This is a genomic window from Rufibacter psychrotolerans, assembly GCF_016924645.1.
In the GTDB taxonomy this organism is placed as follows: domain Bacteria; phylum Bacteroidota; class Bacteroidia; order Cytophagales; family Hymenobacteraceae; genus Nibribacter; species Nibribacter psychrotolerans.
In genome coordinates this window covers 115343-230685 of record NZ_JAFFJV010000006.1, presented here as the reverse complement: position 1 = coordinate 230685, position 115343 = coordinate 115343, and the positions used below count along the sequence as shown (strand labels likewise).

82 protein-coding genes (2 of these 82 running past the window's edge) are annotated in these 115343 nt (G+C 54.4%); 24 read left to right on the top strand and 58 right to left on the bottom strand.

Features of this window, described 5'->3' with window-relative positions; translation table 11 throughout:
- Positions 1–1017: the 5' portion of a protein adenylyltransferase SelO gene (locus JT718_RS07715; protein ID WP_205501652.1), read on the bottom strand. The gene continues 543 nt to the left of window position 1, outside the view; 1017 of the gene's 1560 nt are visible here — the first part of the coding sequence; its start codon is at positions 1015–1017; its stop codon lies beyond the left edge, outside the window.
- A 290-nt stretch (positions 1018–1307) separates the two neighbouring features.
- Between JT718_RS07715 and JT718_RS07710 the strand changes: the two genes are divergently transcribed.
- Entirely contained in the window at positions 1308–2747 is a 1440-nt protein-coding gene (locus tag JT718_RS07710; RefSeq protein WP_205501651.1) for an alpha-amylase family glycosyl hydrolase, read from the top strand.
- 95 nt (positions 2748–2842) lie between these two features.
- Here JT718_RS07710 and JT718_RS07705 read toward each other — a convergent pair whose 3' ends face one another.
- Positions 2843–5497, bottom strand: a complete 2655-nt coding sequence (locus JT718_RS07705) for a cation-translocating P-type ATPase (RefSeq protein WP_205501650.1) — start codon at positions 5495–5497, stop codon at positions 2843–2845.
- A 337-nt stretch (positions 5498–5834) separates the two neighbouring features.
- A complete protein-coding gene (locus tag JT718_RS07700; RefSeq protein WP_205501649.1) occupies positions 5835–6122 on the bottom strand; it encodes a YciI family protein in 288 nt (95 codons plus the stop codon).
- Positions 6123–6332: 210 nt separating this feature from the next.
- Between JT718_RS07700 and JT718_RS07695 the strand changes: the two genes are divergently transcribed.
- The gene (locus JT718_RS07695; protein WP_240336991.1) at positions 6333–8072 is read left to right on the top strand and encodes a hypothetical protein; all 1740 of its coding nucleotides are present in this window, start codon (positions 6333–6335) and stop codon (positions 8070–8072) included.
- A gap of 431 nt (positions 8073–8503) precedes the next feature.
- Here JT718_RS07695 and JT718_RS07690 read toward each other — a convergent pair whose 3' ends face one another.
- Positions 8504–9556 carry a DUF748 domain-containing protein gene (locus JT718_RS07690; protein WP_205501648.1) on the bottom strand — a complete coding sequence of 351 codons (1053 nt, stop codon included), beginning with the start codon at positions 9554–9556 and terminating at the stop codon, positions 8504–8506.
- Positions 9557–9813: 257 nt separating this feature from the next.
- On the opposite strand from JT718_RS07690, the gene JT718_RS07685 reads away from it, so the two are divergent.
- A complete protein-coding gene (locus JT718_RS07685; protein ID WP_240336990.1) occupies positions 9814–12030 on the top strand; it encodes a B12-binding domain-containing radical SAM protein in 2217 nt (738 codons plus the stop codon).
- A 421-nt stretch (positions 12031–12451) separates the two neighbouring features.
- Here the strand turns inward: JT718_RS07685 and JT718_RS07680 are convergent, their stop codons facing one another.
- On the bottom strand, positions 12452–12991 hold the full coding sequence (locus tag JT718_RS07680) for a GNAT family N-acetyltransferase (protein ID WP_205501647.1): 540 nt from the start codon (positions 12989–12991) through the stop codon (positions 12452–12454).
- A gap of 169 nt (positions 12992–13160) precedes the next feature.
- On the opposite strand from JT718_RS07680, the gene JT718_RS07675 reads away from it, so the two are divergent.
- Genes JT718_RS07675 through JT718_RS07665 form a run of 3 tightly spaced genes read left to right on the top strand, consistent with a single transcriptional unit; the run spans position 13161 to position 17057 of the window.
- Positions 13161–13814 (top strand): (2Fe-2S)-binding protein, encoded by a 654-nt coding sequence (locus JT718_RS07675; protein WP_205501646.1) that lies wholly within the window; start codon positions 13161–13163, stop codon positions 13812–13814.
- On the top strand, positions 13811–14794 hold the full coding sequence (locus JT718_RS07670; RefSeq protein ID WP_205501645.1) for an FAD binding domain-containing protein: 984 nt from the start codon (positions 13811–13813) through the stop codon (positions 14792–14794). The genes JT718_RS07675 and JT718_RS07670 overlap by 4 nt, the downstream gene beginning before the upstream one ends.
- Positions 14795–14807: 13 nt before the next feature.
- Positions 14808–17057 (top strand): xanthine dehydrogenase family protein molybdopterin-binding subunit, encoded by a 2250-nt coding sequence (locus JT718_RS07665; protein WP_205501644.1) that lies wholly within the window; start codon positions 14808–14810, stop codon positions 17055–17057.
- 103 nt (positions 17058–17160) lie between these two features.
- Here JT718_RS07665 and JT718_RS07660 read toward each other — a convergent pair whose 3' ends face one another.
- Positions 17161–18156 carry a hypothetical protein gene (locus JT718_RS07660; RefSeq protein ID WP_205501643.1) on the bottom strand — a complete coding sequence of 332 codons (996 nt, stop codon included), beginning with the start codon at positions 18154–18156 and terminating at the stop codon, positions 17161–17163.
- A gap of 382 nt (positions 18157–18538) precedes the next feature.
- On the opposite strand from JT718_RS07660, the gene JT718_RS07655 reads away from it, so the two are divergent.
- The gene (locus tag JT718_RS07655; RefSeq protein ID WP_205501642.1) at positions 18539–19924 is read left to right on the top strand and encodes a DUF6242 domain-containing protein; all 1386 of its coding nucleotides are present in this window, start codon (positions 18539–18541) and stop codon (positions 19922–19924) included.
- 98 nt (positions 19925–20022) lie between these two features.
- Here the strand turns inward: JT718_RS07655 and uvrB are convergent, their stop codons facing one another.
- The 13 genes from uvrB to JT718_RS07590 form a co-directional block, all read right to left on the bottom strand.
- Positions 20023–22056 (bottom strand): excinuclease ABC subunit UvrB, encoded by a 2034-nt coding sequence (gene uvrB / locus JT718_RS07650; RefSeq protein ID WP_205501641.1) that lies wholly within the window; start codon positions 22054–22056, stop codon positions 20023–20025.
- A gap of 168 nt (positions 22057–22224) precedes the next feature.
- Complete coding sequence (locus tag JT718_RS07645) at positions 22225–22581, bottom strand: hypothetical protein (RefSeq protein WP_205501640.1); 357 nt, start codon at positions 22579–22581, stop codon at positions 22225–22227.
- A 51-nt stretch (positions 22582–22632) separates the two neighbouring features.
- Positions 22633–22848, bottom strand: coding sequence for a hypothetical protein (locus JT718_RS07640; protein ID WP_205501639.1), 216 nt, complete (start codon positions 22846–22848; stop codon positions 22633–22635).
- Between the two features lie 94 nt (positions 22849–22942).
- Positions 22943–24538, bottom strand: coding sequence for an outer membrane beta-barrel protein (locus tag JT718_RS07635; RefSeq protein WP_205501638.1), 1596 nt, complete (start codon positions 24536–24538; stop codon positions 22943–22945).
- Positions 24519–25094 carry an RNA polymerase sigma factor gene (locus tag JT718_RS07630; protein WP_240336989.1) on the bottom strand — a complete coding sequence of 192 codons (576 nt, stop codon included), beginning with the start codon at positions 25092–25094 and terminating at the stop codon, positions 24519–24521. Before JT718_RS07630 ends, JT718_RS07635 begins: the two co-directional genes overlap by 20 nt.
- A 226-nt stretch (positions 25095–25320) precedes the next feature.
- Entirely contained in the window at positions 25321–26058 is a 738-nt protein-coding gene (locus JT718_RS07625) for a shikimate dehydrogenase family protein (RefSeq protein WP_205501637.1), read from the bottom strand.
- Between the two features lie 27 nt (positions 26059–26085).
- Entirely contained in the window at positions 26086–26727 is a 642-nt protein-coding gene (locus tag JT718_RS07620) for a DedA family protein (RefSeq protein ID WP_205501636.1), read from the bottom strand.
- Positions 26728–26748: 21 nt separating this feature from the next.
- Entirely contained in the window at positions 26749–27531 is a 783-nt protein-coding gene (locus JT718_RS07615) for a phosphosulfolactate synthase (RefSeq protein WP_205501635.1), read from the bottom strand.
- A 9-nt stretch (positions 27532–27540) separates the two neighbouring features.
- Entirely contained in the window at positions 27541–28944 is a 1404-nt protein-coding gene (locus JT718_RS07610; protein ID WP_205501634.1) for a tetratricopeptide repeat protein, read from the bottom strand.
- Between the two features lie 62 nt (positions 28945–29006).
- On the bottom strand, positions 29007–29981 hold the full coding sequence (locus tag JT718_RS07605; RefSeq protein ID WP_205501633.1) for an NAD-dependent epimerase/dehydratase family protein: 975 nt from the start codon (positions 29979–29981) through the stop codon (positions 29007–29009).
- A 17-nt stretch (positions 29982–29998) separates the two neighbouring features.
- Complete coding sequence (locus JT718_RS07600; protein WP_205501632.1) at positions 29999–30751, bottom strand: tyrosine-protein phosphatase; 753 nt, start codon at positions 30749–30751, stop codon at positions 29999–30001.
- A gap of 5 nt (positions 30752–30756) precedes the next feature.
- Positions 30757–33195 (bottom strand): GumC family protein, encoded by a 2439-nt coding sequence (locus JT718_RS07595; protein WP_205501631.1) that lies wholly within the window; start codon positions 33193–33195, stop codon positions 30757–30759.
- A 14-nt stretch (positions 33196–33209) separates the two neighbouring features.
- Positions 33210–34028: a polysaccharide biosynthesis/export family protein gene (locus tag JT718_RS07590; protein WP_205501630.1), complete on the bottom strand. Its 819-nt coding sequence runs from the start codon at positions 34026–34028 to the stop codon at positions 33210–33212.
- 281 nt (positions 34029–34309) lie between these two features.
- Here JT718_RS07590 and JT718_RS07585 point away from each other — a divergent pair, with 281 nt between their 5' ends.
- From JT718_RS07585 to hpf, 4 genes are all read left to right on the top strand, one after another.
- Positions 34310–35449: an acyl-CoA dehydrogenase gene (locus JT718_RS07585; RefSeq protein WP_205501629.1), complete on the top strand. Its 1140-nt coding sequence runs from the start codon at positions 34310–34312 to the stop codon at positions 35447–35449.
- 84 nt (positions 35450–35533) lie between these two features.
- Positions 35534–35728, top strand: a complete 195-nt coding sequence (rpsU, locus tag JT718_RS07580; RefSeq protein WP_123131349.1) for a 30S ribosomal protein S21 — start codon at positions 35534–35536, stop codon at positions 35726–35728.
- A 74-nt stretch (positions 35729–35802) separates the two neighbouring features.
- The gene (locus JT718_RS07575; protein ID WP_205501628.1) at positions 35803–36681 is read left to right on the top strand and encodes a tyrosine-type recombinase/integrase; all 879 of its coding nucleotides are present in this window, start codon (positions 35803–35805) and stop codon (positions 36679–36681) included.
- A 26-nt stretch (positions 36682–36707) separates the two neighbouring features.
- Complete coding sequence (gene hpf, locus JT718_RS07570; RefSeq protein WP_205501627.1) at positions 36708–37004, top strand: ribosome hibernation-promoting factor, HPF/YfiA family; 297 nt, start codon at positions 36708–36710, stop codon at positions 37002–37004.
- Between the two features lie 73 nt (positions 37005–37077).
- On the opposite strand, the gene metK is transcribed toward hpf, so the two are convergent.
- Complete coding sequence (metK, locus tag JT718_RS07565; protein ID WP_205501626.1) at positions 37078–38382, bottom strand: methionine adenosyltransferase; 1305 nt, start codon at positions 38380–38382, stop codon at positions 37078–37080.
- A 301-nt stretch (positions 38383–38683) separates the two neighbouring features.
- Here metK and JT718_RS07560 point away from each other — a divergent pair, with 301 nt between their 5' ends.
- Together JT718_RS07560 and JT718_RS07555 are read left to right on the top strand one after the other, a co-directional pair.
- The gene (locus JT718_RS07560; protein ID WP_205501625.1) at positions 38684–39508 is read left to right on the top strand and encodes a phosphatase PAP2 family protein; all 825 of its coding nucleotides are present in this window, start codon (positions 38684–38686) and stop codon (positions 39506–39508) included.
- Positions 39508–40347 carry a phosphatase PAP2 family protein gene (locus tag JT718_RS07555; protein ID WP_205501624.1) on the top strand — a complete coding sequence of 280 codons (840 nt, stop codon included), beginning with the start codon at positions 39508–39510 and terminating at the stop codon, positions 40345–40347. Before JT718_RS07560 ends, JT718_RS07555 begins: the two co-directional genes overlap by 1 nt.
- Positions 40348–40421: 74 nt before the next feature.
- Here the strand turns inward: JT718_RS07555 and JT718_RS07550 are convergent, their stop codons facing one another.
- The 8 genes from JT718_RS07550 to JT718_RS07515 form a co-directional block, all read right to left on the bottom strand.
- Positions 40422–42833, bottom strand: a complete 2412-nt coding sequence (locus tag JT718_RS07550) for a S9 family peptidase (protein WP_205501623.1) — start codon at positions 42831–42833, stop codon at positions 40422–40424.
- A gap of 185 nt (positions 42834–43018) precedes the next feature.
- Positions 43019–44509, bottom strand: coding sequence for a RagB/SusD family nutrient uptake outer membrane protein (locus tag JT718_RS07545; RefSeq protein WP_205501622.1), 1491 nt, complete (start codon positions 44507–44509; stop codon positions 43019–43021).
- A 13-nt stretch (positions 44510–44522) separates the two neighbouring features.
- Positions 44523–47654, bottom strand: coding sequence for a SusC/RagA family TonB-linked outer membrane protein (locus tag JT718_RS07540; RefSeq protein WP_205501621.1), 3132 nt, complete (start codon positions 47652–47654; stop codon positions 44523–44525).
- 513 nt (positions 47655–48167) lie between these two features.
- Positions 48168–49631 (bottom strand): RagB/SusD family nutrient uptake outer membrane protein, encoded by a 1464-nt coding sequence (locus tag JT718_RS07535; RefSeq protein ID WP_205501620.1) that lies wholly within the window; start codon positions 49629–49631, stop codon positions 48168–48170.
- Between the two features lie 24 nt (positions 49632–49655).
- Positions 49656–52712, bottom strand: a complete 3057-nt coding sequence (locus JT718_RS07530; RefSeq protein ID WP_205501619.1) for a SusC/RagA family TonB-linked outer membrane protein — start codon at positions 52710–52712, stop codon at positions 49656–49658.
- A 420-nt stretch (positions 52713–53132) separates the two neighbouring features.
- Positions 53133–54269, bottom strand: a complete 1137-nt coding sequence (locus JT718_RS07525) for a DUF6588 family protein (protein WP_205501618.1) — start codon at positions 54267–54269, stop codon at positions 53133–53135.
- Positions 54270–54419: 150 nt separating this feature from the next.
- Entirely contained in the window at positions 54420–55175 is a 756-nt protein-coding gene (locus tag JT718_RS07520) for a sulfite exporter TauE/SafE family protein (RefSeq protein ID WP_262897341.1), read from the bottom strand.
- A 120-nt stretch (positions 55176–55295) separates the two neighbouring features.
- Positions 55296–57863, bottom strand: a complete 2568-nt coding sequence (locus JT718_RS07515) for a lamin tail domain-containing protein (RefSeq protein WP_205501616.1) — start codon at positions 57861–57863, stop codon at positions 55296–55298.
- Positions 57864–58039: 176 nt separating this feature from the next.
- Here JT718_RS07515 and JT718_RS07510 point away from each other — a divergent pair, with 176 nt between their 5' ends.
- On the top strand, positions 58040–59029 hold the full coding sequence (locus JT718_RS07510; protein ID WP_205501615.1) for an aspartate-semialdehyde dehydrogenase: 990 nt from the start codon (positions 58040–58042) through the stop codon (positions 59027–59029).
- Between the two features lie 96 nt (positions 59030–59125).
- Here the strand turns inward: JT718_RS07510 and JT718_RS07505 are convergent, their stop codons facing one another.
- The 3 genes from JT718_RS07505 to JT718_RS07495 form a co-directional block, all read right to left on the bottom strand.
- Positions 59126–59473: a DUF6970 domain-containing protein gene (locus tag JT718_RS07505; protein ID WP_205501614.1), complete on the bottom strand. Its 348-nt coding sequence runs from the start codon at positions 59471–59473 to the stop codon at positions 59126–59128.
- Between the two features lie 264 nt (positions 59474–59737).
- Positions 59738–65233 (bottom strand): phosphodiester glycosidase family protein, encoded by a 5496-nt coding sequence (locus JT718_RS07500; RefSeq protein WP_205501613.1) that lies wholly within the window; start codon positions 65231–65233, stop codon positions 59738–59740.
- Between the two features lie 434 nt (positions 65234–65667).
- Positions 65668–66741 (bottom strand): hypothetical protein, encoded by a 1074-nt coding sequence (locus JT718_RS07495; protein ID WP_240336986.1) that lies wholly within the window; start codon positions 66739–66741, stop codon positions 65668–65670.
- Between the two features lie 287 nt (positions 66742–67028).
- Here JT718_RS07495 and JT718_RS07490 point away from each other — a divergent pair, with 287 nt between their 5' ends.
- A complete protein-coding gene (locus JT718_RS07490) occupies positions 67029–67475 on the top strand; it encodes a response regulator (protein WP_205501612.1) in 447 nt (148 codons plus the stop codon).
- Positions 67476–67803: 328 nt separating this feature from the next.
- Here JT718_RS07490 and JT718_RS07485 read toward each other — a convergent pair whose 3' ends face one another.
- The 4 genes from JT718_RS07485 to dxs form a co-directional block, all read right to left on the bottom strand.
- Positions 67804–70740 carry a VPS10 domain-containing protein gene (locus JT718_RS07485; protein WP_205501611.1) on the bottom strand — a complete coding sequence of 979 codons (2937 nt, stop codon included), beginning with the start codon at positions 70738–70740 and terminating at the stop codon, positions 67804–67806.
- 237 nt (positions 70741–70977) lie between these two features.
- Positions 70978–71766, bottom strand: a complete 789-nt coding sequence (locus tag JT718_RS07480; RefSeq protein ID WP_205501610.1) for an alpha/beta fold hydrolase — start codon at positions 71764–71766, stop codon at positions 70978–70980.
- 96 nt (positions 71767–71862) lie between these two features.
- Positions 71863–72123 carry a hypothetical protein gene (locus JT718_RS07475; RefSeq protein WP_205501609.1) on the bottom strand — a complete coding sequence of 87 codons (261 nt, stop codon included), beginning with the start codon at positions 72121–72123 and terminating at the stop codon, positions 71863–71865.
- A 166-nt stretch (positions 72124–72289) separates the two neighbouring features.
- A complete protein-coding gene (gene dxs / locus JT718_RS07470) occupies positions 72290–74206 on the bottom strand; it encodes a 1-deoxy-D-xylulose-5-phosphate synthase (RefSeq protein WP_205501608.1) in 1917 nt (638 codons plus the stop codon).
- Between the two features lie 390 nt (positions 74207–74596).
- Here dxs and JT718_RS07465 point away from each other — a divergent pair, with 390 nt between their 5' ends.
- A complete protein-coding gene (locus JT718_RS07465; RefSeq protein ID WP_205501607.1) occupies positions 74597–75373 on the top strand; it encodes a segregation and condensation protein A in 777 nt (258 codons plus the stop codon).
- On the top strand, positions 75357–76412 hold the full coding sequence (locus JT718_RS07460) for a lysylphosphatidylglycerol synthase transmembrane domain-containing protein (RefSeq protein WP_205501606.1): 1056 nt from the start codon (positions 75357–75359) through the stop codon (positions 76410–76412). The genes JT718_RS07465 and JT718_RS07460 overlap by 17 nt, the downstream gene beginning before the upstream one ends.
- Before the next feature lie 149 nt (positions 76413–76561).
- Here JT718_RS07460 and JT718_RS07455 read toward each other — a convergent pair whose 3' ends face one another.
- Both JT718_RS07455 and JT718_RS07450 read right to left on the bottom strand, forming a co-directional pair.
- Complete coding sequence (locus JT718_RS07455; protein WP_205501605.1) at positions 76562–77569, bottom strand: hypothetical protein; 1008 nt, start codon at positions 77567–77569, stop codon at positions 76562–76564.
- 161 nt (positions 77570–77730) lie between these two features.
- On the bottom strand, positions 77731–78630 hold the full coding sequence (locus JT718_RS07450) for a hypothetical protein (protein ID WP_205501604.1): 900 nt from the start codon (positions 78628–78630) through the stop codon (positions 77731–77733).
- Between the two features lie 830 nt (positions 78631–79460).
- Between JT718_RS07450 and JT718_RS07445 the strand changes: the two genes are divergently transcribed.
- Complete coding sequence (locus tag JT718_RS07445; RefSeq protein ID WP_205501603.1) at positions 79461–79967, top strand: hypothetical protein; 507 nt, start codon at positions 79461–79463, stop codon at positions 79965–79967.
- 108 nt (positions 79968–80075) lie between these two features.
- On the opposite strand, the gene JT718_RS07440 is transcribed toward JT718_RS07445, so the two are convergent.
- Positions 80076–80495 carry a nucleoside-diphosphate kinase gene (locus JT718_RS07440; RefSeq protein WP_205501602.1) on the bottom strand — a complete coding sequence of 140 codons (420 nt, stop codon included), beginning with the start codon at positions 80493–80495 and terminating at the stop codon, positions 80076–80078.
- A 192-nt stretch (positions 80496–80687) separates the two neighbouring features.
- On the opposite strand from JT718_RS07440, the gene JT718_RS07435 reads away from it, so the two are divergent.
- The 3 genes from JT718_RS07435 (at position 80688) to JT718_RS07425 (ending at position 83256) form a co-directional block, all read left to right on the top strand.
- The gene (locus tag JT718_RS07435) at positions 80688–81698 is read left to right on the top strand and encodes a DHH family phosphoesterase (RefSeq protein ID WP_205501601.1); all 1011 of its coding nucleotides are present in this window, start codon (positions 80688–80690) and stop codon (positions 81696–81698) included.
- Positions 81699–81817: 119 nt separating this feature from the next.
- Complete coding sequence (locus tag JT718_RS07430) at positions 81818–82723, top strand: FKBP-type peptidyl-prolyl cis-trans isomerase (RefSeq protein ID WP_205501600.1); 906 nt, start codon at positions 81818–81820, stop codon at positions 82721–82723.
- Between the two features lie 11 nt (positions 82724–82734).
- The gene (locus JT718_RS07425; RefSeq protein WP_205501599.1) at positions 82735–83256 is read left to right on the top strand and encodes an FKBP-type peptidyl-prolyl cis-trans isomerase; all 522 of its coding nucleotides are present in this window, start codon (positions 82735–82737) and stop codon (positions 83254–83256) included.
- 347 nt (positions 83257–83603) lie between these two features.
- Here JT718_RS07425 and recO read toward each other — a convergent pair whose 3' ends face one another.
- The 16 genes from recO to JT718_RS07345 form a co-directional block, all read right to left on the bottom strand.
- The gene (recO, locus tag JT718_RS07420; protein WP_205501598.1) at positions 83604–84314 is read right to left on the bottom strand and encodes a DNA repair protein RecO; all 711 of its coding nucleotides are present in this window, start codon (positions 84312–84314) and stop codon (positions 83604–83606) included.
- An 89-nt stretch (positions 84315–84403) separates the two neighbouring features.
- Positions 84404–86719: a type IX secretion system anionic LPS delivery protein PorZ gene (gene porZ / locus JT718_RS07415; RefSeq protein WP_205501597.1), complete on the bottom strand. Its 2316-nt coding sequence runs from the start codon at positions 86717–86719 to the stop codon at positions 84404–84406.
- Positions 86720–86810: 91 nt separating this feature from the next.
- Positions 86811–87656, bottom strand: a complete 846-nt coding sequence (locus tag JT718_RS07410; protein WP_205501596.1) for a geranylgeranylglycerol-phosphate geranylgeranyltransferase — start codon at positions 87654–87656, stop codon at positions 86811–86813.
- A gap of 110 nt (positions 87657–87766) precedes the next feature.
- Positions 87767–87961: a cold-shock protein gene (locus JT718_RS07405; RefSeq protein ID WP_062543874.1), complete on the bottom strand. Its 195-nt coding sequence runs from the start codon at positions 87959–87961 to the stop codon at positions 87767–87769.
- A gap of 109 nt (positions 87962–88070) precedes the next feature.
- On the bottom strand, positions 88071–88565 hold the full coding sequence (locus JT718_RS07400; RefSeq protein ID WP_205501595.1) for a KdsC family phosphatase: 495 nt from the start codon (positions 88563–88565) through the stop codon (positions 88071–88073).
- Positions 88566–88617: 52 nt separating this feature from the next.
- Entirely contained in the window at positions 88618–88857 is a 240-nt protein-coding gene (gene iscX / locus JT718_RS07395; protein WP_205501594.1) for a Fe-S cluster assembly protein IscX, read from the bottom strand.
- A gap of 144 nt (positions 88858–89001) precedes the next feature.
- On the bottom strand, positions 89002–89331 hold the full coding sequence (locus JT718_RS07390) for a 2Fe-2S iron-sulfur cluster-binding protein (RefSeq protein WP_205501593.1): 330 nt from the start codon (positions 89329–89331) through the stop codon (positions 89002–89004).
- An 84-nt stretch (positions 89332–89415) separates the two neighbouring features.
- Positions 89416–90363: a Rossmann-like and DUF2520 domain-containing protein gene (locus JT718_RS07385; protein ID WP_262897343.1), complete on the bottom strand. Its 948-nt coding sequence runs from the start codon at positions 90361–90363 to the stop codon at positions 89416–89418.
- A gap of 59 nt (positions 90364–90422) precedes the next feature.
- A complete protein-coding gene (gene ccsA / locus JT718_RS07380) occupies positions 90423–93029 on the bottom strand; it encodes a cytochrome c biogenesis protein CcsA (RefSeq protein WP_205501591.1) in 2607 nt (868 codons plus the stop codon).
- A gap of 156 nt (positions 93030–93185) precedes the next feature.
- Positions 93186–93611 carry a cytochrome c maturation protein CcmE domain-containing protein gene (locus JT718_RS07375; RefSeq protein WP_205501590.1) on the bottom strand — a complete coding sequence of 142 codons (426 nt, stop codon included), beginning with the start codon at positions 93609–93611 and terminating at the stop codon, positions 93186–93188.
- Between the two features lie 139 nt (positions 93612–93750).
- Entirely contained in the window at positions 93751–94029 is a 279-nt protein-coding gene (locus JT718_RS07370) for a CcmD family protein (RefSeq protein WP_205501589.1), read from the bottom strand.
- Positions 94016–94681, bottom strand: a complete 666-nt coding sequence (gene ccsA, locus JT718_RS07365; RefSeq protein ID WP_205501588.1) for a cytochrome c biogenesis protein CcsA — start codon at positions 94679–94681, stop codon at positions 94016–94018. Before ccsA (JT718_RS07365) ends, JT718_RS07370 begins: the two co-directional genes overlap by 14 nt.
- Positions 94682–94714: 33 nt before the next feature.
- Entirely contained in the window at positions 94715–95356 is a 642-nt protein-coding gene (locus JT718_RS07360) for a heme exporter protein CcmB (protein ID WP_205501732.1), read from the bottom strand.
- A 267-nt stretch (positions 95357–95623) separates the two neighbouring features.
- Complete coding sequence (locus JT718_RS07355; RefSeq protein WP_205501587.1) at positions 95624–98443, bottom strand: TonB-dependent receptor; 2820 nt, start codon at positions 98441–98443, stop codon at positions 95624–95626.
- Positions 98444–98578: 135 nt separating this feature from the next.
- Positions 98579–99973, bottom strand: coding sequence for a beta-helix domain-containing protein (locus JT718_RS07350; protein WP_205501586.1), 1395 nt, complete (start codon positions 99971–99973; stop codon positions 98579–98581).
- 562 nt (positions 99974–100535) lie between these two features.
- The gene (locus JT718_RS07345; RefSeq protein ID WP_205501585.1) at positions 100536–101528 is read right to left on the bottom strand and encodes an AAA family ATPase; all 993 of its coding nucleotides are present in this window, start codon (positions 101526–101528) and stop codon (positions 100536–100538) included.
- 890 nt (positions 101529–102418) lie between these two features.
- On the opposite strand from JT718_RS07345, the gene JT718_RS07340 reads away from it, so the two are divergent.
- On the top strand, positions 102419–108820 hold the full coding sequence (locus JT718_RS07340) for a T9SS type A sorting domain-containing protein (RefSeq protein WP_205501584.1): 6402 nt from the start codon (positions 102419–102421) through the stop codon (positions 108818–108820).
- A gap of 130 nt (positions 108821–108950) precedes the next feature.
- Here the strand turns inward: JT718_RS07340 and JT718_RS07335 are convergent, their stop codons facing one another.
- Entirely contained in the window at positions 108951–109439 is a 489-nt protein-coding gene (locus JT718_RS07335; protein ID WP_205501583.1) for a hypothetical protein, read from the bottom strand.
- 282 nt (positions 109440–109721) lie between these two features.
- Between JT718_RS07335 and JT718_RS07330 the strand changes: the two genes are divergently transcribed.
- Positions 109722–111107 (top strand): aldehyde dehydrogenase, encoded by a 1386-nt coding sequence (locus tag JT718_RS07330; protein ID WP_240336985.1) that lies wholly within the window; start codon positions 109722–109724, stop codon positions 111105–111107.
- Positions 111108–111222: 115 nt separating this feature from the next.
- On the opposite strand, the gene JT718_RS07325 is transcribed toward JT718_RS07330, so the two are convergent.
- Complete coding sequence (locus JT718_RS07325) at positions 111223–111672, bottom strand: GNAT family N-acetyltransferase (protein WP_240336984.1); 450 nt, start codon at positions 111670–111672, stop codon at positions 111223–111225.
- A 222-nt stretch (positions 111673–111894) separates the two neighbouring features.
- On the opposite strand from JT718_RS07325, the gene JT718_RS07320 reads away from it, so the two are divergent.
- Positions 111895–112584 carry an HAD family hydrolase gene (locus JT718_RS07320; RefSeq protein WP_205501581.1) on the top strand — a complete coding sequence of 230 codons (690 nt, stop codon included), beginning with the start codon at positions 111895–111897 and terminating at the stop codon, positions 112582–112584.
- Positions 112585–113306: 722 nt separating this feature from the next.
- On the opposite strand, the gene JT718_RS07315 is transcribed toward JT718_RS07320, so the two are convergent.
- Both JT718_RS07315 and JT718_RS07310 read right to left on the bottom strand, forming a co-directional pair.
- Complete coding sequence (locus tag JT718_RS07315; RefSeq protein WP_205501580.1) at positions 113307–115214, bottom strand: DUF294 nucleotidyltransferase-like domain-containing protein; 1908 nt, start codon at positions 115212–115214, stop codon at positions 113307–113309.
- Positions 115211–115343, bottom strand: the 3' end of a protein-coding gene (locus JT718_RS07310) for a 3'-5' exonuclease (RefSeq protein ID WP_205501579.1). 617 nt of this gene lie beyond the right edge of the window; 133 of the gene's 750 nt are visible here — the last part of the coding sequence; the start codon falls outside the window, past its right edge — the gene reads right to left on this strand; the stop codon is at positions 115211–115213. The genes JT718_RS07315 and JT718_RS07310 overlap by 4 nt, the downstream gene beginning before the upstream one ends.

Sequence of the window (115343 nt, the reverse complement as noted above, 5' to 3'; positions counted from 1 at the left end):
AACGGCTACCAGTTCCTGGGTGCCGGGCAGGAGCGGCGCGATGGCGCTGGCCAGACAACCCAGGTTCCAGTAGGCAATGTTGGCCTGCTTCCCGAAGGCGTAGCGGCGGCCCGGCAAGTCTGTGGTGTTGGGTGTGAAGTCGGGGTCGTAGTCGTCCAGAAAGGAGTACGGGCCATAGTCAATGGTGAGGCCCAGGATAGACATGTTGTCGGTGTTCATAACGCCGTGCACAAAGCCCACGCGCATCCACTCTACCATTAAGGCGGCCGTTTTCTCCAATATTTCCTTAAACCAGGCCAAAATCCGGCCCTCGCCGGTGATATGCGGATAGTAGCGGTCAATGGTCCAGTCTACCAGTTGCTGCAGGTTCTCCTGCTCGCGGCGGGCGGCGGGCATCTCAAAGCTCCCGAAGCGCAGGAACGTAGGGGCTACGCGCATCACAATGGCACCGGGTTCATAGGCGGGATTGCCGTTGTAGAACATATCGCGCAGGACCTGGTCGCCGGTGGAAACCAGACTCAGGGCCCGGGTGGTGGGCACGCCCAGGTAGTGCATGGCCTCACTCATGAGGTATTCCCGCACTGAGGAGCGCAGCACGGCCCGCCCGTCGGCGCGGCGTGAATAAGGCGTGAGGCCCGCGCCTTTCAGCTGCAGTTCCCAGGATTTCCCGTCCGGGGCCACCCACTCGCCCAAGGTGATGGCCCGGCCGTCGCCCAGCTGCCCTGCCCAGTTCCCGAACTGGTGCCCGGCGTAGCAGGCGGCGTAGGGGTACATGGTGGGGGCCACGTGGTTTCCGCCCAGGATGTCAATGTCCTTTTGGTCGGTGGGTTTCTTGATGCCCAGTTCCTGAGCCAGTTCCTCTGACCAGGCCAGCAACTCCACCTTGTTCACCGGGGTGGGCAGGGCTTTGCTGTACAACATGCCGGGCGTCTGGCGGGGCTTCAGGTTGCCGCTGTCGTCGCCCGGAAAAGCCTGCACAAACTCGTTTTTATATTCTTTTTCGCTTAATGATTGCATCGGTTCTTGTTTTAGACATTGCTGGGGCGGGCGCCTGGTGGCCGTGGGCGTTGGGGCACCCGCAGCCTTTTTTAACACCCTTTTCCCAAAAATAGTTGAAACGGGCCCGGCCTACTTCTGCGTAAGGTCTGTAAGAGGGCTCGCCGTGGTCAGACAACGCTGGCCAAAAGTAGAACATTCTCTTTCGCCCCAGAAGCAGGTTTACGTATCTTTGACGATATCAGTCCACGCAAGGTGTGGTTGTTTGCCAGAGCCGCCGCAGCCTTCCATTCCATTTTCCCCTTTTTGTCATGACCAAGACCTCCCCCGCCGTTTTTCTCCTCTTTTTGTTTTTAGGCCTGTTAGGATGCAACAACAAACCCCAGCCTGTCACCCCCAAGCCTACCATTGCCCCCGCCAAGGAAAAAGACGATGACCGGTATGAGCCCAAACCGTACGTGGAACTCAGGCATCCGGAGTGGAGCAAAAACGCCACCATCTATGAGGTGAACATCAGGCAATACACCCCCGAGGGCACGTTCAAGGCCTTTGAGGCGCACCTGCCGCGCCTGCGCGACATGGGCGTGGACATTCTGTGGCTCATGCCCATTCACCCCATTGGCGAACAGAACCGCAAAGGCACCCTGGGCAGCTACTACTCGGTGAAGGACTACTACGGCGTTAACCCCGAGTTCGGGACCAAGGAAGACTTCAAGGCCCTGGTAGACAAAATCCACAGCATGGGCATGCGCGTGATCCTGGACTGGGTGGCCAACCACTCGTCCTGGGACAACCCGCTCACCCAGCAGCACCCCGAGTGGTACACCAAAACCGCCGAGGGCAATTTTCAGCCCACGCCCTGGTATGACTGGGAAGACATCATTGACTTTGACTACAACCAGCCCGGTCTTAGGCAGTACATGACGGAGGCCCTCACCTACTGGGTACGGGAGATGGACGTGGACGGCTACCGCTGCGACGTGGCCGGCTTTATCCCGATTGAGTTCTGGGAGAACGCCCGCGCCGAGCTGGACGCCATCAAGCCCGTTTTCATGCTGGCCGAGTGGGAGTCAAGGGACCTGCACCGGCGCGCATTTGACATGACCTACTCCTGGAGCCTCTGGAACCGCCTGCATGAGGTAACCACGGGCAAGGCCAGCCTGGCTGGGCTGGTAGAGTACATGGCCCACGACGTGAGCGCCTTCCCTAGAAACGGCTACCGCATGACCTTTACCGAGAACCACGACAAGAACTCCTGGGAAGGTACCCAATACACCAACTTCGGGCCGGGGCTGGAGGCCGCCATGGTCATGGCCTCTACGGTAAACGGCATGCCGTTGGTGTACAGCGGCCAGGAAGCCGGCCTCAACCGTTCGTTGCGCTTCTTTGACAAAGACACCATCACCTGGAAGCCCCACCGCCACGCGGAAATCTACAAAAAGCTGTTTGACCTGAAGCACCAGAACCAAGCCCTCTGGAACGGGGCCTGGGGCGGCGAGATGGTACGGATCACCAACGACAAACCCCAGCAGGTCATCTCCTTCTACCGCGAGAAAAACGGCGACAAGGTCATTCCTATCCTCAACTTCAGCAACCAGACGGTAAAGGTGAAACTCAACACCATCAGCCAGGCGGGCCGCTACAAAGAGCTCTTCACCAATGACAGCTATCAGCTGAAAGGCGATGATGTGGTCACCCTGGGTCCCTGGAAGTACCTGGTGCTTTTCAGCGGCCAGACAGCGCCTCTTTAAGCCCCGGCCCCGGAACGCTCCCTTAAAATATTTAAAGCCCGCCCTTCTCTACCGGTGCAGAGAAGGGCGGGCTTTTTCTGGCCTACGGACAGTGCTTACTTTGCCCTGTTCCGCTTGGCCGAGGTCCACGGGGTGAGTTTCCAGAGTTCCATCAAGACCACCGCCAGCAAGGCCAGCCCGGCGGCCTGCTGCCACTCGGCCCAGCCGAACTCAGCCGGAATGGAGAAGATGCTGCGGGTGGCGGGCAGCACGGTGAGCCCGTAGAGGCAGAAGCACAGCAGCACGGCCCCCAGTACATACTTGTTCTGGAAAAAACCGGCCCCAAATACCGTCTGCGTGTTGGAGCGGGCCGCAAACGTCTGCAGGGTTCTGGCCAGAATGAGGGTGGTAAACGCCATGGCCACGCTCATCTGCGGCGAATGTTGCAGGCCCAGCCACTGGGAGTAGATCACCGCTCCCCCAATTAAGATACCCCGCATGATTACGGAACGCAGCGTGCCGCCGGCAAAGATGCCCTCGTTAATGTCGCGGGGTTTGCGGCGCATCACGTCTGGCTCCGCCTTCTCCACGCCCAGCGCAATGGCGGGCAGAGAGTCATTGAGTAGGTTGATGAACAGGAGCTGAATGGGCGTGAACGGGTTGATCCAGTCCAGGGCCAGCGCGAATAAGATGGCAATGATGGCGCCCAGGTTTCCGGCAAACAGGTAGGCGATGGCTTTCTTGATGTTATCAAACACCGTTCGGCCCACGGCCACCGCGCTCACAATAGAGACAAAGTTGTCATCGGTGAGGATCATGGCGGCGGCGTCTTTGGCCACATCGGTGCCGCTGCCCATGGCAATGCCAATGTCGGCTTGCTTTAGGGCGGGCGCATCGTTCACGCCGTCGCCGGTCATGGCCGTGATCTTGCCTTTCTTCTGCCAGGCGCGCACAATCCTGATCTTGTTCTCCGGCGAGACGCGGGCGTACACGGCAATGTCTTCCAGCTTCTGGTCCAGTTCCTGCTCAGACATGGCATCCAGTTCCTGGCCGGTCACGGCAATGTCATTGGCGTCCATGAGGCCTATCTGGCGGCCAATGGCCTGGGCGGTGGTTTTGTGGTCGCCGGTGATCATGACCGTGCGGATGCCCGCCTTCTTGGCGTCTTCCAGGGAGCTGTACACGGCCTCGCGGGGCGGGTCGATCATGGCCAGCAGCCCCACCAGCACCAGGTCGTTTTCCTCTTCAAAGGTGAGCGGGGCCGTTTCTGGCAGGGGTTTGTAGGCGAAGGCCAGGACCCGGAGGGCGCGGTCTGAAAAATCCTCGTTCTGGTTCTGGAGTTGCTCCAGCAGTTCTGGCGTGAGCGGCTCTTCCTGCCCGTTCAAGAAGATGCGGCTGCAGCGGGAGAATACCACGTCTGGCCCGCCTTTGGTCAACAACAGCCGCTGCCCGTCAATGGTATGCACCGTAGACATAAGCTTGCGCTCAGAGTCAAAGGGCAACTCGGCCTCCCGCGCAAACTGCTCCCTGATCTGGCCGTACGGCTGGTTCAGTTTATTGCTGAACCCAATGAGGGCCACCTCGGTGGGATCACCCACCTCAGACCCGTTTTCGTTGATGTGCGAGTCGTTGCAGAGTACCGCCACCTGCACCAGGCGCTGCTCCCCCACCGACCACGCCGCCGGGTTTTCTGGGAATGGCTTGGTGGTCTGGTCAGGCACATAGGAATCTACCACCGTCATTTTGTTCTGGGTGAGCGTACCGGTTTTATCAGTGCAGATGACGCTGGTGGAGCCCAGGGTCTCCACGGCCGGCAGCTTCCGGATGATGGCGTGCCGCCGGGCCATTTTGTTGGTGCCCACGGCTAGTACGATGGTCACAATGGAGGAAAGCGCCTCTGGAATGGCGGCTACGGCCACGGCCACGGCAAACATAAAGGCTTTGAGCAGGGCCCCGTTCATGTCACCACCGTCATCGCCCATCCAGACCCGCAGGGCCTCTACCCCGAAGATGAGGATACACAGGGCCAGAATAAACCACCCCAGTTTCTTGCTGAACACGGCCAGTTTGCGTTGCAAGGGAGTTTGCTTGGCCTCGGCGGTGGCCAGTAGATCGGCAATTTTGCCAATCTCGGTTTTCTCGGCGGTGGCGGTCACCACAAAGAGGCCGCGGCCATACACCACCAGGGCCCCGCTGTACACCATGTTCTTGCGGTCGCCTAGGGCCACGTCCTCGGGGATGGGGGCAGTGTGTTTCTCCACGGCCTCTGACTCACCGGTGAGCATGCCCTCGTCTACCCGCAGGGAGCCGCTCTCCAGCAGCCGCCCATCGGCCGAGACGTAATCACCGGCCTCCAGCACCACTACATCGCCGGGCACCAGTTCCCGCGCGGCAATGGTCTGGGTCACGCCATCGCGCAGCACCTTGGCAGAGGGCGCCGACATCTGACGGAGGGCATCCAGCGCGCCTTCGGCCTTCTTGGTCTGCACCACGCTCACAATGGCGTTGAGCACCAGCACCGCGAAAATGATGACGGCCTCTATCACCTCGCCCAGCGCCAACTGCACGGCGGCGGCCAGGAGCAGCACAATCACCATGGGGTCTTTGAAGGTTTCCAGCAACAGCTTCCAGATGGGGTCGCGCTCGGCTTCGTTCAGTTCATTGTAGCCGTGGGTCTCCAGGCGTTGTTGCACCTCCTGGGTGGTGAGTCCGCGCGGAGATGAGTTGAATTCCTGTAATACCTGGGGGTTGGGTAGCTGGTAGAATTCCATGGTGTTGTCTGTTTGCTGCTGTGGTGTTTGAGTACCTGCCTTTGAGGTGATCAGGCCATTATTCCCCGTTTCTACGGATAAAATTGAATCTTTGCCGTTTTTAGAGGCTGGCAACCCACCCCCGCCCCTCGCAGGAGAGGAGTAACGCGGTCTGCCCTCCCAGCAACGAGAGACTGGCCTGGCGTTGTCACTTTACTAGTCAGCAGAATCTCCTGCTAAGGAAAAGTCCCCTCCCGGGAGGGGCAGGGATGGGTTACGGGCCTTTCTGACCTACTGAACCCGGGACCCACGCTGCCGTTTTGGGCCTGTTTTCAGGAAAATGGGCTAAAAACGGCCGCTACTCCAGCAGGCCTTTCATTCCCTCCACGGCGCGGGAAGCCACAAACTCCACCACCCGCAGTTCCACCAGATCCTGGTACACGAAGGGGTCTTCCTGCATCAGTTTCTCTACTGCTTCTCGGTTGTCGGCTTGGCAGAAAATGAGTCCGCCGGTGCGCGGCACTTTCCGGCCCGAGGCCAGAAAGTGACCGCTGGCGTAGCCCCTCTCCACAAAGGCCAGGTGCTCGGGCATGAACGGTTCAATTTCTGAGAAAGGTACTTTATAGGTGAGTTCAATCAGAAACATGGTTACTACATTTGGTACGGATAAAGCTACGGCTTCTTTCTGTTTAGGGGTTATTTCCTGAAAAACAGGCGAAAAACAGGAAGGTTTTTAGCGGGCGGGCTCTGGCCTAAAATTATGCACAAGTCTTACCGAATGGTGTTAAACCCCAAAGCCTGCCGTGCGTTTCCTTTGTAGCAGAGAAAATCAAACGCAATTACTGCTTCAAATTCTATGAAAACACTTCTCGCCCTTGCCATAGCTTTGTCCTTCGGCCTTTTATCGGCGGAGGCACAGCACGAGCACCACACCCCACCACCGGTCAAAAAGGAGACCAAACCGGCCGTAAAGCAAACTGCTCCCAAGAAGGCTGTAGCACCGGCCCCCAAAGCCGCGCCTTCCAAGGCCCAACCTGCCCCAAAGAAAGCCGCCCCTAAACCAGCGGCAAGAAAGCAGACGGTACCAGCCGCCACCAAGGCCAAACCAAAACCGGTTACGCCTGCCGTTGACCACTCGCAACACCACATGCCCGCGGCTGACACGGCGCACCAGCACCAAGGCCACCAGATGACTTCGGACAGCCTGAACCGGGCGAAGACCACCGGCCATGAGGGACATACCTTGCCTGCGGATACCACAAAGGGTCATCAGCACCACCCCGGCATGAACATGAACCACGGGGCCATGGCTACTGACACCACGCAGCACGCCGGCATGAACCACGGCATGAGCCACGCATTTTCCCGTAACCTGCCCATGAACCGGAATGGCTCCGGTACCAGTTGGCACCCCGATGCCACGCCCATGTACGGCTACATGAAACACGCTGGCAACTGGATGCTTATGTTCCACGGTCAGCTTTGGCTGAGATATAACAAGCAGGACATCTTCAACAAAGGCTCCCGCGGCGATTCTCAACTGGACGCACCCAACTGGTTCATGGGCATGGCGCAGCGCGAGGTGGGCAGCCGCGGCCTCCTGCGTTTGAGCGTGATGCTGAGCCTGGACGAACTCACCATGGGCGACCGGGGTTACCCACTCCTGTTCCAGAGCGGCGAGACCTACGGCGGCGGCAAACGGCTGGTAGACCGCCAACACCCGCATGATTTGTTCTCTGAGATCAGCGTGGGCTACACGCACATGCTCAACAAGGACATGGACGTGTACGGGTTCTTCGGGATACCCGCCGAGCCGGTCATTGGGCCGCCCGTGTTCATGCACCGCATCTCGGCGTTCAACAACCCAGAGTCGCCGCTGGGGCACCACTGGCAGGATGCCACGCACATCACCTTCGGGGTAGCCACGCTGGGTTTCCGGTACAAGCAGTTCAAGCTGGAGGGCTCCAACTTCACCGGCCGTGAGCCCGATGAAAACCGCTACGACTTTGACCGGCCCCGCTTTGATTCTTATGCGGCGCGGCTTTCTTATAACCCCACTGAGAACTGGGCCTTGCAAGTTTCCCGCGGCTGGCTAAAAAGCCCTGAGTCGCTGGAGCCCGGCGAAGACGTGACCCGCACCACGGCCTCGGCCTTGTACAGCCGTCCGCTGCCCGGGGGCGGTGACAGGTTCTTCACCTCGGCCTTCATCTGGGGCTTCAACGGCGGCGGACACCACCAGGAACACTCGGCCATTGCCGAGGCCAACCTGCAGCTCAACCGAACCGCCGTGTACGGCCGCTACGAGTACGTGCAGAAAACGCCCGGTGAACTGGACCTCACCAGCCAGTTTGACCACCATGAGGTCTTTGACGTGCACGCGTTGACGTTAGGCACCAGCCAACGCGTGGCCCACTTCGCCAATACCTATTTGACTTTGGGCGTTCAGGCCACCGTGTTTTCGCCCGACAAGTTGTTGAGACCTCTCTACGGCAAAACGCCCGTTTCCGGGGAGATTTACCTTCGCCTGAACCCGGGTTTGATGATGGGTGGCAGCCGTACCCGCACATCTGCTCCTGCCATGCAGCACCAGCATTAAGCAATGGGTTAAAAATTAAAACCGCCGTGTTTTGGGCTAATTTTACTGAAAACAGACCTAAAACACGGCGGTTGTTTTAAGGTAAGTTGGGAGGCTTCAACGCCAAAGGGAGCTTCTGTCAACTGATTCAATTTACAAAATAGCTGGCGCGAGTCTCCAGACTCGTGCCCTCCTATGATGGGTAGTCTCTGACTACCCTCGCTGTGAAAGCAGCGACACTGCCCATTGCGGAACAACTGGCACATCCAACTAAAGTGATTTTGGTTTCCGGCGAGTCTGGAGACTCGCCCTATCCTTAGTCACGCGTCTGGAGACTCGCGCCAGCTGTTAGTTAGTATAGCAGCAGATGCATTTATCAGTCTTAAGCTCTTTTCAGCCTCTTTTCTTCAAAACAGGCTGAAAAGAGATATCACCCAAGACGCAGAACCGCGTTACAGGCTGTTTTCAATGCCCTTGCTGAAAGCGTCAATAAAGGCGTGTTTGAGTACGTTGATGAAGGTCTTCCAGCTGTTGGTCTGTGGGTTGCTGAGATTGCCTTTGATGGGAATTTGGGTGGCTACCTGGTCGCGGGGCTGGTTCTCGGCGGCCTCGGTGAAGACGCCAATCACGGCTTCTTTCACGGCGCTCAGGATGCCACCTTCTTTTTTGTCTTTCTTCCAGTTCAGGACCTTTACTTCTTCAAAGAAAGGCTTGATGTAGCCGTCTAGTTGACCATCAGTTGCTTTTAATTCGGCGTACATGTCCAGCTTGCCGCGCTCCACGTCAAACTTGGCGTAGGCTTTGATGAAACTGTTGAGGCTGGTGAGGTTCACGCCGGTAAGCTGGAAATCTGAGTCAAAGTCTGGGACTCTTTTGAGGGCGTTCACCTGCATCTTGCCTTTCAAAGTGCCGCCGCCAATGGATTTGCCGCTCACCGTGACCGAAGAAGGCAGCCGGTCGCCCACTTCTTCCACGTTGGCCAGGTTGAGGGCGGTCAGGCGCATGTTCTCAATGTGCAGCCTCACATCGGGCGACGCCCCGAAATCCAGGAAACCCAGCTTGCCGTTGTGCACCTCAAACCGGTTGATGGTGATGGGCATGAGGTCTTTCACCACCTCGGTCCAGTGGTCCAGGCTAGGGTCCTCCTGTGAGGCCTGCGATGAGGCCGCCAGGATGTTCAGCTCGGGGTTGGTCATGATCACCTCGCCCACCAGCCGGCCCTTGAACAGCGCCTTCCACTCAATAGACAAATCGGTTTCGGTGATCTGCAGGAAGGGGTACTTGGGGTTGCCGTTCTCCTCCAGCAGCACCAGGTGGTCTAGCTGGTACGCCCCGCGGATGAGGGCAATGTCCACGTCGGCCACCTGGCCCGTGTAGCCGGGAAGCTCGTCCAGCGTCTTGTTCACGTAATTCTTCACCAGATAGGGCAGCGCAATCCGGAAGGCGATGAGCAGCACTACTACTGCCAGTCCTATCTTCAATGGTCTTGTTAATCTAATAGCCATAACCGTTTAGATTTTACAGAAAGCAGATGGTTACCTCTGCCCGCAAGGACTAATACGCAAGCTTCCAGACACAGTTAAAAACCGCGCTTTGCCCTTGGTTGCCCGGTGCTGAACTCATCTTATCCTGTAGCTGTTTCACCAGCAACAGTTTCTGGCCGTTTTAAGCCTGATTTCCAGAAAACAGGTCTAAATCAAAATTTCCAACTCAGCACTCTGCACTCAAGACTCAGAACTCCTTTTAGTACCTTTGCCCAAATTTGAATCCGTTGACTTCCGCGCCTAAAATCCTGCTCATCACGCCGCCGCTCACGCAGCTGAACACGCCTTATCCGGCCACCGCTTACATCAAAGGTTTCCTGCGCGGCCGGGGCTTTGACGTGACCCAAGCCGATTTCGGGCTGGAGTTGGTCTTGCGCCTGTTTTCCCGAAAAGGACTGAACCAAGTGTTTCAGGCCATTCTGGACGGCACCTATGAGTTGTCTGACAACAGCCAGCGGATGCTGCGTCTGCGCAAATCCTACCTGGACACCATTGAGCCGGTCATCCGTTTCCTGCAGGGCCGTGACAGCACCCTGGCCCACCCCATCGCCATGGGTTCCTTTCTGCCGGAGGCCAGTAGATTTCTGCAGTTAGCTGATCTAGAGGAAGCCTTCGGAATCATGGGAATCTCTGACAAAGCCCGTCACCTGGCTACGCTGTACCTTGAAGATTTAGCCGATCTGATCAAAGAGACCGTGTGCCCGCACTTCGGTTTTAGCCGTTACGCCGATAAACTGGCCCTGAGCGCCACGTCTTTTGATCCGCTGGAGGAAGAACTCCAAACCGAGCCCAATCTGGTGGACCAGATGCTGCTGGATTTGCTAGCCGAACGGATGCAGGAAGTTCAGCCCGAGGTGGTAGGTTTCTCCGTGCCGTTCCCCGGAAACTTGTACGGCGCGTTACGGTTGGCCCAGTTCATCAAGCAAAAGTACCCGCATGTGAAAACCCTCATGGGGGGCGGCTACCCCAACACCGAACTGAGAAGCCTGCGCGAACCCCGCATTTTCAAATACATTGATTTCATCACGCTGGATGACGGTGAAGGCCCATGGCTGAAGCTACTTGAATTTTTCCAAGGTCAGCGTGACGTGGAGCAACTGCAACGCACGTTCCTGCTCAGGAACGACGAAGTGCAATATCTCAACGGCTCCACCGATGCCGATATTCCGCACACCGAAGTGGGCACACCTGATTACAGCGATCTGAAACTGCACGAGTACCTGAGCGTGGTGGAAGTACTCAACCCCATGCACCGCCTCTGGTCCGATGGCCGCTGGAACAAGCTCACCGTAGCGCACGGCTGCTACTGGAAACGCTGCTCCTTCTGCGACATTACCTTAGATTACATTTCCCGCTACGAGACCGCTCCCTCTACTTTGCTGGTAGACCGCATTGAGCAGATCATTGCCCAGACCGGGCAAACCGGCTTCCACTTCGTGGATGAGGCCGCCCCGCCGCTGGCCCTCCGTGATTTAGCTATTGAATTGCTGCGCCGAGGCGTGAAGATTACCTGGTGGGGCAACATCCGTTTTGAGAAAACTTTCTCTGCTGACCTTTGCCGGTTGCTGGCAGCCAGCGGTTGTATTGCCGTGTCCGGTGGATTGGAAGTAGCCTCAGACCGCTTGCTGGCGAAGATGGAAAAAGGCGTAAGCATCGCCCAGGTAGCCCGTGTGACCCGTGATTTTACCGCCGCCGGCATCATGGTGCACGCGTACCTCATGTACGGCTTCCCCACGCAAACTGCCCAGGAGACCATTGACTCTTTGGAAGTGGTGCGGCAGTTGTTTGAACAGAACGTGATTCAGAGTGGGTACTGGCACCGGTTCTCCATGACGGCGCACAGCCCCGTAGGTAAGAACCCCGAGAAATACGGCGTGGTGAAAGTAGGTCCCGAGCCCGGCTTGTTTGCGGATAATGATCTGTGGCACGAGGACCCGCAAGGCGCCGACCACGAGCTTTTCGGGGCTGGTTTGGCGAAAGCGCTGTATAACTACATGCACGGCATCGGGCTGGAAGAGCCGCTTTCTTTCTGGTTTGACTTCAAGGTTCCACGTGCCTCACATCCCAAGAATATGATCGCCCAAGCGGTGGAAGCCATCGGCAAACCCGATTCTGAGAAGCAGAACCTGCGGGCACTGTGGCTGGGCAATGCCCCAGAGTTAAAGGTGGTGACCAAAACCAAGAAAGGCCGCATGTTCCAGAATGCCCTGCTCACCTTCACGGAGAAAACCGAGGAGTACGAGATCAGGACCTCGCCGGAGATTGGCCAATGGCTGCACACCTGGCTCACGCGCCTGTCAGAAGACCTTGGCACCAAGTACCTGCTGAAAGACCTGGCCGCTGATTACCCCGAGGGCCAGATGTTCACCTTCCAGGAGTTCCTGATCACGGATACCTGGCTGGAACTGCGGGAGCGGGGCTTGTTGGTGGTGTAAAGACACTCGTAGGAACTGCGGACCCTATGAGGTCAAACGGTAGTCCTGAGTCTTGAGTGGGTATGTGTATTTAGGTCTATTTGAGGAAAAGAGAGCTGGAATGCCGTTGAACCCACCCCTTGCCCCTCCCAGGAGGGGAATTGGGCCATTCAGGTTTGGGCTTGTTTTGCCAAAAACAGGGGTAAAACGGAAAAAATGTTTTTACGAAGTGAAAGGGAACAACAACTCTATTGCTCTACAGCCAAGGCCTCCAAAACCTGAATCTAAGGAATAGAGATTCTTTAGAATTCGCATTCACCTTACAGTAGCAGGAAACTCCCCTCCTGGGAGGGGCAGGGGGTGGGCTCAACGGCGTTCCGGACCTCTTTTTCCCCACTCAGGACTCAGCACTCAAGACTCAGGACTACCATCCCACGAGTGTCTAGGCTTTCACCTTCCGCTGCATGTACAGGTCGCGCTGCACGTCCTGGCCTACCACAAAGGTCAACTCGCCCGCCTCTGCAAAACCGTATTTCTGGTAAAACCTAATGGCGCGGTGGTTGCTTTCCCACACGGTGAGCCACACTACGTCATGCCCGTTTTGCTGGGCGCGTTCTAAGCTCATTTTCATCAAAGTATCGCCTAAACCCCGCCCTGTCCAGGCTTGCAGCAGGTACAGGCGGCTGATCTGAAAAGGCTTTTGGCCGGTGATCTCGGGCGGGGCCGGGGCAGTGTTCCACTTCACGTAAGCCACGGCTTCTCCTTCGGCTTCCACAATCAGGAACTCGGTGTGGGGATCGGCTAACTCGGCGGCCTGCAACTTGGGGGAGTACATGGTGGGGTGAAACGCTTCCATGTCCTCGGGTTTGTTGTAGGGAGCAAACGTTTCGTCAAACGTGCGCCAGCCCAGATCGGCGAGTAAATGAGCATCGGCGGCAGTGGCGGTCCGGAAGGTAAACTGGTCTGAAGGTAAAGCAGGCATGAAGGTATTTTCGGCAAAGATACGGAGTACAAGGCAGGAGTTTTAGGCCCGTTTTGAAGAAAACAGGCCCAAAACCCCAATCTGCTCACCCCCTAATTTAGACTGCTTCTAAGTGAGCATGTGCGTATACTAGGGTTTAAATTAGCCTTACAACCTCTTTCCTATTTATATGTCTAAAGACCATTCCCCTGACCAGTTTCTTCCGGAAAACGAGGGCGGTCAATCCCATTCAGATGCCCGGCGCACCTTCCTGAAGCAATCTTCTATCTTAACGGCGCTGGCCCTTACCCCCACGGCGGCCATCAAGGCGGCTGAACTGAAATTTGAAGAGAAAGTGGCGGCGGTGTTCGAGAAAGTGAACATCACGCTGGACATCAACGGCAAGAAACAGAAGCTAGCAGTAGAGCCGCGCACTACCCTGCTGGACTTGCTGCGCGAGCAGCTGAACCTCACCGGCACCAAGAAAGGCTGTGATTACGGCCAGTGCGGTGCCTGCACCGTGCACGTAGACGGGCAGCGTGTGTTGTCTTGCCTCACCTTAGCCGCCATGGCAGACGGCAAAGACATCACCACCATTGAGGGCCTTGCCAACGGCGACAAATTGCACCCCATGCAGGAGGCTTTCATCAAGCATGACGGTTTCCAGTGCGGGTATTGCACGCCGGGCCAGATCATGAGCGCGGTAGCCTGCATCAGGGAAGGCCACGCTGATTCTGACGAGGAGATCCGCGAGTACATGAGCGGGAATCTTTGCCGGTGCGGCGCCTACCCCAACATTGTCAATGCCATAAAAGAGGTTAAAAACGGAGGACACAAAGTATGATACCGTTTCAGTACGTAAAACCCAGCAAGCAGAAAGCGGCCATTGACACCGTAGCCAAAGATGACACCGCCATGTTCATTGCCGGGGGCACCAACCTGGTAGATCTCATGAAACGCGGCATCATGAACCCCGAGAAGCTGGTGGACATCAACAAACTGCCGCTCCGCAAGATTGAGAAAGAAGACGGGCACGTGCGCATTGGCGCCCTGGCCTTGAACGGGGCCGTGGCCGAAGACAAGCTGATTCTGGAAAAGCACCCGCTCTTGTCGCAAGCCCTGAACGCAGGGGCCTCGGCGCAGCTCCGGAACATGGCCACTGTGGGCGGTAACATCATGCAGCGCACCCGTTGCAATTACTTCTATGACACCAACCTGCCCTGCAACAAACGCGAACCCGGCTCTGGCTGCGGCGCTTTGCAAGGCTTCAACCGCATGCACGCCATCTTTGGGCACAGCGACAAATGCATTGCTGTTAACCCCAGCGATATGAACGTGGCCCTGGTGGCGCTTGATGCCGTGGTGCTGGTCTCAGGCCCTAAAGGTGACAGAAGGATTCCGTTTGCGGAGTTCCACCGCCTGCCCGGCGATACCCCGCAAATCCATACCAACCTGCAGAAAGGCGAACTGATCACGGCGGTTGACATTCCAGAGCACCCGTACACCAAACACGTGAACTACCTGAAAGTGCGGGACCGGACGTCCTATGCCTTTGCGCTTGTTTCAGTAGCCGCGGCGCTGGACCTGGATGGCAGCAACATCAAATCCGCCAGGTTAGCCATGGGCGGTGTGGCCCACAAACCGTGGCGCCTGCAGGAGGCAGAGCAGTTCCTTGCCGGCAAACCCGCCACCGAGGCTTCTTTCCGCCAGGCCGCCGAGATTGCCATGCGTGGCGCAAAAGCATTTGAACACAACCAATTCAAGTTGAAATTAGGCCCTAACACCATTGTACAGGCGCTGAAAAATGCGGCAGCAGCCGTGTAATCCTTCTCACTTTATGAAAGAATATTTCTTCCAAGATAACATGGGCAAGCCCATGGACCGGGTAGATGGTCGGTTAAAGGTGACGGGCAGTGCCAAATACTCTGCAGAATTTGAGTTGCCCAACATGAGCCACGGGGTTCTGGTAGGCAGCACCATCACCAAAGGGCGCATCAAAAGCATTGATACCAAAGCCGCTGAGCGAGCCCCGGGTGTACTGGCCGTTTTGCATTACCAGAATTCGCCTAAGGTGCCGGGCTACGTACAGGCCGCGCACCCCACAGAGCCTAAACCCATTGGGCAACCGCACCGCGTGTTTTATGATGAGCAGGTGTACTTCAATGATCAGCCCATTGCCATTGTAGTAGCAGATACGCTGGAGCGCGCGCGCTACGCCGCCCGTTTGGTGAAAGCGCAGTACGAAGAAGAAAAGCACGCCACCAGCTTTCCTAAACACCAGGGCAAAGCTTTCTTGCCCACGGCCGCTCAGCGTAACCCTAAGCATGGTCTTAATGACTACGTGCGCGGCAAAGCCGATGCGTACAAAGGTGAAAACCTCAAGATAGAAAGCGAGTACGTCATCCCGTCTGAGATGCACAACCCTATGGAGTTGCAGTCCATTATTGCCCATTGGGAAGCACCTGACAGACTCACCGTGTATGACAAAACCCAGGCCGTAATTGGCAGCCAGAACGCTTTTGCCCGCGAATGGAAAATCCCGGTGGAAAACGTAAAGGTGATTGCCACGTTTGTGGGCGGGGCCTTTGGGAACGGTTTGCACACCTGGCCCCACGAGACTGCCGCCATTATTGCCGCCAAAAAAGTAAACCGGCCGGTAAAACTGATGCTCACCCGCGAGCAGATGTTCACCATGGTAGGTTATCGGCCGTTTGCCTGGCAGAAAGTAGGCATGAGCGCTACCCCAGACGGCAAGATCACGGCCATCACGCACGAAGCCATAGGGCAGACCTCTTCTTACGAGGAGTTCACAGAGTCTACGCTGCAGCAGACGCGCATGATGTACACCAGCCCCAATGTGACTACCCGGTACCGCATTCTGCCGCTGGATGTGAGCACGCCTATCTGGATGCGCGGTCCCGGCGAGGCCACCGGTGCTTTTGCGTTGGAGTCTGCCATGGACGAAATGGCGCACGTGCTCAAGATGGACCCGCTGGAATTCCGCCTGAAAAACCACACCGATAGGGACCCCGAGCGCGACCGGCCCTGGTCCACCAAATTCCTGAAAGAAGCCATGCTCATGGGCGCCGAAAAGATTGGTTGGAACAAACGCCAGCTGCAACCCGGCTCCCTGCGCAACGGCGATTGGCTGGTAGGCTACGGCATGGGCGTGGGTACGTTTGGCGCGCACCGCAACAGAGCCTCGGCCAAAGCCACTATGTTTGCCGATGGCAGGGTAGTCATCCAGAGCGCCACCACTGATATTGGCCCCGGTACCGGTACCGTCATGGTGCAGATTGCCGCCGATGCCTTGGGTATTTCCCCGGACAAGATCATCTTTGAACTGGGTAGCTCGCTGTTTCCGCCGGCGCCAAGCCAGGGCGGTTCTGCTACGGTGGCCAGCGTGGGCTCAGCGGTGCGGGATGCCTGTATCGCCTTGAAAAAGAAACTGGCCAGCCTCACCACCGGCAACGCCGATTCTGGTTTCCGGAACGTGAAGTACGAGGACCTGACGTTCCAGAACGGGCAGATCTCCCTTACCAGCTCGCCGGGCACCAAGCTCTCCTACACCGATGTGCTGAAACAACAGAAACTACCGGAGATTGAGGTAACCGAGGAATCAAGACCCAGCAACGAGGAGCGGCAGAAGTATTCTATGTACTCCTTTTCCGTGCATTTTGCCGAGGTACAGGTGCACCAGCTCACTGGCCAAGTTAAAGTGACTAAGGTGGTTACCTGCGCCGATGCCGGTAAAATTGTGAACAAGAAAACGGCCGGAAACCAGATGATTGGCGGGGCCGTGGGCGGTATTGGCATGGCCCTCACCGAAGGTGCCGTGATAGATGACCGTTTCGGGCGGTACGTGACCAAGGACTTCGCCGAGTACCACATTCCCGTTCACGCCGACACCCCTGACATTGACGTGGTCTTTGTGGACAAACCAGACTTCATCAACAACGCCATGGGTACCAAAGGCATCGGAGAGATTGCCATTATTGGGGTAGCCCCAGCCATCACCAATGCCATCTTCAACGCCACCGGCAAACGCATCAATGAATTGCCGGTTACGCCAGATAAGCTGATTTAAGGACTCTCTTTACACACAGAAAAGCCGCTCCACAGATGTGCAGAGCGGCTTTTCTGTTTCGGGCCTGTTTTCTAAGAAACTGACCTAAAACCGGGTTTCTGTTTTAATAGCGGTAGCCGGGATAGTACTTGATGTCAAACTCCATGTAGTCATTATCATCGCCGTTGCCAGTGTGGGTATCGCCGCCGTCATCTACCACGTTGGTGACTTCCATCAGGCCATACACCAGCCAGGAAGGTTCAAAAGGATAACGGATTTTAAAAGCATACACATCGCCTACCTGCACATTTTCTACGGTGGTCAACCCGGGGCCATACTGCTTCATGGCCAAGGCGATTTGATTGGGTTGGTGCCAATTCTTTCCGCCGGAGGGCACTTTCACAAAAGACACCTGGCCGCTTCCCATGGCAGGACCTGAGGTGAAAGAATGTTCAAACCTAGTGTCAAACCACTCCCTGGGCGGCATTTTGTTTGTCAGGAAGGCGTACGGCAACAGGCCCTGTTCATCAATGAGGGTTTGCGGCTGAAAGTCTCCAATTCTGTAATCTAAGATAGAGATGGAGTTTCTGGAATATCCAAAGTAGTTGTACAGTTTCACACCGCTGTATTCATATGGAGCCGCAAGGGTGAACTTAATTTCAAGGGGCTTGCCGGTGGCAGGGTCTTTATAGATGGTGCCATCGGCTTCTTCGGGCTCAACGGTAAGCACCACTTCCTGCCCGGGCTGCACTTTTAGCGCGTAGCTATCCACAATGTACTGTAACTCAAATTCACGGGTAGTAATCCCATTGGCAACGGAAGAGGACTTATGCCCGATGATGAGAGGCCAGTCACGGCCCCTGAAGTTGTCATACACTTTTAAGTCTTTGACGCCCCTGGTAGACTCAAACCGAAAGAAATACCGCAGGGTGTCACCGGAGTATACTTTCATTTCATTTGTCCTGCCCACCGGAAGGTACCCGTTATTGGTGTACTTGGAGAAAATCACGGTTGAAGTTAAGGCCGAGTAAGGAGCCGGGGCTGGTTCCTCGTCGTCAGAGCAAGAGGCCATTAGGTACGGGGCCGTAAGCAGCCAGAGCAGGTGTAGGAGTTTACGCATAGGGTTTAGCGGTAAAAGGTAGATTCTGTTCGCCAGTGTCATCTTCCCATCTGCTTTCCCCTGCGCTCCTGACCGAACTTGCATTTCTCAAACAAAGACCAGGCCAATCCGCTATTCCCCTACGCCTCCTGCTTACTTCCAGGAAAGAATTCGTGTTTTTGGCCGGTTTTGTAAAAAAGGGCCCCAGAACGGAAGCCTGCCCTTCGGAGGCCCTCAGCAAAAAAATTTGTTCAGCAAGTAAAGGAAAAGCGTACGTGGCCTGTCTTCTGGTAGGGCCTGCCGGTTACCTGCGTCAGAGATGAACCACGTGCCCCAGAGTAGCTGCAACCTTTCTAAAAGGTTTTGGCTCTCTTTATTGCATGCCACCTAACCCATGCCTCCCATGAAACTACTGTACGCCTTTGTCTTGTCTTTCTTGCTCCTCCTGCCGGGCAGCCTGCTGGCGCAGGCGGTCTGGAGTCCCTCCCAGCCCATCAGCCCCACGTTCGCCAATACCACCAGCCTGGCGGTGAGTCCGGTTACCCACCAGGTGTTTGTGGGCTCCACCGACAGCGGCATCATGAAAACCGAGAATATAGGCAGAACCTGGCAGCAGGTGTTGCCCCATGCCGTCTATTCCATGCACGCCAAACCAGACGGCACCCTCTATGCCGGCGGCACGGGAGTAGTGTACCGCTCCACGGACCACGGCCTCACCTGGACCACGCACTCCCTCAGCAGCCAATGGCCCGTAAGGAAAATCATCCACAACAGCGAAGACCGCCTGTACGCCGCCACCGGCGAAGCCCTGGGCGATGAGAACAACCAGGAGTACTATGTAGGCGACGGCATTTTCACCTCTACAGACAACGGGCAGACCTGGACCCAGGACAATGAAGGGCTCTTGGGCACCCTGAGCATCTGGAGCATCGCCATAGATAAGAACGACAAAGTTTACATTGGCACCCATGACGGAAACGACCGGAACGACATAGCCATTGGCTTGTTTTCGCGGCAAAAGCAGCAAACCGCCTGGCAGCCGGTGCCTGTCTCGTTCAGGAACATTCAGAACCTGAACATGGCCAGCCTGTTCTCCGTTGCCCTGGATGCCGACGACAGTCTTTACATTGGGTTCCAGGGCAGCAATAAATTACCGGGCCAGACCAACGGTACGGCCGTGGGCGGCACCCTCAAGTCGGCGGATGGGGGGCAAACCTGGCGACCGCTGTATCTTACCGGAAACACCCACTGGAATTATTGGGACCAACCCGTGGCGCACAGCCTGTACGTGAGCCAGCAGGGTATCTTGTTTGCCAGCAATGCTCCCAGCAGAGGCATTTTAGTCTCTTATGACAAAGGCCAGACCTGGGCCAGGGACATGACTAACATTGCCAGGGCACCTTATTTCTCTATGCTGCAGCATTTCCAATTCGCGGAAACCGCGTACCACCATGTGTACGTACTGCAGCCCTTTGACAATTTCATGTACTCCAAAATGTATCTCTTGGGCTCTGAACCCACGCAACCTGGCAACCAGCTTTCCCTGGAACTGTTCCCTAACCCGTTTGGGGCAACGCTGAACGTGCGCTTTACCCTGCCGGCTGCCGCAGAAGCCACGCTCACGGTCCATGACGCCAAAGGAGCCGTGGTGTACAGCCAGCCCTTACAGGGCAAAGCCGGGGTAAACCACTGGCAATGGACACCTGGCCAGCACGCCCATGGCCTGTATTCTGTGAAGATTGACACGCAGGCTTACCGCGTCACGAAGAAGGTAGTCTTGGCACGATAGACCTCTTGGCTTAGGGCAGAAACCAAGAATCCTGTTTTAAGGCCAGATTTCAGGAATTGGCCTTAAAACAGGATTCAATTTTTAGAAGCAATGGCTCCTTAGTCGCGCTTGTTCTTGAGCAGTTTACGGAGTTCGGCCAGTTCATCACGGTACTTGGCGGCTTGCAGGAAGTCCAGCTCTTTGGCGGCGGCTTCCATCTGCTTCTCGGTTTTCTTGATGACTTTCTCCAGCTCGTCCTTCTTCATGTACTGCACCACCGGATCGGCGGCCACCGACATGATGCTTTCATCCGGGCCCGCATACGCCTTGGGTTCGCGCTTGTTAGAGTCGGCCACGGAAGTCTGTTCCATGATGGCTTCTTTGGACTTGTACACCGTGCGCGGGGTAATGCCGTGCTCCAGGTTGTACTCCATCTGCACCGCGCGGCGACGGTTGGTCTCATCAATGGCGCGTTGCATGGAGCCCGTAATTCTATCGGCGTACATGAGCACCTTACCGTTCTCGTTACGGGCCGCCCGGCCGATGGTCTGAATCAACGAACGCTGGTCACGCAGGAAGCCTTCTTTGTCGGTATCCAGAATGGCCACCAAACTTACCTCCGGCAAGTCCAAGCCTTCGCGGAGCAAGTTCACGCCAATGAGCACGTCAATCTCGCCTAAACGAAGCTCGCGCAGAATCTCCACCCGCTCCAACGATTTCACCTCTGAGTGGATGTACTTCACCTTGATGTTGAGGCGCTCCATGTATTTGGTGAGTTCCTCGGCCATACGTTTGGTCAAGGTAGTCACCAGGACCCGGTCTCCGGCCTTGATGCGGTTGTCCACTTCGTCCAGCAGGTCATCAATCTGGTTCTGGCTGGGCCGCACCTCAATCTCTGGGTCCAGCAAGCCGGTTGGCCGGATGATCTGCTCCACAATCACGCCTTCTGACTTCTGGATCTCGTAATCGCCCGGCGTGGCGCTCACAAAGATGACCTGGCGCATGATGCTCTCAAACTCATTGAAGGTGAGCGGGCGGTTGTCCATGGCAGCGGGCAACCGGAAACCGTATTCTACCAGCGCGGTTTTGCGCGAGCGGTCACCGCCCCACATGGCGCGCACCTGCGGCAAGGTGGCGTGGCTCTCGTCAATCACCATCAGGAAGTCCTCGGGGAAATAGTCCAACAAACAGAACGGACGAGCACCGGGCTCACGGCGGTCAAAGTAGCGGGAATAGTTCTCAATACCCGAGCAATAGCCCAGTTCCCGGATCATCTCCAGGTCAAACTCGGTACGCTCCTTAATGCGTTTGGCTTCGTTGTCACGGCCTTCTTTGAGGAAGTATTCGTGCTGGGCCACCATGTCAAACTGGATCTCGTTGATGGCCTGGTTGAGGGTGTCCTTGCCCGTCACGAAGAGGTTGGCCGGATAAAGCGTGATGCCTTCCTCATCGGCTATTTTCTTGCCGCTTTGCGGATCAATGCGCTGAATGGACTCAATCTCGTCGCCCCAGAAATAGATGCGGTAGGCAAAATCGGCGTAAGCCGGGAAAATATCCACGGTATCGCCCTTCACCCGGAAGGTTCCACGTGTGAACTCCACCTCGGTGCGGCTGTACAGGATGGACACGAACTGGTACAACAAGTTGTTGCGGCTCACTTTCATGCCCGGCGCCAGCGGAATCACGTTCTTCCCGAACTCCTCTGGGTTCCCTATACCGTAGATACAGCTCACCGAGGCCACCACAATCACATCGCGCCGGCCAGACAATAAGGCCGAGGTGGCGTGCAGGCGCAGCTTCTCAATTTCTTCGTTAATGGCCAGGTCTTTCTCAATGAACACGTCTGAGGAAGCAATGTAGGCCTCGGGCTGGTAGTAGTCGTAGTAAGAGATGAAGTACTCTACCGCGTTGTTGGGGAAAAACTGCTTGAACTCACCATAGAGCTGTGCGGCCAGCGTTTTGTTGTGGCAGAGCACCAGCGTGGGTTTCTGCACCTCCTGCACCACGTTGGCGATGGTGAAGGTTTTACCGGTACCGGTGGCCCCTAACAGCACCTGGGCCGGCTCTCCGTTCAGCACCCCTTCAGTGAGTTGGGCAATGGCCCGGGGCTGGTCGCCGGTGGGTTTGAATTCTGATGTGAGTTGAAATTTCATGTAATACAGCTTACAGTCAAAGGTAACGTATTATAACATCAGTGCAGGCGATAGAGTTTAGCACTTGGCTAAATTAGATAGCGTTTTTGGGCAGTTTGGGCCAAATTAAACGAAAAACGCCACTTTAAGAAAAGCGGCGTTTCACCTGATGGTCTGCTTAGGACTGAGCTACTGGCAATTGGTTTCGCTCACGCTCAGTACCTTGATGTGCGGATAGATCACGGGAATGAACCCCGGGCAGTCCGGGGCATCTTCGGCCGGAATGGATCTCATGGTGATGTAGAGCTTTTTGCCGCGCACCTGGTACACATGGTGCAGGTCAAAGGTGTTCACGTACACGGTGTCATTCTGGGGCTTACTGCCTACCAGCTGGGCCGCCGACACGTCTAAAATGCCCAACACGGTACCGCACCCCTGGTCAATGACCACGGCTGGGTAGCAATCACTCACTACCTCGTCTTCTTTACACCCACCCAAGGCAAGTGTACTGGCCAGCATGATACAAGCTACTCTTCCTTTTTGCATGGCTGTTACGCTACTTTTGACTTACGGTACTCAAGTTAGGCAAATTCTGGGTTACGGCAGCGCTACGGCGTTTTGCTTTGTTTTTTTCTCGGCTACGGCCTTCTGCATTTGTTTTTTCATGGCCGTAATCATGTTGTCTTCCTTCTCGCTTACCACACCTTTAATTTCCTCCTTAAGCCACAGGGCAGTAGTACCCATGTAAAGAGGCACTGAAAATAAAAGCGCCCAGGTTCTTACTACTTTGGGGAGAGTGTAAGTCTTATTCATGATAAAAATACTTGGTAATATACTTCCTGAACAAGGAAGACCCGTAACAGTGGATCTACCCCTATCCAGCTTATTAAAAAAATTATGTAATAGCTTATTTAGTAAGGCGCCACCTGCCCCCTATGTTCACCCCAAGTTGGTAAGGATTCACCTGCTGGTGGTGGTCCCGTACCAGGGGCGTGAGGGAGTAGATAAATTCCGGCGCCACTAAAATACTCATTTTTCTGTTTACATCGTAACCAATGCCCAGCGAGGTGGCGGTAGCCCACTGCAGGGATCGGTAGGGAGAGTCCTGGTCGTTGAGTCCAAAGCGCACGGCTTCCACCTGGTTGGTCTGGGGAATGATGCTGCTCTGCACCAACACATTCATGTTCACCCCACCCGAAATAAGGGCGTAGGCTTTGTTGAGGTTAATCCTGTAGGCCAGCCTCACCGGAAGCCCCACCTGCTGGTATTTGTACCGGGTGGTGTAACGCTCCGTAGGCGCTACGTACAGCAACCGCGCGGCCGCTTCGGGCTGTAACGCATTTGACATCAAGGGAGTACCTTTATTGCTGGCACTGCCGCTGTACAGGTTACCGGGCATGCTGGCCAGCGTGGCCCCGCCGCCGTACACCAGGTACGAATGCGTGGTGGTGGCTTCCTGCTGGGTGTACATAAGCCCGCTCTCTACCTGCCATTTCTCATTGATCCTGTAGCTGGCTCCCACCGTGGTAGAGTAGGAATACACCGGCTTGTAACTGTTGTTGTACTCTTCCACCGCCTGTTGGTACTGCTGAACACTCTGCGGTTGGGCCAGGGAAACATTTGCCCCCACGGGCGAAGAGTTAGCCAGTTTTACCGGCGCATAGGCGTACTGCGGACTATAAGCCATGGTCACGCTCCAGCGGTTCAACTTCCCGGCCTCTTTCTCCGGCGTTGGGGTACCAGTTACCTCCTGGGTTAACGCCAAGGCAGCCCCCTCTGCTTCTTTCTGCACCAGGATGCTTCTCACCGGCGCCGTTGCTCCTGAGTCACTCCTGCCCAGTGCCCCTCCCGCCAGGGCAGGTACCGGTTGGTTCAGGAGAGATTGCCTGCCCCGCTGCTGAAAGGTAGTTCCATTGTCCTCGGGGGTAGAACGCTCACCCCGGTTACCTTCCTGTGTAGGCTCCGGCCGGTTGCCCTCTTCCAGTGCCAGGCTACTGGGGTTGGAGCTTGGCACCCTCCTTTTCTCCCTTCCAGCTGGACTTGTAAAAGAAAGCCGCTCCTGCTCCCTGGCTGCTGGCTTGAAAGACTCCCTGTTTTGGGACTCTTTTACCGAAAACTCCCCTGAAACAGCAGCCAGTTGTTTAGGCGTTGGCTGGGCTTTCGGCTCCTGGGCGGCTACCGGTGTCGTTACTTCTTTCTCCCCTCCCGCGGGCGGCAAACCAGAGCCGGTCTGGGAGTTCTGCAGGGCGAGGTTGCCGCCCGTTACTACACCATCCGAGCTCTGTTGCCAGAGGACAATGCCCGCCGACACCAACAGCAGCAGGAAAGCCGCCGCCATGGAGCGGTACCAAACGGCCTGTTTCTTGTACCGGTGCAGCTCTAACTCCCGGTCCACGTTCTCCCAGATGCGGGAAGGCGGGGGAGCCTCGTTGCCAGCAAAGCCATTCCGGAAAATGTCTTCCACAGACTGGCCTTTTTTATCTTCAGCCGGTGACTTTTTCATGGTATTGCTGATTTATCCGCAGCAGCGCCTGCCGTAGGCTGGCGCGGGCGCGGGAATATTGTGACTTTGACGTACTCTCTGTAATGTCCAGCATCTCGCCTATCTCTTTGTGCGAGAATCCCTCAATGGCGTACAGGTTGAACACCGCCTGGTACCTGGGCGGCAGCTCGCGCACCAACTGCAGCAGCTCCTCGTACCCCAACTGGCTGTCAACGCTGTCCTTCTCTGAGGCCTCGTCCCACTCCTCTTCGTGCTCGGTGACCATCAGGTGGCGGTTGCTGCGCTGGTGCTTGAGGGCGGTGTTGATGACAATGCGCTTGATCCAGAACTCCAGCGGACAGTCTCCCTTAAAGCCTTTCAGGTACAGGAAGACTTTCACAAACGCATCCTGCAGCATGTCCTCGGCCTCAAAATCGGTACGGGCGTAGCGTTTACTCACGGCCAGCATCTTACCCGCGTACGTTTGGTACAGCAAGTGCTGGGCGTCCCGCTTGCCGGCAATGGCCCGCTTAATGAGGTCTTCCTCAGTAGGATCTTTTGACTTGAAGATTTTCAAGGGAGGGTCATTCTAATGATCTTCTACAGCTAAGAGTACCGCCACCCACCAAAGGTTGCATGCCCCACCGGCAGAAACTTATTTTTTATTTCTGCCCGCGTTGCGCTCAGGAAAGATACAGCAAGTGCAGGCCTTAGTCCAGCAAAGGAACAGAAGATTCAAGGTTTGTTTCAGGCCTTCTTTTTAGAAAAGAGCCCTAAAACAGGAAAGGAGCGAAGAAACCAGATTAGCTGTTCCAGATGTTCCAGGCCACCTCGGCCTGACGGCACAGCATCTCGTACCCGTTGATGGTCTTTGCGCCCTGCTCCTGGCCCCGTTTCATGAAGAGGGTTTCGGCGGGGTTGTAGACCAGGTCATACAGGTAGTGCTGCGAGGTAATGAGCTGGTACGGAAGGGCCGGCGCCGCATCCACGTGGGGATACGTGCCTACCGGCGAAGCATTGATGATGAGCGAAACCGCCGCCAGCACCTTTGGGGTAAGCTCCTGGTACGTGATCACGCCGGGCTTTTTCTCCCGCGAGACGATCTGGTAGGAAATCTGCAAGTCCTCCAGGGCGGCTATTACGGCCTTGGCGGCCCCTCCGGTTCCCAGGACCAAGGCCTTGGAAGCCGGGGTGCACGGGTAAAAGCCCTGCAACGACTGCATGAATCCCTGGTAATCTGAGTTGTGGCCAACCAAGCGGCCGTGCTCAAACTTCACCACGTTCACCGCCCCAATGCGGGCTGCCGCGGGAGCCAGTTCATCCAGGTACGGGATAATGGTTTCTTTATACGGAATGGTGACATTGAGCCCCCTCAGGCGAGGATGGGCCTCTACCAGGGCGGGAAACTCCGCAATGGTGTCTAACTCAAACAAGCGGTACACGCTGTCTGTAATACCCTCTGAGCGGAACTTGTCTGTAAAGTATTTCTGAGAAAAGGAGTGGCTAAGCCTGTAACCAACCAACCCGTATTCCTTGTCCATATAGCCGCGCGGATGTTGGTTGCTTCCCTAGTGTTTGGGGCTTAACCGCTGCTTCACAATCTCAATGATGGGCGGTAGAATGGAGATCAGGATGATCCCGAAGATCACGAAGGAAAAGTTCTTCTTCACTGCCGGAATGTTGCCGAACACAAAACCCGCCACCGTGAACCCTACTACCCAAATTAATCCGCCAATGATGTTGTAGGAGATAAACTTGCTGTACTTCATGGTGCCTACTCCGGCCACGAAAGGGGCAAACGTACGGATGATGGGAATAAAGCGGGCAAAGATGATGGTTTTACCACCGTGTTTCTCATAAAAGGCCTGGGTCTTTAGCAGGTATTCCCGCTTCAGGAAGCGGTAGTCCCGTTTAAACACCTTGGGCCCAAAGTAATCCCCTATGGTATAGTTCAAGGTATCGCCCAGGAAGGCGGCTATGAACAGGAGCACCAGCAAGACCCAAATGTTCAGCACCCCAGTAGCGGCAAACGCGCCTGCGGCAAAAAGCAGGGAGTCGCCGGGCAGGAAAGGCATTACCACCACTCCCGTCTCCACAAAGATAATCAGGAAGAGGATGGCGTAAGTCCAGGTACCGTAGTCAGAGATGATCTGGCTTAGGTGCTGGTCCAGGTGCAGGAAAAGGTCAATGAACTGGCGGAGCAACTCCATAATGGGTATGATTAAAAGGGGCTAAATTAATTTGTCCAACATTTCCTTATCCAGGAAATGCGTGAAGGTGTCTCCTCTGAGGCCCAACCGGATGGTCTCCAGCGGCACAATCTCATTAGGAGCAATGTTCCCCAGGTTCACGTTGGCACCCAGTAGTTTGATGAAGAAAACCTGCTGCGCTTTTTGGGGCGCTTCCCAGATAATCTTCTCAAACGGAATCTTGGTCAGGATTTCCTCCACCAGACCGCTTCTCACCTCACCGGTAGACCGGAAAAGCCCCACGTTGCCCGCTTCCCTTGACTCACCAATTACTTTCCAGGCCCCGGCATCCAGCTCGGCCTGCATCAGGCTGATCCATTTGTAGGGCGGAATGATTTTCTCGGCGTCTTTGGAACCTACTTCAGAAAGGACGGTTGCCTGCTCAGACAAGGTGCGGATGTACTGGCACTTCAGGTTGTGGTCCATTTCAATAGACCCGTCTGAGATTTCGGCGAACTCCAGTTTGTACTTGTCCAGCAAGCGGCGGTAGTCTTCAAACTGCCCGCGCACCACAAACGCCTCAAACAAGGTACCTCCAAAATAGACCGGAATGCCTGCCGTTTTGTAGATTTCCAGCTTCTTGTCTAGATGGGGCGTCACAAAGGAAGTAGCCCAGCCCAGCTTTACAATGTCTACGTACTCTCCGGCCACCTCAACAAAGTTCTCAGTTTCTCTTAAACTCAGGCCTTTGTCCATGGCCATGGTAAAACCGCTCTCTCTTGGTTTAGAAGTGCGCTGGGGGAGGTGGGAAAGTTCGTAATTCATGTACGCTGTTTATTTGCGATACTGGTCAATCAGGCGGGAAAGTGCCCGCTGTGACTCCAGCTCAGGAAAGAAATCAAAGAGAAGCCTATGCTTATCGAAGTCCAAAATTAAAGCATTTTCCAAATAATTGTATGCTTGCTTATACTTTCCTGCCGCTAAACAGTATGCGCACAGCCTGTAGTGCAGCTCCGCTTCGTCTGGCTGAAGCTCTAAGGCATTCATCAACAAATCAATAGCTCCGTCATAATTTCCCTGCTCGTAGAGGATGATGGACCAGTTGAGCCAGATATCCTTGTTCTCTGGGGTAAGGGTACTGGCCTGCTCATACGCCTCCACGCTGGAGATGATATTGCCCATCTGGTATTCCGCAGCCGCCAGGGCCAGCCAATAGTCGGCATTCTCACCGTAGAAGGAAATGGCTTTGCGGTAGTAGTGCACCGCCTCCATCCATTTGCCCTGCAGGTCAAGGATCACGCCAATGCCAAACCAGGCCTCGTCCATCTCCGGCGAAAGGTCAATGGCTTTTCGGTAGTACTTGTGCGCCAGATCCCACTGCGAGAGCTTTTCATAGCATTCGCCAATGTTACACAGGATGTCTGCGTTAGGATCTGTGTGTTCCAAAGCCGCCTGGAAAGACTCTATGGCCTTGCTGAACTCGCCCAGGTACACGTAGTTGTTGGCGAGGTTCACATAGGCGGGGGCCAGGTCCTGCTGGATGAGGGTGGCGTATTCATAGGCGTTCACCGCCTTCTCGTAGTTCCCCAACCGGCTATGGGCCAAGCCCAGGTTAAACCACGCCATGGCGGAGTACGGATCAGCGTCCACGTACTCCTGGAAGAAAGAAATCACCTCTTCGCCCTCCCCGGTAAGTTCAAGGCAATAAAGCAGTTCCTGCAAGGCCAGTTCATTTTCCATGTTCAGGCTCAGGCTCTTCTTGTAGTACTTCATAGCAGCCTTGAACTTTCCCCAACTCTGGTAAGAAAGCCCAATGTTGAAGTAGATATCATCTTTCACCTCAGACCGTTCCACTGCTTGCTTAAAGCAGTCAATGGCCAACGCAAAATCACCTTTCTGGTTGAAGATGATGCCTTTTGTAAGGGGAATGTCCTCGTTGCCCGGTTCTATCTGCGCTACCTCCTCCACCAGGTGGAGGGCCTCATCATAGGCCCCCAGCATGGCTAACACCTGGGCTTTGTCAATCAACAACTCGGTTGAGAAAGGGTACTGCGCAATGCCGGCATCGCAGGCCTTTAGGGCCTGGCTGTAATTAAAGCTATTGGCATAATAATCTATGATACTCTCAAAGTCTGAGAGATCGAAGAAAACAGCTCCATTTGACTCCAGCATGACCTCAAACCTTTTTACCAGGTCCAGTTCGTCGCTGCTGAAATCGTCGTAATTATTATCGTTCATCTACAAGTAAATCACTTTCAAGACCAAAATCAGGCCTTACACACTCAACCACACTTTTACTATCAGGAGCGTTCCTTTTGCAGTAACTGGCTACAACTCCACTGCAGGGTATCTTCCAACGGCCGGAACGTAATGCCGGTTGCCGCCTTCACTTTTTCATTGCTGTAAAAATGTTCTTCCTTGGCAATGCGGGCGGTTTCCTTGGTGATCAGGGGCCTGGTTCCCGTTAGTTTCCCGCGCAGGCTTTCCAGGCGCCAAAGTACTTCGGTCAGCCAGGACGGTATTTTGATGGAGGGAGCCTTCTTACCCACCATTTCTGCCACCTGCCGAAAGAACTGCTGATACGTAGTCTGGTGGCCGTTAAGGATAAAACGTTCACCCCAGTGGTTTCCGTTCATTAACCGGACCATTGCTTCTACCACATCCCGCACATCCACGAAGTTAGCAAACCCATGCGTATAGAATGGGCGCTCCTCATAAATATACTTAAAAAGCTGCGTACTGCTCCGGTCCAAGTCACCCGGTCCTAAAATAATGGAGGGATTTACGATTACCGCTTTCAATCCTTCAGAAATACCCCGCCACACCTCCATCTCAGCGAAATGCTTTGAAAAAGCATAGGCAGACCTGGCTGCTGCGGGATCCCACTTGGCCTCCTCCCGAATCACCTTGGCTCCCTTCTTCCTGTTGATGGCAGCGATGGAACTTACATGGCACAGGCGTACCCCTGGATGCTCCAGGCAAGCGTCTACTATGTTAGTGGTTCCTCCCACGTTGATCTGCTGCAGCAAATCTTCATCTTGCGGCGCATAGGACACAAACCCGGCGCAATGGTACACCTCCTCTACTTTCTGCACCAAGGATCGTAAAAAAAGGGGATCAAGGATGTCACCCTCTACCCAGCGCAGGTTTTTGTGCTGTAACGCAGAAGTGGTTTTGCGGTAAATGGCCGTTACCAGGCAGCCCTCCTCCAGAAGGCGCAACAACAGAAAGTGGCCCAGGAGACCACTACCACCAGTTACCAGTACGTGTTTCAAGGGAAGAAAAGGTTGGGCTAAAGGGTGTGATTCAAAAGAGGCAGCTTCAGCGCTTCCTGAAACAAAGGTTCTTGTACCACCCGCTCAAGTACTTTAATATGCTTCATGGAGTGTGTATCTGTGCCTAAGAACTCTACTGCTTTTTGTTGGATGAGCTTTCTGGCTACTTCTTTGGCTTGCTTAGAGTAATATCCAGCCAAAGAGTTGGTGTTTATCTGGAAGAGCACCCCTGTTTCTCTTAAAGCCAATAACGCCTCACTGCGTCCGTAGAAATAGGTATACCGTTCCGGATGCGCCAGAACGGGCGTGTACCCAGCCGCCTGAACTGCGAAAATAGTCTGCCGCAGCTGAGTTGGCTCATTCATGTAAGAGGTCTCTAGGAGCAGAAACCTTCGTTCTCCGCCAAAGCTTAGCAGTTCCTCCCCTTTTTCTACCTTAGCAACAAACCACTCATCCAGATAATACTCCGCTGCACAAGCCAATTGCACCTCAATGCCACGGGTTGTTACTTCTTGCTGGAGTTCCTGTAATTTTGCCCTTATCGCTTCAGGGGTATTCTTGTAGAAATCTCCCATGATATGGGGAGTCATGCACAGTTTCCTAAAACCCAACTGATGGAGTGCCTCAAGAAGTTGCATTGCATCCTCAAGGGTGGCAGCCCCATCGTCTAAGCCTGGCAAGAGGTGCGAGTGCATGTCTGCTCCCAAATCTGCGAAAGAGCGAAAGGAAGCCTCGTTTTTACCCCAAAGCTTTTTGAGACTACCCCACATAAGTGCTACTTGAAGAGGGATTTGATTTTACTTCCAAACGTTGGAACCTCCTCTTCATCGTAATAGCCTTGTCCGTAGCCGTACCCGTATCCATACCCGTAGCCGTAGCCATACCCGTACATGTTCATGCTGCTGACATCATTTAAGATGGCGGCCATTCTTGGAACATGGTTCGTACGCATAATCTTGTCCAGTCCTTTCAAGAAGGCTTTCTTAGAATAATTGGCCCGAACAATGTACAGCGGAACATCTGCTTTGCGCATGATCAAGACACCATCGGTCACTAACCCTACCGGTGGACTATCTATCAAAATAACATCAAACGTCTGGTGTAGTTCTTCCAAAACTTCGTCAAAGCGGCTACCCATGATCAATTCTGAAGGATTGGGAGGCGTTGGGCCTGCTGAGACAAAACTTAAATCTGAAATGGAGGTTTCCTGCAAGCATTCGGTAATGGAGTGCTTCTCAATAAGAACCGTACTCATCCCCTTGCTGTTGTCGCCATCCAAGGCAATGTGCACCTTGGGTTTGCGCATGTCTAAATCAAGGATAACTACTTTCAAGCCAGACATAGCGATAATACCCCCAAGGTTTACAGCCACAAACGTCTTTCCTTCCCCGCTTATGGTAGAGGTGATAGAAATGACACGCTTCTTCTTAGAGGCACTCATAAACTCTAGGTTCGTCCTGATGGAGCGGATAGACTCACTCAGGGCAGATTTAGGATTATGATTCACTACCAATTTAGAAAACGGCATCTTCTGCTTATCATACGAAGGAATCACCCCTAGCACAGGAATGGAAGTATTACGTTCTAACTCCCCCACGTTGGTAACCGTATCATGCATCAAATACCTGGTAGCAATCAGACCAACACCCAGGAACAATCCGCCGGCTATTCCAATGGCATACACCATTAATGCATTGGGAGAGATTGGATCAGATTCGCTAGGCAAACTTGCAGGGGACAAGATCTGAAAGTCAGGAGTTGTACCCGCCATGGCAATCCCGTATTCTACCCTTTTATTCAAAATCTGGGTAAAAAACCCTTCATAAAGGCCGAAGATGCGCTCCAACCTGGCTCGCTCCGTCTCCTGCGCGGGTGCCTGTAGGATTTTACCCGTAAGTTCACCTTGGGTTCTATCTAGGTTGGCAATTTGGGTTTGAACCAGGCTCCGGCTCCCGTTTATGAGCCCATTTAGCTTATTTTGAGCGAAAACGATTCTCTCCTGTAGAGCATTGTCTGCCACAGTATTGCCCCGGGTGGTCAGTCTCGTAGTTCGTAGTCGCGCTTGCAGGTCGTTTAGTTCGGTTAACTGCTCAGCCAACTGCGGATCATTCATTTCCTGTCCTTGTAGACCGGAGACTACAAGACTTAGATCTTCATTATTCTGTACCTTTCTGTGGATGGTATTCAGGAGTGATAATTGAAACCTAAGTTCTAGCTTCTCCTTTTCCAATTCCTGCACCTGCGCAAGGGCCTCCTGCAAGCTTGATTTGATGTCATAAGACTTATTCTGCCTTACAAAGCGCTCAATTTCTACTTCAGCTTTCCGAAGACTGTCTTCGGTTTCCTTTAGCTGCTCGGTCAAGAAATTAAGGGTTTGCCTACTTGCCTGGTTGCTGCGTTCCAATTTATGCTGCAAGTAAACCGCATCAATGTTATTGACAATATCGTGCGCTTTGTACCTGTTGAAGTCCTTAAAGGAGATTTGAATAGTCTTAGACTCGGGGTTTAGAATGGCAGTGGTTAGGTTGGCGTTGATGTAGCTCTTCAAGTACCGGTCACTATTGACAACAAAATAATACGCTACCCCAACGTTGTCACTGGTAAATTCTGGAGTAGTGGTAATGGTGAATTTGTTCCCGGAAAGGTTTACTGGAGTACCGACCATCCCTTCCGTAGGACTGCCGTTCTCACCTACATAGATATCAAACCGACTTGGCGAATTGAACCGCACGTAGATCTTTTGATCATACAGCTCAAACGCTGAAGTATCATAAGCAATAGCGAAAGGACTGCTCTTGTAAAGCTCAGCATCCAATACCCGAGCCTCTACATAGTAACTAACCTGTAGCGGCATTCTGTCTTTGAGCCGTTCAAAGACAATGTCAGATTTAATCAGGTCTACCTCACCCTGAAGTTTCCCAATGCCTGATTCAACCTTTAAGCCATTATTCTCAAGCCCAAGCACGCCCGCCTCAGACTGCTCATCAAGCTTAATGGTGGAGGAGGATTCATAGACCTTCTTTGTGTACCTGAGATAAAGGTAAGCGCCGGTCCCTCCTACCAATAGCAGCAGTATGACCCAGAGGATACTACGACGAACAACATGTAAAAGCGTAACAAAATCAATACTTGTACCGCCATCTTCCTCTTCCTCGTCGCTACTACCCAAACGATGATCTAGTTCATCCAGATCATTGGCTGTTTTTACACTCATGAATTTATCTCGTACTAATTGACTAAATTTCTAACTACTATATAGGAAGTCAACACATTGGTAACGGCCCCTAGTACAGTAAGTACATCCCTCAGCGACTCATTGAAAACCCTTCTAACGGGCTCTACATACACCACATCATTTGGCTGTATCTTAAGGTTGGCTTTCTGCAACCCGGCAATAGTAGTCAGATCAACCACTTGCACGATTGGTTTATCTGAAGCGATGTCTCTAATCAGCCTAATATTTTGGGCCTTACCATTGTCCGGCACCCCTCCTGCCAAGGCCAATACCTCAATAAGGTTAACATTTTCATGGGCTAATGGGATGACACTTCCTCCCGTGGCACCCAGAACAACAACCCTTCTGCTAACTACTTGAGAATAAACATAGGTGTCTCTATAATAAGTTTCAAACTTGCTTTGAAACACGCTGTCTGCCTGGGCAATGGTATATCCTTGCACCTGCACAAACCCGATCATAGGCACCTTTACTTCCCCATTGGGCAAGACGGTATATTGAGGCGGCTCCTGATTTCTTGTGTTCTGTTGATTCAGCACACCGCCCCTGTTCCCGCTACCGCTCTGGCTCAGTTCTAACCGGAGAAAGTTATTGGGATCCACCAGAATTTCGCCTTTGTTGGTGTAGATCCGAATATCCAGTATGTCATTAGGTTGGATTCGGTAATTACGTCCGGCTTCTGCCATGGAAGCGCGCAGGAGTTCCGTATTCACATCGCCCTCCGTGCGGAACAGGATATTCTGCCGGTAGACATTGCAGGAACTTAAGCATATCAACAAAGCACAAAAGGAGATTTGGAGCAGGTGCTTCAATTTGTTAGCGTGAAACATAGTAATATTTATTCAACGAAGCAGGTACTGTTACCTCCTCTAGAAATTTTACACTTAAAGCCAATTACAAAGTAAGCCAAAAGTAACGGGTACGCCAAATTGTTCAACTTGCTTGCTTTCATCCTTTATATAAAGAGGAAAAAGTTAAGTCCTTTCGGCCTTAATCAATCAACCTATTTAACTAACATACGTTAGCTTGGCTGACTTATTTTCTGTACCTTTAAACTGAAACATAGAAAAGCCTCAATCCAGTACCTCGCACTATGCAACTAAGCTACAATGAGAATCAGCAGATGATCGCGGAGATGGTCCGTGATTTCGGAGCAAAGCATATCAAACCAGATATGATGAAATGGGATGAGTCACAGGAGTTCCCCGTTCAGGTTTTCAAACAACTGGGCGAACTAGGCTTAATGGGCGTATTGGTTCCCCAGGAGTACGGCGGATCTGGGTTCGGTTACTTGGAGTATGTCACCGCCATTGCTGAACTGGCAAAGATTGACGGTTCCATTGGCCTGTCCATGGCAGCCCACAATTCATTATGCACCGGCCATATCTTACAGTTTGGGAATGAAGAACAGAAACGCAGATGGCTGCCCAAGCTTGCGACCGCCGAGTGGATTGGAGCCTGGGGCTTGACGGAGCCTAATACCGGCTCTGACGCCGGCAACATGCGGACCGTGGCCGTCAGGGACGGAGACCATTGGGTCCTGAATGGGGCCAAAAACTTTATCACCCATGGCAAGTCCGGCAACATAGCCGTGGTGATTGCCCGTACTGGCGAAGTGGGAGACTCGCACGGCATGACCGCTTTTGTGATTGAGAAACCCACCGAAGGCTTTTCTGCCGGACGCAAAGAGGACAAACTGGGAATGCGGGCCTCTGAAACAACCGAGCTTATCTTCCAGGATTGCCGCGTGCCGCATGAAAACGTGTTGGGAGAAGTTGGCGAAGGATTTATCCAGGCCATGAAAGTTTTAGATGGGGGCAGAATCTCCATTGCCGCGCTGAGCTTAGGAATAGCCCAGGGAGCCTACGAGGCGGCCCTTGCCTACTCCAAGGAGCGCCACCAGTTCAACAAGCCAATTTCCCAATTCCAGGGGATTGCCTTCAAGCTGGCCGACATGGCCACTGAGATTGAGGCAGCAGCATTGTTGACCTACAGAGCCGCCGCCATGAAAGACATTGGGGAAAACGTGAACAAAGAGTCTGCCATGGCCAAGCTGTATGCCTCAGAAGTGAGTGTGCGGGTGGCGAATGAAGGGGTGCAAATATTTGGCGGCTATGGCTATACCAAAGATTATCCGGCCGAGAAGTACTACCGTGATGCCAAGCTCTGCACTATTGGCGAAGGCACCTCAGAAATCCAGAAACTCGTTATCTCCAGAGTCGTATTAAAATAATTGGGAATAAGGTATTGACAGTCAAAATAATTGTAGATATCTTTGCACTCCTTAAAACAATTGACTTTAAAATCAATCTATTATATGATCATCATCAACGTAAAGGATAACGAGTCTGTAGACAAAGCCTTAAAAAGATTCAAGAAGAAATTTGAGAGAACCGGTGTGTTGAAGCAATTGCGTGCCAGAACTTTCTTCCAGAAGCCTTCTGTCACCAAGAGAAAGCAGAAAGAAAGAGCTATCTACAAGCAACAATTGTTTGCCAACGATAACTACTAGTCTCCATCCATAGAATTTACGTGGTAATTCCATAAATTAGTGGTTACCCGCTTTGCGGCGGTAATTACTGATTTATGGAATTATTTTTTAAGTACCTCCAGTACGAGAAGCGCTTCAGCCCGCACACTATCCTCTCGTACCAGACTGATCTGCAACAATTTCAGGAGTACCTGCAGGAGGTGTACCATTTAGAAGACCTCAAGGAAGCAGACCATGCCATTATTCGGTCATGGGTGGTTACCTTGGTGCAGAAAGACCTGGATACCCGCACCATCCACAGGAAAATTGCGTCTCTGCGCTCTTATTTTAGGTTCCTGGTCCAGCGCGGGCTACTGGAAACCAACCCCACCGTTCGCATCAAAGCCCCTAAACTTGCCAAAAAGCTGCCCGCCTTTATCCCCGAGGAGGCGTTTACCCAGCTGTTGGACCAAAGCGAATTTTCTGACGATTTAAAGGGCCAGCGCGAAAAACTGATCCTTGAGTTGCTGTATGGCACCGGTATGCGGCTAGCCGAACTCACCAACCTTAAGCTAGAGGATATCAACCTGTCCAGCAAGACCTTAAAGGTATTAGGAAAAGGCAACAAGGAACGCATCCTTCCCCTGAATACTACTCTGGTGAGCGCCTTGTCTGATTATCTGCAAAGGCGTACCTCCATTCTATCCAATAACAATTCTTCTTTTCTCTTCGTTACGGAAAAAGGGGCTCCCCTCTACCCAAAGTATGTATACCGGGTGGTGAAGAAGTACATGAGTTCTGTCTCTACGGCCATGAAGAACAGTCCGCACGTGCTCCGTCATTCCTTTGCCACCCATCTACTGAACCGAGGGGCAGATCTGGGAGCCATAAAGGAACTGTTGGGCCACTCCAGTTTGGCGGCCACGCAGGTCTATACCCATAATTCCATTGAGAAGCTCAAAGCCGTTTTTGAGAAAGCTCACCCAAAAGCTTAGTTCGTACCACCTTAAAGAAGTAAACTATGAAACTGCAAATCCGATCTGTACACTTCACCGCCGACCAAAGCCTGTTAGACTTCCTTCAGAAGAAAGTTGACAAGCTAGACACCTTCTTTGACCGTATTGTAAGTGGCGAAGCAGTACTGCGTGTAAAGAATGAGTCACATGAAAACAAGCTGGTGGAGCTGAAACTCTTTGTTCCGGGGGCTACGCTCTTCTGCAGTGAGGAGGCCGGCACCTTTGAAACCGCCACCGACAAGGCGATTGAGGATATGAAAAAGCAGCTGATCAGGTATAAAGACAAACTGGCCACGCACTAAGCCGTTGCCCTTGCCCATACAAAAAAGAGCCCCGTTTTGGGGCTCTTTCTGTTAGAACAGGGCTAAAACGCACTTATAGCGCAAAAGCCGCCTTAATTTTATCTACGTAGTCTAATTTCTCCCACGTGAAGGTCTCAAACTCCCGTACCTCGGTTTTACCGTTTACCTGGTACTCTACTTGCTTCACGCCAGACGCACGGCCCATGTGACCATAAGCGGCAGTCTCAGAGAAGATAGGGTTCTGCAGGCCAAAGCGCTGTACAATGTCATAAGGGCGCATCTCAAACAGCTCGTTCACTTTTTCGGCAATCTCTCCATCGGTCATCACCTGGCCATTGGTGCCTTTCACTTTGGTGGTACCGTAAGTGGTCACGTACAAGCCCACCGGCTCGGCCACCCCAATGGCGTAAGCCACCTGCACCAACGCCTGGTCTGCCACGCCGGCCGCCACCAGGTTTTTGGCGATATGCCGGGCCGCATAGGCCGCAGAACGGTCTACTTTGGAGGAATCTTTCCCCGAGAAAGCACCACCGCCGTGGGCTCCTTTGCCCCCGTAAGTGTCTACAATGATCTTACGGCCAGTCAGACCGGTGTCGCCGTGCGGCCCCCCGATCACGAATTTACCGGTTGGGTTGATGTGGTAGGTAATGTCATCGGCGAACAGGTCTGCGGTACGCTGCGGCAGTTTGCTTTTCACGCGCGGCAACAGAATGTTCAGCACATCCTCCTTGATTTTGGCTACCATCTTCTCCTCAGCCTGCTTAGAGGCCGCCCGGTCGTTGGCGTCTGAGGCTTCAAACTCATCGTGCTGGGTGGAGATCACAATGGTGTCAATCTTCTCCGGCACGTGGTGGTCTGAGTAACGGATGGTCACCTGAGACTTGGCGTCTGGGCGCAGGTAGGTCATCTCCTTGCCTTCCTTGCGGATGGCGGCCAGCTCTTTCAGGAGCAGGTGCGAAATCTCCAGCGCCAACGGCATGTAGCTGTCGGTCTCGTTGGTGGCGTAGCCGAACATCATGCCCTGGTCGCCGGCGCCCTGGTCTTCTGGGTTTTCGCGCTCTACCCCCTGGTTGATATCACCGGACTGCTCATGGATGGTGGAGATTACACCGCAGGCCTCGGCATCAAACTTATACTCTGACTTGGTGTACCCAATACGACGGATCACGTCACGGGCTACCTTCTGCACGTCTACATAGGCGTCTGATTTCACTTCGCCACTTAGCACCACCAAGCCGGTGGTCACCAAGGTTTCGCACGCCACCTTAGACTGAGGATCCTGCTTGAGAAACTCATCTAACAGCGCGTCAGAGATTTGATCGGCTACTTTATCCGGATGTCCCTCCGATACCGACTCAGATGTAAAAAGATAAGGCATTACCTGAATTTTTATGACAACGATAAGGCGGCCCAGCTCTTGGACCGCAAGAGACAAAATTACGCTAATTGCCGGAGTTGCAAAAAATTGAGGGGCAATTGCCCTGCATTCCGCCAGTTTTTAGCCCCAGCCAGGTACATGCTCTTCTGCCCCTTTAGAGGTGTTTTAGGAAAAACAGCCCCAAAACCCCGTTGTGCGTGCACTGCAGGGCCAAACGCCCCGCTCACGGCAGAAACCTTTTATAGTCCGGCCCGTTTCAAAAACAACTTTCAAAACACAGTCTGTACCTATATCTGCAACTATGAAAAAACACATTTGTACCCTTGTCATAAGCATTTTCACGTTTGCGCAGGCCGTTGCTCAGTCTTCGTCGCCCTACAAAACCTCGTTTAAGGTAGACGCCCCTATTACGGCAGCCGGCGTTGGTTTAAGTGGGCTAGGCCTGTACCTGATGCAGGAAAAAGAGCCGTTCACTGCTGCCGAGGCGGAGGCCCTGAGCAAGAATGATGTCAACAGCTTTGACCGGTTTGGGGCCGGCAACTACAGTGAAAGTGCAAAAAAAGTAAGCGACGTGTTTCTGTACAGCTCCCTGGCCGCGCCCGGCTTGCTGCTCTTTGACGAAGACATCAGGCAAAACGGCGGGCAGCTGTTGGCGCTGTACGTAGAGACCATGTCTATTACCGGTACGCTCTTCACGCTGGGCTCGGCGGCCTTTCCCCGGGCCAGACCGCTCACCTACAACAAGAACCGCAACGAGGTACCGGTGAGCGAAATTACCCGCGCCAATGCCCAGAACTCGTTCTTCGCCGGCCATACGGCGGCGGTTTCAACGGTGTGTTTCTTCACCGCCAAGGTGTTCCATGACTACAACCCCGATTCCCCCGCCCGTCCTTTTGTGTGGGCAGGCGCGGCGCTGGTGCCGGCTGCGGTGGGCTACCTGCGCCTGGAAGCGGGCAAGCACTTCCTCAGTGACAACCTGGTGGGCTACGGCGTAGGTGCAGCGGTAGGCATTCTGGTGCCGCAACTGCACAAAAAGGGCAATAACAGCGGCATGTCCATCTCCCCAAGTGTGATTCCGGTGCTGGGCCGAAACGTTGACGGTGTTACCCTTCAATACAAATTCTGATGAGTCGCTTCTGCAGACCGTACGGGTTGGTTCTGTTGGTGGGCGTGCTCTTCCAAGTGGGGATATGCCCGTCAAAGGCTCAAACGCCGCAGCGTCTTTACCACACAGACCTGCTGCGCGATGGCCTGATTACGGCCGGCGGCATTACCATGGCGGTAACCGGTTCTACGCTGCTCACCAACAAAAGGCAACTGACCGAGGCCGACCTGCAATCAATACACAAAGACCAGGTGAACAAGTTTGACCGGTGGGCGGCGGGTAACTACAGCAAAAAAGCGAAGGACGCCAGCGATGTCTTTTTCTACACCTCGTACGGCTTGCCCTTGCTTTTCCTGGCTGATAAAGCCGCCACCCCGCACGTCAAGGACATCTATTTCCTGTACGCGCAAACCGTTTCCCTAGCGGGAGGAGTGTACGCTCTTACCGCCGGGCTCACCAACCGCAAACGGCCCAACGTGTACGCCACCCATGCTCCTTTGGAGGAAAGATTGCATAAATACGCCGAAAACTCCTTCTTCGCGGGCCACACGGCCGCCACGGCCAGCGTGACGTTCTTTACCGCCAAGGTCTTCCATGACCTGCACCCGGACTCTCCGTGGAGGCCGGTGGTGTGGGGGGCGGCGGCGGCGTTTCCGGCCACGGTAGGCTACCTCCGGCTCAGGGCCGGCAAGCACTTCTTGAGCGACAACATTGTGGGGTACGCCGTGGGGGCCAGCATTGGCATCCTGGTACCGGAACTGCACAAAAGAAGCAATGAACTGGGCTGGCGGATGGTTCCAGCCGCCGAACCTTTGCCGGGGGCGTTCCTGCAAGGGGTTGCCTTGACGAAGCGTTTTTAACCCAATCTCAGCAAAACAGCCCTAAAACAGCAACGGAGCCCAAGGGCTCCGTTGCTGTTTTAGGGCTGTTTTCGCTATTTCGGCCCTGAAGGATTTAGGTTGGTCTCAAACAACTTCAGGATGCGCTTGTACTCATCGGTCCAGCTGCTGGGTTCCACAAACCCGTGGTCTTCCACGGGGTACACCGCCAGTTCCCAGTTTTCCTTGCCCAGCTCAATCAGGCGCTGGCTTAGCCGCACAATGTCCTGGAAATGCACGTTGGTATCTACCATGCCGTGGCACATCAGGAGCGCCCCTTTCAGCCCCTCGGCGAAGTAGATGGGCGAGCTGCGCACGTAGGCCAGACTGTCAGATTGCGGCTCGTTCAGGATATTGGACGTGTAGCCGTGGTTGTAATGGGCCCAGTCGGTGACCGAGCGCAGCGCCGCCCCGGCCGCGAAGACGTCTGGTTGCGTGAACATGGCCATGAGCGTGATAAACCCGCCGTACGAGCCGCCGTAAATCCCGATTCGCTTGGAGTCTACCCCGTACTTCTGGGCAAGCATTTTAGCCCCGTCTACGTGGTCACTGAGGTCTTTGCCGCCCATGTGCCGGTAAATGCCGGTTCGCCAGTCGCGGCCGTAGCCGGCGCTGCCGCGGTAGTCAATGTCCAAGACGGTGTAGCCTTTGTCGGCCAACAGGTTGTGGAACATGTATTCCCTGAAGTAGGTACTCCACCATCTGTGCGCGTTTTGGAGGTAACCGGCCCCGTGCACAAAAATCACCGCCGGACCGCCCTGGGGAGCGTTGGCCGGCCGGTACAACCGGGCATGTACATCGGCCCCATCGGCCGCCTTAAAGGTGATCACTTCGGGCTCGCGCCAAGGATAGGCCCTGAATTCCGGCGTGGTAGACTGAGTGATCTGCACGGCCCTGGCCCCTGGTTTGTTCTCCATGAGGTACAGTTCCCAAGGCTTATTTGAGTAGGAATACCGCACGGCCAGGGTTTTCTCATCAGGTGATAGGGTGACTTCGTGCGCGCCGGTCATCCTGGTGATCTGCTCCATCTTGCCGCCGTTCAGCGGCATTCGGTAGAAGTGCTGCTCCCCCGGATGCACCTGGTTGGTGATGAGGTACCAGAACTTCCTGTCTTTGGACATCTGCACATTCTGCACCTCAAACTTGCCTTGCGTAAGGGCAGTTTTCTGGCCAGACCCCACGTTAACGGTGTACAGATGCGCATACCCGCTTTCTTCCGACACAAACCACACCCGTTGGTAATCAGGCATCCACCCGATGTCGCCGGCCCCGTACCCGTTGATCCAGGCTTCGTCGTGTTGGCGGTCCAGCACCTTGATGGCCTGGGTTGCCGGATCAAAGCTCATGATCCAACGGTCTTTGTTGTCAAAGGAACGCGCCACCAGCACGGCTTTCTTGCCATCACCTGAGTAGAACGGACCAAACATGGTCACCTTTCTGGTTTCTGGCTGAGTGCTCCTAGGGTTGGCTCCCTCCTTGCCTTGGCCCTCCTGTTGGTAGGTGGGCTTGTCCTGCATACCCGGTGCCCCTTTGAAGGAGACCAGATACGTGGTGTCCAACCTGGTGTCGTAGAGGCCCAGTTCATACGTAGGCTGCGCCGCCCCCACCTTGGTTCTGGTAGGAATATCCTCGGTGTAGCCAGAGGCCGTGACGTAGTTAGGCACCTGGGCTATCTTGCTGTTGGCGGGTCTGGAGACCAATCGGTAAGTGATGAAGCGCTCATCGGGGCTTAGGATGATGTTATCCACGGTCCTGTCCTCCAGGTAGATTTCCCTGGGCCGGTTCCTGGCGGTTTCTTTTTGGGCCAACCGCTGCTGCGTGCGCTCCTGCTCCCTTTTTTCAATGATCTGCAAGAGTTCTACCTGCTGCTCGCGCAGAAAACGCTCCTGCTTGTCCTTAACCGCATCTGGGTCGGCGGGCTTTCTGCCCTTCCTGAAATCGGTGAGCTGTTTTGTCTGGCCATTGGCCAGGTTCCAGGCGAACAGATTTCCGTCCTTGAGGTACGTGATTTCCTGCTCATCAAAGGTGAAGGCTGGCGAGGACTCCCGCTCCACCGTCTTGGTTAGTTGCCTCAACTTGCCGGTTTTCACCTCTACCAGAAACAAGTCTCCTCCGCGCTCATACACCCGGTGGGTCTTTTTCTGGTTGAAAACTCCCCCGGGGGTTAAGAGCGTTTTACGGTCAACCGCCGGAACCTTGCTCACTCGCTTGCTGCCCACCTGAACCGTGTACAGCGAATCTCTCCTGGCCTTCTCTGGGTTCCACTGAAAATAAACCTGCTTGCTGTCATCTGACCAGTAGATGTTGCTGGGCGAAGTGCCTACCCACTGGGCAGGGTCCTGCATGATTTTTTCTACGGTAAGCGTAGGCTTGGTTTGGGCGTAAGCGGTATTGCCCGTAAACAGATATGCCGTTGTAACCAAAAAGCAACTTTTGGTAAAGGCAATACAGGATTTCAAGTTAATCATAGCCATGGGATGGAAACCACCTTAAAGCGGTGGGGTAAGACAATTCAGGATTAATGTGAGAGTAGCTAATTACAGCTAGCGAAAGACCAAGTTAAAGATATCTCAGCATGTAAAAATAACCCTTGCCCAGTTCCCATAAAAAAAGAAGGGCCGCCTTTTTGGCGACCCTTCTTTTTACTTTAGAATTAGAGTGGATTCTGCACAATCTGCTTGTTGGTGTCAATCTCTCTCTGCGGGAACAGGAACTGCCATTCTTTTGCTCCTGCTGGCACCGTAAAGTTGCTGGTTCTGATAGCCCAGGCGTAGGCTGCAGGATGATTGGCACCGGTTCTGTCCAAGGCACTGTTGGTACGTTTCAGGTCTAAGAAGCGGAACCCTTCTCCCCACAACTCTATCCGGCGCTGAATCAAGATTTCATCAATCAGGTCTTGGCCGGTATTGGTTGACGCAGGCGCGCCCCGTGACGTCAACAGCGCATTGAGGCTCTCCAGGGCTAAGCCGTCCTCGCCTCTTCTGGCATCAGCTTCGGCTGCTATGAGGTACATCTCTGCCAAACGCATATGAGGAACATCCCCAATGCTCGAACCCGTATTTGCTACCCTAAACTTATTTTGGGCATACGCTGGCTTAACTCCCCCGGGAGGTGCCGGAATGCTCTCCCCGGTTGGATCCCAAAGCTTTTTCCGAACATCAGTGTCAGCAATTTTATCATACAATAAGTTGTTGATCTTTCTAGGATTGGTTCTTATGTATGAAGAATTGTAATTGGAAGACATGTACGCAAAGAAAGAGTAGAAATAAGAGGTTTGGTCTGGGATCATTTTGCTCCCCCATAACCACTCTCTGTTGCTTACACTGTTAAACCCTTGCAGGTACTCTTGCTGGGTCATCAAAGAGGCGCCGCTTCCGGCAATCACTTCTTTTGCGAGGCTAGACGCCAAAGCCCAGTTCTGCATAGTAAGGGCAACTCTTGCTTTGATACCTCTGGCTACCCAAACGTTAAAGTGTGACTTCTCCACGCGGGCGGCAGCTCCAGATAGATTCTCGATGGCGGCATCCAAGTCCTGGTTAATCTGTGTATACACCTCTTCCACAGTAGCCCGGGGCTGTCCTTCGGTTGTGTTGGTCACCATGATGGGAACACCTAGCTGCGCGTTGTTTTTAGAGGCGTCATAGCGCTCACCAAAGGCTTGCACCAGCTGAAAATGTGACCAGGCTCTGTATACAAGGGCCTGCCCGATGATCATTTTCTTTTCAGCCTCAGGCCCGGTGGCATTGTCCAGGCCGTTGATCAACATATTGGCATTGGCTATAATTCTGTAATAGAAGTAATACCATGCATGGTTATAGGTGGTGGTAGAAGTGGCGTTTCTGTGGGAGGTCCAGTTGTGTTCTCCGTTGAACCAACCGTTTCCCTGGGCAGTTTGCACCCAGTCTTCGCCCAAAGCATCCATAAAAATTTTGTTGCTGCCCTCCCCGCCTTGGTTCTGTCTACCATTGTGCTGGGTATACATCATCCGGTGAATTCCATTCAAGGCCGAATAAGCATTTTCAGTGCTGGACAACACATCTGCTTCTGTCACATCACTGGTGGGCACTGTATCCAGATAATCATCACTACAGGAAGAAGCAAGTAGCCCAGCTATCAGGAAAACGCTATAAATTATTTTTTTCATTTTAAATCAAGTTTTACAAAGAAAGATTCAACCCTAATGAAAGCACACGAGCAGGGGTGTAAACCGCTGAAGTGGTACCAATAAAGTTTTGCCCAACGTTCATTCCTTTTCTCTTTGAGATCAACCCAAGGTTCTCGCCAGATGCGAAAATATTGACATTCTGCAGTTTCAGCCTTTTTGTAAACCCGGTTGGAACATTGTAGCTCAAGGTCACATTTCTGAAGTTCAGGTAAGAGGCATCAACCAACCAACGGTCTGAGGCAGCATTTAGGTCGGTGTTTCCAGGGTGCAGTCTTGGCACGTCAGTAATGTCACCGGGCTTTTGCCAGCGGTTCATGATGTCTCTGTGCAAGGCCGCACCATAAGATGCGTTCATTAAACCTGCATACTCACTGTCATAGATTTTACCACCTACCTGGTAAGTAAGCAAGGCAGAAAGTGTGAACCCTTTGAAAGAGAACGTATTGGTGATACCACCAGAGAAGTCAGGGATGGAGGTACCGGCATAATGGAATCTTGCGTTGTTGGCTACCCAGGTAACGGTATCGCTGCCAATAATTTTGCTGTTGGTCTCATTGTACACATTGGCTCTATACAAGGCGTTTCCATTTTCAGGGTCTACCCCATAGTACTCACGCAACCAGAATGAGTTGATTGACTCTCCTTCTTTCAACTTTTTAGTCCCACTTACCAATTCTTTCTGCAGAGGAGGCATCTGGGTGATTTCATTCTTGTAAGAAGTCCAGTTTACATCAAGATTCCAGGTAAAGCCGTTGGTTCTAAGGATATCACCTGCCAGGCGCAGCTCTACCCCTCTGTTGTTCATGGCACCAATGTTCTGGATAACCTCATCAACACCACTTGACAACGGCTGCTTCACGGCAAATAGAAGATCTTCAGACTCACGGAAGAAATACTCCGCCGATCCGGTCAATCTGTTGCCGAAAAGGCCGAACTCCACGCCCACATCAAAGGAGTTGTTCTTTTCCCAGTGAAGCGCTCTGTTTCCAAGGCTTGACTGCAAGAATCCACCCTCAGTGGCGTTTTCATACCCCAGGGCATACAGTGCCTGCCAGGCATAGTAGTTATCCACATCTTCATTTCCTACCTGGCCATAAGATGATCTTACTTTGATCATGTCCACCCAGTTAGGCATGGTGAAGAACGTCTCTCTGTCTAGTCTCCAGGATGCTCCCACAGACCAGAAGTTACCCCAGCGTACATCCTCAAAGAATCTGGAGGATCCATCTCTTCTGAAGGAACCAGACAATGTGTATCTATCACCAAAGGTATAGTTTGCTCTTGCAAAGAACGACTCTATCTTATGTTCTTGCTTGTAGGTGTACAGGTCATTGATAGTTCCAAAGTTGATCAACTCTGTGTTGTTGGCCACTACCTCGCCTTGCTTCATCCCGTACAGATAGTCACGGGTTCTGCTGTAGTTCTCATGGCCCACCAGGAAATCGATGGTATGAACATCAAAGGTCTTGTTGTAACCAAGCAACTGGTTAACGGTGTAGCTGGTTAAGTTGTAAAGCGTACGGTTGGCTCTTCCTGCCGGTGCACCATCGCCTACAATTGTGTTCTCGTATCCTTGCTCCTCATAGTTGGTGATGTCAACCGTAAGGTTGGTGGTGAACTTGAAATCTTTCAGGAAAGTGATTTCACCATAGGTTCTTGCACCAGCCACGTTACGTCTGTACAAAAACTTATTCCATTCTGTCTCCGCAACAATATGTCTGCCTGGGCTACCGCCTCCTGGGCGAGTCATACCCGCAGTAGTTCCAATGTCATACTGCTTTTCGCCATTCTCGTCAAGGATATAGGCACCCGTTACCGGATCATGCTGGTGCACTGGGTAGATAGGTCCAATGTTGCGGCTGAAATAGAAAGGGTTCACATAGCCAGTGGCAGAACCTGTACTAGCCTGGTTTGAGTTTGAAAGGGTACCCGTTAAGTTAAGGCCTGCCTTAAACCAGTTAGTCACCTTGCTGTTTACGTTCAATCTGGCTGAGTAACGCTCAAAATCAGATCTGATCAAATAGCCTCTATCGTTCAGATAGCCAAGTGACACATAATAATCTGTTTTGTCGCTTCCGCCGCTAAAGCTCAGCGTGTAGTCTGATCTTGAGCTGCTGCGAGTTAAGTTCTTCTCCCAATCCAGGTCATCTCCCCACAACAGTTGTGCATCAGGATTCAATGTTCCATCTTCTGAAACAATCTGGTTGTTAGGAACATTGAATGGGTTGTACCCCAGAATGTTCTTGATACCAGCACTTGCCAGCTTATTAGCTTGTTCTCTGGTAGTGGTGGCATTGATCAAGGTGTTCCGGTAACCTTCCCACATTAAAGGATAGTACTCCTGTGCATTTACGCGCTCATACTCAGGAACCGCTCTGGAAGTAACCCCCTGAAGCGCTCTAAGGTTAACCCTTGTTCTATCTTTACGGCCTTTTTTGGTTGTGATCATCACTACCCCGTTGGTAGCGCGCGAACCATAAAGAGCCGTAGACGCAGCGTCCTTTAGGATAGTGATGTTTTCAACATCCTCCATGTTCAGGTTAGACAAACCTGCGGTGTAAGGAACGCCATCTACCACGTAAAGAGGAGAGTTAGAGTAGTTGATGGAGCTAAATCCTCTGATCTGGATATCCGGACCGCCACCAGGCTGACCTGTTCCGGAAGCTACCACTACCCCCGGAGCCTGCCCGGCAATAGCATTGGTGATGTTGGTTACCGGCCGCTGCCCTAATTTCTCGGAACTAATGGTGGCAGTGGAACCCGTAAAAGTAGCAGGGTCTGCTGTACCATAAGGCACCTGCACTACAATCTCTGCCAACTGTTTGGCATCAAGTGCCAGCCTGACATTTAGGGTAGATTGGCTGCCGATGGCAACTTCCTGGTTTGTGTACCCAATAAAGGAGAAAATCAAGGTACCGCCCGCAGTAGGTACGCTTATTGAATAAGACCCATTTGCATCTGTTGGCGCAGCCGTGGTCGTCCCTTTGAGCTGAACTGTCACGCCAGGCATTCCCTCTCCTGTTGATGCGTCAGTCACTCGCCCTGTTACAGTCCGTGTTTGCGCCCACGCTTGCCCCACAAGCGCCAGCAGCAACACGAAGCTGAATAGTAAAGTTTTCTTCATGTGTGTTTGTTGGTTGTTAGTTAAACAGTTTTGTATTTGTTAGCCCAATTTAGGCATAGTATCAGCATTAACAAATCCTTAACATACTAACCCAAAGGGGATTTGAAAGCAGAAGATGGCTTCTTGAAATCCGTAATTTTTAAGTTTTGCAAAATATGAATGACACTAATAACAACTTTAATATATATGTACTTATATATCTTGTTTGTTAGTATTATATCAATTTGCGCTTCGGAATCCTTTGAGAAAATTATTTTGACTTTTCTTTCTCGGGCTTAGCCATCAACCGCAACAGTTAAAATTTCAGCACCTGTTATAGCACTAAAACAAACAAGCACCCGTTAGGAAGGTTTTCTTTAAGCACTTCTATCACCGCTGACAATTAAAGAAATGCCTTGCTACACAACTCTACAATCAAATCTCTGCATGAATCAGAAAGACAGAGCGTCTATAAGAAAAAAAGAGGAGCAGAATTTCTGCTCCTCTTTTTTTCTTATAGACTTCAGGGATCTGTTAATAATCCTTGTTCTGAATGATGTTCTTGTTAGCATCAATCTCTGCCTGTGGAATAGGCAACTGGAACCTGAAGTTGTCCGCTGGAAGAGTTCTGGCATTGGCCGGAGCGGCTACCCCAGAACAGTCAGACGCATCCCCTTCTGTTGCAGAACGCTCAATTGGCAAGCCCAGGCGCTTGAGATCAAAGAACCGGTGACCTTCAAAGGCAAGCTCCAGTCTTCTTTCTTCCAGAATAGCGTTGTATAAGTCGGTCCCTGTCTCCACTGCTGTTGCTGGATCAAAATTAGAGTAACGTCTGCTCCTGATCTCGTTCAAGTCTGCCAGGGCAGCCGCGTGCTGGCCAGCACCCAGGTTGTAAAGCGCCTCGGCCCGGTTTAGGTACACTTCAGAAAGCCTGAGCACTTTTACGTCTACCACATTCAACGCACCAGTTCCTCTACCCACGTGCTTCTTAACATACTTTGAGGTTAACCCACCGTAGGTTGACTCTCCAATGTAAGTGGTAGTTCGCACGTCTTCTGGGGCGTACAATCTTACCAGCTCGCAGGTTGGGCTAAACTCAGCCCGCACCAAGCCGTTCACGGTTTGTTGATACCCTACCCCAACGGTCACCACAGGTGTAGCGTCTGTATCTAAGATCCTTACTTTAAAGAGAACGTCTTTCTCAGTAGCATCGGTCCAGATGCTTGGGAACTCAGTTCTTGAAGCCAGCGCGTTTGCGGCAGGAGCATTGTTGATAGCAGCCGTTGACTTATCAACGGCATTCTGCCATTGCCCCATGTAGAGATACACCCTGCCAAGCAAGCCCTGTACGGCAGCCTTGCTTAGACGGCCCACCCCGTTAGTAGCGTTGATACCAGCCTCGGCGGCAAGAAAGTCAGCGACAACCAGGTCATATGCTTGCTTCAGAGGGGTTCTGCTTGGTTTCTGGGTTGGATCTGTTGAGGTCACATACGGCACTCCCAAGTCTGCATCTGTTGCTCCAATGTAGCGCTTTGCATATAACCGGAGCAAATCAAAGTGGGCAAGGGCTCTTAAGCCCAATGCTTCCGCCTTCACGTTCTCCCTCTCAGCACCTTCTGGCAAATTGTTGATGTTTTCCAGAATGTAGTTTGTTCTCAGGATAGTAGTATAGGCGTTGTTCCAGATGTTCCAGGTATTGTTAGCCGTGTAGTTCAGCTGGTAAAGGGTCTGTTGCGAGAACCTTCCCTGCGAGTTGATAATCAGGTTGTCTGAAAGAATGTCTGGCGTAATAATCATAGAGCCCGCATCCTGCCCCCCATAATAAGAGGCTCCTCTTAGTCCGGCGTAAGCACCTCTAAGGGCATTCTGAAAATCTGCCGGCGTTCTAAACGCCTGCCCGGTACTCAACGCATTAAAGGGCTCCTGGTCTAGTTCACTGTCACAGCCAGCAAAAGACATTAGTCCTATTGCCAGCATATATATATACTTTCTCTTCATTTTAAATCTAGGTTTTACTGTTACTTAGAAACTGATATCCAAACCAAAGGTCAGCTGACGGGTAGTTGGATAGCTATACAGGCTGTACTGGCCCGGAATGAACAAGTTTGACTCTGCACTACCGGTTCCAACTTCAGGGTCACCGAAGTAGTTAGGAATGTACGTCAACAGGTTCTGCCCCTGAACGTATACTCTCAGATTCTGCACTTTAATCTTGTTAGTCAAGCTCTTAGGCACTGTGTACCCCAGTGTCACGTTTCTCAATCTCAGGAAAGACGCATCCTGCAGGTATTGATCTGTGGTTCTAGTAGTGTTGCTGGCAGAGGCTTTGGGCAGGAAAGTCACATCACCTGGTTTTCTCCAGTAGTCAAAGGCATCGGTGCTCAGGTTCTGCGTACGGGAAGGCCCCCAGGAAACCAGCGTGGCCATAATACCATTGTAAGTATACCCTCCTACTGTGTAGTTCACCTGCGCAGACAGATCGAAGCCTTTGTAAGCCAAACTGGTTCCAAAGCCACCATAATAATCTGGGTTACTGCTTTTGCCTTCCAGCACCACTGCGTCTGAAGCTAAGTAAGTTTTTGTGATCTCCCCGTTCTTGTTATAGAACTGGGCTTCACCGGTTTGTGGGTCTACGCCTGCCCAACGCACCATTTTGTAAGTACTGTACGCGTGGCCTGGTCTGTAAACGTTGATACCGGTAACTGCATCCACAATCTCCTCCTGACCTTCATTGAGCTCCTCTACGCGGTTCTTGTTAAAGGTAATGTTACCATTGAAAGACCAGGTAAGGTTTTCATTTCTGATGATGTCTACGTTCAAACCAGCTTCCACCCCTTTGTTAGACATGGCGCCAATGTTTCTGGTTACAGACGTGAAGCCAGTAGTTCTTGACACAGGCTGATCCAAAAGCAGGTCATCGGTGTACTCATTGTAATAGTCTAAGCTAAGGGCAACTCTTGACTGGAATAACTCTACGTCTACCCCTACGTTGCGCTTCAGTTTAGACTCCCAGGTCAGATCAGGGTTAGCAATCTGGCCAGGGAAGCTGGTCAATGCACCACCGTAACGGCCGAAATTGTACAAACCTAAAGCTTGGTAGTTTGACAGGCCGCTGAAGTTACCAACAGTACCAATAGACGCTCTTACTTTTAATAGGGTCAGCCAATCAAAGTCCTGCATGAATGACTCTTCTGAAAGAAGCCAGGAAGCGCTGGTTGACCAGAAAGTACCGTATTTGTTGTTGGCACCAAATCTTGAGGAACCATCTCTACGGATGCTCCCGGTCAGGAAGTACCTTCTCTGGAAGTTGTACTCAGCGCTACCCGCCAAAGAAAATAAAGTCCACACAGATTTAGAGGTAGAGTTATTTCCAGTATTAGCGGCACCGTTGTCCTGGGTGGTCAGGTCTGCGCTGGCAAATCCTTTTTTAGACAAAGAGTAGCTGCTGAACTGGCTCTTCTGGAATTCCTGGATACCAAGCACACTGAAGTTATGGTCTTGGCCTACGGCAAACTCATATCTGGCCTGGTTTGTCCAGCTGTAGTAGAATTCTCTTGAACCGTTATCAGTTTTGCTACCTGGCGCAGCCGGGTCACCTACAATTGGGTCAAGTGCACCACCTGGCTCAGAGAAAGACTCACGGGTGTAATCTCTCAGGGTCAAACCAACTCTTGAGGTGATGTTAAGCCCTTGAATGGGGTGAATGTCAACGTTGAAGGCGTTCAACCCTGTCAGGTTTCTCATCTCCTCAGGCTCCGTTTCCACATACTGCACAATGTTTACACCCTGGTGCGTAGGGTTAAATGTGCCATTTGGGTTACGTACCGGCTCATAAGGGTTGTACACGTACATGGCTCTGAAAGGGTTCTGCACGTTGTTTCTATCACGCAACTCTTTGCTGGTAGTATGGCCAATGTTCAAGGAGTTACCCACGCTCAGCCAAGGCTTGATATCCGTGCTGATGTTCAAGGTGCTGGAGTATCTGTCAAAGTCAGACCCAATCACGATACCCTGTTGGTCAAATTTCTGCACAGAGAAGTAGTAATTGGTTTTGCCGGTGCTACCGCCAAAAGAAAGCTCGTGCTGCTGGATCTTGCCATTACGAAGGATGGCATCCTGCCAATCATGGTCGTTAGCGGCAATGGCATTCCAAACGGTCTGGCGCTGCTCTGGCGTAATGCTGGTGATGGTGGTCCCAACAGGGAAAGTACCGCGGTTATTAGCAAAGTAAGTACTTACGTACGGGTTGGTGTACCCCAGTTCATACTCATACTGCAGCTTCTGCGCAGAGTTCATCATGTCAAAATTGTCTGGAACTTTCTCGTTGATACCAGACTGGAACCGGTAGGTCAGGGTTCCCTGAGACTTGGCTCCGCTTTTGGTAGTGATAACCACTACCCCGTTAGAACCTCTTGCCCCGTAGATAGAAGCAGCGGCCGCATCTTTCAGCACAGAGATACTTTCAATGTCATTGGCATTGATAGAGTTGAAGAACTGATCTCTCATGTTGTCTGGAATCTGCACGTTGTTCACCACCAGCAACGGTTGGTTACCAGCGTTGATAGACCCTGTACCCCTGATTCTGATGTAGGCGTTGGCCCCAGGCTTACCGTTAGCCGCGGTTACCTGAACCCCGGCCGCTCTGCCTTGCAGCAACTGGTCAACGGAAGGAACCGGCTTAGATTCAATCTCCTTCGCTCCAATCACAGCTACCGAAGCAGCCAGATCTTCCCGGGTTTTGGTGCCGTACCCCACAACCACCACTTCATTAATGGTTTCAGCGTCTTGCGCCAGTCTCACATTCACCACCGAGTTTGAGCCTACGTTAATTTCCTGGTTGGTATAGCCCACAAAGGAGAACACCAATGTTCCATTACCGGTAGGCAAACTGATAGAGTACCCGCCATTTGCATCTGTTGGCGCAGCCGTGGTAGTTCCTTTGAGCTGAACTGTCACGCCAGGCATTCCCTCTCCTGTCCTGGCGTCAGTCACTCGTCCTGTTACAGTCCGTGTTTGTGCCCACGCTTGCCCCACAAGCGCCAGCAGCAACACGAAGCTGAATAGTAAAGTTTTCTTCATGTGTTTGTTGGTTTGTTAGTAAAATATTATTGTTCGTTAATCAAATTTAGAAGAAAAAGTGGCATTAACAACTCTACCTCTCAACTTTTATCACAAACTCCCTAACACAAATTTTAAATAATCGTATAGAATCAGTTTTAGCAACGCACCTAATGCAATCTCAGGGACTTACAACAGCGTCCTAAATCCTAACTTATCTTTCCTCACTTGTTAAAAGCATAGCTTATTATGCTATTTCCTATCCCTTTTTTAAGAATCACCCCTAAACTGTACTTATCATAATTGCTAACTGGTTGTTCACCAAAAACAGGCTTCAAACCAGAAGGTTTTTCAGCCCGCCCCGGAAAATCCAAGAAACCTGTAAAACAAAAAAGCCTTCCTCAGAAGTTGAGAAAGGCTTTTTCAATAATTGGGTAAGTCTTAGTTAAAGCCAAGCCCAATACCGGCGGTGGCGGTGGGGTATTTAGCCAGGGTGTACTCGCCGTACAGCGAGAAGACCAGCAGTTTCAGCCGCAGACCGCCCGTGGCCCCCCACTGGGAGTCCTTCATATTAAGGAGTAACGGGTCAGTGATATCTTCTACATATCTGTTATAAGGAGCAGTGGTACGGTAGGCCGTAACGGGGTAGGCCCCTTCCACGTTCAGGTCTGTCTCCACATTACTGTACCGCACCCCGGCATAGGCGGTAAGCACGCTCAGGGTCTTGGACACCACCAGGCTGCCAGTCCAGGCTTTGGTGGAAAGGGTCACGGCTTGCCCGGCGTAGTATTGCGGGTCTTGCTGTTGGGCCGTGGCATACGGACGGTCTTCATCCCGCAAGGGCACGTCCAGGCCCCGGTAGGCACTCTTCAGGTGGGTGTAGCCGCCAAACACCGTAATGTCAAACCCCGGAATCATGCTGATCACCGGAATCCACTGCTTGATGCCGTGCTTGAGGCCCACGCCCCAAAGTTCTCCCTCAAAGTCATCGTACTTCACCTTAGGCGAGTACCTGACGGCCACCTCAGTGTCTTTGATCAACCCAAGGCTCACCTGGGCCATTGGCACCGGCAGAAAGGTGTAGCCCGCGCCCTGGGGGGCATTGATAGACCCTACTCGCTCTTCCACTTCCACCGACTGCCCTGCCACGGTTCTTCTGGCCTTGGCATACAGCGTCAGTTCCGGGCCTTCCTCGTCTTTCCCGAAGATGGTGGGGGAAAGCACCGGGGTGTTGGGGTCAAACACTCTGCCGTTCTCGTCGCGCACCATGGTCAGGCCCAGCTTAGACAGGTCAAACGTTCTGTCCTCTTCCGGCGAGAAGGTGGCCGTGGCAAACACGCGCACGTCAAACCGGCCCAGCTTCATGGCCTTGCCCGAGTTGAACCAACCGCCGTTCAGGCCGTGCCCAAACGCTTTGCTGGCCGGCTCGGCATACGCCCGTACCAGTTTACCGGCGTCTTCCTTGCCGGCCCTTATAAACTCCCCCACCTCATCCTGGGCCTGGACCTGGCCCGCCGACAGCAGCAATCCCACCACCGGCACGGCCCACATTGTAACTTTACGTAGACATCTGTTCATTTTACACTTATTTTATTGTTGTTTGTCCTGAATAATTCAATAGACGAACATCCTTATTTCACGGCAACTTTCAAATAGGACAAAGCCATTATACCTAAATATAAGTAGGGGTTTTGGGCCTGATTCTCAGAAAACTGCCCCAAAACGCGATTACCGGAACGTATCGTAGGCGAACTTAAGGATGATGCCGGTCACTACCACCAGAAACAGCTTCCGGACAAAGCCCGAGCCCTTCACCAGGGCAATGCGCGTGCCCACCACAGAGCCCAGCACGCTGCTGATGGCCATGGGAATGCCAATGTGGTAGAGAATGTAGCCCTTGTACCCAAAGTACAGCAAGGCCGAAAGGTTGGTGGCCACGTTCACCACCTTCGCGGAGGCCGAGGCCGTGAGAAAGTTAAACCCAAACACCCCCACAAAGATGAACATAAGGAACGAGCCGGTACCGGGCCCGAAGAACCCGTCATAGAACCCAATGACCAGCCCCACGGCCACGCCGTACCACACTTCCTTGGTGTGCGCCAGGCGTGGCGCATGGATAGATCCAAAATCTTTCCGGAAGAAGGTGTACACCGCCACCGCAATGAGGAGCACCAGGATAAGGGGGCGCAGCAGCTCTGTATTGAAATGGCTTACCGCGCGGGCGCCCAGGAACGAGAACACAAAGGCCGCCAGGGCCGCGGGCAACAGGGCCCGCCAATTGATTTCCACGTTGCGGGCGTAGCGCCACATAGACACCGAAGTACCCGCAATGCTTGACAGTTTACCGGTCCCAAAAATAGCCGGAATGGGCATCTGCGGCAGAAAAACAAACAAAGCCGGCAGTTGGATGAGTCCCCCACCGCCTACCACTGAATCAATCAAGCCTGCCAGAAATGCAAACAGGCACAGAAATACAATCTCCAACGTCTCAGAATTACACCGGCTCCGCGGCTTTTGAAACCGCAAAGATTCTGAAAATGCGCGGGCTTACCAAAACCCCTGGCCTAAAGAAAATCCATTTTGGCCTACTTTCCCAAAAACAGGCTAAAAACGGCCGCCCACCACCACGGTTTCCTTGAGCACCTCGCGTTTGCCCTGCAGGTTAAACAGGTCTACCAGCACCACATAGTAGCCAACAGCCGCCTTGGCCCCGGCATCGGTTAGGCCGTCCCACTGCAAGACGCTGTCTGCGCCTAAGAGGGTGTTGGCCGAGACTTTACGGATGTGGCGCCCGTTGGCGTCAAAGATGGTGACGGTGGCCACAAACCCCGGCTGGGGCAGGTTGAACTGCAGCAGCAGGGCATCATCTTTTCCGTCGCCGTCTGGGGTGATAATCCTGGGCTGCAGGGTAAGGGTGCGGGAGGCCACGCCCACCTGCTGCGCCTGCGAATTTTCATACCCGGGCGTGGCGCTGACCTGGGTAGCGGCCGAATGGAAATTCTCCGCCGTGGAAGGGCCCCCCAGCACCATCCGCTCCAGCGAGATTCCCTCCGCCTCAGAAATTAGCCTGAAGTGCTGGCTGCTTTGGTACCGCACCTCGTCCATGAGGGAGTCATTGGGCAGCAGCACCAGCACCGCCCCTGCCTCGTCTGGGTAAGACGGCAAAGCCGACACTTCCACAAACCTTTCGGCACGGCCCAAGGGGTACTCCTGGTGCAGCACCGCCGCGTCTGGGGTGAACACCAGGTACTCCCCCGGCGCCAGGAGCAGCGGCTGACGGGTAATCTCGCGCCGGTTGGCCACTCCCGCAGCCAACCGGTTGGCCAGTTTCCAGCCCTGCAGGTTCAGGTACTTGGAAGACCGGTTCACCACCTCCACAAAGTCTACCCCGCCGGGCCGCGGGTTAAACAGAATTTCATTGATGACCACATCGCCCTTCTGCGGGGCGGCCGGCAGTATCACCGGCTGCTCTTGCGCCGGGGCCACATTGCCGGCACAGTCCACCACGTTCTGTACCGAAACCGTGTAGCGCTGATTCTCCTGCAGGGGCGTGGCCAGTAACAGCTCCACTTCGGTGAGCCCCGCCGCCACGCGTACCTGCTGCACCGCCCCACCGCCCGAAACCGAGTAAAGGTGCGGCTGCCGGGCTTCGGCGCTGTCCAGGGGCTCACTGAACTGCAGCACCAGCCGGGTGGCCGAAAGCGCCGTTACCTGCCGCAAGACGGGCGCCTCCCAGTCCGTCTCCTGCACCGAGTTGGGTTGCCCGGGAGTGCCGCCCCGCGGATGCCCCGAGGCTTTCCACTGCGAGGCACCCGCGCACCGGCTGGTTACGTTGGTCAGTTCCAGGCTCCAGCCGCCTTCGCGTTTGGCGTTGTCCTGGTACCAGGTGTTGCTGTAGGCCACCGCGTCTATCAATTGCCCTTCGGCGTTGAACAGTTCTACCTCATCGCCGCTGTCGTTGAGGGAGGGGAAGGCTGAGAGCCCCACCACCGGACCATATAGCCGGTAGCGCGCGGTGTCTGCGGCGGCACACACAATCAGGTACGCGCCGGGCCTGAGCACGTAGGCCGGGAAGGTGCCCGAGGCGGCGGTGGCGTCTGAATACGTCCAGCCCTGCAGGTTCAAGGCTTTGTCGCTTGCGTTATACAGCTCAAAGAACTCGGCCGGCGGCAGGTCCTGCAAGGGGTTTACATCGGCGTAGATCTCGGTGATCTTCACGTCGCCCCGCTGGGCCAACGGGGCATACTGGAAAGTGCTGGTCTGGGGCGGGGCCACGTTTCCGTCCTGATCAGAGAGCCGCAGGACTTCCAACCGGTTTTCGCCGGCGGTAAACTCCTGGGCAAACTGGAGCCTTACCACGTGCGGGGCGGATGCCTGCCACTCCACCTGGCTGGGCAGCAGCGTTCCATTGAGGCGGTAGTTGTTGGGCTGCAGGGCCTCGGCCTGCGCCAAGGGCTCGGAGAAAGTGAGCTCCACGGCCCGGGCGTGCAGGGCTTTGGTGGTAAGCAAGGCCGGAGCCGCCACGTCCTTCACCGTAAAATCATCAAAGTAAAAGCGGTGGGCATTGGCCTGCGAATACCGGAACAACACGCCCACGAAGGCTGAACTGGTGTAGCGCCCATCCTGTACGGTGCCCTGCACCGCATACCCGCTGCGGGTACCCGAGGCGTCTACCTCCAGGGTCCAGTGGTGGGTGGGGGAGCGCCTCACCCGCACCCACAGCTTGTGGTCAGCGCCGGCAAGGGTTTGGTCGGGTCCGTTGATGATCTTCGCCGCACTGACGCCGTCTTTCCGGTACAGGCTTACCTCGTCCTCGGTCCCGCCCAGGCGCACGAAATATCCGCGGCCCGTTCCTTTCAGGTCTGGCTGGTCTGCGATTAAGTGCACCTCGGCGTAATTGCTGGAGGAGGTGGCGAAGCCGAGCTGCACGTAGAACTCCCACTCGGCCCCTGCGGCCAGCTGGTTGGGGGTGGCCAGGTGCAGCGTGGTACCGCTCACCGCCGGGCCTCGGCTCTGCAGCTGGCCGGCAGCGTTCACCTGAAATTGGGCGGCATCACCTTGCCACACAGGCGCTTGCGAGAAGTCTCCGTCTGAGAATGTTTCCTGCACCTGGGCCTGTAGGGCAGTTAAATTGACAAACCATAGAAGAAAAGCAAGAAAGAGTTGCCTCATGAGTAGCCTGTACTTTAATTATCGTAAAAAGTTGGCTTACTTTGCAACCGGCCCGCTCTGTTTTCTGCCTGATTCTCAGAAAAGAAGCAAAAAACAGCCGGGCCCGGTTTTTCCGGAGAAAGCTACCCCACTCGTTCTTCCCCGGATGTATACATAACTCATTTATTAACCTTTACATGAAAGTAGCTGTAGTAGGCGCCACCGGCCTAGTGGGTGGCGAAATGCTGAAGGTCCTGGCGGAGCGTAACTTCCCGGTAGACGAATTGTTGTTAGTGGCCTCTGAAAGATCGGTGGGCCAGAAGATGGAGTTCCAGGGCAAGGAATACACCGTCATTGGCATGGAAGACGCCATTGCCCAGAAACCGCAGATCGCCATTTTCTCGGCGGGCGGCAGCGTAAGCAAGGAGATGGCTCCCAAGTTTGCCGAAGCCGGCACCACCGTGGTAGACAACTCTTCGGCCTGGCGCATGGACCCCACCAAGAAACTGGTGGTGCCCGAGATCAACGCCGCTGAACTGACCCCTGAAGATAAGATCATTGCCAACCCCAACTGCTCTACCATCCAGATGGTGGTGGCCCTGAACAAACTGCACCAGGCCCTCAAGATCAAGCGCATTGTGGTGAGCACGTACCAGTCGGTGACCGGCACCGGCAAGAAAGCCGTGGACCAGCTCATGAACGAGCGCGCGGGCGTGGACGGCGAGAAGGCGTACGCCTACCCCATTGACCTGAACGTGATTCCGCACATTGATGTGTTCACCGAGAACGGATACACCAAGGAGGAAATGAAGATGGTGAACGAGACCAAGAAAATCATGGGCGACGACTCTATCAGAGTAACGGCTACCACCGTGCGTATTCCGGTAATTGGCGGGCACTCAGAATCTGTGAACGTGGAGTTTGAGAAAGACTTCACCTTAGACGAAGTGTACCGCCTGCTGCACGAAACTCCCGGCGTAGTGGTGGTTGACGACGTAGCCAACCTGCAATACCCCATGCCGAAGGACGCCCACGGCAAAGACGAGGTACTGGTAGGCCGCATCCGGATGGACGAAACCCAGGACAAAACCCTCAATATGTGGATTGTGGCCGATAACCTGCGCAAAGGCGCCGCCACCAATGCCGTTCAGATCGCCGAATACCTGGTAGAAAACAAACTGGTTTAGTTTAGTTTTAGCCAATTCAGCCCATAAACAGAAAGGCCACCCCTGCGGGTGGCCTTTTTACTTCTATATAAAAATGGCTTCGGGTGAAGCTCGGAGTCACTTGCCGTTCGTCCAGATGGTTTTCAGGTTTTTGACCTCTTTTGAGAAATTGGGGCAGGTTTCATCGCCGCCGTAACAAAGCAGGTTGCCGTCACAGTCAAACACCGAGTCTATGGAGTTGATGCCGGCGGCGCAGTTGCCCAGCACATAAACGGTGCTGCCCTGCAGGGTGCCCACCTTTACAAACTGGCAGTACTCAGACTGCTGCAAGCCCTGTACACGCGTGCGCAGCCACCCCATGTTCTGCACCGGGTTCGCCACCAGGCAGGTCCGCTCCTCCGGTTCTTCTTCACAGGAAGTAAGCGCCACAAGGCAGAGCAGACAGAAGGTGTACAGAGTTTTCATAGCGTGTCAATGGGGGGCTTTAATCAGAAGATGCCTAAATGGGCCAAAAGGCTGCTTGGTGCCCCAGCTTTTTTCTCAGAGGGAAATCTATCCTGGCCAATTTGCATTCCCATACGAAGACCCGATGCGGTTGCCTCCTGTTCCTGAAATTTTTGAGGATTGCTTAAAACAAAAGAGACTCCCACGGGGAGCCTCTTTTGTGTGGGTATTTCAAAGGCACTTTGAGCAAAACAGCCCAAAAACGCCGTTTAACCTAAACCAGCGCTACTCTTTCATGACGCGGTGCACGGTTCTGCCATCCACGGTGTTCACTACCACCAGATAGGTGCCGGGCTGCTGTTTGGAAAGGTCAAGCGCCACTTTGTTTTGGGTAAAATCGCCCTTCTCCAGCAGCACGCGGCCAAACAGGTCTACCACCTGAATAGAAGCACCTTTCAGCACCGACTGCGGCAGCTCCACGTACACCGTGCCGGTTGTAGTGGGCACCGGATATACTTTCACCGATAGTGCGTCTTTGTCGTTTCTGGGCCCGATTTCAGATTTGAACCGCAAAGGAACCAGGTAGTAACCGGTGGTATACGGCGGCGTGTCTTTGTACTGGCGCACCACGCCTTCCAGTTTCAGCATGCCACTGGGGGCAGGTTGGTTGTAAAGCACCGAAGTAGGCGGTACCAGGAGGTTGATGGGCCCGGCGGTAGACTCCAACGTCACCTCGAAACCATGGTAGCCCAGACCGGTGGTCCACTGGCTCTTATCCACGGGGAAGGCCTGGTGAATGGTCACCGGCACAGATTCCAGTTCCTCGCCAATGGCGGTCACCGTGGCTTGCGCAGGCAGTACGCTGTTGGCTTTGAGCAGGAACAGGGAATCTACCTCCACGCGCAGCAAGCCGTTGTAGTTCCGCAGCACGCCAATGGCGGCCACACTGTCTTTCAGTTGCGGTGCGAAGGTTCTTGCCCCCTTCGTGGCGCGGTAAAGCTGTACCGCCTTGCCGCCGCTCATCAACGACAGATCCAGATGGGCCCTTGACAGGTTGGGGCTGGCTACTACGCCGCGCAGCAGCACGTACTCGCCCACGTGAATCTCCTTGCCGGTGGCATCGGTTTCTCTGGCCTGGGCAATGGTGTACTCACGCAGCTCCCGAGGTTCTTCGCCGGTGTTCCCGTCGCTGGGCAGCACGTAGCGGTACACTGTTCCAACGGCTGAAGAAACAATATACGCCGTATCCAGGCCGGGGCTCAGGGTAAGGCCGCGCAGATCGGTGCCGTGGATTTCAGGCAGCGGCAGGGTCCAGGAAAGTTTCTGGGCCGGATTGCTGTCATCGCGGAAGATAAGTTTGGCCGGCTGGTCTCCGCTGGCGTCTACCACGGCGTACATGCGGTTGTTGCTGGCCGCGAAGATGGACTTGGAGTTTGAGACTATTTTAATGGTTTCGTCCAGGGTCCAGGTGAGGCCGTCCTGGCTGGTGTACTTGTCTATCTTGTTGCCCGAGATATATGGCACGTAGATAGTGTTCCCCTCCGGCGAAATAGCCGAGGCGCGGGCCACCGAGCCAGACGTGCGGGCCGGCAACGCGGTGGCGTTTGCCAGGGTTACCACGGTTTCAAACGCAGTGGGGTCTGTAGCGCTCTGCCTGAAAATGTAGCTCTTGTTCCCAGTCACCGAAGTCACGAAGATGTTGCCTTTGTCATCGGAGGTAGGGTTGGTGAGGGAGATATCGGTATCCACGCGGGCCAGGGGCTCTCCGGTGTTCACGTCCAGTTTGTACAAAATGGTGTTGAAGGCCACCAGAATGTTGCCGTCATGGGCCAGGCCAATACCGGTTACCAGTCTCACTTCTTCCCGCAAGCCTTTGAAATTGATGAAGTGCAGGTACGATTTGTTGCCCTGGTAAAACTCCAGTTTGTCACTGGTGAACTCCCACGGCGTACCGTCTGGGTTGTTCACCCGCACACCCCGGCTATAGCCCACAGACCACACCTTGCCTTTGCGGTCTACCGTCACGCCGTGACCGTTGGTGGTTGGGGCCGGAGCAAATGCCGCAATACAGTTCCCGTCAGGGTCTTTCACGCGGCAGTCATACACAAAGCCGGCAGCCGGAATCTCCACTGGACCGGTGATTGGCGCATCGCTCTTGGTCAGTTGCAGCGCCACGGGAGCACTTATACTCACGTTTTTCCCGTCTGAGGCAATCACGCGGTGGTAGAACGTCACGGCTTGGTTTGCCGGGGCATAGCCTAACAAGGCAAACCATTCTTCCTGCGGCACGCTGTACTCAGCGTTGAGGCCAACCGGCTTGTGCAGCAGCAGTTGGTTGAACTGAGCATCTTTGGCCAATTGGTAGGTGTAGGTCACGGTGTTCCGTTCGGCATCTGCCTCAGCGTTCCATTTCACAGAGAAGAAGCCTTTGATATTCCGTACCGGATACACGGTGTTGGCATCATGTGAGGTAATCACAGCCGTTGCCGGAGCGGCGTTAGCAGGTTTGTAGAGTTGGGTACGCACCTCGCCTTCGGGCAGGGAATCGGTTTTGATGAGGACGTAGAAGGCACCCATGCTCATGAGTTCTTTCACGGCAAAATCTGCGGGCAGGCTGCCGGTAAAGGTGCCGGTGCGGCCATCGGTAGATTCTACCTTCATGGCGAGCTTCAGGGTACCTTCTTCCGGGTAAAGCCCCTGGTACAAGGCAACAGCGGTTTTCTCGGGTAAAATGGCTCCTTTCAAGCCGCTGAACGAGCCCACAAATCGGATATCGTTGCCCACTTCCACGGCTTCTACCGTACCGGTGGCTTGCCCTACCGTGGTCTTGCGCTTGTTGTAAGAAGAAAGCGCTCCTACGGCGGCTCCGCTGATGGGCACATCGCGCCGGATCAGGTGGCCGTTGGCGCCTACTATTACCTCGGGCAGGCTCTTCTCATTGAACACCGGCATGGCATCGGCATCGGGGTGTTTGATCTCAAAGGTGGTGTAGATGATGGTGTCCTGCTCCAGGAAAACGTCCATCAACGTGACCGTATTAGGTGCCACGGCATCATACCCCAGGTACTTGCGCGGACCCGAACCGGCAGCTCCGGCGTTCATGAACTCCACGCCACCGTGCTTGCCCGGGTAATACGCGTGGTGGTGCCCGCTGATGTAGGTGTGCACATCCAGTTCTTCCATCATGGCCTGCAGGGCGGCCGCGTTATTCAGAATGTTGCCGGCAGAGTTGTACTCCTGTGCCACGCCGTACAGCGGCAAGTGGCCCACCAGGAAGCGGAACTTAGCGGCTTTGGCTTCGGGACTAGTGAACTGCGCCCGCACCCACGCCAGTTGCTCATTGCTGATGTTGGCGCTGCTGGCCTCCCAGGACACAAAGAAAATGTCTGAGTTAGCGGTGGGTTTGTAGGAGAAGTAGAAGGGGTAATTAGTAGTGTCTACCGGGTGCCAGTTAGGGAAATTACCGGGCTTTCTCCAGTAGTTGAGGGCCTCCTGGCGGTCAACGGGCATACCGGCCGCCGCGTCATGGTTGCCCATGGTAAACGCGAACGGAATACCGGCTTCCCTTAATGGTTTGGCCACTTTGTTATCGAAACCGTTCCACATGTTGGCCACCTGCGTGGCGTTCAAAGAGGCCGATTGTCCGGCAATCATGTCTCCGCCGGCTACTACCATGTCGGGTTGCCACAGGCGCGGAATCCGTTGCATGATGCTGTCTACCTGCCACTCATAGGTCACCGATCCAAAACCTGAGTTCAGGTCACTGATTACGGCCAATCGGAAATCACCGCGGGCAGGCATCACTTTCACCTGGTAAGTACGGCTGGCGCTGGTGTTGCGCACATCGGTCACCTCAAACCGGAAGTTCACTTTGCTGTTGACTGCGTCTTCCAATTTGTGGGTGAAGGTATAGTCCTGCTGCGGCTGGGCGTTCAGGGCGATGGTGCTACCCAACTGCTGCTCAGAACCACCATCCACCGATTTAAACACCTTCAGCTCTTTCAGGTTGATGTCCTGCACGCGGGTCTCCAGGCTAAGATCCAGGTTTAGTGGCTGCCCGTAAGCGTGCCGACCAGATTCTTTGCCGCCTTTGAACACCACCTGCGTGAGCGACACCACCCGGTACTCAAAGCTCTTAGACACGGTGCGCCCGAAGCTGTCTTCCAGCTCAAACCGGAAATACACCGGCCCCAGCGGGTCAGAGGCTGCGTAGCTGAAGTTATAGGTATGGCTGTAACTGCCGTTCAGCGGAATGTCACCGCCCACCTGTTGCTCGGGATTATCGCCTACTTTCTTGAAAATACGCAGTTTCTGCACCGTAAACCCGGAGTTAGGGCTGGTGAGCAGTAGGTCAAAAGAACTGGTGCGGTCCTGCACTACTTCCTCCAGCTCGGTTCCGTTAGAGAAGGCTATAGCGGGCATGCTCTCCCCTACTTTCACCAGAGAAAGGGCATCGGCGGAAACAAACTGTCCTGAGGCCTGGTTGCTGATCACCACCGAGTCGTTAGGCCCCAGGTCAAACGTACCCAGCACGTTGAATTTGCTGCCGTTCACGGTCTGGTTCACACGTACGGTGTCTGGAGCGGCTCCGCCAGTGCGGTAAATGATGTAAGGCGTATTGGTGCTTCTATTGCTGGCGGCTACCCACCAGGCACTCAACTCATACCGGCCCGCCGATATGCCTTTCAATTTGTAAGAGGCGTAACTGGAACCGTCTCCAGTGGCCAGGACTCTGGCTTTAGAGGTGCCGTAGAAACCCGTATTGGAAGACTCAGACCAGGCACCGCGCTCCGTGTAAAGAGTCGTGTTATCGGTGTCATAGACGTGCGTGCGGCGTTTCAGGATCAGAGCCGTGGGTACGGCCCGCTGCAAACCGGCATCGGACGGGCGGATGGTGTTCTTCCCTTGAATGGTAAGAGCCGAGGAACCGCCGCCGTCCAGGTTCATGGCTTCCTGGGCACCAATACTTACCAGCACATCGGCCATTTGAGGCAGGGTAAGTCCGGCACTGATCCCGTCGTTGCGGCCTTCCACCACCATCAGGATTACTTTGTTGTCAGCGGTGCGGCCAATGGCAGAGCGGGGTTCGCGGTTATCACCGCTGGCCCACATGAGCTCCTCGTCTTTGGTCATCCGTTTTACGCCGTTGTGCACCAGCACTGGCCCCGCGCCAATGGCGGTAGAAGCCGGCCACAGGGCCGCTCCCTCGGGGTAGGTAGCGGTGGGCTGCCGGGTTAGTTGGTTTACCGGGTTGGGGTTGGGGTATTGGTACATGGTGTTGGCCGCGCCCACGTGGTAAATCCAGGCAATGTCGGCGATGTTGCCGGGCAGCACGCCAAAAGCACTGCGGGTGGGATAATTGGCGCCCGAGGACTTGGCATTGATGGCCAGAATCTTGCCATCCTGCACAGCGGCACCCAGAGCCTCATAGGTAGTGGTGTTAAAGAAACCGCCGTTGATCACAGCATACACCGGGTCTTTCTCCAGGGCAGCCCAGGCATCGGGGGTTTTGCCGGAACTCACGCCGGTGCCGCCGCCGTAAACCGCCTTGAACTCCATGTTGGGGTCATTCAGGTCTACCAGGGCGTAGTACATCTTGAGCGGCGTTACGCCCGGGGCGGCAGGGGTCTCAGAATAGAAGACTTTGATGGAAGGGGGCAGCCCGGCGTTGAGGTGGGCGGGCTGGGTCCAGGTGTATTGCGCAAAGAGTGGCTGTACCCACAGGAGCAGCCACGCCAGAAGCACCACCTGAACTTTCGGGGAAAGTACATGTTTCTTCATGGACGATTAGGTTAAGTTATAGGGGGTAAAGTTGAAACTCGTGTATGACCTGTCCATCAACAGGCATTTATGTAAGTATTAACTTCTTGTAACTAACCAGCTCATCTTCCTTATGTCAGGGCAGCATCTGCTCGCTTGCGTCTCTCTCTTCCTATGATGGCAAGAACTGATGATGTAAAATAATTTTTATTTCATAATACACCAACAAAAACTTAATTAATTTAAAAAGTTACCAAAACCATTATCCCTCAGAGACACAAATCCTTAGCTCCCCAGGCAGACCCATAACGGCTCACAGAGTACGGCAACGTAGGTTCAGGGCATTGGGCGGTTTCTGGTTCATGCAAAAAGCCCCGGGGCGGCAAGCAATTTTAACGCTTGGGCCACCCCGGGGCTTTTCAATAAAAGAGAGGTTTTATGCAGGCCTACCTGCCTTATTGGTACTGGATGTACATGGGCTTGGGAGAAAGCGCCAATACGCCTTCTGGGGTGTACAATTTGGAGCCTTTCTTCTTGGTATCGTTGTAGTAGAAGATCTTGAAACCGGTGTACTGCACGGGCTCGCGCTTGATGTAGGCGTTATACGTGCTTTTCTTCAGGACCCGGTCGCCCCAGCCGTCCATGTGCATCACAAACTGCACGTTGGGCCTTAGCTTAATGTCTTTGTAGTTGGTGACCATGCGCTGCGTGAAGCGATGCACCACCAGGATCTTGGGCGGCAGGTTATACTTCACGGCAATGTCGTTCAGGAACTGCGTGGCGTAGTTGATCTCCCTGGCGTCCAGGGTGCCTATCTTCCGGCCGGGCACTGCGCCGTTCTTCATGGCGAACTCGGGGTCAATGCCCAGGTGCACCTGCGGCAGCTTGAGGTACTTTTCCAACCGGGGAATTTCCTGCTCCACGGTGCTCTGCCCTATCTGGATGTCCAGGAACACAATGGCGTTTCTTTTGGCCGCCCAGGCAATCACCGTGTCGGCTAGATGGTCGCTCATGCGCAGACGGTACATGCCGCCTTTGCCGGGTTTGCCTTGCGCCGTCACAAAGATCAGATGCAGGGCGGGCTGTACGGGCGTGGTAGGGTCGGCGGCTTCCCAGGCTTTCACCTCTTCATCTAACCGGGCTAGCATTTTCTCGGGGGCAAGCTCGCCCAGAATGCCCATGCGCTTAGAGAGCGGGTTGCCGTAATAGGCCACAATGCGTTTATGGGGCAGAATAGCACCGGGCTTGCTGGCGGCTTCATCTTTCACCACAAACTCAGCGGGCGCTTTGGCCGCAGAGTCGGCGAGGGCGGTGGTGTCCTGCTGGTTGGCTGCCCCCAGGAGCTTGGTGGAATCGGCGGAAGTCTGGGCAGAATCTGCTACCGGTGCCTTGGCAGCGGCCGGCGCGGCCTGGGCTCCGTTGCTTTCTTTGCGCCCGCCGTCAGAACCGCAGGCACTCAGCAAGGCAATTCCTAAAATTGACAGCAACCGCAAGGGAGCGGCGCCTTGTTTCATTACATTCAAGATCATGGACTGGTAAGTGGAGTCATCAAATGGGCGGTTTCCCACCTTTTCGTCAGGAAGATACTCTTTTTAACAGGCTTTGCCATAGGAAAACCCACTTAATGGCAAAATCCCGGCCAGGGAACACGCGGCAGAGCCCCCCCGGGTACACCAATTCAGGTACATCTTCTTTTTCAGGGCTTTCCAGAGGAACCAAACCTTCGGGTAACGCAGAATTGTTGCCCTTGGCAGATGGTTACGAACGTATGTTCTTACGTATACTGTAACTTTACAGGAAACTTAGCGCCCCACCCATGGAAAGAATTAACCGTGTACTGTTAATAGACGACGACGAGATCACCAACTACATGAACAAACGCGTTCTCAACAAGGCGGAGATTGCGCAGCAGATTGACGTGGTGACCGATGGCCAGGCCGCCCTTACGTACCTGAGCAGCCCGGAGCACCTGCAGTCTGACCTGCCGCTGGACCTGATCCTGGTGGACATCAAGATGTCGGGCATGGATGGCTTTGACTTTCTGGAGCGGTACCAGCACCTGCCCGCCGCCCGCAAGGCCCACAAGGTGTTCGCGCTTTCCTCCTCGGCCAGTTTCTATGACCTGCACCGGCTCAAGGATTTCCCAGACGTGGCAGGGCACCTTTCCAAGCCGCTTACCCAAGCCGATGCCCTGCACCTGATCAAAGAGCACTTCGGGCCCGGCACCCAGAACGAAACTACCGATCTTCCCGGCGCTTCCTGACCCTGGCTTAAGCAGGGGCAGCACACCAACCTCTTGGCAGCATAGCCCCGGTTCCCGTTGCGGGTTGCAGGGCGATGCCCCAGCAGTCCGCTCTGCAGCGAAAGCAAATTGCCGGCCTGCCCGTTTAAGGGCTATTTTGGCGAAAACCGGCCGAAAAAGGTTAAGGAACCCGCTGTTAGCATTGGCACCCGCAGCCGCTTGCGCCGGAAGCCTCAAAAAGAAAGAAAGCCGCAGCCAGCATCATTCGCTCAAAAAGAGAATCCCCGGTTTCAGGCCTGTTTCAAGAAAACGGGCCCGAAACCGGGGATTTTACTTACTAGGGCAGAGACTATTCGCGGCTGCGGCGCTCAGGGGCCTTCAAGGTGAATTCCTGAACGGTTTTGTTTCCGTTGGCCTCCAACTCCAGCACGTACTTGCCCGGGCGCAGGTAGAGTTGTTGGTTGGCCGCTGGCGTTACTTTCACCGGATCGCCGGTTTTGCGGCCTTCGTTCAGGGCCTGCTCATAGGCTCCGGCTTGGGCAGCGTCCAGGGTGAGGTCGTAGGCCAGGTAGTTAAGGCCGCGCTCGCTTTGGTCGGTCATTTCCTGCAGCACCTGGCCCTTGTCGGTTTTCACGCGCACGGTGGTGGTGCCGGCGGCGCTCACGTAGTACGGCACCGTTAGGGTTGGGGTGAACGGCTCGTTCCAGGTGCCAAACCGCTGCCCCCAGCGCTCTGAGTATTGCGGCACGTTGATGGCGAAGGCGTGCACCGCTTTTTTCTGCACCTCGGGCGTGAGCTGCTGCAGATGGGCCACGTTGCCAATGTAAATGGAGCGCCCGTGGGTACCCACTACCAGGTCATTCTCGCGCGGCTGCACAGCCAGGTCATGCACCGCCACCGAGGGCAACACATCGCCACCCAGGGCCTGGAACGTCTGTCCTTTGTCCAGAGACACGTACAGGCCATTGTCTGAGCCCACGTACAGAATATTAGGGTTCTTAGGGTCTTCGCGCACCACGTTTAGGGGCTCTTTTGGCAAATCCTGGCCTAAACGCTTCCAGGTTTTCCCGTAGTCCTGCGACACGTACAGGTAGGGCGTGAAGTCATCCCAGCGGTAGCCGTTGAGCGTGGCGTACACGGTGCCCTCGTTCTCCGCCGAGGCCGCCAACCCGCTGACCCATAGGTCCTGCGGAAGCTTGTCTGAGACTTTGGCCCAGGTATAGCCGCCGTCACGGCTTACGTGGATCAAGCCGTCGTCTGAACCCGTGTACAGCAACCCGAACCGCTTGGGCGATTCCTCAATGGTGGTGAGGGTGCCGTAACCCACATCGCCTTTGCGGCCGCCTTTGGTCAAATCACCGGAGAGCGCCTCCATGTTCTCGCCTTTGTTGAGCGAGCGGTGGAATTTGTTGGACCCGAAGTACAGCACGTCCTGGTTGTGCCGCGAGAGCAGGATGGGGCTCTCCCAATTGAAGCGCAGCGGCCGCTCCCCTAGTTGGTGCTTGGGCTGAATGGAAAGCCGCTGGCCGGTGGCTTTGTTGAGGCGGTAGTACGCCCCGTACTGCGAGCCGGTGTACACGGTGTTGTTGTCGCGGTAGTCTACCTGCACCATCATGCCGTCGCCGCCGCCCAGGCGCTGATAGGGGTAGCGTCCGTTATCGGTCCAGGCCGAGCTTGCCTGGTAGGTGCTGGGGCCTCCCCACACGCCGTTGTCCTGCAGGCCACCGTACACGTGGTACGGCTGCGCCATGTCTACGGTAACCGAGTAGAACTGCCCCACCGCCGGCGAGTTGGCCTTGAACCAGGATTTTCCGTCGTCAAAGGTCACGTTGACCCCACCGTCGTTCCCGCTTACCAGGTGACCCGGGCGCGTGGGGCTCACCCACAGGTCCTGGTGGTCTGAGTGCACGTTGTCGCCGCCAAGCTCGCGCCAGGTTTTGCCGCCATCCTCAGACTTGAGCAGGGGCACGCCCAGCACGTACACGTGGTCTGGGTTCAGGGGCGACACCCTGATTACCCCGAAGTAGTAACCGTAGGTGTAATAGAGGTCGTCAAGGTAGCCTGCGTGGGTCTTTTTCCAGGTCTTGCCGGCATCGTCTGAGCGGTACACCTGGGCGCCGGTCACGGGCGTCTCAATCATGAGCGAGTTGGCGTCTACCAGGAAGTCTGAGAGTGCCACCGGGCGTATTTTCTCTGAACTCACCATCTCCTTCACCGTTCTGGCCGTGTACTGGCGCGGGAAGTTGTTCTCCTCCAAAAAGGTGTTGATGACGGCATCGTCCAGCTTCAGGAAGTCTTCCTTGGTGAAGTCTTTGAACTGCTCTTTGCGCAGCCGGTTGCCGGTGGCCACCGCCGGCTTCACGTCTTGGCGCAGGTCCTGGTTGTCTACGCTGGCGTAAATAATGTTGGGGTTCTGGGGGAAAATGCTCAGGCCAATCCGCCCGATGCCCTCGCTGGCCGGAAAGCCGCTGGTGCCGCCCGTGATGCGCTGCCAGGTCTCGCCCCCGTTGGTGCTCTTGAAAATGCCCGAGGTGCTGCCCCCTTCCACAAAGTTCCAGGCCCGCCGCTCGCGGTGCCAGAGGCTGGCGTACAGGGTATTGGAATTGGACGGGTCCACCACCAGGTCAACGGCGCCGGTATTGTCGTTGCCGCCCTTCAGGACGTGCTTCCAGGTGGTGCCGCCATCGGTGGTTTTGTACACGCCGCGCTCTGGGTTGGGCGAGTACAGGTGCCCCAGCACGGCCACCCAGACGGTATTGGGGTCGGTGGGGTTCAGGATGATGCGGCCAATGTGGTGCGACTCGGGCAGGCCCTTGTACTGCCAGGTCTTGCCCCCGTCGGTGCTTTTGTACACCCCTACCCCCGAGTAAGACGAACGGCTGGAGTTGGCCTCACCGGTGCCTACCCAAATGGTGTTGCTCTTCCAGTCCACGGCAATGTCACCAATGGTGATCACGGTCTCGCGGTCAAACAGCGGCTCAAAGGAAATACCGTTGTTGGTAGTGCGCCACAATCCGCCGGAGGCGTAGGCCACGTAGAAATGGGTAGGGTCGGCGGGGTTCACGTCCAGGTCCACCACGCGGCCGCTCATCACCGTGGGGCCCACGTTCCGGAACGGCACGTTGCCCACCAGCGAATTTTTCTGCAACTGGAGCCGTTGCTGGCAGCCTTCCAGGCGGGCCTTGGCGGGCGTGAAAGCCGGCTGTTTCTCTTTGTTTTTCTGGGCCACGGCCGGAAGGCTCAGCAGCCCCGCCAGCACCAGCGGATATAAAGGTTTGCGAATCATAGCATGCACCAGGAAGGGGCGTTAGTTTGGGTTAGGTCTGTGGGCGTACGGTTGCAGCCCTGCCCTGAAAATAGCGGAAATCCGGCAGTCTTGAAAGGGCTCCCCCGGAAAGTATTCCCGTTGACTTTCTCTCACGCGCCCCTGCTCTTGGCGCCCTCATAAAGCAAAAAGCCGTTTTGGGGCCACTCTGGCAAAAGTGGCCCCAAAACGGCTTCACAGGCAGGTTAGAAGTTGGTATTACATGCCCACCGGGGAGATGGTCTCGGCGAACTTCAGCAGCGACTGCCGGGTGGCTCCGGTTTTCTCCAGCATGCCCATGTGCCCTACCTGCCCCATGAAATAAGCCATGCTCTGCGCGGGCAGGTGGCACTGCTGCAAGGCAGCCTCCAGCGGCACCGCCGGGTCTTCCTTGCCCACCATGAACAACACCGGAAAAGAGGCTTCTTTGAGCACCAAGGTGCGGTCTTGCCGGTCGCGCATGGCCTGCAGGCAGCCCAGAACCGTTTCTACCGGGGTGGCTTTGCCGATGGCCTGCATTTTCTCAATGGCCTTCTGGCACTTGTCGCGGTTAGCGGCCGCAAAGAGCGGGGCCACGAACGAGTCCATGAACTTCTCCAGGCCGTGCTTCTGCACAAACTCCATGGTTTTGTTGCGGTTTTCCTTTTTCTCCTCAGAATCGGGCAGGGCACTGGAGTGGAACAGGCAAAGGCCGCGCAGCTTCTCGGGGTATTTCTCGGCGAAGGCCAGGGCAACGTACCCGCCCATGGAGTGCCCCACCAGCAGGCACTTGTTCACGTTGAGGGCCTGCAGGGTTTCGTGCACCCGTTGGGCCTGGCTTGCCATGGAGAAGCTTTCCGGCACGGAGCTCTGACCGTGGCCGGGCAAATCCAGGGTGACGACCCGAAACTGGTCGGTGAGGGGTTTCACGAAATCGGTCCAAAGGTCCTGGCTCTCGCAGAAGCCGTGCAGGAAGACCAGGGTAGGCCCCACCCCGGACACGGTGTGGGCAAGGGTAGCGTGCGTCATGAGTAGAAAAAGTGTTTTAAGCCTGTTTTTACGAAACTAAGCCCGAAGCCGGGTGAAATCTGGTGAAAGAAACAGACCAGGAGTGCACGGGCGGCTTTACGTGGTGCCGGCGGCACGCTTCAGGGTTCTCTTCCGGATGGTGCTTCGGCCCATGAGAAACGTGATCAGGAGAATGAACGGCGCTTTTTTGTAGAACTGCAGGTGCGTCATGACTTCGGGCAGAGACATGCGCTGGCCTGCCACCAGGTGTTTGATGGGCACGTACAGGTCTATCACCAGGTAAATGGTCAGCGTGAGCAGAAAAGCGCCCAGGTAAATCGTCAGTTTCTCTTTCAGCGGAATGGTTGGTGCAGACATGAAAGCTCCCCGTTTGTTTTCCTGAAGGTACGCATTTTGTTCCTTATCTGAGGGCTGAGAGCCGCAGAGCTCCTGTTCTGGCCCTCTTTTCAGCAAAGCGGGCCTAAAACAAAAAGCCCTCACCGGTTATGGAAACCGGTGAGGGCTGGTCTTATCTAAGGGAGCTTTACACGCGCACGGTCACGCCCATGAGTTCGCGCACGGTGCGTTCAATACCTTCTGGATCAAAGCCGCAGAGGCGGTGCAGTTCCAACTGGGAGCCGTGCTCCACAATGGTGTCTGGAATGCCGAGGCGTTTTACCTGTGCCTGGTAGCCATGGTCTACCATGAACTCCAGCACGGCGCTGCCAAAGCCGCCCTGCAGGCAGCCGTCTTCTATGGTTACTACCTTGTCGTACTTCCGGAAGATGTGGTGCAGCAGTTTCTCGTCCAGCGGTTTGGCGAAGCGCATGTCATAGTGGCCCGGGCGCAGTCCGTCCAGTTTCAGGTTCTTGCACACGTCCACGGCGTAATTGCCAATGTGCCCGATGGTCAGGATGGCTACTTCCTCGCCTTCCTGAATCACGCGGCCCTTGCCTACCTCTATTACTTCCAGCGGGGTGCGCCACTCGGGCATCACGCCTTCGCCGCGCGGGTACCGGATGGTGAAGGGCCCCATGCCGTCCTGGCTGGCGGTGTACATGAGGTTTCTAAGCTCCTGCTCGTTCATCGGCGAAGCCACCACCATGTTTGGGATGCAGCGCATGTAGGCAATGTCATAGTTGCCGTGGTGGGTCTGGCCGTCGGCCCCGGCGAAACCGGCCCGGTCCAGGCAGAAGACCACGTGCAGGTTCTGCAGGCACACGTCATGCACCACCTGGTCGTAAGCCCGCTGCATAAAGCTGGAGTAGATGTTGCAGAACGGCACCAGGCCTTGCGTGGCTAGGCCGGCCGAGAAGGTGACGGCGTGCTGCTCGGCAATGCCCACGTCCAGCGCGCGGTCTGGCATGGCGGCCATCATGATGTTCATGCTGGAACCGCTGGGCATGGCCGGGGTAACGCCAAAAATTTTGGGGTTCTGCTGGGCCATCTCCAGCAGCGTGTGCCCAAACACATCCTGGTACTTGGGGGGCTGCGGCGTGGTGTGGTGCACCTTGTAGATCTCGCCGGTGACTTTGTCAAACAGGCCGGGCGCGTGCCACTTGGTCTGCTCTTTCTCGGCTAAGGCAAAGCCTTTGCCTTTCACGGTCACGCAGTGCAGGATCTTGGGGCCCGGAATCTGTTTGAGGTCCTTGAGCACCGAGGCCAGGTGGTTCACGTCATGGCCGTCAATGGGGCCGAAGTAGCGGAATTTGAGGCTCTCAAACAGGTTGCTCTGCTTGAGCATAGACGCCTTGATCACGCTTTCCACCTTGGAGGCAATCTGCTGCGCGTTGGGCCCAAACTTGCTGATCTTGCCCAGAATGTTCCAGACTTCATCACGCACTTTGTTGTAGACCCGCGAGGTGGTAATATCGGTTAAGTATTCTTTGAGCGCGCCCACGTTGGGGTCAATGCTCATGCAGTTATCGTTGAGGACCACCAGCAGGTCGGCATCGGTGGCGCCGGCGTGGTTGAGGGCCTCAAAGGCCATGCCCGCTGTCATGGAGCCGTCGCCAATCACGGCAATGTGGTGCCGGTCCAGTTCCTTTTTGTATTGCGAAGCCACGGCCATGCCCAACGCCGCCGAGATAGACGTGCTGGAGTGTCCCACGCCAAAGGCGTCGTACTCGCTTTCTTTGCGCTTAGGGAAGCCCGAGATGCCGTTGAGTTTGCGGTTGGTGTGGAACTGATCGCGACGGCCGGTCAAAATCTTGTGCCCGTAGGCCTGGTGGCCCACGTCCCACACCAGTTGGTCATAGGGCGTGTTGAACACGTAGTGCAGCGCCACGGTCATCTCCACCACTCCCAGACTTGCCCCGAAATGCCCCCCGTAGATAGACACGTTGTCAATGATGAATTGCCGCAATTCCTGGCATACCTGCAGCAACTGGTCTTCAGACAGTTGGCGCAAATCAGCTGGCGAGTCTATTTTGGCCAGCAGTTCTCCGGGTTCAATTATCATAGGGATGCGTTTGGATGGACATAGATGCAACAACGTAAGGAACAGAAAGTTTAGCCATATACGTAGCCGCAGCCAGACAAAAGGCAAAATTACAGATTTTTTCTGAGAGGTACTCTTTTTGTCAAGGCTGGGCTGGGTCCAATTCTGGCTTCTTTTCTTAAAAATACAGGAAAAACAGCAATTATCTATCTAAGCAGCAAAATTGACTTATTTAAGGGTAATCTTTAGCTATTCTGCCTTTCTGCCGGGTGCAAACCTTTGGCCAAACCTCCAGATTTGTCAATTTTTCTGGAAAACCCCTCAAAAACAGGTTCTTCCAAAGCAAACAGTAGTGGATGGTGTTGCGAAATGCGTAATTTTGGGGTTCAACCATTGCCGTAGCGTCCACCTGTGAGTTTCGAAATTAAGCTGCCACTCTTTGAGGGTCCGTTTGACCTGTTGCTTTTCTTCATTGAGCGCGACGAGCTGGACATCCATGACATTCCCATCTTCCGGATCACCAACGACTTTGTGGGGTACGTGCGGGAACTGGAGACCCTGAACATGGAGGTGGCCAGTGAGTTTATCCTCATCGCGGCCACGCTCATGCGCATCAAGGCCAAGATGCTGCTGCCCCGTTTTGAGAAAGACGAGGAAGGCAACGAGATTGACCCGCGCCAGGAGCTGGTGCAGCACCTGCTGGAGTACAAGCGCTACAAAGAGGTGCTCGGCGACCTGAGCCTGCTGGAAGACGTGCGCCTGCAGCAGGAAAACCGCGGCAACATTGACGAGGAACTGGGCAAGATAGCCGCCAAGCACCAACTGGAGTACGAGCTCAAGGACCTGAACCTCTACAGCCTCATGCACGCCTTCCACAAGGCCATGCAGCGCTACGACGAGGAGCAGAACCGGCCCAAGCACACGGTGGTCACCTACCCCTACACCATTGACCAGCAGCGCACCTACATCAAAAACCGGGTACGGGCCCACGGCGCCGTCAATTTCACGGACATTGTAGCCGCCTTCCCCGACAAAATTGGATTAATCTTTAACTTCCTGGCCATCTTAGACTTGCTTCAGCTCAACGAGATTGGCTTGGAGATTGAAGACGGGTTTAATAACTTCCGCATTGTGCCCTATTCTGACAACCAGCATCTGACCCTCTCTGACCATGGATCTGAATCGTAAAAAACTGCTCTCCTACTTTACCCCCCAGCGTATTCTCATTCCGGTGGTAATTGGGTTGGGCGTGATCGGGTACATGTTCTACCGAGACAGCGCCGAGATGGACTTCTCCCCGCTCTACAACGCCAAGCCGTTCTGGCTGTTCATGACCTTTCTGGTGCTGGTGGTGCGCGACTTCGGGTACATTTACCGCATCCGGTACGTGACCGAGAAGTACCTGAGCTGGCGCAAGAGTGTAGACGTGATCATGCTCTGGGAGTTTGCCTCCTGCGTGATGCCCTCGGTGGTGGGGGGCTCCACGGTGGCGGCCTTTATCCTGAACAAAGAGGGCCTGAGCCTGGGCAAGTCCCTGGCCTACGTGATGGTAACCGCCATGCTGGACAACCTCTACTTCATCATTGCCGTGCCCCTGGTCTTCCTGATCACCGCCGGCGATATCTTCCCCGAGGTTTCGGCCATGGAGTTCTCCGTGACGCAAAGCCTGGAGATTGCCTTCGGCATTAGTTACCTGCTCATTGCGCTGTATGCCTTCCTGATGGCGTACGGCCTGCTCATTAACCCCAAGGCCGTAAAACGGATCTTCCTGCGCGCTACCTCCTTTAAGCTGACCCGCCGCTGGAGGCCCGGTGCTTACAAGCACGGCAACGAACTGGTGTGGGCCTCGCAGCACCTCAAGGGCAGCACGTTTGGCTACTGGGTGAACGCCTTCCTGAGCACCTCCTTTGTCTGGACGGCGCGCTACTTTGTGATCAACTGCCTTATTGCCGCCTTCACAGACATCAGCTTCCATGACCACGTGCTCATTTTCTCGCGCAACATGGTGTACAAGATTGTGCTGCTGGTGGCGGTTACCCCGGGTGGGGCGGGCATTGCCGAGGTGGCCTTCCCTACGTTCTTCGGGCAGTTCCTGGGCCGCTTCACCACCGTGATTGTGCTGCTCTACCGCATTGTCACGTATTACCTGTACCTGGTGCTGGGGTCTTTCTTCCTGCCGCGCTGGGTGCTCCGCGTCTTTGGCGAGCATCCGCAGGAAGACGAATAACACCTGAGCAAAACTTAACCAAGCAGCAGCGCCCGGTTGAAAGTTTATAGAGCTTTCAACCGGGCGCTGCTGCTTGGGGCTATCCTATCCTCCGAAAGGCGTTTTGGGGGCTTTTTCTGGAAAACAGGGCAGAAACAGAGGGGTACTGCCTAATCGTAAAACTCGTAGGCATACTTCATCTCCCTCTTTTTCTTTCCTTTCTCGCTGATGACTGTTGTGGCCAGTTGCCCCTGCGGGGTATAGGTGTGGGCGTACCGGAGCACCACTTTGCCGGCTTGGTTTAAGGTGGTTCGCTCTACTTCCCGTCCGGCGGTATCATGTACATAGTTGGTCACCGACACTACCTTGGGTTTGCCCTTCTGCCCTTCATGGCTGGTGATGACATGGGAAACTTGGTGCCTGGCGTTCAGGAGCACCTTTTGCTCAGACACCACTCTGCCCGTGCTGGTCACCTCCTTGAGAATGTACCCGTTGGCAAGGGGTTCCCGAACCGTTGAGGTCTGCTCCTGCTGTCCGTTCCCTTGCGGAATAGTGGACGGGGGCCTTTGGGGCGCTCTGGTTGGCATGATCCAGTCTCCTCTGCTACTCATCCCTTGGTAGGTGGGGATGGAGGGCGCATTGGGTGATGACACATTGCCCGCACCGGCTCTCTCTTGAAGACTTCCTCGGGCAGACGGGCCAGCCTCTTCTGCCTGACGGGATGAGACCGGTGTGCCGTCTGGCTGATACACAAACATGCCGGTCACCTCGCCCGTCTGGTTATAGGCATAACCCACTTCGTTTTTAAGCCGCTCCTTGCCAACAATGGAGAGGTACGTCTTCTTGAGAAACACTGGCTGGTTGGTGTTATCTCTGAAGGTGTACTCCTGCATGACCAAGGCGCTGTCAATCCCGAACACAGACGTGGTGTAGGTAAAGGTTTTCTCCAGATAGATACGGGCCAGGCTGTCAAAATGCAACTCTCTCACCAAGCGGTAAGGCTTCCCTTTGGCTTTACCCGCCTCCCGCTCATAGGTTCTTGCCACCTTCACCTTCCTGGCCTTGGGAGTGGGTGCAATCTCCTGCTCCTGTAAGGCAGCATCTCCGGCCTGGGCCAGGCAAGGGTTATAGAGGAAAACGGCAACCAGCAGGGCGGTCAGGAACTTAGGGGGCATCATACAACAAATTTGGTATACACAGGTGGTAAACCATGCCTTGGCGCATGTCTATCACCTTAAAGTTCCAACATCAGACTTCCTTGTTTCAAGCCTTGCCCCATAATTATAGGGCTTGGGGCATTTTTACTATTTCTGGGCGCTGGGCACTGCCTAGAATTCAACTAGCGGTAGTACTCGTACTCGTATTTCATGGTCTTTACCGTCTTGCCCCGGTTTCCTTTTTTGACACTCCTTGTCAGGAGTCCGTCGCTCGTGTAGGTGTGGTTGTACCCGGCAAGTATAGCCCCTTTCTTGTCTACCTGCTTCGCCTCTATTTCATTGCCCGCCGCATCATATTGGTAGGTAGTGATCCTGACATGGTCAAGCCCGTTCCAGACCACCACCCGCACCGGTTGTGCTTGTTTGTTCAGCGTAACGCGGTGCTCAGAAAGCACCTTGCCTTCTTCATTAAGTTCCTTTATCGCGTAGCCATCTGCCAGTTCCTCCCTTACCAGGTTTGCGTCTGATGTGGACAAAGGCCCTCTTATCTGACTGGGCTTACCTGATGTGACGATGCGTTTTGGGGCTGCATACCGGTTCAGGTTCTCCAGTTTCATACGTTGTGGCATATAGTCCCAATCGGCATTCTGGTTGTTGGCCAACGGCTCATTTCCATTGAAGTGGTCTGTGTATTGCTGATGGAAGTTTGGGAAACCGTTTGACTGCTGGGCCCGCGCGTTGGCAGCTTCCTGCACACGGATGGAATCTACGGCACCCCCCGCACGGAAATACACCAGGTGGGTTGCGTTGCCTTCTTTGTCATACACCACTCCCTTTGCTTGTTCATAGCGTTTGCCTTCAATTTCATGGATGTCTGTTTTCTTGGAGGACTGCACCTGGCGGGATCCAGCGTAGTAGGTAAAATCCTCTCTATGAATGGTTGAAGCCTTCCCGAAGATGGAGGCAGTATGCTGATAGGTTAAGATAGCCGTTACGTTCCCTTGCTGGTTGTAGAGGACCTCCTGTTCCAGATAGAAATTCTTAGGGTTTGCTGCCCTTCCTATATGGGCAAGTTTCCGCACTACTTTAACCCCTGCCGGGGCATGGATCACTGGGTCATGTAGCTCTCCGGAAATAATACTGGCGGTCTGCCCATGGCACCAGCTGATGGAAATGGAACTAAACAGAACTAGCCAGCAGAACTTTGTCAACATACCAATCAAGAATTAAATCTACAATACAGCCATTTGTAAGGTCTTTAAATATAGCATTATTCTTTTACTTAGAAGAGACTTTACTACAAAAGCGCACCGCTTTTACCACCATTTGCATCCAGTACATCCTGGGAAGAGCTTTGTTTTATGCAGGAGTCCAACTGTCTGGCCATGGCGAGGCGCCCCTGATATCCAGGCCTTTCAGGGTTTGCCAAGAGGCTCTTGATCACAAAAATGTGTATTGAAAACGCTTCAATGAGAGGGCGGGCGTTTTGGGCATATTTCCCTGAAATAAGCCTGGAAATTCCCGTTCGTTGAGAAGGAGAAAAAGTGCCTTTTGGGTGAGCGTTCTTGCCAGAGCTAGCGCCAGACTTTTCCGTTTCTGGTCTGCGCTGCTTTTTGGGCTCCTCTGGCAGGCACCGCGTAGGCGCTCTTCTGGCTTTGTTTCTGGAGCAATAAGGCGAGCACCCCAGCAAAAGCGCCTCCCTGGAGATGCCGTACTGCCAAAGTGCTTTCCGGCATCAGGGCTGCTCCCATCAAGTACGCAAATACGTTAGACGGAACCTAAATCTTTACGTATGAATCAGTAATCATTTCACTGTTTCACCCTCCAGGCTCTTCGAACGTAAGGTTACATGTATACAGGATACACGCATATGAGATAACGCGGCACCAACAAAACCAAACTATCAGAACCTATGGCAACCACTTCAACCCAACGCATTGGAGTTAGGTACGGCATCCTCTCCGCTGTTGCAATGATCGTCTACTTCTTGGTTATCAACCTCCTTGACTTACAGGACAGTGAGCTGGTTCGTTTTGGCAGCAATATCTTCATCCTGATAGCCGTGGTACTGGCGATCAACACCCTCAAGAAAAGTTACGAGGCCATGCAAAGGCTTCCCCCGTACCTGCCGGGGCTGGCCATTGGCTTTTTGGTGGGCCTGCTGGGCTCGGGGCTGTACGCAGCCTTCATTCTCTTCCACGCTATTTTCCTTAACCCGGGCTACGCCGGTGTCCTGCAAAACCAGGATTACTTTGGCATCCGGTTGCCGCTTATGATGGTGCTGGGCTCGGTGGTGATTCTGGGAACGGCCGTGGGCGCCATGACGGGCTACATTCTCATGATGGCCTTCGACAACTCTGGGGGCAGCCGCGCCAGGCCCACCACTACCACCCGGCACCTCACCAATAACCCGCACTAAGGGAACCGGTTTTTAGCGCGTTTTCGCAAAAACAGGGCGAAAACCCGGGGCAAAAAAAACGCCCGGCTGCAGAGCCAGGCGTTTTTGGTATGTTTTCTGCGAAAGCGCTTAGAAACGCTCGTCGGCAGAGAAGAAGAAGTCGCCTTCAATCTGGGCGTTCTCGTCAGAGTCAGAGCCGTGCACGGCGTTGGCCTCCACAGACTTGGCGTAGATCTTCCGGATGGTTCCTTCCTCGGCCTGGGCGGGGTTGGTGGCGCCAATAAGCGTACGGAAATCCAGCACGGCGTTGTCTTTCTCCAGGATCATGGCTACAATGGGGCCAGAGCTCATGTATCTCACCAGGTCACCGTAGAAAGGACGCTCCTTGTGCACCTCGTAGAATTTACCGGCACGCTCCTCTGTGAGGCGTGTTTTTTTGAGGGCCACAATTCTAAAGCCAGCCTCTTCTATCATTTTAGTGATGCCGCCAATGTGGTTGTCCTGCACGGCATCTGGTTTGATCATGGTGAACGTTCTGTTTCCAGCCATTTTTCTTATTTTTTACGGTTTAAGTAGAAGTTGAGCCCGCAAAATTAGCACAGTTTGGGGCAAAACCCATCTTATACGGCAAAAATACCGCCTGTGGCCGCACCTACTTGATTTTATTTGGTTTGTACCCGAATTCTTTAGAATTTTGCATCTTGTATCTGCTTTTTTTTCAAGCAGATCTTTGAGTTTACAATGCAGCAAATCAACGAGCTAAAGGAGCTTCTGCAGTCTCCTAAGAAGATCATGATCACCACGCATCACAAACCCGATGCAGACGCTCTGGGATCTTCTCTAGGACTGGCAGGCTACCTTAAGAAAAAAGGGCACCAGGTACAGGTGATCACCCCTTCTGATTACCCATCCTTCCTGAACTGGATGAGCGGGAACGAGGAAGTGTTGGTGTATAGCCCCAAAACCGACGCTCAGGCCCAACGCATCATCAAAGAAGCCGAGGTCATCTTTTGCCTGGACTTCAGCGCCCTCAGCCGGATCAATGAGCTGGGCCCGTACGTGCAGCAGGCCACCGGCACCAAGGTGCTCATTGACCACCACCTGCAGCCCGAGGATTTCACCGACATCACCTTCTCAGACACCAACGCCGCCGCCACCGCCGAGCTGGTGTTTGAGGTGATCAGGGCTCTGGGCGATGAGTCGCTCATTGACGTGCCCATTGGCGAATGCCTCTACGCCGGCATCATGACTGATACGGGTTCCTTCCGGCACGCCAGCACCACCCGCAACGTGCACATGATCATTGCAGACCTCATCCACAACGGGGTAGACATCTGCAAGGTGCACCGCAACATCTATGACAGCTACTCAGAGTCACGCCTCAGGTTCCTGGGGTACGTCCTCAAAGACAAGCTCACGGTGCTGCGCGAATTCAACACCGCCTTTATTGCCGTGACCGCCGAGGAACTGAAGGAATACAACTCCCAGACCGGCGACACCGAGGGCCTGGTGAACTTTGCCCTCTCCATTGAAGGGGTACGCTTCGCCGCCCTGTTCATTGACCGCTCTGAGGCCGTGAAAATCTCCTTTCGGTCCGTGGGCGACATCTCGGTGAACGAATTTGCCCGCCAGAACTTCAACGGCGGGGGCCACAAGAACGCGGCCGGCGGAATCTCTTATCTGCCTCTGAACGAAACAGTTGAAAAATTTGTGAATCTATTACCGCAGTACGCGGACCAACTGGTAAACTAAACCCTTAAAGACGCTTATTTAACCTAAAACCAATGTTCAAAAAATCATTTTACCTGCTGCCTGCGCTGGCAGTAGCTCTGTTAGCTTCTTCTTGCAAGAATTTAGGCGAGGATAAGTTCATGAAAACGCCTTCTGGTCTGGAGTACAAGCTGTACGCCCTCAACAAAGACGGGAAATACGAGATCAAAGACGCCAAGACCGATTCTACCTCCCTCAAAGCCAAGCTTGACAAAGTAATGAGCTTTGAGATGGAGTACCGCAACGCCAAAGACTCTTTGTTGTTCAGCACCAAAGACAACGCCATGCCCATCCAGATCAAAATGGTGGAGTCTCCCAACAAAGGCAGCATTGAGGAAGCGTTCCTGATGCTGGACAAAGGCGACAGCGCGGTGTTCAAGATCAACGCCGACACCCTGTTTGCCAAAACCTTCAGAAGCCCGCTTCCTCCGTTCATTGAGAAAGGCAGCTACCTCACCTTCTTCGTGAAAGCCACCAACCTGCAGACCGAGCAGGAAGCCATGGCCGACTATCCTAAGCTGATGGAGCGTCAGCAGAAAGAGCTGGAGGCCCGCGCCGCCAAGCAAGGCCCTATTGATGACAAGCTCATCCAGGAGTACATCAAGAAAGAGAACCTTACCATGCAAAAGACTCCATCTGGGGTTTACTACACCGTTACCCAGCAGGGTTCCGGCGCCAACGCCACAGACGGCAAAGTGGTGAGCGTGAAATACAAAGGCACCTTGCTGAACGGCAAAGAGTTTGACTCTTCTGAGAAGTCTAACGGCGGCAACCCCATTGAATTCCCACTGGGCCAGAACCAGGTAATCAAAGGATGGGAAGAAGGCATCAAGCAATTCAACAAAGGCAGCAAAGGCATTCTGTTGATTCCTTCTCCGCAAGGATACGGCTCCATGGCCCGCGGCGCAGATTTACCAGCTAACTCTATTCTGCGGTTTGATGTGGAATTGGTAGACATTAAAGATGCTCCGGCAGCACCGGCTGGTCCTGCTGGCCCAGGTTTATAATTTAAAATACGATGCAACAGCTAGTGAAAAGAAGCGGTTTATGGCAGTTGATGCTGGCGTTTTCTGTACTTTTTGTCTTTAACTCCTGCAACGACAAGGATCCGTATGATCCGTACGCCAACTTTGACCACGCCAAACAGGCCGAATTAGAAGAGGAGATCATTAAAGATTATCTTACTAAAAACAACATCACAGACTTCACGCGTACCGCCTCTGGCCTCTACTACGTAAAGAAAGAGGCCGGCACTGGCGACAAGCCCACGGTGGGTACCGAGGTGGAAGTACACTACATTGGCAAGTTTATCCAGGGCGGACAGAAGTTTGATTCTTCCCATGACCGCGCGCAAACCTTCAAGTTCCCGCTGGGCCAGCGAAGAGTAATTGCCGGCTGGGACGAAGGGGTTGCCCTCATGCAGAAAGGCGAGAAAGCCCTGCTCCTGATTCCGTCCCGCCTGGCGTATGGCCTGATCGGCTCGGGCAGAATCCCAGGCAACACGCCCATCATGTTTGACATTCACCTCATCAACTTCTAACCTCCGTTAGTCTAAAAAGAAAAGGCCTCCTTGCACAAGGAGGCCTTTTCTTTTTTAAGCCGTTTCCCGGAAAACAGCCCAAAAACAGACAATGTGCTCTGTTGCACAAAACAAGCGTGGGCAGCACTCCTTTAAAGAGTAGGGCTGTTCAATAGTCTTGAAGTGAAGCAATGGCAGTTGAATCCCAAGCGCTAGCCTTCCTTTGTGCCGCCGTTTTAGGGCTACTTTTGCAAAATCAGGCTAAAAACCGGGAAGCATCTCTTTGACAATCGGCACGGCCGGTGACTGGCGCAGTGGGTGCAATCCCTAAGAAATAGACAGGGCTTACTGAACCGAAGAACCAGGTTTTAGTCACTTAGCACCTCAGACAATACCGGCAGTGATTTTATTTCGCCCAGTTGGTCTACGTGCAGCTGGAAATAGCGCACCAGCAAGTGCAGCAGTTCCCGCCTTACCCTGCCGTTGGGCAGGTGGGCATCATCCATGCGCTGGAGCAGTTCGGTTAAGTACGGTTCCAGTTGTTGCAGCTGCATCAGGTTATTGCCAGACGTACCCGCCCCACCGGCCTCAAACGCTACCTGGGTAATCACCTCCTCAGCGGAGGAAACGCCGAAGCCCAAGTACGCGGCCAGTTGCAGCAGAAACACCAGGTGGAAGTTTTCAAACCCGCTCTGCTTCTGGTCAAACAGGAGGATGGAGTGGTGCAGAAACTCAAACAAGGGTCGGTTTTCCTCCTCTTCCCGCACGGTGCGGGCCACAATCTCAGACAAGAACAGCAGGATGCTGCTCTTCCTGATGTCATACGGCACCGTGGCGAACGGATGGCTGCACTTGTACTCAGAGATGCGGGTAAGGCCCCCTTTGCTGGAGGGGTACACCACCATGTCTAGCAGGGTAAACGGCTGAAACAAGGCAATGCGCGAGGCGCTGCCCTTCTTCCGGACACTGTTCACAATGTAGCTCTGCAGCCCAAGCTCCTCGGTGTAGATGCGGACAATGATAGACGACTCCTTGAATTTGATGAAGCTCAGGACAATACCACGGGTTTTTACCAGCATAGAGTTGTTGTACGTTCAGATTTTCCTTACGAAGCCCGCCTCCGCCCGATCTCCCCAGGGCAGGACTTCTTGCATTGGCGCGCCCTTTTCTACTGAATGGCTATTTTGGAAGTGCAGGTCTGCGACCCGTCTGCCGAGGTGGCCAGCACCAGATACACCCCCGTCCTGGCTTTGCGGCCGTTGTAGTCCTGCCCGTTCCAGGCGAAGGTGCCTCCCGCCGCCCGGCCCTCAAACACCAGGAACCCGGCGGCATCGGTGATTTTCACCCAGCCGTTATCCGGCACGCCGGAGATGCCAATGGTACCGGTGAACCCAGCCCGCACCGGGTTAGGGAATACCTGCAGGCAGTTGGTGTTTACTTTCTCGGTTTTGGTGGCCGTTCCGCGGTAAACCGCCACCCCACTTTCGGTCCCTATCAGCACCTCACCGGTGGCATGGTTGATGGAGATGTCCCTGATGTTGTTGGAGGGCAAGGGGCTGTTCCGGGTGGTGAAATGGAGGAGCATCTCCTCGCCGGTTTCATTGAAGAGCCAGATACCGGTGTCTGTGCCCACCCACTTGCGGTTGCCGCCGTCTACGGCAATGCTCCTGATCACCTGCCCCTGCAGCAGCGGGCGGCGTTCATAGATGGGCAGATACGCTCCCTGGTAAGAACCGGAAAAAAGATCGGGTGAACTGGTGAACACGGCCACGCCGTTGTTGGTACCGGCCCACACCTCGCCCTGCAGATCTACCGCCAGGGCAAAGACCTGCCGGCCCGGCAGACCGCCTTGCCCCTCCCCTCCCAGGTACGTGTACTTGCCGGCCACATCATCATAGACAATGATGCCGGCGTCGGTGCCGTTGGTGCTGATGGTGACCCATTTGTAGCCGTTGTCGTCTACCACCACTTTGTCCAGCCCGCTGCCCAGGCTATAGCCCGTAAACGGATGGGCTTTCCAGGTACCGTCTAACTGCAGTTCAAACAAGCCGGGCGAGTTGGCCAACTGGTTCCGGTTCACAACCCAGACGCTTCCGGCGGCATCCACGGCTATGCCGGTCACCCTGATGAAATTACGGTCACTGGGGCCCACCGCACTGAGCAGCGGGCTGTTGGTGTTGTTGTACAGGGTAATGTCATCCAGACCGTTCCACTCAATGAGCCCGGCCCCGTAACTGGCGATATAGAGTTTGTTGTTGACCGGATTGCGGCGGGCCATGACCAGGTCACGGGCGTGCGCCGGAAACTCTCCCCCACTTGCCGAGTTGTAGCTGGTCCACTGCCCGTTCTGGTATTGGTAGAACCCAGCGTCTGAGCCCCGCTGCAGGTAACCCTGGCTGTAGCCGCCGCCCAGCACCGTGAAAAGGTTGGGCTCGGCGTACACACTGAAGACATCCACCGAAGCCGGGCCGCTGGGCACGAAGGCTAAGCCTCCGGCGTTGGTTATCCGTACCAGGCCTTTCTCGTAACTCGCCGCCCACAGGCCTCCTTCCCTGGCTGGGATGGCCATGCGCACATTCTGCAGCAAAGGATCCTGGCGGCGGGAGACCTGATCGGTGGCGTGTACCTCCAGCACTTCATTGGCCCCGGAGATGAGCAGGCGGCGCCCGTTGGTTTCCATGGCCCTGAACTGGTCGCCCGTTACGGAGAAAGCGGCCTTGCCCCAGGAAGCACCGTTAAACCGGTACAGCCCGTGGCCGTTGATCCCCACGTATACTTCGCCCCGCAGGGCGGAAATGGTCCTGATGGCATCAGTGCCTACCCCGGCGGGCAGACCATGATCAGTGGTAAACCTACGCCAGCTTCTGAAATCAAGCAAGTTGGGGTGGTTGAGGGGCGCGGCCATGATTCCGCCGGAAGAAGCAATGTACAGGCTGTCATGGAGCACTACCGATGCGTACACCTGCACCGCCTCGCCCTGGGACCCCAGGTTGCTGTATGTGTCTTTGATCTCCAGCTTCACCAGGTCTACCACCACCAGCCCGAAAGAAGTGGCCACGTAGGCTTTCTTGTTGTGCGCATACACGTGGTGGATGGTTTTGGCGCTGGCCATGGGCTTGCGCAGGAGCTCGGTGAGGTTGTGCACCTTGCCGTCCATGAGCAGGTCAAGGTTGGTGTTTTCATAGGCAATCACCAGCGCCCCGGCCACTGAGTCATAGGCCAAAGTACTCAGGTTCACGTCACTGAACCCGTCTGTGCGGGAAAGGGTCTGCAGGGTATTTTCTTCCTTGAGGTAGCGGAAGAAACCGTCTTCAGTGGCGCAGTAAATAGAAGTGGGGGTTTCGGCCAGGGCTTTGGCCCGGTGGTTGGGTACGTGCAACTGCCAGGTACCCAGGGGCAGGCTGCTGGTCTGGGCATACGCTTGCAATGCCCAGAAGAAGCTCCCCAGGGCCACTACCCACCTACTGATTCTTAGAGACGCCATATCCAAAGTTACACAGATTAGGTCCGTTTTGGGTGTGTTTTGCCCAAAACAGCGTAAAAACAGCCTTCCGCCCCGCAAGGCTTTTGACTTTCTAGCGAAGCACCAGCATGGAGCAGATGCCGGTGACCATAATGGCCTTGCACAGCCAGCTCAGGTGCGAGAACTCCTTTTTGCGGTCGGCGAAGAATATCTGGCGCACCAACACCAGGGTGGGCAAGACCACGCCCACAAACAGGTACCCAATGAACAGGGGCTCGTGCAGGCGGTTCAGCATGACAACGCCCGTGAACAGCAGAAACAAGGCAATAATGCCGTACAGCACCCACTTGGTTTTAGGAACGCCCAGAATAATGGGCAGGGTACGGCACCGGAAAGAGGCATCGCCCGGCACGTCTTCCATGTCTTTGATGATTTCGCGCACCAGGGAGATCAGGAAGGCGAACACCCCGTAGGCCCAGGCGGACAGAGAAGGTTGTCCCGCCTGCAGGGGCACCACCAGCACCATGGCCGCCGACAAGAGCGCAATGGTGAAGTTGCCCACAAACGGCTGCTTCTTAAACTGCGCCGAGTACCCCCACAACAGCAGAGCCACCCCCAGCAGCACCAGCCCAATGCGCACCCCCAGCAAGGCCCCCAGCAGCACGCCCATGGCCGTCAGGTACAGGTGAATGATCATGGCTTTGCGGCGGGTAAGCGCCTTGCCCACCACTACCCGCTCAGGCTTGTTGATGCGGTCAATCTTGATGTCATAATAGTCATTGATGATGTACCCGGCGGCGGCCACAAAAACGGTGGCCAGGAGCAAGATCCCGAAGGGCCAGGTAAGCGTCTGCAGCAGCGGCCGCTCTGGAAACACCAGAAACTTGCGCACAAACACTTGTGTCAAGACCATGATGAGTAGGTTGGGAAACCGGATGAGGGCCAGGAACTGCTTCACAGGTACAAAAGGAAAAACCTAAGGTACGGCTTAATTCTTACCTATGAAAAAAGCCCCTGGAGCAGGGGCTTTTTGATGCTTTTACAAAATGAGTATGATGCGTAGAAGTGTTAGATTTTCTTCACGTTAACCGCGTTAATGCCTTTTTTACCTTCTTTGGTGTCGAACTCTACTTTGTCGTGCTGTTGGATCTGGATACCGTTGAGGCCTGTGATGTGTACAAAGAAATCCTCATTGGTGGCTTCTTCCGTGATAAAGCCGTAGCCTTTAGACTCGTTGAAGAATTTAACAGTTCCTGTTTTCATAAAAATTTAAAAATTGAAATAATGAATGATTCTGTAAATATAGGATTATTATACAAAATCCAAACTTTCTTTATAAAAAAATTAAAAACAAGGAAAACCGTAAAAATACTCACCACCGCTTCTGCAGCTTGAGCACCATCTCAATGAGCTCACGCACTGCGCCTTTTCCGCCCTCGGCGGTTGCCACGTACTGCGAAATGTCACAGATGTCAATGGCCGCATCGGCCGGGCAGGCCGAGATGCCGCAGTGCTGCATCACCTCCAGGTCAGGCATGTCATCGCCCATGAACACCACCGTTTCGGGGTCAATTCCATAATAATAGACGTAATTCTGGAAGGTGTCCAGCTTGTTCTCCACGCCCAGGTAAATGTCTTTGATGTCCAGCGACTCCAGGCGCTTGCGCACCCCCGGCTCATTGCGCCCCGAGATGATGGCCACGCGGTAGCCTTTCTTGAGGGCGTGCCTGATGGCGTAGCCGTCTTTGATGTTGAAGGCCCTGGCCTGTTCACCGGTAGAAAAGCACAGCAGGGTGCCGTCTGTCAAAACGCCATCCACATCAAAAATGAACGTGGTGATATTCTTGAAATCAGGGAGTGCTTGCATGGAAGAGTCTGATGTATGACCTGAAAAAGAGTTCTACCAGTTATACGGGGTTCTATTGGTTATCGCGCCACTCGTACACCCATTTGGCCTGAATCTGCTCCAGGTGGGCCTCATTGGCTTCTTCGCGCTTGCCTTCAAAATTGGGCAGGCTCAGCACCCACTCCAACAGGTCGGTAAACCGGATGCGGTAGATCTTGTTCTCGCCAAACTCATCGCCAAACTTCTCATAAAGCGCCATGGCTATGTCTTCGTGGTCGCTCCACTTCATGGGCGGCTCATATAGATTGCTCATATTCTTTGGTTTTTAGTGTTTAGTGTTTAGTTGTTAGGTTGGTTTTTAGTCTTTGGTAGTTCACGAAGCATTGTTTCCAGTTATTGCATCCTGGGCAGGCTAAGCTTCTAACAACCACTAACCAATCACTAACAACTAAGAAAGTTAGTGCCCCAGGAAATCTTGCTTGGGAATGGTCACCACCAGGTCCTGCCCTCCTTGCACCACGCACTGGCACGCCAGCCGCGAGTTGATTCTGGGGTTCACGGCGCGGTCAATGTAATCTTCTTCTTTGTCTGAGATCTCAGGCAGGTCATCCATGCCGCTCTCTACGTAGACGTGGCACGTGCTGCACCCGCACACCCCGCCGCAGTTATGCTGCAGATGGATCCCATTGTTCAAGGCTACGTCCAGCACCGATTCGCCTTCGGCTCCCAGGTGGGTTTCGTCGGGCTTTCCGTCCTCGAACTTATATGTAATATTTACGACTTTCATGCGATGATTCTTTTAAAGGTGCAAAGGTAGGCATACAACCGCCCTAATCAAAACTCAGCGGGTTTAGCGGCAGTTCCTTCTAAGCTACTGGCCGTTTTGGGCCTCTTTTTCAGAAACTAGCCCCTTTTGGGCCACCTGCTGTATGCTTTGGGTGAGCACCTGGTACAGGTGCTGGTACTGCGGAGTTGCGCCCAGCAGCTCCAGGTGGGCCTGAAGGGTGTTGGTGTCTCCCCGCTGGGCCGGACCGGTTTGCACCGTGAACGGCGGAAACTGAAACGCTTTCTGCACCGTCTCCTGCACCAGGGGCTCTACCAGGTTGACGGGCAGGCCCGCCTTCTGCAATAAGTCCTGCGCCACGCCCCACAGGTGGTTGGTGAAATTGCAGGCAAACACCGCCGACACGTGCAGTTGCCGCCTGGCCGGGCCGTTCATGCGTACCACCTGTTCACTCAGTAGCTTCCCCAGGTTCAGCAGCACTTCCTCGGCTTGCCGGGAGCTTCCCTCCACGCACAGGGGAATCTTCCTCCAGTCCAGGTCCTTTTCCTTGCTGAAGGTCTGCAGCGGATAAAATACCCCGGTCCGCCCCTCTGGCAGAGCAGCAAGGGCCTCCAGGGGCTGCGCGCCCGAGGTATGCGCCACCACGGCTTCGGCGGGAAAGCGCAACTGCTCCACCACGTGGGCCAACGCCAGATCTGGAACTGCCACCAGGTAGACCTCGGCGTGGGGCAAGTACCGCAGGTCGGGCGACTGGGTAGCCACGGCGGCGGGTGCCTGGTCTGCCAGGGCTTGCGCCGAGGCCAGCGTTCGGCTCCAGACCACCGGCACCTCAATGCCTAGGCTTACGAGCCCTTTCACCAGGTGCGTGGCCACGTGCCCCGCCCCTACCATGCCTACTTTCATATTTTTCTGTTTGGTGCCGCCCGCAAAGTAAAGGGTTTCTTCCGGTTTGCCTTGCTTAAGGTTGTACCCAGCCAGTGGCCTAGCTGTTTTTGGCTTGTTTCTGGAAAAAGAGCCCCAAAACAGGACAAACAAAAAGGCCGTTTGCCAGCGTAGCTCAGACAAACGGCCTTTTTGATAATTATCTTACTTGCTTACGCCAGTTGTTTCTCGCGCTTCACGGTTACCTTGCCGGCAGGGCCTTTGGGTTGGGAGGAATTACCTCCCTTTCCATTTTTGGTGTGGCGCACAATGGCCATCACGAAGCCCAGACACATGACAATGGTCCCAATCCAGAGCACGCTGATGAAAGGTTTCTCCATGGCTTTCAGGATGATGTAGTCCTTCTGCGTGGTGTTGATGCCGATGGTGAACTCGCCCTGGTCTGGGTAGATGTCCAGGAGCATGATGCGCAGGCCAAGGTCTTCAATTTCCTCGGGCACGCGGCCCACCATGCGGTCTCTGATGGCGTAGATAGGGTGTGCGTGGTATTTGTTGCGCTCGCCCAGCACCTGCATGTTAGCCTGGACAGCTACGTCACCGGGTTTCAGGTTCAGGAGCAGCGTGTCTTTGGCCGGCTCAATGCCGTGCAGCACCGCTACGTAGTCGTTCAGGAAGAGGGTGTCACCAATTTTTACGCGATACTCCTTCAACTCACCCCATTCCTTCTCCTCATTGAAGTCAGGAACGGTAGACACGTGCGTGTACAGGTCTTTGGTGCCGAACATCTTGATGTCTGGCGAGGCCAGCAATCCCATTTGGGGGTTTACCTGCGCCCGCGGATACAGAGTGAACACCTCGTTGGTTTCTCTGTTCTTGAACTCCACCTCATAGTAGGTGTTCTCAGGAGCAATCTCCACGGTATCACCGGCAGTGTACACTACTTTGTCGCCGTCTTTGAGCGGATAGCGGGCAATAGCTTTGTATTCATCCTCAATGCGGAACAGCCGTTGCTTGTTCACATACTCAGGCAGACCGTCTACTTCCAGGAACTGACCTTTGTAAGTAACCTTGTAAGGGCCCATGTCGGTGGCGGCGTTGCGCCACAGCAGCACGTTGTCGCGGTTGATCTCATCGCCAAACTCACGGGCGTACACCATGCCCGACATGTTGGTGGAGATGATGTTAGAATAACCCGAGGAGAACAGAACCCCGATCAGCATGAGCGCCACGCCAATGTGGGCCACCGCGCCCCCGGCAATGGATACGTTCTTGCGGAGCACTCCCAGAATGATGGCCAGGTTGCTGAACACCGCGTACAAAGACGTTACCAGCAACAGGATGTACACAGGATTGTCAATGCGTTCAATGTAGCCCATTTTGCTTACCAGCAGAATAAGGGCTGAGAATAAAGCAGTGAAGATGAGCGGCAGCATGAACACCTCAGACAATTTGGAGCCGCTGTTCTGCTTGCGCCACCACAGCAACTGACCAGTACCGCTTAAGATGGCAATGGCAATCCCCATCCACATCTGGAACTTGGTGTAGTGGGCAATCTGGTCGGCCGGAAGGGCTACGTTGGTTTTCACGCCAATGAAGCCCATAAAGGCGTTGTATACTGGAATAGAGGTAGTCACCAGCACTTGGAAGGCACCCAAACACAGCACCGCTGCGCCCACAAATACCCAGAACTCACCAGAATAGGTGGCAATTTCTTTTTCCGTGGCCGGAATGTTCTTCCAACGCACCACCAGCAAGCCAATGGCCAGCACAAAGAAAGCCGCCAGGTAGGTAAACAGCTGGCCAGACAAGCCAAGGTCCGTGAAGGAGTGCACCGAAGCGTTCCCCAGGATACCGCTACGCGTTAAGAACGTAGCGTACAGCACCAGCAGGAACGAAGTAATGAACAGGATGAACGTGGCCCGCAGAGCGGTTCTGCTCTTACGGTACGCCAGCAAGGTGTGAATGGCCCCTACCAGCACCAACCACGGAATGTACACCGCGTTTTCTACCGGGTCCCAGTTCCAGTACCCCCCGAAGTTGAGGGTTTCATAAGCCCAGTAAGCACCCATCATGATGCCCAAGCCCAGCACTACGGCCGCAAACAAGCCCCAAGGCAGGGCAGGCTTGGTCCAGGAAGAATAGTCTTTTCTCCAGAGACCGGCAATGGCAAAGGCAAACGGCACCAAAGTAGCTGCGAAGCCCAAGAACAGCACCGGCGGGTGAATCACCATCCAGTAGTTCTGCAGGAGCGGGTTCAGGCCGGTTCCATCTTTGGGCACAAAGTTAGGGTCCATCTGGAACACCGGGGCATCGGTCATGAAGTCGCGCATGAGGATGAACGGCGAAGACCCAATCTTCAGGTCCCCGATCACCACGCCCAGAATCATGGAGGTGAGGAACAGCTGCACAAACGAGAACACCGCCATTACCGGGCTTTCCCACTTCTTGCCGGCATACTTGATCAAGACCAAGCCCAGCAGCGCGTGCCAGAAAATCCAGAGCAGGAATGAGCCCTCCTGGCCTTCCCAGAAGCAGGAAATCATGTAATGCACCGGCAGGTGGTTAGAGGAGTGGCTCCACGCATAGTGGTACTCGTACCGGTGCTCGTAAATAATGTTGAAAAGGCAGAAGATAACGCTGAAAACCGCCAGCACGTGCAGGAAGAACGCGCCCCTGGCTAATTTCTTCCAGGCCAGCTGCTCTCCGTCAAGGGGGTTGGCGTTAGCGGCAAAGGAAAAGGAGAACGAAGAAACCAGCGCCGTTACAAACGCTATGATAACGCTGTAGTGACCAAGATCACCAATTAGAGTATTAACCATTATAAAGAGTCTTGAGTCTTGAGTTCTGAGTCTTGAGTCTGAAATACCTAAAACCGGAACGATTCACTCTGATAAAAAATAACACTAATGAGTAGAGAGGCTTGGCTTGAATGATTTTTTTACTCAGAACTCAAGACTCAGAACTCAGGACTATATTTAAAGGCTTGCCGTTTCGGCTTTCACCTCGTTTTCGGTGTATTTAGAAGGGCACTTGAGCAAGATCTTGTCGGCCACGAAGGTGTTGCCCTGCATGCTGCCGGTAATTACTACCTGCTCTGACCGGTCAAAGTCCTGCGGTTTAGGGTTGTAGTACACTACCTGCTGCTCTACCCGGTTGGTGTCTACCAGCACAAACGAGAAGTAGTTAGGGTCCAGCATGGGGTCATACTTCATGCCCACAATGTGTCCCTTGGCGTCTTTCTTCAGGCGGCCTACCACGTGTACCTTGGTGTCATCGCCTTCCTGAGCTCTGGCTTTGGCTTCATTGAACGGCACGTACACACTGGCATCTGAGGCCGTGGACATGATAATCATGATGGCGACTGCAATCACTAAAATCCCGATGATGTGTATTCTTTTCATGGTTATGCAAGCATGTGCGGACTACTCCGCTCTCTTAACAACACTTCTTTTAAATTAAATCCGTTGGGGGTGCTTTTATGTGCTTAAAAACAAACGCCTGATTTGGGCCCGTTTTCAGCAAAACAGGCCCAAATCAGGTTTACTGCCGAAGCTCGCGCTCCAGGCGGCCTATCTTCTTGTCTAAACTGATCAGGTACAACAGAACGCCCAGCAATACGCTTACCAGCACCGCCACCACAATGTAGATCTTGCCGTCGCGGCGCAGGACATCGGCCATTTCTGGTGATGAAGCTGCTTTGTCTGGGGAAGTGTACTCAATGGTAGAACCCTGCTCTGGGGCAGATTGCGCGTAAGCCGGCGCTGAAAATCCGGCTGCCCAGGTCAGGAGCAGCATCAGGAGCCATTTATGCATTTTCATAGAATCGTTGCTTTAAAACTTCCAAACGGGTGCGCAGGTGCACCACCCAGATTCCCAGGAGCGTCCAGCCAATCACGGCCGGGTAGAACACCACCCGCAGGCGGCTGTCCAGGTCATAGGAATTGAAACCGGGGTTTCCGCCGTTGCCCGGGTGCAGGGAGTCTGTGAGGCGCGGCAGAATGAACAACAGCGGGATAAGCGCCGCAAACGCAAAGATATTGTACACCGCACTGATGCGGGCGCGCTGCTGGTGGTCCTGAAACGAGCCGCGCAGGATGAGGTAAGCAAAGTAGATGAGCAACCCAATGGCCGAGGCGTTCTGCTTGGGATCGTTGCTCCAGAACTCGCCCCACGTAAACCGGGCCCATTCCATGCCGGTCACAATACCCAGCACGCCAAACAAAATACCCACCTTGGCCGACTCATAGGCGATGATATCATTTCTGGAAAGCGGATTGCGCAGGTATTTCACAGAGTACACCACCGATACCAGCAGGATCAGGATCATCCCGAACCACATGGGCACGTGGAAGTATAAATTGCGGATGGTCTCGTTCAGGATAGCCAAACGAGGCACCTCACTCAACATGCCTACCACCACTGTGTAGAGCAGCAGCAGGATGGTCAACCATTTCCACCAGGAAAGCTTCATTCGTTTTTGTTTACTATTCTTAATCTACCGGTCTTAACTGCGCCACAAATACGGGAACAGGATGTAAGACACGGTTACCACAATCATATTCACGGCCAGCAGCACCAGGGCCTCGTCCAGGCTCACCGAGGGGTCTAGCCCGTCAATGGCGTTCTTAGACATCTTCATGAGCATGAGCAGCATGGGCACCATCACCGGAAAACTGAGCACGGCCATTAAGGTACCCGTATTGGCCGCCTTGGCCGCAATGCCCGAGATCATGGTGAGCGAGGTGGCAAACCCGACGGCTCCCAGCACAATGGTGAGCAGGAACATGCCCACATCCTGCACCGGGTTGCCTATCACCACTGCATAGAACGCAAAACACAGCAGCGATAGTACCAGCATGAGCGCCGCGTTGTACACCATCTTCGCCACAATGATACCCTGCGGGCTCACCACACTATAATAATAGAGCAGCCGGCCGCGGCTTTCCTGGGCAAATCCCTTGGCAATGGCGTTCACCGCCGTGAACAGCAGAATGATCCAGTACAAGGCGTTCCAGACCGGCACCTCCAGCCCTCCGAAGCGCAGACTAAAGCTGAGGTAGCAAATGAAAACCGTACTGCCCACGTACAGCAGCATGCCATTAAACGCATACTTCTGCCGCCATTCCAGCACAAAATCCTTTTGCATCAGGTAAAAAACCTCTTTCAGCAGCACTTCTTCTAACTTTTCCACAAAGGTACAACACAAATGCATGAGGTGAGATGATTTCCATCATTATTCACCAGCCCCGGGGTTTGTTTTGGACTTACTTTCAGGAAATCAGGGGTAAAACAGCTACAACAAAGAAAGCCCGCCATATCTGGCGGGCCCCTTGCACATGAGAGACTAAGTCATGGGCAAAGTAATTGGCGTATCATATTATCTCACCCATATTGATAGCCAATGTAGTTTTAGTTAGTTGATGAGGTAGGTTACGCCTAAAGAGAAGGTTCTGCCTACTTTGTAGGAGCTGTAGATAAACTCTTGCCCTTTGTACTCATGGCTGTGCTTGAATGCAGGATTAAAGAGATTCTCAGCCACCACTTTGGCGGTGAAGTTCTGCCCAAGTCCTTTTGACACCACCAGGCTCATCATTGGCCGGGAGCGCTCATAGATGTTGGGGGTTCCTCCTACAGAAATGGCGGAGATTCTGTCACCAAACACGCTGTAATTGGCAGTGGCAATCAGGCGAAGCGGATCATTGAGGTAGCTCAAGCTGGCGTTTGCCACAAACGGAGACTGCCCAAACAGCGGCCTGGTAGATTCTGCATCTGGCCTTACGCCTCTAATCTGCTCCAGTTCTCTGGCTGAGATACTAACCGTTGATTTGATGAGCGAAAGATTGGCGCCTGCCAGGAAGTTCTTCAACGCTGGGGTAATAAAGGCCAGGCGCTTGTTCACCTCAAACTCTACCCCGTACACCTTGGCATTGTCCACGTTCTGGATGATGATCTCATTGTTCAAGGCCAGGGTATTGATGCTGCGCTCAATTGGGTTCTTGAAGTTCTTGTAAAAGGCACTCACGCTAATGAATTCCCCCAGGTCTGGATACCACTCCCAGCGGGCATCTACGTTGTCAATCTGGGTTCTTTCCAGGTTGGCGTTTCCGGTGAAAGCAGGCTCTCCCACAAAGTCAAACGAAGTGTAAGGAGCGATCTCTCTGAAGTTGGGCCGCGCCAGGGTTCTGGAATATCCTAAGCGCAGGTTCATTTTTTCTGTTAGGCTGTAGGTGGTGTTGACAGACGGCAACACGTCTACCTGCTTTAGCTCACCAGGAGCCAGGTTTTGGTTAAAGCTCTGCGCAAACATATCGGTGGCCTCTACCCGGGCACCCGCCACTACGCGCAGTTTCTTGGTAAGGGGCAGGTCTATCATTCCGTACCCGGCATACACCGTTTCTTCCCCGTCATAGTTGTTGGTGCGCTGGGTACCGTCCTGCAAGTACACGCCATAACGGTAAAGCCCATCGTTCTCTGCGTCTCCCGGGCGGGAAACTACCCCCAGGTTCTGGGGAGCGAAGAAGTCTGCAACGCTTCCTTTGTAGTCATAACCGTTGGAGAATCTATACCGGTAAATATTTTCCCGGAAGGTTCTGTCTTTGCGCAAGGCGGCGGCGCCTACCTTCACTTTTGCCTCCAAGCCATTCCACGCAGTGAACGGTGTGGTGATGTTCACTTTCACGTCTAGGTTGGTCTCATCCAGGTCACGGAAGAAGCGGGAAGGCAGGGAATACGCAGCGGGCTGGATTCGGTAAGCGGTGTCAGTGCCCGTCACGAAGTAGTCATTGGCAAAGAAGCGCAGGTCTGGCTCATCTTGCTGAGAAAGGGTAAAGGAGGCAAGCCAGTCAATGGTACTCTTCTGCAAACCCGGCAGCACGTGTTCTCCTTTTACCTGCGCGCTAGACAAGGCACGTTGCGTGTAGTGCATGGCTCTTGATTCAAAGATGTTCCGTCTGGAATCTTCGCCGTATAAGCCAGAGGTTTCTGGGAAGATACCGTTCAGGGAACGGCTGGAGTTCTGTCCACTCTGGTTTCTGATGAGGTTCAGCGCTACTTTGTTGTTGTTGTTCAGTTTGTAAGAGAAGTTGGCTAGGAAACCAAGGGCTACATCTTCCACTCCTCTTTCATCCTCTAGGAGGCTTTCTTCCAGCAACCGGTCTGCATTGGCACTGGTAAGCTCCCATAACCCAAAGGTTCCGTTATTGTAGTAAGAGAAAGATCTTTGGTAAGACAGGCCCATTACATAGCCAAACTGACGGCCAAACAGCTCTGTCTGGTTCCCGAGCGAGAAGGAGTGGGAATGGTTAACAGGAGCGGCTCTTCTTACCGGGGCCATCTCTCTGTTGAACGCCTTGGTAGCTCTGTCTATGCGATCAGCAATGGAAGGACTGGACGAGCTCTCAAACGGGATGTCATAGTTCACCGCGTCTGGTACGGCTCTGGTGCCATCATCAACCCCCAGCCAGTCTGTTTTCCCTTTGTTGCTGCTTAAGAAGTTGTTGTTGAAAGTGGTCTGGTCATTCACCCCAATGGAAGTAGAGAATTGCAGGGTGAATCTGTCTGGGAAATCTTTGGTGGTGATGTTCACAAAACCTCCGGAGAAACTGCCCGGCATGTCTGGGGTGAAGGTTTTGGAAACAGTAAGATTGTCAATGAGGTTGGCAGGGAAAAGGTCCATCTGCACCGTGTTGCGGTTAGGATCCAGACCGGGCACTTCGGCGCCGTTCAAGGAGGTTTTCACGTACCGGTCGCCTAAGCCCCGCACGTACACGTATTTGCTGCCTTCCACCGATAAACCGGTTACCCTGGACAAAGCGGCGGCAGCATCACTGTCTCCGCTTCTGGAAAACTGTTCGGCAGAGATACCGTCCATCACGGCGGCCGATTTCCGCTGGATGTTGCGCAGCGTATTCTCAGAGTTTCTGATGGCCCGGCCTTCTACTACTACTTCCTGCAGCTTGGTGGACGAGGTACCCAACCCAATGTTAAGTACGGTTACCTCATTGCTCTTTACCACCACATTTGGTACCGTTTTAGACTCAAATGAGATATAAGAGGCTATTATCTCATAAGTACCCGGGGCAACATTGGTTAGATTGAATTTACCATCTAAATCTGTGGCAGCGGCAATGGAAGTGCCTTTAATTTGTACGGTAGCCCCAATAAGGACCTCGCTAGTCTCGCTACTTCTGAGCTGCCCTCTAATAGTTCCGTTCTGCGCGAACGCGGTCCCCATAGAGAGAACCAGTAAGCCTACCAGGCTTAGTAAATTTTTAAACATCGTATGTAAGAAAAGATTGGTGAGAAAATCTTAAGGATTAAGCGAAGGTGGCAGGAAGGTCACTCTGCCACCTTCGCTTATGATGGGTTGTTATTGCAGGTAGCCTAATTTGTCAAGGTAAGTCCAGCCTTTCATCCAGTTGTTGGTGCCGTTGAAAGCGCCCACGTAGGTAGCAGGAGTCCAGGTGAAGTTGTTGGCGTTAGCAGGCAGGGCTGCTGCCCCAGTCAAAGCGGCGCTACCGGTTGGCAGCAAAGGATTCAGGCCTTTGTTGTTGGTTCTGCTGATACCAGTAAGCACACTGGTGGCAGATACCCGGTTGTTATTTGCTTCCAGGTGGGCCAGAAGGTAATCCTGGTTGGCAGCCACACCGGCGATGCCTGCAAACGTGTTGTTGTTTACATTGAAGAAGATGTTGTTACCGAAAACAAGATCACCGCTCTCAAGTCTCTGACGGCTATCACCGGTACCGGCATCGGCCACGTCTTCCACTACTATACCTCCGGTAAAGTCTCCAAACACACTGTTATGGATTTTACCGCCGGCATTATCTACCAGCATCACAGCGTTTTGTCCTGCCTTGGTTCTGCTGCCAATAATGGTGGCGTTGTAGATGGTAGGAATAGAGAAAGGCTCCACATCATCTGGGTTTGAACCACCGTCAAACTCTCCGCCGGTTCCTCCAGCGTTCTCGTTGTAGATACCAAACCAGAACTGGTTCATTCCTCTCCAGCCTTGGTCATAGTCAAACATGTCATCGCCGCAGAAGGCAGACACCAGGTATCTTGTGTTTACAGTACCACCAAACCACTCAAATCCATCGTCTTGGTTAGCGAATACTTCTACGTACTCAATGGTAGTACCAGAACCAACGCCTCCCATGGTAAGACCGTTGATTTCATTGTTGGCACCAATAAGGGTACCGGCATGCCGGATAGACACATACTTGAACACTCCGGAGTTGTCTGCGTCATTAGAGCCACCGTAAAGACCTCTTCTTTCCAAGGTAGAGATACCTTCAATGGAGGCTTCGCCACCGGTTCTGTTGATAGAGGCTTTACCAAGGATGATCACCCCACCCCAACGTCCGTTGGCATCCAGGGGCATATCTGTCGTGCTATTCAGGTCGTCTTCCTCTGCGGTGAAAATGATAGGCTTCTCAGGCGTGCCTTGCGCCATGATTTTACCTCCGCGGGCCACAATAAGGGCACTGGCTTCTTCGCCTTCACCCGGCTTGCCTTTGATAACGGTACCAGGCTCAATGGTAAGGGTCTGACCTTCGTTCACAAACACCAAACCATCTAATATATAGGTGTTGTTAGAGGTCCATGTTACGTTACCAATTCCCTGGGCAGTCCCTGCTACCACAATCTCCTCCCCTTGCACTACTGGTTCTGCCACTTGGCTGTCATCATCATCACAAGATGAAAATGCCAGCACTGAACCAGCCATCAACAGTGAGAAAAGAAATTTACTTGTCTTTTTCATAACTATGGGTTAAAAGTAGATGTGCGATTAGCCTGTAAGTGCGTTGTTAATTTGTGCCTCACAGCTCAGAGCAAGGAGTAATGAACCCCAACTAACTCTTCCTGTTTTTTTGTTGTGACAAAAGTAGAGCTGGCACTTTATCTCAGAATTAACCGCCCTTTACCCAATTGTTAAGAATACTGCGTGAATATTAAGAATACATTAATCCAATTCCTTCCCTACAGGTGCTCAGGCATTTGCCTCGTGCCCATTGATGTCAGGCCGGGGCAGTAGACCAGATACAGACCAGTAGTTCTGGTGCAAGCACATGCTTTTTGGCGCCCATTTCAGGAAACTGGCCCCAAAACCCGCAGCACTGCCCAGCCTTCCCTGGCAGTACATTATCTAATGAAGGCACGCTACACATTTCTGCACGCGGCAACTTCTGACGCGTCATTGCATGAAGTCCCCTGCAGGCAATTCTGATCTTGGTGTTTTGGGCCTGTTTGCTTAGAAATAGGCCCAAAACAAAAAAGGCAACCTCTTCTGAGGTTGCCTTTTTTGCTTTGGGCTGAGTGCTATTTTAACTGATGGGCACTTTGCGCAGAATGGCCTCCACGAAGTCCTTGGTTTGCACGTTATCGGCCTCGGCCTCGTAGTTCAGGATTACCCGATGGCTGAGCACGTCTGAGGCTATTTCCTTGATGTCTTCGGGCAGTACGTAGTCGCGCTCGTCAAAGAAGGCCACGGCCTTGGCCGCCAGGTTGAGGGCGATGCTGGCCCGGGGCGACACCCCGAACTGCAGGTACTGGGCGAAGTCGGTGAGGTCATAGTCGGCGGGACGGCGGGTGGCGAACACCAGTTCTATGATGTAGCGCTCCAGGGTCTCGGAGATCTGCACCTGGTTGATCTCGTTGCGGATATCAAAAATGTCTTGCTTGGTGAGAATGGTGTTGACGGTGCTGCTGTACGAGAGGTTAGACATGCGGCGCATCACTTCCAGCTCATCGGTCTTGGACAGGTAGTCTACGTACACCTTCATCATGAAGCGGTCTACCTGCGCCTCAGGCAAGGGGTACGTTCCCTCCTGCTCCACGGGGTTTTGCGTGGCCAGCACCAGGAAAGGCAGATCCAGCCGGTAGGTCTTCTCGCCAATGGTTACCTGTTTTTCCTGCATGGCCTCCAGCAGGGCAGACTGCACCTTGGCCGGGGAGCGGTTCACCTCATCGGCCAGTACCAGGTTGGCGAAAATGGGTCCTTTTTTCACTTCAAACGCCGAGGAACTCTGGTTGTAGATCATGGTTCCTACCAGGTCTGAGGGCAGCAGGTCGGGGGTGAACTGAATGCGCTGAAAATCCAGGTGCAGCACTTTGGCCAGGGTATTGATGGTCAGGGTCTTGGCCAGACCCGGAACTCCCTCCAGCAGGATGTGCCCGTTCGTGAAAAGGCCAATCAGCAGCCGGTTCACCATGTACTGCTGCCCCACCACCACTTTGCCCATCTCTCTGAACACCTGCTTTATTTTGAGCTGGTGCTCACGTATCTTTTCCTGATAGGAGAGTTCTTCTGTTTGCATCTACTCTTTCGTTTCTAAGGACTAAGGTAACTATTCTCCGGCACACTCTGCGGCATTGCAGGCATAAACCCCACCAAAACCATTCCTTCTGGAGGGCAAGCGAATATTGAGCGGTCCAGGCCAGCCGCTTGGAATGCTGCCTTTGCCGCACCAGAAACGCCAAGCAGTTCCTCTAAGTGAACCCATATCCGGGCGCCGGCCCGGAAGCTGTAGCAAGTGCCCGGCCTGGCCTGCTTTTGCCTTGTTTTTAAAAATATACCCCAAGAACGCCAATCCTTATCCTATCAGTATACCCTTATCTGGGGTGGACCCACTGCCCTTCCCTTTTACCCATGCCCCTGACCACCAGACGGCACCTTTGGATTGGAAAGACTGCGCATGAGCTGGAAGAGATTTCGGCCTGTAACAACCCCGTTTGGGAAAGCCATTGAATATAAATACTTGAAAGCCCATGATTTATAGGCGTTTTACCCAAAACAGGCCATAATCACCTTATTCAAATAGCGCACATCTCTGAGGCAAACAGATGCATCTCACCCAATAATATAACTATATAAATACAGACAAGAATTATTTCACTTCATCTCCTAGCAATTATACCGTACAAATACCTACTCACCACACCGTATTTAATAGACCAAACTGCTAACCAACCAGTTTTACCGCTTACAAAGAACCATTCACCGACGATTATTTCTATTCAACGGCTTATAAGTCCCATCCGCCGAAATATTTATTTTACAAGGTAGAAATACCTGAATTTTACAGCGTTAGACTTCAATAGAAGGAGGCTCACTCTTGCTTAAACACAGTTTTGAGGCAAGGCAAAGGGAGGCTTTCAACTTAGAGGTCTGCAATGCTTGGATGCACAAATAATTTAATTAAAGTTTATGGTCCAGAAGTTACGAGTCCTGCTGTTTGCCCTCTTACTCCTCCCCTTCACCATGTACGGTGAAGGTTCAAAGCAGCTTACCCCTAACAGATCAACGTCTGCCCTCACCAGCCCCCTGAATGACAAGGCCGGGTACCTGGCACATGACGCCAACTTCCCAAGTGCCTCAGGGGTTTCTATCACCTCCCTGGGTTTCCTGAAGCCCTATGGGTTCACCAGGAACGGGTCTACCTACTCCACCGACCACCGCCTGTATATAAGGGTAAAGAATGGGGAGCGCCTTATGTACGGGGTGCGCAGGGCGGTGCACGACCAAACCTCCGCCAGCCAATCAGACTTGATCATTACCATCCGTCGGGCAGCTTCACCCAGTGACCAGGTGGGTACCATTGTGCAGCAGACCACGCTCCTTCGGAACCGGTACTCCACCAGATCCATGTTGCTGCAGACGGGTCAGGCAGGCGTGATCACCAACGCCACGGAGGTGTCCATTGGGCCGGAGTTCTCCCTTAACGGCAGCACCCGCAACGCCGGGGGGTATACACCCTTAACCTTCATCAACGGCACTGGTTCTGACCAGGACTACTGGGTGGAATTCACGCAGGATGGCGAACCTAGCTGGACTGATGACGGCCGGAGGTTCTCAGTGTATGACTTGTGGGATTTCACCGTGGTAGACGCTAACGGCACAGAAAAGCCGGGCCGTTTGCACAGCAAGTTGTGGTCTTTCTCTGCGGGGGGCACCGGCAATGTGTTCTCCAAAGACTTCAACATGTACCCGCTTATTCCCAGTGCAGACCAGACAGGCAAGTACTTCGTTAAGAAAATAGAGCTGGCCGGAATTGCCCCGCAAAACTTCTTCCGGTTTGTGACCAACAGCAAAGGCTCCACCGCTGCCGCCGGTTCTTCTGACACCCACCGGAGAAAAAGCCAACTGAGCCAAACCGACTATCCAGAGTATGCCAACTTTGTAAACAACCCAGACCCTGAGATCTGGCCAAGTGCCGAGGCGCCCGAGTTTACCGTAAAGATCAACTCCAGTTGCAACACCTCTACCAACGGTGGCAAGTCTGTGTTCAGCCTCAACACCAGCGAGGCCAGTACCTTTATCGTCTTGATCAACCTGAATGGCGTAGACGGGTACCAGGCCGGTACCGCCGACGTGCTGCTGGAGTCTACCGGCGCGAAAGGAAACCGCACCGTTGAGTGGAACGGCCTGAACGGCTTAGGCCAGGTAGTTCCCAACAATACCAACCTAAACTATTTCTTCCGGAACAACAGCGCCCCGGTGCACTTCCCCGTGTGGGACGCTGAGGCCAATGCCGATGGCTACAGGGTAGAAGACGTGCGCCCCTTGGCTGGTTCTAACTACAATGGCCTTCTTTTCTGGGATGACACCAACCTGCCCACCTCCTCGTTCCCGGCACCGCAAACGGAGCTGTTTGGCGTGGCTTCTACGGGTGGCGTTCACCGATGGGGCTCTGCTTCTTCCATTGCCGGTGACCTCAAGACCGTGAACACCTGGACCTACGGCTATACCGGCTCCAGCACCCAGACCTCCCTTTTCACCTATGACTGCAGCGCAGACGTAGCGGTGACCAATACCGCCGCCAGCGCTCCGTACACCATTGGCAAACCGTTCACCTATACCGTAACGGTAACCAACAACGGCCCTATTGCCGCCAGCAACATAAGGGTCACCGACCTGCTGGACCCCGCCAAGCTGCAGTTCATCAGCTCTTCCGATGCCGCCAACTACGTTCCCAGCACCGGCGTCTGGACGGTGGGTTCCCTGCTGACAGGTGCCTCCAAAATTCTCACCATTACGGCGTCACCTAAGGTACTGGGCGACATCTTTACCACCGCCACCCAAACCCATACAGAGCCAGACAAGGTGGAGGCCAACAACAGCGCCACCGCCCTCATCAATGTACAAGCCGCCGCCGACATTGAGGTAAAGAACGTAAGCGATAAGACCACCTACAACAACGGCGACCTGGTGACCTATACCGTTACCGCCAAAAACCTTGGCCCCAATCCCGCCACTGGTGTAGTAGTAACCGACAAATTGCCTACAGGCCTGACCTTGGCAGGGACTGCGCCGGCAGGCTACGACGTGGCTACCGGCAACTGGACAGTAGGCTCCCTGGCCGTGAATGAGACCAAGACGCTTACCCTGGTAGCCCGCACTTCGGCCCTGGGGGCCATCACTACCACCGCCACCCTGGGCAGCCGCAGCGGGTTTCAGGTGGATGAAGTCAGCAGCAACAACACGGCCTCTACCACCATTACCGTTGCGCCTTCGGCCGACGTGGCTGTCACTAGCACCGTTTCTTCCGCCAACCCAGGCCAGAACGAAGAAGTGATGTTCACCATCAAAGCCGCCAACAACGGCCCCAACAACGCTACTAACGTTTCTGTCGCCAACCAGCTACCGGCGGGCATGGTGGTTACCAGCACCAGCGCCAGTTTAGGCTCCTTCAATGCTTCTACCGGCGTTTGGTCCGTAGGAACCATTGCCTCGGGCGGCAGCCAAACCTTAACCGTGTACGCCAAGGCCGCTGCAACGGGCAGTTACACCCTCACCTCTACCCAAACCCACCCCGAGTTTGACAGCCAGAGCGGCAACAACTCAGCCTCCAGCACCATTGCCGTAAAGTCCACCGCCGATGTGGCCGTGACCAACACGGTGAGCGCTCCCACAGGAACTACCTACACCACCGGGGAAACCGTTACCTACACCGTACGGGTGACCAACAACGGCCCAAGCGCCGCCACCAACGTGGTGGTAACAGACAAGCTTCCTGGTACCCTGACCTATGCCCATACAAGCAACAAAGTTTCTACCGGCACCAGCACCTACAACGCCAGCACCGGTGACATTACCTGGACCGTGGGTACGCTGGCCAGTGGTGCCACCGCCACTATGACGTTTACCGCCACTATCAACCAAAGTGCCGTCATTACCACTACCGCTACCCAGACGCATACTGAGTATGACAACGTAAGCAGTAATAACAGCGCCTCTAACAACATCCGGTCGGGCACCGGCGTTGTCACCGCAGATATTGCCGTGGCGGTTTCTACCCCACAACCCGCCTATTACACCAAGGAGGCCGTGCCTTTCAAGGTTGTGGTGACCAATAACGGACCAGACGCCGCTACCAACGTAACCCTCGCGGCGGCCCTGCCGGCCGGGTTCTCCCTTACCTCTACCAGCCCTGCAACTGGTACTTACAGCAATGGCCTATGGACGATTCCGTACCTGGCCGCTGGTGCCTCCACAGAGTTGCTCTTGACTGGTACGCCTCACGCAGACACCTCGGTACCCGGCGACAAGAACTACACGTTCTCCGCCAGCCGCACCGGCACCCCGGTGCAAGTAGACGATGTAAGCACCAACAACTCCGCGGCTACCACCCTTGTAGTGCGCAAAGCCGCCGATGCTTCCCTGGCCCTTACCGTGACCAGCAATGATCCGGCCGGCAATTATTACCATAACCTCACCGAGGCCACCTTCCGGATGACCGTAACCAACAATGGCCCAGACGTCATTACCAACCTTCAAGGCATTGACACCCGCACCAGAACTCTGAACTTCATTCCGTCTGGCCTGGTGGTTCCTTCGGGCACCAGCTACAACTTTGACAATGGTATCTGGAACGTGGGCACTCTGGCCGTGGGCGAGTCGAAAACCCTGGAGTTGAAAGGGGTGCCTAACACCACCGGCCGCCTTAACCTGGGCGGTAACATCACCGGCCAGGACCAATTTGACCCTGTCTCCGGAAACAACCAGGCCGTGGCGCTCCTCAACGTGTTGCCGGTGGCAGAACTGGCGGTTACCAACACGGCCGCCGCCGCTACCTTCTTCAACGGGCAGGAAACCAGCTTCACGGTAAGGGTACAGAACAACGGCCCAGATGCCGCCACGGGAGTGGTCATTGAAGACAAGTTGCCCGCCGGGTTAGCCTTTGTGAGCGCCACCGCCTCCTCGGGCGCTTACAATCCGGCCACCGGCCGCTGGACCCTGGACTCTGATGTGCTACCCGGCGCAGAAAATGCCCAGATCCTGGTCATCAGGGTGAAACCGCAGCGTGCCGCCACCTATACCACCACCGCCTCTGTAGTGGCCACCAACCAACACGACAACGTGGCCAGCAATAACAGCCAAACTGCCTCCATCCAGGGCGCTGCCACCGCCGACATTGCGGTCAGCAGCACCATTGTGAGCGGCCCTTACTACGTAGGTGGTCAGTACCAGGTAAGTGTCACCGCTACCAACCTGGGGCCAGACCCGGCTACCGGCGTGGTCATTGCCTCTGGCGTGGCCCCGGGCCTTATCCTGGTGACCGGCAGCGGCACCCCGGCTCCTGGCACCTCCATTGACCCGGCCACCGGACTCTGGACCATTGGCACCCTGGGCGTGAACGAAACCAAGACCCTGACCTTACTGGCCCAGCCCACCACCATTGGCGTGCTGAACAGCCTGGGCTACAAATACGCCGCCAATGAGTATGACCCAGAGGGAGGTACCACCAAAGACGGCAACAACAGCACCGTCATCCACCTCACGGCCATTGACCGGGAGGCCACCGCTGAGGTGCTGCTTACCAACAGGCACATGTTCCTCTTCAACACCGGCGACCACATTGCCGTCCTCACCGATCCAGACGGTCCTATCCAGTCGGCGGAGGTTATTGGCGGCACGTTGCCCAAGGGCATGCGCCTGCAGGGCAACGGCGAACTGGAGGTAGCCTACAAACACGCGCTGGTGCCCGGCACCTACACCCTCACCATCCGGACGACGGATGCCGTGGGCGGAGTGAGCGAGACCGCCGTTTCTTACATGATCTCGGGCGACTGGGACAATGATGGCGTTGCCGATGTGGATGATCTGGACGACAACAATGACGGCATCATCACCGAGCAGGAAGTGGCAAACCCAACCGGCGACCATGACGGCGACGGCGTGTACAACTACCTTGACCCAGACTTTGTGCACCCGGTGTACGGCGCTTTCAAAGACCTGAACCATGACGACATCCACGACGGGTTTGACATTGACTTAGACGGCATGATCAGAGGCTACGACATTGACATTGACGGCGACGGCATCCCGAACGCCATTGAGGCCAACGGCGGCGTGGCCCCCGAAGGGTACAACCCGCTCACCGGCACCTTCACCAGTGGAGTAAACAAGTCTGGGATTCCGCTGGCGGTGCTGGGTGCCGACGGCAAGGTAAAACTTCCGAACCCGGATACAGACGGTGACGGCTACAAAGACTTCCAGGACACCGATTCTGACAACGACGGCATCCTGGACAACATAGAGGCGCAGTCTACCTTCGGGTTTACGGCCCGCACCGGCTCAGACAGCGACCATGACGGCTTAGACAACGCCTATGACCCCACCTGCGGCTGTGAAACAAACGGCACCGCCGTGGCCATTGTGAACACAGACCGCACCGACCTGCCAGATTACCGTGACACCAACAGCGACAATGACCAGTACGAGGACTTCGTGGAGGCCCTGGACGATGACCAGGACGGTATCACCTTGGGCGACTACAAGACCCGCGCCGCGGCCTTTGAGGCCAAAACCGGAAAAGGCTACTACACCACCCAAGACAGCAACCAGAACGGCATCCCTAACTGGCTGGAAAGAGTAAACGGCACCTTCGCCTTCCTGATCCCGGGCAACCAGTACTACAGAGACACCGATCTTGACGGCCTGGTAGATTTGTTTGACGCCGAAGCTGGCGGCGCGATTGTGACCCAACAGCTGGTCCTGAAACCGGGCACCACAGACCAATACGAGTATGCCGCCCGCCTGAACGATCTGGCTACCCCGCTACCGGTAACCTTGCTCCACTTCACGGCCAAGGCGCAGGCGAACGGCGTGGTGCTGAACTGGGCTACCGCCGCGGAGAAGGACAACGACTACTTCCAGGTAGAGCGCAGCCTGGACGGTAAGAACTTCAGCGCCATCGGGCAGGTGAAAGGCAACGGCACCAGCAACGTGCGCCTGGACTACCGCTTCCTTGATGCCACCGCCCCGGCCGGCACCCTGTACTATCGCCTCAAGCAGGTAGACACAGACGGCAAGCATGAGTACAGCAAAACGGTGGCGGTGCAAACCAAAGCAGGTGCCACCCCGGCGGTAACCGTGCGGGCCTACCCTAACCCAACCTCTGAGGCGGTGCACCTGGACCTTACCGCCGTAACGGCCCCCCAGGTAACCGTAACCGTGTACGCCCTGGACGGCCGCCTGGTGAAAACCCTCAAGACCCAGGGAGGCGCGGTGCAGCGCCTTGACCTGACGGACGAAGCCGCCGGCACCTACCTGGTGAAAATCCAGGGCACCGGGGTAGACACCGTGGTTAGAGTAGTGAAGCGCTAAATAACCTGGCAACTCCCATACAAAGAAAAAGAGCGGCTCCCCCGGGGAGCCGCTCTTTTTTTGCGGTTTACCTTCCTTCATCCGTGTCAGAGGGGTTTTCACGAAAACAGCCCCAAAAGGGAGGCTGCCGCTATTCCTCGTCGTCCAGGTAGTAGTCGCCGGGGTGGCCCGCCGCCGACTCGTCGCTGAAGCGGGTGATGTCTTTCATGAAGTTGTCGTGAATCTGCTTGATCTTGGGCGACTCGCCCACGTGCTTCTTCAGGATCTTGGCAATCTGGCTGGCCTCCTCCAGGTAGAACATGTCGTCGGTGGCGGTGCCCAGCTTGTCGGTGTCTACCTGCAGCAGCTCGGCCTGCAGGTCCATCAGGGCCGGGTCGTCCTCGCCGTACATGATGAGCGTGCCGTGCAGCTTGCTCAGCATCTCGTTGAACAACTCCCCTTCGTACGGAAGGTTCACCTCCTCGTCATCGTCGGCGCCAAAGCCGCCGCGCCCTTTCAGGGGGTCATCGTCGTCAAAATCATCGTCGTCGTCAAAGGAGAACTCATCATCAAAATGGTTACTGTTGAAGTCATCGTCGTCGTAACCATATTCGTCGTCGTAACTGCCGCGTGGTGCCATGCCTGTTCTGTTTTAATTCTGTCTAAAAATGCTGTTTGCCCAAGTTCTGATGGTCTCCTTTTTACGTTCCTGTTTCAAAAAGTGCACGGTAAAAAGGCAAAACTTTACAGGTTGTTTTGCGTTTTGGGCCTGTTTGGGCAAAAATAGCGTAAAAACTAATTATTGCTGTTTTTTGAGGCCAGGCTCTTGTTTTTAGGGCCTTTTTCTGGATTCCACGCCAAAGAGACAGCCCATTTTAGGCCCGTAGCGTACATGATGGGCAAACCCTCAACCCGCGCACCCATGCTCCCACCCCTCACGCCCCAAGAACTGGTCCTTCGGCAGAAAGCCTTCTTTGCCACCGGGCAAACCAAACCCCTGGCCTTCAGGCTCAAGATGCTCCGGCGCCTGCAGAAGGTAATCCGGCAGGAAGAAGCCGCCGTGCTGGCGGCCCTGCAGGCCGATTTCAGGAAGCCGCCGTTTGAAACGTTCGCCACCGAGGTGGCCATCCTGCAGGCCGAGATCAAGTTCATGCTGAAGCACCTGCGCCAGTGGGTGAAGCCGCGCCGCGTGAAGGCCAGCTTCCTGAATTTTCCTTCCAAGGATTATATTTACCCCGAGCCGTACGGGGTGGCCCTGGTCATTGGGGCCTGGAACTACCCGTTTCAGCTGACCCTCTCGCCGGTGCTGGGGGCCATTGCCGCCGGTTGCTGCGCCATCTTAAAACCCTCTGAGCTCACGCCCGCCACCAGCCAGCTCCTGGCCCGCCTGCTGCAGGAACACTTCCCGCCCGATTACCTGACGGTGGTGCAGGGCGGCCCCGAGGTGAGCCAGGCCTTGCTGGAACAACCCTTTGACAAAATCTTCTTTACGGGCAGCGTGCCGGTGGGCAAGATTGTGGCGCAGGCGGCCGCCAAACAGCTCATACCCGTCACGCTGGAACTGGGCGGCAAGAGCCCCTGCCTGGTAGACGAAACCGCCGACCTGGCTGTGGCGGCCAAACGCATTGTGTGGGGGAAATTCATCAACGCCGGACAAACCTGCGTGGCCCCCGACTACCTGCTGGTGCAGGAAACGGTGGCGGCTCCCTTGCTGGAGCACCTGGCCGCTACCCTGCGGGAGTTCTACGGCCCAGACCCCGCCCAAAGCCCCGACTTTGCCCGCATTATCAACGACCGCCACTTCCAGCGATTGAAGGCCCTGCTGGGGAACGTGGAGGTGTACGCCGGCGGCGAAACTGATGCCCGTCACCGCTACATTGCGCCTACCCTGCTCACCCAGGTCACCTGGGAGCAGCCCCTCATGCAGGAAGAGATTTTTGGGCCACTGCTGCCGGTGCTTACCTTTAAAACGCTGCCCGAGGCCATTGCGCAGGTGAACGCCCGGCCCAAGCCCTTGGCGCTCTACTTTTTCTCCAAAGACAAGCGCGCCAAGGACATGGTGCTCACGCAGACCTCCTCGGGTGGGGCGTGCATCAATGACACGGTGTCGCACCTGGCCAACCCTTATCTGCCGTTTGGAGGGGTGGGCACCAGCGGGCACGGCAACTACCATGGCAAGGCCAGCTTTGACGCCTTCTCACACCACAAAAGCGTGCTCAAAAAACCCTCCAAACCCGACCTGCCCTTGCGCTATCCGCCGTACGCCAAAAAGTTTGCCTGGATGCGAAAAGCCTTCAAATGGGTATAAATCTGGGCGTGCCCTGTAGAGCAGTCTCAACAGTTTGGGCGCAGTGAATTGACTTTGAGATTTAGGGCCTGTTTCAGCGAAAACGGCCCTAAAACAGCTTTGGAAACCGTTGTCTCTACCTGGCCTCTTCTGCCGGCCTGATCATTTTGATGTGGTCAATGCCGTCTTCGTCATACACGTCGCTGGACTGCACAAACCCGAACCGCTCGTAGAATTTCCTGGCGTAGAGCTGCGCCCCGATCTTGATGGCCCCCGGCCCGAACAGGCGGTGGGTTTCGTCAATGGCCTTCTGCACCAGCTGCTGCCCCACCCCGGTTCCGCGCACGGCGGCGCTGGTGATGATGCGGCCAATGGAACGCTCTGGGTAAGAAACCCCGGCCGGCAGCAGGCGCGCGTAGGCTTCCAGCGTGCTGCCCTGGTAAAACAAAAGGTGGTGGCATTGGGCATCTAACCCATCGGGGTCCAGGAACACGCAGTTCTGCTCCACCACAAACACCGCACTTCTCAACTGCAACAGATCGTAGAGTTCCTGGGGCGTGAGCTCCCCAAAGGCCTTGGTTATCATTGTAAACGCCATCATGCCGCGAAACTAGCCTATCTGCCCCAAAGCACCAATCTTTGCCGGCGTAACCGCGCATTTGCTGCCTTTTTTTGCCGCCTGAGGCTTACCTTGCCGCGCAATGCGCCTGGCACGGGTTCTTCTCCCCTGGCGCACCCTTATTTGGCGTGGTCCTTTCCGTTTTTCGGCGCGATCTCGTATGCATTACCTTTACCAAAACTACCCCACATGACTACCTCTGCTTACAAGGCTTTTCTGTTTGACATGAACGGCACCATGATCAACGACATGGAGTTCCACACCAAAGCCTGGCACCACATTCTTACCCATGACCTGAACGCAAACCTTACCTGGGACGAGGTGAAGGTGCAGATGTACGGCAAGAACAGCGAGGTGCTGGACCGGCTCTTCGGGCCGGGGCACTTCTCCCCCGAGGAAGCCGACCGCATCTCCCTGGACAAGGAGAAGGCGTACCAACAAGAGTATCTTTCGCACCTCCAACTCATCAAAGGCCTGGACCGTTTTCTGGAAAAGGCGAAGGAGCACCAGATCAAAATGGCCATCGCTACGGCCGCCATCACGTTCAACATCGATTTCACGGTAGACAACCTGCATATCAGGCATTACTTTGACGCCCTGATCAGCGCCGACGATGTCACCAAAAGCAAGCCGCACCCCGAGACTTTCCTGAAAGCCGCCGCCGAACTGGGCGTAGCCCCCGAAGATTGCCTGGTGTTTGAAGACGCCCCCAAAGGCGTGGAAGCCGCCCTGAACGCCGGCATGGATTGCCTGGTCATCACCACCATGCACACGCAAGACGAGTTCCCGGCGTACGGCAACATCATCGGGTTTGTGGAGGACTATACCGCTCCCGGGCTAGATGCGCTTTTCACCAGCAGGGAAAAGATCAAAGGCTAACCTGTTTTTAGCCTGTTTCCTGAAAAGCAGGCCAGCAACCGGCCTTTGCGGCTGTCTACCGCTGGCGCGAGCGTCCCACTCGTGTCCGCTCGTATGCCAAATCTTGTTTTAGGCTTATTTTCTAAAAACAGTCCATAAGCAGGTTGCATCTTTTAGACCGCTGGTTTTGGGTTCGCTGGCGCGAGCCTTCGGCTCGTGTCCGCACGCATGGCGGAGCCCTCTTTGCTTGTCTTTCCTGAGGCTTGAGGTTTGGCTGTGCTCTGACTCACCCAACCCACTTTGTCATCTTGGAAAGATCTTGTGGGCAAACTAGACAAGCCCTGGAGAAACGCTGCTACCGTTCGCCCACAAGATCCTTTCAGGATGACAAAATAGAGAGGAAGTAATAGAACAGAGAGAACTACGGAATAGAGAGCAACAGAACAGAAAAAACTACGGAACATAGAGGCACAAAAAAGAGAAATCAACGGAACAGAGGGAGCAACGGAATAGACACAGCGAATGTACCTACCCACTGCTGTGCGTGCGGAGACAGAATAGAGAGGCAACAGAATAGAAAGAGCATATCTGCCATGCGTGCGGACACGAGCGGGACGCTCGCGCCAGCGATGGGTTTGCGCAGTTGAGCGCCAATGCGGGTGGAGCACTGATTTACCGGTTTTGGGCCTGTTTTCTTCAAAACAGGCCCAAAACCGAAAACAGGCCCAAAACCGGTTGCCATTTTACCCGAACAGGTTGTTGGTGAACTGCACCTTGATGCCCAGCTGGAAGTCTGAGATGGTCTTGAAGATTTCCTTGAGGGTGACCTGCTCAATTTTGGTGAGGCTGTTCAGGTCCAGGTAATTGTCTGGCTCTATTTTGTCGTGCATGATCTGGCTGGCCTGTTTCCGCAGGCGCAGGCCCATGAGGTAGTAGTACGACTGCATCAGTTCCTGGCACTGTTTCTCGGTGAACACGCCGGCCTCGGCCAGGGCCTCTATGCGCTCGCCGGTGTTGGTCTTGAAGATGCGGTTCTTGAGGGCGTACACCCGCACCAGGTCCACAATGGGCGTCATGGCTTTCTTGATGTCAAACACTTGCTGCGAGCCTACGGTAAAGGTTCTGATGTTGTTGAAGAACGTAAGCGGCGGCTCATACTGCAGGGCATTCTTGGCCATGTGGAAGAACAGCCGCGGCATGGGTTTCTGCAGTTCCTCGTCCAGGTAAGACACCAGCTCCTGCATGATGCTGGCCTCGCCGTAAATGTAGCGGCAGTCAAAGAAGGTGGAGAACTTAATGGCCGTTTCGGGCAGGATTTCCTGCATCCAGCCGTGGTAATTGCGTTTCCAGTGCGAGAGCGAGTGCGTCCACTTGGGGTTCTTGGCCATGTAGCCGCCCGTGCAGTAGCTGAAGCCAATGTAATCCAGCCGCTCAGACACCATTTCCGCGAACCTGAGGAAGTATTCCCGCACCAGTTCGCGCTGCTCGTTGGCCTTGTCTTCGTAAATGATGGCGTTGTCCTGGTCGGTTTTGAGGGTTTGCTCTTTGCGGCCCTCACTGCCCAGCACCATGAACACAAACTTGGCCGGAGCCGGGCCGCAGATGGCTATCACTTCCTCAATCACCTTCTGGGCAATGGTGTCGGCCACGGTGGTGATGACCTGGTTGATGATCTCGGGCTTGGCGCCGCGCAAGAGCAGCTGCATCACAATCTCGGGCACCTGCTTCCACTTGCTCCGGAGCTCGTTGCCCGACCGCGCCAGCTTCACCGACTGGATGAACATGAACGGCGACTGGGCCTGCTCGCTCAGGAGCTTGCTGCGGCTGATCATGCCCACGTACTGGCCGTTCTCCTCAATGAGCAGGTAGCGCGTCTTGGTGCGGAACATGAGCAGGATGGCCTCGTGCATGTACGCCTCCTTCTTGATGGACACTATGGGGTTGTCCATGATTTCCTTCACCTGCCCGCGTACGTCTTCCTGGGCGGCCACCACGTTGTCGCGCAGCGTAATGTCGGTGATGTAGCCCACAATCTGGCCCACTTCGTTCTTCACAAAGATGCAGCTGGTCTTGTGGTCGGCCATGATGCGGGCGGCGGTGTAGATGGGCGTGGTGCTGGCGCAGGTCACCAGTTCGCGGTACTCCAGGCTCTCAATGCGGCGCGAGTACAGCTGGTCGGTGGCGATGTAGTTTTCCTCAAACGAGGTGGGCCGTTTCACAAAGTGGGCGAACTCCTCGTTGAGCATGCGCAGGGCAAACTCGTGGGTGAAGTAGTGCAGGAAGTTCTCGTTGGCCTTGGCCAGGGCCCTGAAGTCTTTCTTGGGCAAGTGGTACACCACCGTGCCTTTCTTGGCAATGACCGTGCGCAGTGACTTTTTGCGGTTGAGCAGCATGGAGACCCCGCCGTAGCAGTAGCCCGGCCCGTGGTGCTCCAGCACCCGTTTGTTCTGGGCGCTGTCGTAGAAAAACGACTCGTACTCCCCTTCCACAATCAGGTCTACGCCCTTTAGCTTGGTGGCCTCCTGGTGGTAGATCACGGCGTCTTTGGAGTAGCTCACTTCCTGCAACAGGTCAATGACCCCTAACAGGACATCATCCCCTAACAAGTGGAACGGCTTTACACCTTTCAAGAATTGCAGACGGTCGTTCATAGCAGGTAAAAAAGTAGTAGAACAGTAAGGGCAAGAGCCAGGGCCCAGATAACCCAGCGGGGCAGCCGGGGCCCTGGCCGGGCGGCTTTCCTACGGGTATTCTTGTTTTGCTGCTGCCAGGTTACGGTG

What these genes read in the sequence shown, in the direction of transcription:
- JT718_RS07545 (WP_205501622.1), bottom strand. Translation starts at nt 44,509, where the DNA reads ATGAAAAAAATAATTTATAGCGTTTTCCTGATAGCTGGGCTACTTGCT.
- JT718_RS07330 (WP_240336985.1), top strand. Translation starts at nt 109,722, where the DNA reads ATGCTCCCACCCCTCACGCCCCAAGAACTGGTCCTTCGGCAGAAAGCC.
- JT718_RS07370 (WP_205501589.1), bottom strand. Translation starts at nt 94,029, where the DNA reads ATGAAAATGCATAAATGGCTCCTGATGCTGCTCCTGACCTGGGCAGCC.
- JT718_RS07680 (WP_205501647.1), bottom strand. Translation starts at nt 12,991, where the DNA reads ATGCCTGCTTTACCTTCAGACCAGTTTACCTTCCGGACCGCCACTGCC.
- JT718_RS07560 (WP_205501625.1), top strand. Translation starts at nt 38,684, where the DNA reads ATGAAAAAACACATTTGTACCCTTGTCATAAGCATTTTCACGTTTGCG.
- JT718_RS07340 (WP_205501584.1), top strand. Translation starts at nt 102,419, where the DNA reads ATGGTCCAGAAGTTACGAGTCCTGCTGTTTGCCCTCTTACTCCTCCCC.
- JT718_RS07660 (WP_205501643.1), bottom strand. Translation starts at nt 18,156, where the DNA reads ATGCGTAAACTCCTACACCTGCTCTGGCTGCTTACGGCCCCGTACCTA.
- JT718_RS07355 (WP_205501587.1), bottom strand. Translation starts at nt 98,443, where the DNA reads ATGGGGACCGCGTTCGCGCAGAACGGAACTATTAGAGGGCAGCTCAGA.
- JT718_RS07435 (WP_205501601.1), top strand. Translation starts at nt 80,688, where the DNA reads ATGCAGCAAATCAACGAGCTAAAGGAGCTTCTGCAGTCTCCTAAGAAG.
- JT718_RS07595 (WP_205501631.1), bottom strand. Translation starts at nt 33,195, where the DNA reads ATGAGTGTAAAAACAGCCAATGATCTGGATGAACTAGATCATCGTTTG.
- JT718_RS07610 (WP_205501634.1), bottom strand. Translation starts at nt 28,944, where the DNA reads ATGAACGATAATAATTACGACGATTTCAGCAGCGACGAACTGGACCTG.
- JT718_RS07485 (WP_205501611.1), bottom strand. Translation starts at nt 70,740, where the DNA reads ATGATTCGCAAACCTTTATATCCGCTGGTGCTGGCGGGGCTGCTGAGC.
- JT718_RS07670 (WP_205501645.1), top strand. Translation starts at nt 13,811, where the DNA reads ATGATACCGTTTCAGTACGTAAAACCCAGCAAGCAGAAAGCGGCCATT.
- JT718_RS07445 (WP_205501603.1), top strand. Translation starts at nt 79,461, where the DNA reads ATGGCAACCACTTCAACCCAACGCATTGGAGTTAGGTACGGCATCCTC.
- JT718_RS07345 (WP_205501585.1), bottom strand. Translation starts at nt 101,528, where the DNA reads ATGCAAACAGAAGAACTCTCCTATCAGGAAAAGATACGTGAGCACCAG.
- JT718_RS07505 (WP_205501614.1), bottom strand. Translation starts at nt 59,473, where the DNA reads ATGAAAACTCTGTACACCTTCTGTCTGCTCTGCCTTGTGGCGCTTACT.
- JT718_RS07600 (WP_205501632.1), bottom strand. Translation starts at nt 30,751, where the DNA reads ATGTGGGGTAGTCTCAAAAAGCTTTGGGGTAAAAACGAGGCTTCCTTT.
- JT718_RS07430 (WP_205501600.1), top strand. Translation starts at nt 81,818, where the DNA reads ATGAAAACGCCTTCTGGTCTGGAGTACAAGCTGTACGCCCTCAACAAA.
- metK (WP_205501626.1), bottom strand. Translation starts at nt 38,382, where the DNA reads ATGCCTTATCTTTTTACATCTGAGTCGGTATCGGAGGGACATCCGGAT.
- JT718_RS07480 (WP_205501610.1), bottom strand. Translation starts at nt 71,766, where the DNA reads ATGACGCACGCTACCCTTGCCCACACCGTGTCCGGGGTGGGGCCTACC.
- JT718_RS07540 (WP_205501621.1), bottom strand. Translation starts at nt 47,654, where the DNA reads ATGAAGAAAACTTTACTATTCAGCTTCGTGTTGCTGCTGGCGCTTGTG.
- JT718_RS07315 (WP_205501580.1), bottom strand. Translation starts at nt 115,214, where the DNA reads ATGAACGACCGTCTGCAATTCTTGAAAGGTGTAAAGCCGTTCCACTTG.
- JT718_RS07620 (WP_205501636.1), bottom strand. Translation starts at nt 26,727, where the DNA reads ATGGAGTTGCTCCGCCAGTTCATTGACCTTTTCCTGCACCTGGACCAG.
- dxs (WP_205501608.1), bottom strand. Translation starts at nt 74,206, where the DNA reads ATGATAATTGAACCCGGAGAACTGCTGGCCAAAATAGACTCGCCAGCT.
- JT718_RS07460 (WP_205501606.1), top strand. Translation starts at nt 75,357, where the DNA reads ATGGATCTGAATCGTAAAAAACTGCTCTCCTACTTTACCCCCCAGCGT.
- JT718_RS07700 (WP_205501649.1), bottom strand. Translation starts at nt 6,122, where the DNA reads ATGTTTCTGATTGAACTCACCTATAAAGTACCTTTCTCAGAAATTGAA.
- recO (WP_205501598.1), bottom strand. Translation starts at nt 84,314, where the DNA reads ATGCTGGTAAAAACCCGTGGTATTGTCCTGAGCTTCATCAAATTCAAG.
- JT718_RS07390 (WP_205501593.1), bottom strand. Translation starts at nt 89,331, where the DNA reads ATGAAAGTCGTAAATATTACATATAAGTTCGAGGACGGAAAGCCCGAC.
- iscX (WP_205501594.1), bottom strand. Translation starts at nt 88,857, where the DNA reads ATGAGCAATCTATATGAGCCGCCCATGAAGTGGAGCGACCACGAAGAC.
- JT718_RS07550 (WP_205501623.1), bottom strand. Translation starts at nt 42,833, where the DNA reads ATGATTAACTTGAAATCCTGTATTGCCTTTACCAAAAGTTGCTTTTTG.
- JT718_RS07510 (WP_205501615.1), top strand. Translation starts at nt 58,040, where the DNA reads ATGAAAGTAGCTGTAGTAGGCGCCACCGGCCTAGTGGGTGGCGAAATG.
- JT718_RS07325 (WP_240336984.1), bottom strand. Translation starts at nt 111,672, where the DNA reads ATGATAACCAAGGCCTTTGGGGAGCTCACGCCCCAGGAACTCTACGAT.
- JT718_RS07645 (WP_205501640.1), bottom strand. Translation starts at nt 22,581, where the DNA reads ATGCAAAAAGGAAGAGTAGCTTGTATCATGCTGGCCAGTACACTTGCC.
- JT718_RS07625 (WP_205501637.1), bottom strand. Translation starts at nt 26,058, where the DNA reads ATGGACAAGGAATACGGGTTGGTTGGTTACAGGCTTAGCCACTCCTTT.
- JT718_RS07405 (WP_062543874.1), bottom strand. Translation starts at nt 87,961, where the DNA reads ATGAAAACAGGAACTGTTAAATTCTTCAACGAGTCTAAAGGCTACGGC.
- JT718_RS07710 (WP_205501651.1), top strand. Translation starts at nt 1,308, where the DNA reads ATGACCAAGACCTCCCCCGCCGTTTTTCTCCTCTTTTTGTTTTTAGGC.
- uvrB (WP_205501641.1), bottom strand. Translation starts at nt 22,056, where the DNA reads ATGAAATTTCAACTCACATCAGAATTCAAACCCACCGGCGACCAGCCC.
- JT718_RS07690 (WP_205501648.1), bottom strand. Translation starts at nt 9,556, where the DNA reads ATGGCTATTAGATTAACAAGACCATTGAAGATAGGACTGGCAGTAGTA.
- JT718_RS07615 (WP_205501635.1), bottom strand. Translation starts at nt 27,531, where the DNA reads ATGAATTACGAACTTTCCCACCTCCCCCAGCGCACTTCTAAACCAAGA.
- hpf (WP_205501627.1), top strand. Translation starts at nt 36,708, where the DNA reads ATGAAACTGCAAATCCGATCTGTACACTTCACCGCCGACCAAAGCCTG.
- JT718_RS07515 (WP_205501616.1), bottom strand. Translation starts at nt 57,863, where the DNA reads ATGAGGCAACTCTTTCTTGCTTTTCTTCTATGGTTTGTCAATTTAACT.
- JT718_RS07495 (WP_240336986.1), bottom strand. Translation starts at nt 66,741, where the DNA reads ATGATCTTGAATGTAATGAAACAAGGCGCCGCTCCCTTGCGGTTGCTG.
- JT718_RS07350 (WP_205501586.1), bottom strand. Translation starts at nt 99,973, where the DNA reads ATGAAAAAGACAAGTAAATTTCTTTTCTCACTGTTGATGGCTGGTTCA.
- ccsA (WP_205501588.1), bottom strand. Translation starts at nt 94,681, where the DNA reads ATGAAGCTTTCCTGGTGGAAATGGTTGACCATCCTGCTGCTGCTCTAC.
- JT718_RS07320 (WP_205501581.1), top strand. Translation starts at nt 111,895, where the DNA reads ATGACTACCTCTGCTTACAAGGCTTTTCTGTTTGACATGAACGGCACC.
- JT718_RS07490 (WP_205501612.1), top strand. Translation starts at nt 67,029, where the DNA reads ATGGAAAGAATTAACCGTGTACTGTTAATAGACGACGACGAGATCACC.
- JT718_RS07705 (WP_205501650.1), bottom strand. Translation starts at nt 5,497, where the DNA reads ATGGAATTCTACCAGCTACCCAACCCCCAGGTATTACAGGAATTCAAC.
- JT718_RS07455 (WP_205501605.1), bottom strand. Translation starts at nt 77,569, where the DNA reads ATGATGCCCCCTAAGTTCCTGACCGCCCTGCTGGTTGCCGTTTTCCTC.
- JT718_RS07585 (WP_205501629.1), top strand. Translation starts at nt 34,310, where the DNA reads ATGCAACTAAGCTACAATGAGAATCAGCAGATGATCGCGGAGATGGTC.
- JT718_RS07665 (WP_205501644.1), top strand. Translation starts at nt 14,808, where the DNA reads ATGAAAGAATATTTCTTCCAAGATAACATGGGCAAGCCCATGGACCGG.
- JT718_RS07425 (WP_205501599.1), top strand. Translation starts at nt 82,735, where the DNA reads ATGCAACAGCTAGTGAAAAGAAGCGGTTTATGGCAGTTGATGCTGGCG.
- JT718_RS07555 (WP_205501624.1), top strand. Translation starts at nt 39,508, where the DNA reads ATGAGTCGCTTCTGCAGACCGTACGGGTTGGTTCTGTTGGTGGGCGTG.
- JT718_RS07640 (WP_205501639.1), bottom strand. Translation starts at nt 22,848, where the DNA reads ATGAATAAGACTTACACTCTCCCCAAAGTAGTAAGAACCTGGGCGCTT.
- JT718_RS07400 (WP_205501595.1), bottom strand. Translation starts at nt 88,565, where the DNA reads ATGCAAGCACTCCCTGATTTCAAGAATATCACCACGTTCATTTTTGAT.
- porZ (WP_205501597.1), bottom strand. Translation starts at nt 86,719, where the DNA reads ATGGCGTCTCTAAGAATCAGTAGGTGGGTAGTGGCCCTGGGGAGCTTC.
- JT718_RS07475 (WP_205501609.1), bottom strand. Translation starts at nt 72,123, where the DNA reads ATGTCTGCACCAACCATTCCGCTGAAAGAGAAACTGACGATTTACCTG.
- JT718_RS07335 (WP_205501583.1), bottom strand. Translation starts at nt 109,439, where the DNA reads ATGGCACCACGCGGCAGTTACGACGACGAATATGGTTACGACGACGAT.
- JT718_RS07500 (WP_205501613.1), bottom strand. Translation starts at nt 65,233, where the DNA reads ATGAAGAAACATGTACTTTCCCCGAAAGTTCAGGTGGTGCTTCTGGCG.
- JT718_RS07530 (WP_205501619.1), bottom strand. Translation starts at nt 52,712, where the DNA reads ATGAAGAAAACTTTACTATTCAGCTTCGTGTTGCTGCTGGCGCTTGTG.
- JT718_RS07695 (WP_240336991.1), top strand. Translation starts at nt 6,333, where the DNA reads ATGAAAACACTTCTCGCCCTTGCCATAGCTTTGTCCTTCGGCCTTTTA.
- JT718_RS07655 (WP_205501642.1), top strand. Translation starts at nt 18,539, where the DNA reads ATGAAACTACTGTACGCCTTTGTCTTGTCTTTCTTGCTCCTCCTGCCG.
- JT718_RS07525 (WP_205501618.1), bottom strand. Translation starts at nt 54,269, where the DNA reads ATGAACAGATGTCTACGTAAAGTTACAATGTGGGCCGTGCCGGTGGTG.
- JT718_RS07440 (WP_205501602.1), bottom strand. Translation starts at nt 80,495, where the DNA reads ATGGCTGGAAACAGAACGTTCACCATGATCAAACCAGATGCCGTGCAG.
- JT718_RS07535 (WP_205501620.1), bottom strand. Translation starts at nt 49,631, where the DNA reads ATGAAGAGAAAGTATATATATATGCTGGCAATAGGACTAATGTCTTTT.
- ccsA (WP_205501591.1), bottom strand. Translation starts at nt 93,029, where the DNA reads ATGGTTAATACTCTAATTGGTGATCTTGGTCACTACAGCGTTATCATA.
- JT718_RS07575 (WP_205501628.1), top strand. Translation starts at nt 35,803, where the DNA reads ATGGAATTATTTTTTAAGTACCTCCAGTACGAGAAGCGCTTCAGCCCG.
- JT718_RS07675 (WP_205501646.1), top strand. Translation starts at nt 13,161, where the DNA reads ATGTCTAAAGACCATTCCCCTGACCAGTTTCTTCCGGAAAACGAGGGC.
- rpsU (WP_123131349.1), top strand. Translation starts at nt 35,534, where the DNA reads ATGATCATCATCAACGTAAAGGATAACGAGTCTGTAGACAAAGCCTTA.
- JT718_RS07360 (WP_205501732.1), bottom strand. Translation starts at nt 95,356, where the DNA reads ATGCAAAAGGATTTTGTGCTGGAATGGCGGCAGAAGTATGCGTTTAAT.
- JT718_RS07635 (WP_205501638.1), bottom strand. Translation starts at nt 24,538, where the DNA reads ATGAAAAAGTCACCGGCTGAAGATAAAAAAGGCCAGTCTGTGGAAGAC.
- JT718_RS07375 (WP_205501590.1), bottom strand. Translation starts at nt 93,611, where the DNA reads ATGAAAAGAATACACATCATCGGGATTTTAGTGATTGCAGTCGCCATC.